Genomic DNA, 115,343 nt, shown 5'->3' on the forward strand with positions numbered 1-115,343 from the left:
TTAGTTTTACGAGCCGCTTTAGAAAAAGAAGAACTTGTTGTTGTAGCCATCAATGATATTGTTGAAGCCGATCTTTTAGCTTATCTTTTCAAATATGATTCAGTGCATGGCAGATTTAAAGGCGATGTGCATAGTGATAAGCAATCGATCCTAGTGGATGGAAAAAAAATTGACGTCTTCGCTGAAAAAGATCCCGAAAAACTGCCTTGGGCCTCTCTTAATATTGATTATGTTGTAGAGTCTACAGGCTTATTCCTTACTCCAGAATCCGCATCCAAGCATTTACTTGCGGGTGCGAAACGAGTTATTATTACGGCTCCGGCAAAAGGGGATATCCCTACTTTTGTTCTCGGGGTCAATCAAGATAAATACCAACCGGAGCAAGATCGCATTGTTTCTAATGCTTCTTGCACAACCAATTGTTTAGCACCTCTAACTAAAGTTCTCCTAGATAATTTTGGAATTGAAGAAGGGCTGATGACGACCATTCACGCCGTTACTGCAAGCCAGCCTACCGTTGATGGCCCTTCAAAAAAAGATTGGCGAGGAGGAAGAAGTGCAAGTCAAAATATTATTCCGGCATCAACCGGCGCTGCAAAGGCTGTAGCTCTTTGCCTTCCGGAAGTGAAAGGAAAATTGACAGGAATGGCTTTTCGAATTCCCGTGGCAGATGTTTCTGCTGTGGATTTAACTGTTCGTCTCGAAAGAGAAACAAATTATGAAGAGATCTGTAGGGCAATGAAAAAAGCCTCGGAGGGTTCTATGAAAGGAATTCTCGGTTATACAGATGAAGACGTCGTCTCCTCTGATTTCATAGGAGACACCCATTCCTCAATTTTCGACAGCAAAGCAGGCATCGCTTTGAATTCTAAATTTTTCAAATTGATTGCTTGGTACGACAACGAAATGGGCTATTCGTGTCGTGTTGTTGATCTAATGTGCTACATGGCTTCTAAAGAACCCTCTTTGGTCCATTAGAAGTTTCTAAATAAAGCGCTTTTATAGAGAAGCACTTATATTGTAGATATGATATAATTAGAGATCATTTTTGTAAAAAATGAAACTATTTAAAATTATTTTTAATAAGCCTAATTGAACTTTTTTCTGTTAACCATTTTTCGTTTACGAAGTTCTTTTAAGGTGGATTAAATTTAGAAAAGTTAAAAAGTCTTTTCTTATCGATTCGATAAGAAAATTACGATAAGAGAAGACAGCAAATTAAATACATTGAACCCTAAACAATGGATTAGCGACCTGTGGATTTTACACGCCAACCTATTATAGAAACTGTGATTACGGCCAAAGAAGGATTCAAACTTGTTGTGAGAAGCAGCAAAGGATCCGGCCAAGAAGAGTATTTTGTCGATGCTGTTGAGGTGGTTTCTTTCGGAAATTCTTTCTTTTTTCGTTCAACGGAAAAGCCAAAAGCCTTTTTAGTCCCGGCAACTGATTATGAAATACTAGAAGTCCGTGAAGCCAGAATGGTTTTGAAAAATGTCGGATTTGACAAAACGATTAAAATTGGCGGCGGAAAAGAAGGTTCTCTAAAGCTCCCCAAAGAGAGTGAGAAAGAGAAGCCTTACGAGCAAGCCCAAGAAGAAGGGGAAGAAGCCTCTCAAAATTCGAGATCTTCAGTTGAGAAGAAAAGAGATCGTCGTAAAAGTCTTAGAAGAAGAAGGGGCCGTGAAGAAACCGGAAATTCGAGTAAGGATGAAGAATCAAGCTCCCAAGAGACTCAAGAGACAATCGATTTGATCAGTTCTGAAATGGGCATACTGGAAGAGCCTAAAATTGAGCTCGGTGATAAAATTGAACTTCCTGAGCCTAAAAAAGTCGGTAAGAAAGGCCGTCAAGCGGCTATGGAAATTTCCGGGAACCTTTTAAAATCTCTTTTACCTCCTCCCCCTAACCTAATTTCTGACACTATCGATAAGTATCGGCAAAGCGAACTTTTTAAAGATGTGTTTTTCAAAGAAGAGAAGCAAGAAAAGGAAAAATCCTTTGACGAAGAGGAAAGGGGTGAAGAGCAAGGGAAAGGAGCTGTAGAAGATCTGACCGGAGAAGCCTCCTCTGAAGAAAATAAAGAGCCTCTTTTATCTCAGCCCGAGTACGGAAGTTTTGAGGTGAGTCAAGAAGAGGAAGAAAAAATTTATCAACAAAGAAAAAAGACTCATTTTACAAATGATTTCGAAGAGCCTTTTGAGATCTTTGGTGATAAACCTTACAATTCGGCTCTATTTGAGACGGAGCAAAGTTTTCTTGATTTTGACGTTTCAAAAGAGTGGCTTGAGGAATTACCTCAAAAAGTAAAAGAAGAGAGCCCTCAAGAAGAGAGCAATAAAGAATAAATTTTCAGGCTTTGAGCGAAAAGCAGTCGTTCAAAGCCTTTTTTTAGGCCCTGCTTGTCTCATCCAAATAAATCGTTTTCGTTTCCTCTTTATAAAAAAGCATCAAACCGACACTCATTCCCAAAAAAGCAAGTATAAAGGAAGAGGTAACGGGTTCATCTAAGAAAAGATACCCGAAGACTGCTGCAAAAAGAGGGTTGATTAAGCCTGCAAAAGCCATGAAAGTGACGCTAAATCGGCGAAGGGATCGAACATAGAGGGTGTAACAAATGATATTATGAATCAAAACTATATAGATTAGAGGAAAAATGAAACCTCTAAAAGAAAGCAGTTTCGAGAATTCTATGGTCTCAATTAAAAGGGAGACAGGAAGACTTATTAGCCCTCCTATAATAAAAGAAGAACCATTAATAAAGTTTGGGCTGAATTCTTTTGCATTCATCAATTTTCGGACGGAGTACCAGCCAATCACAGAAGTTAAAGCTGAAATAGCAAGAGCTGCTTCTGCCCATTTTTCCATTTCCGCTAATTGGAGCTTGGTCTCAAAAATCCAGGGTGACACCATTAGAGGGATAAAAGATAAGATTCCGACAGTAAGACCCTCCCATTTTTTTCGAGTCATCTTTTCAAGTGAAAATACATAGGCGATAAGAGCTGAAGCAAAAGGCGAAAGAGTGTAAATCAAACAGGTTTTGGAGGAGGACATATACTGCAGCCCCCAAAACTCAAAGGCATTCGTTATAAAAACATTAAAAAGAGAAATTTGAAAAATAAGAGGGATAAATTTAGTTGATTTGACAATTTGTTTTTTTAAATCAGATTTATTTTCAAAAAGAAAAAGGAGACATCCTGCGAGAAGCATTCGAACAGCTGTTAAAAAAAAAGGGGGGCAAGAGACTAAAGCCAGTTTCCCGATACTAAAAATACTCCCAAATAGGGCATACATTAAAAAAACTTGCCACATTTTATTAGGCCCACTAGTTGATTTCTAGTTTATATAAATTTATAAAATTTATAAAATAATAAATTAATTAATTAGAAAGATAATATGAATCTTCATTTTTCAAATTGCCGTCTAGTTATAATATTAGGGACGCATCCCAAATTTCCATTGCCTCTACTCGGCTGCGATCCAAAAAAAGATTTAATTCTTGCTGAAGATTCAGAAGAGCTCTCTAAAGAAGAAATTGTAACAGAGTTGAGTAAATTTAATCATAGAAAAGCTAAGTATCTCGAACGATTTGAAAATGTTGCTGGCTGGGATCATAAAAAAAGAAGACGCTGGCTTAACAAGTTTATTCAAAAATTCGGAAAGTTAGAAGATGCGCTTGAAGTCATAAAAAGCCCAACCTCTTTAGGGTGTGAGAAGTATAATGCTTTTTCTTATCTTGTAGGTTGCTATAACTCGGTAAAAAGACCAAAAGAAAAAATTAAAGCTGACCGATTTCAATCACTTATTATCAATAACCTGGCCACGGAAGAGTTAAAAGAATGTATCAAACTTGTGAAAACCCTTGGAAAGCAAGTTCTCATACAAGCTAGAAACGAATTTTTGAAAAAGACTTTTCCTAAAAGACAGTCCAATTTAATAAAAGTCCTCTCTCGTTCTTTAGCGACGCATTTGAAGGGAAGAGTCGTCGTTTTAGTTGGATGGTATCATGGGTCATCTAGCGGAAATCCCTTTATTAATGAAGCGCAAAAACTTCAGGATGCTTTAAAAGGGGTTTCTTTTGATTTAATCAGAGATAACCTTCTAGAAACTTTGGCGATAGGGAAATTAATAACAAAAGCTGCAGGTTCTGGGGTCAACTGAATTCATCTTCATCGATAGTCTCGAGATTCGAAGAAGAACCCGTATCTGTTGGTTCAGATAATGAAACCTGCTTTCTCTTCTCAAGGGTTGTAAGAACAAATTTTCTAAAATTTAAAATATCTTCGTAGCTTGGGCCTTCATTTGCGATTTCACCCATTCCCTTATTTTCAACTAAGCGATCATAATAAAATTTGCAAGAAAAGACGCCGCAATTATGGGCGTCTACCTGATGCTGAAAAGGTGATTGAAAAATCGAGCCGGTGCCATTAAGGAACTTAAGGTTGAGATAATCAAGGACATCTTGAAGAGTGTGAGATTGGTCAAGAAGAAGGTTTCGGTTAGCTACAACACCTTTCGGATCATAGTATTCTATGGAGCCATCTTTTATTAATATGGAAGCTATATGTTCTCTCTCAAGAATGCCATAGTGTTTAAAGACAATGGGGAATATGACAGGCTCCCCTTTATAATTTTTTGCGGCTTCATCAATGGCATTTTGAATTTGTTCCCAAGATGCAATATTAATGCCAGAGAAGTCATAGCGAAAAAAATCTTTAATTAAAATGTGAGGGGTGCCTGACATCTTTTCAAGTACGCTAAGAAAATAATCATTAATGTTGCCGGTGAACATAGTTCCTGGATCTGCTATGTTGGATAACATCCTGTCATAAACAAGATCTCCTGTCGGTGTAAAGGCAAATCGATTGCCGGTTATGCCTTTCGCCATATCATAGGCAGTATTCATTCCGCCCACTACTTTTCCAAGAAGAGAGGGGCCCTCGCCCGGAGTGAAGAAATAATTTCCTTTGCCATAGTTTTCATAGGCGGCTTCAGGCAAAAGAGAATCTTCATTTTCATCCAAGAAAACAAAATCCTTAAATTCGGCTTCAGCTTCACTTTGAAAGACATTTGAAGCTTCATGGGAAGCTTTTTGGGCAGATAATAAAACTTCTTTTCTTTTGGCTACTTCTTTTTCAAAGAAACTCACCAAATTTGAAAGCTCTGAAAGGCCTTCATGCTGGCTTGTCTGGTAACGCTTTTGATAAACCGTTTGCATATTCTTTAAGCCTTGGAGAATTTTATTCGCTTCCTGATACTTGCTTTGGAGGGTTTTCAAAGGCTTTGCTCTCTCTTCGAGAGGTTTATCAAATAGATTTTCGGTGGCTTGATCAAATTGTTTTATGAAGTATTCGCAGGTGGCTTCTATGACCTTTACAGTATCGGGAAGAGTGGTCCCTTGCGCATAGCCAAAAGCCCACGAAAGGCCCTTGTCAGTCCTTTGAAGTTCACCATATCTCGCCTTAAGCTGCGCTTTATCGTCATTTGGAAAGTCGGCGATTTTCGATAGGTTGCTTTGATAGTGAAGAGGCTCAAGAGAAGGCGAGCGTGAGGATGGATCCATTTGCATAACATTCTCCATTTTATTTATTATTATATATTTTTTTGTTAAGTAGTTAAATTGTTTTTGGGTTTGTAGTACTAATTTTATTAATTCTTTATTAAGATGTAATAAACCATTTTAGGGGTGTGGATTGAAGAAGGTGATTAAGTTTTTGAATTTAAATTGTTTTAAAAAAAATGATTTTGATTAATTGTTTTAGTTGTTATTTTCGTAGGCTTATTGAGATTTACGAATAGAAAACTTAACAATTGATGTCACACATGTCTCATTCATTCCTCTCTAATAAGACTTCCTTAGCCCTTCTCACTGATTTTTATCAGTTGACCATGTCTTATGGCTATTGGAAAGCCGGTTTTGATCGGAAAGAAGCTGTGTTTCATTTATTTTTTAGAACCCTTCCTTTTGATGGAGGATATGCTATTGCAGCAGGTCTTCAAAGTGTTATCGAGTATTTAGAGAACTTTCGTTTTGATGAAAGCGATCTCGCCTACTTGGCAAGCCTTAAATCCTATTCCGGAAAACAGCTTTTTTCAGACGAATTTTTCGACTACCTTGCAAAAATGAAATTTTCTTGCACGGTAGATGCCGTTTTAGAAGGCACTCCTGTGTTTCCCTATGAACCTCTTCTAAGAATCAGAGGGCCCCTTATTCAATGCCAGATTCTTGAAAGCCCTCTTCTTAACTTAATTAATTTTCCTTCATTAATTGCTACAAAAGCCTCAAGGATTTGTTTAGCTGCGAAAGGGGATCCTGTTCTCGAATTCGGTTTGAGACGTGCCCAGGGTATTGATGGCGCTTTGACAGCGAGCCGGGCAAGTTACATCGGAGGTTGTGATTCGACCTCTAATATTTTAGCGGGTAAACTTTATGGAATTCCTGTAAAAGGGACCCATTCGCATAGCTGGGTCATGGTTTTTGATGACGAATTGGAGGCTTTTAAAACGTTTGGTAAGTATTTACCTGAAAATACAGTTTTTTTAGTGGATACTTATAATACCCTAAATGGGGTTGAGAAGGCGATAGAGGCAGCTAAAGAATTAAGAAAACAAGGCTATCGCTTTCTTGGCATTCGTCTCGATTCAGGAGATTTAGCAGAACTTAGCATTAAATCACGAGCCCTTATGGATGAAGCAGGCTTTCAAGACGCTGCCATCGTAGCCTCAAATGAACTTGATGAAACCATCATAAGTGAGTTGAAAAGACAAGGGGCAAAAATAGCCGTCTGGGGTGTTGGAACAAACCTTGTGACAGCAAAAGATCAGCCTGCCTTTGACGGGGTCTATAAAATTTCAGCCGTACGCGATCCTAAAGGGCCTTGGAAATATAAGCTAAAACTTTCCGAACAAATGAAAAAAGTTTCTAACCCAGGCATTTTGCAAGTAAAACGATTCTCTGCAAATGGTATTTATGTCGGGGATGCTATTTATGATATCCAATCCAAAATGGATCAAGATGTTTCAATTGTTGATCCTTTTGATGCCACCCTTGAGCATCATTTCAGTAAAGAGCTTGAATCTGAAGACTTGCTTCAACCTATTTTTAAAAAAGGACAGCTTGTCTATCAATTGCCGTCTCTCTTAGAGATAAAAGAGCGAACCGCTTTTTTATTAAAGAAGCTTCCAAATGGTGTAAAACGTTTCTTAAACCCTCATAAATATGTGGTGGGCTTGGAAAAATCTCTCTACAATATAAAGATTAAGCTAATTAAAGATATTCGAGCTAATATGGCTCAAGATTACACAGTACCTGAAAATGAGACTTAAGATGTGAAAGCCTTATTGATTGTCGATATTCAAAACGATTTTCTGCCCGGCGGATCTCTTGGTGTTCAAGAAGGGGATCAAGTAATTCCTGTGATTAACCGGTTGATTAAACTTCCCTTTACCTTTATCGCTGCAAGTAAGGATTGGCATCCTAAAGATCATGGAAGTTTTGCTTCCAATCATAATAAAACACCGGGAGATAAAGTTATTTTAGAGGGTTTGTCTCAAATTCTTTGGCCTGATCATTGCATTCAAGAATCCCATGGCGCTGAATTTCCTTTAGAGCTTAATAAAAAACCCATTCAATGCATCATTTATAAAGGCACCGAAAAAAATCTAGATAGCTATAGCGCTTTTTTTGATAATGGTCACAAAAAGGCTACCAAACTTCATGAGGAGTTAAAGAAAAAAGGGATTGTAGAGCTTTTTATTGCAGGGCTTGCAACAGATTACTGTGTCAAGTATTCAGCTTTAGATGCCATCAATCTAGACTATAAAGTGTATATCATTAAAGAGGCTTGCCGAGCTGTAAACTTAAACCCCCAAGATGAGCTTATCGCTTTAAATGAAATCAAACAAAAAGGGGGAAAAGTTATCAATGAGGAAGAAGTTAATTATCTTTTAAGGAAAGACAACCCTTGAATGAATTTTTGAAAATTCCCTTTAAAGAGACAAATGAAGGCATTTTTTTATTTTTAAAAGTAATTGCCAAAGCAAAAAGCAAAAAAATAGAGATTGAAAATCATTATTTTAAGATTAAAGTTCGTGAGCCGAGAGAAAAAGGGAAGGCAAATGAGGCTCTAATCTCTTTTTTATCCGATTTTTTTGAGCATCCCAAGTCTTTCTTCCTTTTGCAGTCAGGTGAAAAGCAGCCCAAAAAAAGAATGCTAATAAAAGGCCTGTCAAAAGAAAAATTCCTAAAAATAATTAAAGAAAAACTTTTCTTGGGATAAGCTTTAGAAAACAGATTAAAGAGGAGCCTAAAGCAACCCCTGTGATCAAAGCCATCATTTTTCGCTTTTATCTTCTTTTACTTCCTTTTTCTCTTCTTGCTAAAACCCTAGAAGAAAACCCGGTTGTTTCAAAACACAGCATAACAATAAACAATACCCCGATTGAATATCAAACCGCAGCCGGCAGCTACATTACTCAAAGTAAAAGCGGCCATAAAGCCAAAGTTTATTTTGTTTCTTATTTTAAAACGGGGGAGGATGCTAAAGAAAGGCCCATAACTTTTTGTTTTAATGGAGGCCCGGGCGCTTCTTCGACGTTTCTTCAATTAGGGGGGATCGGGCCTAAGAAAGCGGCTCTCGACATAAATGACGCCTCAAAACGTTTTAAAATACAAGATAATGATTTATCCATATTGGATCTAACCGACCTTGTCTTTATCGATCCTGTTTCAACAGGCTATAGCCACGCCCTTGATAAAAAAAAGGAGAAGCTTTTTCACGGTGTTGAAAGAGATATCGATATTTTGAGTGAATTCATTCGGCTTTTTTTAATAAAAAATGATCGTTTTGCGTCGCCCAAATATTTACTTGGAGCAAGTTATGGAGCTTATAGGGTTATTGGACTTCTTTTGAATCTTGAAAAGCGGAAAATCTTATGTCAAGGAGTGATTTTAATTTCACCGGCCCTTGATTTAAATCTTATTAACTTAGGAGATGAGGAGGATTTAACTTATATTTTTAGCCTACCAACCTACGCCGCTATAGCTTCCTATCATGGAAAAATCCAAGAAAACGACTTATCACATCTTTTAGAAAAGGCGGAATATTTCTCTAAAACAACCTATCTTACCACTCTTTTTCAGGGAAATAACGTCCAAAAAAAAGATAAACTTGAAACTTTAAAAAAATTGAATGAATTCACTTCCCTAGACATAAGCCTTATTAAAAAGTCGAACCTCAGAATCGCGCCAAGTGTTTTTACAAAGCAGTTATTAGCTTCTCAAAATAAACTTGTAGGACGCTTCGATGGTCGAATTACAGGAAGCAGCTATTTAAATCTAAAGCCCTGGTCTGAATACGACCCAAGTTTTTCTTCAATCGTCACAACTTTAAACAGCGCCTATCATGTTTTTGCAAAAAACACCCTTCGTTTTGAAATCGAAGAAGAGTATCGAATATTGGCTAATGTTTTTCCCTGGAAGGGCTTTTCTCAAGGGGAAATCGCCCCTTCGTTTAGGGATGATATTGCGAGATTAATGAGTATTTATCCTTTCTTCAAAATGTTTGTTGCAAGCGGCATTTATGATTTAGCGACCCCTTACTTTGGGACAAGTTACTATCTCTCTCATTTAAATGTACCGCTAAGGCCTGTATACCCCATAGAGCATCACATCTATCCTGCAGGGCACATGCTTTATATGGATAAAGCGGTTTTGCCTGACCTAAAAAGAGATCTTACAAACTATTTTCAATTAGTTAGATAATAAATAATATACATGGATTTTATTAAACTTTTGATGTTATAAGTATACCTAATTAGAAAAAAATCGAAAAATTAGTATTAAGGAGAGTAATAAAAATGCATTTTGGGGAAATAATTGAAAGAGCTCTAACCGATAGTAATTGGGATTCCTCTCGATATGAAAACGATGAGAAAGAAAAGTGGCTCCAGCGATTGTCTATTGCAAAAATTGTCTCTGTGGTTAGCCTTATTTTTTTAACTGTTGCGACAGTTATGGCCTTTACTTCAGGAATTTTTCTTGGGACTCTTGCGTTACTTGCAACTGTTGCTGCAAGAGATATTTATATCATGATTGATAATTCTGAAAAAATAATTGAAAACCGAGTCAGAAACTTTTTACATTCGACCCTGCTAACAACCAAACAACAAGCATCTGCTATTACCGCTGATACTTGGATTATCAAGCCTATTTGCATGCTAGCAATCAGATAAGTTGCTTGAAAGGGCTTAAGGCAAACCACCTTAAGCTCTTAAGTCAATTTTTAGTTTCAAATCCTTCCTTTTTCAAGTAAATCACTAAGCTTTCTCTAAGGTCATCTATTTGCTTCAACACATTCTCTTGGGAATTTTGGGGGATCGAAATTTTGACTTCTTGATAAAATTTTTCAGCCTTTTCTTCTGTGTGGAAAGCTTTCGAGAGGTGGACTTCAATTCTTATGTTGCTCTTTTTGAAAGGGTAGGAGTAAGAACCTGAAAAGCAAGGGAATCCCTCTTTTTTGATCAGATCGACATGAGCTCCTAATCGGTTTAATAGCCTTCCTTCAATCATCTGTTTAGCCTCCAAACCGTTTTTTAAGAAATTTCTTAGATTTTATAATAAACTTTTTTTGAAATTTAATTGCAAAAATTGCAATTTTGGGCCTCTTTTTGGCTTAGCATAGACTTTTGTAGGCTTTAAAATTTATCAATAATTTTTCCAGTCAAAGCGACTTTTGAAAGGAGGTTAATGGTTTCTATGTCTTTTAAAATTTTTTCTTTTGATTTACGAGGAATGGAAATTGTGTTTTTTTGATAAAATTTTTCATGAGAAGCTTCTTTGATCCGATAAGTGTAGGAACGAGAAAGGTTTGGAAATCCCGCTTTAACTACCAAATCGGTCCGGGGAAAAAGCCTAGCCAATAAACGATCATCAACGTTATTTATTGCAAGTCCCTTTTCAAACATAAGCTTCGCACTCTTTTAGTTTATTGGCCTTTAAACAAGTCCTGGGCTTGTGACTAAAACTGTAATATCATCTTGGCTTTCAAGTTTTAGGGCACTATTTACCAGTGAATCGCTTAAGGTTTCAACTTCTTTTGTTTCAAGCTCTTTATAAACCTTTAAAACATCAGGTGTTGAAAGAACATCCCACACCCCGTCGCTTGCTATAATTAAAAAGATCTTTTTGCCGGCAGCATTATCTACTTTATATCGAGAAATAGTGGGCCTAGCTGTAAGACCTTTGATACCTAAATCTCCAAAACATCGAGCCATGCCGATGCTCCCCATGACTCGATTTTTCTTGATTACCCCGCCCCTTTTTGTGACAGATCGGGTAAACCTTGGATCCTCTAACTTAGCATCTTTTGAAAGCTGGATAATTTCATCATCAACAATCAGAACAGCTCTTGAGTCGCCTGCATTGGCTGTATAAAGAACATCTCTTTGCCAAAGAGTTACAGTTGCAGTTGACCCGCCATTTAAATACATATTCTCTTCAGCCGCTTCCTTCCAAGCTTGATTGGCTTTAATAAAAGCTTTTTTTAGAGCATTAGAGGTCGCTAAAGGATCGGATAGTGAAATGTTTTGTAATTCTTTTTCGACATAAGTGTGTAGATGTTCTTTTAATTTTTCTGAACAATCCGAGCCCCCATGGCCGTCGTAAACCGCAAAATAGTTTATAGGCCCGTCTTTATGATTTATTATAGTGGCTTGTGTTCGATCTTCATTATTTTTGTGATCAGTGCTTAAGGCGGTGACTCTTGAGACCCATTTATCATTTATAAGTTGAGGGTTTAATTGAGAAGTGTCTTTATTTCGATTCTTTGTAATTTTTTTTGATTTCCGAAGAGGTTTGAGTATAGAGCTTAGTTCAATGACATGAGAGACCTTTTTACACGTCTTCTCCCTATTAAATGAAACTCTAAAATCACGCCAGTTAGTGAGCGCTTGCTGATAGAGTTCATACAAGTCGAGACCTTCTTCTCCTACAACAAGTCGAGGGTAATCTTCATTTTCTAGATAGCTGTCAATAAATTGGGCTAATAAACCGTTAAATTCATCCGCGTTTTCCGGCTTAATTTCAAAATCTTTTATTTTTTTATGAAGTTCCTGTAATTCGTTTTCTTTTTTTTCCTCTTTGGAAAGAGTACTCTCGCCCTCTCCCGTCTTTTTTGGATTTTGATTTTGAATGACAAATACAGTCCTGGCTCTTAGTATCCATTTAACGACAAGCAAGAAGACAGTTAAGGGCAAAAGCATAGTTGCAATCAAGACTACTTTTGCGCAAGTTAGGATAAAGGGCGGTGGATTCAATTTATTTAAAGCCACTTCAATATGGCTATCATGGAGATGTACGATTTCTGCGATAATGCCGCCCAATTCAAAATAGACCTCAGAAAACTTTTCTACGGGACTTGCCAAGTCATGGTTTCCAAAGTGAAGAGGGGTCCAAAAAGGGAGGGTTGATACGGTATTTGACATATAGGTCTCCTTGAATATAGCTCCTTCTTAAAAAAAAACGTATATAAAGACAAGTTTGAAGATGGAATTGACAGCGTGTTAGCGAAAAAATTAAGTGCAGGCGATACTATCCGGATTATAGCTCCTTCTTTTTCCGGAAATCTTGTGTCAAAAAATAGCCTAAGGCTTGCCGAAAAAAGGCTTAATAGTTTGGGCTTAAAGGTAACTTTCGGTAAAAATGCCTTCGAAGAAGGCCCTTTTGGCTCAGCTCCTTTAAAGAATCGTCTCCATGATTTTCATGAGGCGTTTAGAGATCCTGAAATTAAAGCCATTTTATCTTTTTGCGGAGGTTATAGCGCAAATCAATTGATTCTTGGGATTGATTATAATTTAGTCATTAAATCCCCAAAAATTTTTTGCGGAGGCTCTGATAGCACAGTGCTTCAAAATGTCCTTTATAAAAAAACAGGGCTTATCACTTATTATGGGCCGGATTTTGAAGATTTTGGACTCGTCGATACAAATGATTCGTACCTTCTTAACTCATTTGAAGCTGCCCTTATGCAGGAGGGCGCTTATTCTTGTCTTCCCTCCAAACATCTAAAAGAAGAAGTTTGGCCGTTGCAGGAGGGAAGGGCTGAAGGGATTATTTTAGGCGGGAACTTATCAAGTCTCCTCGCTCTTGTAGGAACCCCTTTCATGCCAAGTTTTAGAAATGCCATCCTTTTTATCGATGAGAGAAAAGAAGTTTCCAAAGCTCTTTTTGAAAGGCATTTTGAAACGTTGACCCAGCAATTAGAATTTAAGTTTGTTGAAGCGATTCTTATAGGACGTTTTTCTAAAGAATCCGAAATAACCCATGATTTATTAAAAAATCTGATCGAATCAAAAAGCGAGCTTAAAAGCATTCCGGTTGCGGCTAATTTAGATTTTGGCGGATGCCTTCCTATTTTTACTTTTCCAATAGGGGGGGCTTGTCAAGTCGTCATTAACAAGACAAAAGCTCATATCAGCTTGTACCCGCATTAAGTTGCTCATATGCGGGTGACATTAAGAAGATAGGGGGCTCTTGCGACAATTGTTTCAGCAAGTTGATTAAAGCTATAGTGAGAAACCGTTTTTTTCTGCCCTCTTTCAGCTATTTCCAATCTTTTTTTCTCGTTGCCTAAAAGCTCTTTAACAGAGTCTCCAAGTTCATTCAGGTTTTGCCAAGTGTATAGAAGCAGTTCATCTTTATTAAAGGCATTGTCAAAAAATTGATTTTTTTCTGTGGCTGCAAGAGCTCCTTGAATCATAGCTGTCAAGGGCCTTTCATGAGACGCCTTTGGAAAAACGGGACAGGTGCCAAGAACTATTTGGCAATCAGATAAAGTTCCAACCATAGCCTCATAAGACAAGGCGTTATGCTTTATATGGAGGCTCGTTTCCAATTTTTCAAAGCCATCTCCAAAAAGATGGATGGAAAGATCCATCTTTTCAAAATGATTCAATAGTTTTTTTCGGAAGTAATTTCTAAAATAGCTTTCCAGTTCAACGTAGATTAGTTTTAGTTTAAGCAAGTGTTGGGAATCGAGATAAATTTGGTTGTCTTTAAAGGCCTCAACTAAAAGCTTAAAGGGGTCATAGACTTGGGTTTCCAACCCTTTTGCCACCTGCTCTTTTAATAATTGCCGATGGGAAGGCAAGTAACCTTTCCATTTTTCCTCAATCTCTTCAGGGGGCGTATAGGAGCCGAAAAGAACTAGGGGAAGGGATCTTTTTTTATGAACCCCTGGAATGCTATCTAAAGAGGAACCCGCATGAGGGATTTCTAGAGAGAGACGGTTTAAATAAAGGGCATTAAAAGCCTCGATGTGTTCTTTTCCTGTAAAAGAAGGGATAAGATAAGGGGATTGGATATTCAATCGATTGACATGATGAAACGGATGGTCGCAAAAAAATTGCCAAAAAGGGGTCATCAGCCTTGTAAAAAAGGAGTCTTTTTCAAGTTCACCTCCAATGCCGTTGAAAGAAAAAAATAAATCAGCCGGTTTGGAAAGAGCGATCGCCAAATCGGCTTGATAAGAGGATTGATCTATTAAATTCACTTTTACGACATCTACATTTAGCTTCTTAAAAGCTTTATATAGCTCATCTGTCCAAAAAGAAAGGAGGTTATACCTTGATTTCCCTTGAAAAAGTACAATACGCATATTCCATCAACCTATCAGACGAAAGGGGCCTGTTCAATTTAAATGTTATGATATTTTTTTAAATTTTCAACAGGTTTAATGGAAAATCCGCTATTAGACTTGATTCCATTCAAAGCAAGTTTCGAAAAAAGTCTATTCTTTCGATATTTTTGCCATTTTTGGTTGAACTGTTTTTAATAGATCTTTGGAATTCATGATAATGGATTCTGTTAGAAGACCGCAATTAAACGCAGCTTTCGAATTAGACTCTATGCTTTCATCATAAATCGTCTCTAAGTTAAGAAGCGTGCCGAAGGGGGGAATCCCTCCGATTTCTAAGCCAAAGCGCTCTTTAATTACTTCCGGTGACTCAAATTCACATTTTTCACCAAGTTCTACGCTCACAGCTTTCATATCTAATTTTAGATGGGAAGGCAGATTAACCTGATAATTTTTCTTAGTGCTTTTGCCTTTTAGAATAATGGATTTGATCCCTTCTTCAAGACGAGTGCCGCGAACTCTCGCTGAGTCTTCCGAGGTGGGTGTGCTCTCATGGGTCAAATGTTTAAATTCAATATCCCCGTTTCTTAAGAGACGGATAATTTCATTGCGTAAGGTTTCCTGGCCATAAAAGATCTTTGCTTTAAGGCGCTGACCTGCAATTCTTTTTGGATCCGAGGGAAAAAGCGAGGCTTCACGGATGTTATTTAAACGAAGCAAAGTCATGGTTAACCTTTCAAGCCCCATGCCAAATCCACCGTGAGGCGGCATTCCATATTTAAAAATACTTAAGTAATCTTCAAAATTGGATGGATCCATATTTTTAAGCTTGAGTCCTTCAAGCATGGATTCATAGGTGTTCCGTCTTTCGCCGCCCGAGGTAATTTCAGTTCCGGCGCAAAGTAAATCGAAGGTATTGGAAAGCTCAGGGTCTTCTTTGTTTGGGCTTGCGTAAAAAGGTCTTTTGGCAAGCTTCCAGTCAATTACAAAAATAAGATCAGTCCCAAAATTTTCCAGAGCATATTTACAAAGTTCTTTTTCAGCTGCCGGGCTTAAATCGGGCTCCTCCCTTTCATCGACCCCTGTTCTTTCAAAATAGATTTGCTGCGCTTCTTTAAACGTGATCCTTGGAAAAGGGATATTCATCGGGGCTTTTACAATATTTCCCCCGAGAAGCTCAATTTCAGTTTTACAAACCTTATGAAGATAGGCCACAATATACTTAATGCAAGCCTCTTGAATATCCAAAATATCGTGCCAGTGGTTAAAAAACCCCATTTCAAACTCGAACTGCTTTCCTTCAGCAAGATGACGGGATGTGTTAGAATTTTCGGCTCTAAAGAAAGGCATTATTGCAAACACCCGTTCATTGACACCAACCATTATCTGCTTATAAAGCTGGCTGCTTTGGGCTAAAGTGGCTGTATAGCCAAAATAATCCACATTAAAAAATTCTGCGCCGCCTTCTGATGAGGCTCCAATAATGTTCGGCGCAAAATACTCCGTTGCCATAACGGTATCATGCATAAAGATTCGGTAAGCGTGGGCAAGTTCTGCTTGTATCTTAAAAACAGCTTGGATTTTCCTGTTACGGAGCGAGATTGTGCGATTATCTAAAATAAAATCTAGGTCGGAGGGAATTTCAGGCTTGTAATATTCGATCGGGGGTATTTCCTTGATCGGGGTGAGGACCTCTATTCTAGGGTTGACTATTTCAACACCCAAATCTGCTTTTGGAGCGGCAATCACATCTCCTTCAACCTGAAGAATAGACCCCGGCTGAAGGCTTGAAATAAGTTCAAAAATCGATTTATCTTCAATGACAATTTGAGAAAGACCGCTTCTATCCCTTAAAATAAGAAAATTGATCTTTCCAAAAGGTCTTATAGTATGAAGCCAGCCTTTAAGTAGACAGCGTTTATTGGTATGTTCAAGTAAATCTTTGGCTAAAACACGCTCTTTCATGAAATTCTCGTTTTCTAAGAACTTAGTATTGTTACTTTGATATTGATTGTAAGAGTGATAAGTATGCCATTTCAAGGATATTATTTCCATAGAGCCCGTATCATTTTTAAGGTTAATGATCTTTGTTATTCCTTAAGACTCTTAAGGCTCAAGCTTTCCCTTTTTTTCTTAATTTGTTATGGATTGGAGTAATAACTTTTTAACATAAGGGCATAAGGGGTGTTATGAAACTGTCAATTATCTTATCAACTTACCTATCTTTGCTTGCTCTCCCTCTCGTATCTGTTCTCCCTCCTTTTTACCAGACAAGAGATGAAATCAGACAAATTTTATCCGATGATCGGTTAAGCGAGTCTATTCCTGATGGAGAACCGATTCTAAAAATTAAAAGAAACGATAAGGGATATAAAATCACAACGAACAAACACTCTTTGCAAGTCAACGTCAACTATAAACCTCTATCAAGGCCAGGACCTGCCCAGTTTGATTTTGAATTTGAACAAGTAAAATCCAAACCTTATAAGGATTAGAAAAGTCACCTTAGGAATCGCTTTTTGCAAAGATGTTAAAATTTTTAGTTTATTCTCTAATAATTCTCTCGCTTTTCAAACTTAAGGGAGAAGCTGCAGAGTACTGGCAAAGAGTCACAGCCCCATTTCTTAAGAAAGGGAATTGGACTTTTGACATTCAAGGGGAAATCCGCTTTAGAGACCTTATAGATAAAGGGTATCATTATCAAGTCAGGGAAAGAAATCAGTATAAGTTTTCCAAATGGCTAACTGCAGGTGTCAATGGGGTTTTTATTACTTCAAGAGGGATCGGTGAACCTAATTATCATGATGAGTATCGATTAGATTTGGATGTCATTCCCTTTATAGAAATTAATAAAAATGTATCGCTTCAGCTTCGCAATCGGTTAGAGATTAGAAAAAAAGAACATGTCTCGTACATTGAAGAGAGGTTTAGGGCAAGGCAAACCTTTATTTTTCCAATCAGCGAAAAAGGAATTTTGCAAGATTATAGGCCCTCAAATGAGGTCTTTTACGATTTTAGTGAAAAGCGCTTTAGTGAAAATAGATTTATCCCTTTGGAAGTTACTCTAAAGTTTTCAAAAACTTTCCTCGTAAGACCTTTTGTTATGGTTAAAACGAACTACAGGAATTTACACTACAAAAGCATACTTGTACTCGGCGGAGATATTGTCTTTTAAACCCAGCCTGTCTCCTAAATCCTAGCGCAAGTTGAATTAGACAATTGAGATGGCGCTAACCTAATGCCGAAGCCAAGCGTTCCTCCCTTGGCAAGGCGTTAGATGCGTCAGATCGGTTGTCTAATTCAGCTTGTGCTAGAGCTAAAACCCCTTTTTAATTGAAAATGAGATAATAAAAATCAATAGTTTCAATTAAGAAACCTTCTTTAGTAACTGCATGTATTTTTCTTGGAAACATGCTTACTATTTTGACTAAAAGTCTGGTTTCTATTCTTTTTCTTAAAACAGCTTGCAAATATCCAACACAACCAGGTGTTGTCTTGTTGCGTTTGTCTTTGGATCTGCAATTAATTTAATTTTTTCAAATTCTTGCAACGGACGCAGGCGTAATGATAAATACAATCTCATGTAGGCGTTCGGTTTTAACGAGTTTCACTTAACCTATTTGGAATAATTTCCATCGTGCTTTAAAATTAATCTTGTTCTAGCAAGATTTCCATTGAAAAATAGAGAGCAGAGACAATAGCCGCGGTTAATATTTCTCTCACGGGTCATGCGACATTGCTTATCATCTCTTAATCCAACAGCAGAAAGAAAATCGCCCCTAATCCGTTAGGCCAAGCGCACTAGAATTTCAAATAGCTGTTTTTGGCATCTGTTTTTTTTAAATTTTTCACACATAGGTTATCCTATGCTTTCAATTTATCAAAAAATTTGCACAAAACCAGCCCATTCTTCCAATCAAAGCGAGTTTCGAAAGAAGTCTAATGAAGCATCAAGCGAGATTATGGGGCATTCAGGGGTTTAACTGATTGATGCTTTTATGGATTTGATTTTAATTTTTTGAATTAATAGACTTAAAATCTGCTACAAGAGAACAACTATGACCCATACCCCAATAAAAACAGAATTAGCCCCTCAAGCTCTTGGCCCTTACTCGCAAGGGATAGAGGCTTTTAATGGCTCTAAGAAAATGGTTTTTGTTTCAGGGCAAATTCCAGTTGATCCGAAAACCGGTAAATTGGTTCAAGGAAATATCCAAGAGGCGACAAGAATGTGTCTAAAAAATATTCAAGCCATTCTTCATGAAGCGCATCTTGAACTTGGAGATGTGGTCCGAGTTGAAATTTTTATGACAGACCTTTCAAAGTTTCTCTTGTTAAATGAAGAATACCTTAATCATTTTAAAGGGCCGGTGTTCCCGGCAAGGCAAACCGTTGAAGTTGCAAAACTGCCAAAAGATGCTGAAATTGAGATTTCTTGTATTGCTATAGGTCCAAAAGATTTTTAATTTTGATTCCGGTGAACCTTGACTGATAAATTCAAAAAAATAACCCTTTTACAATTCATCTGGCAGCACATTAGAAAACAAGGCGCGTTGTTTGCTTTTATAGCCCTTGTTTCTCTCGGCTGGTCAATTGATCATGCTTTTTTTCCATACATTTTAGAGCAAGTCATTGATGTCCTGACAAGTTATGATGCCGATAGAACCTATGCTTGGCAGGCTTTGAAAACACCTGTATTAATGGGAGCGCTTCTATGGCTTATTGTTGAATTATCCTACCGGTGTCAGGGTTTTGCGTTAACAAAGGCGATTCCAAAATTTGAAGCTAGCGTTCGTATGGAGATGTTTGATCATATTCAAAGACATTCTCCAAAATACTTTTCCACTCATTTAGCCGGAAGCCTAGCTAATAAAATCACTGATATGGTGACAAACACCTCGGTTTTATTAACACAAATTTTTACTCTCTTTCTTCCTGTTTTTGCAGCCCTTATATTAGCTGCCCTTCTTCTTTTAAAAGTAAGTCCCTATTATTCCTTCATTCTTGTTTCATGGGTGTCCATCCATATGGGCACTTGCATTTTATTCTCCATGAGACTGACAGAGCTTGAAGATGCTCACGGCGAAGCAAGAAGCCACCTAATGGGACGAATCGTAGATAGTTTCACAAACAATGTATCGGTTAATTTGTTTTATCGATTCTCCGAAGAAAATAAAACCTTGTTAAAAGACCAGAAAATAGAGGAAGAAACCAATAAGAATGTAAAAAATCGAATAGAAACCATGCGTATTTTTCTTGGGATTTTTACTTTTTTAGGGGCAGGCGTCCTAATTAATTGGATGATGATAAAAGATTGGTTATATGGTCATTTAACTACAGGGGAAGTGGTTTTTATTTTTAATATCACTTGGAATATCATGCAGATGGCTTGGTATGCCGGCTTGACGATCCCCTCTTTTTTCCAATCAATTGGCATTGCGAACCAAGCTTTAAAAGTCATGAATGACCCTTCCGATTTAAATGAAAAAAAGGATGCGCCCGACATCAAAATAAGCGCCGGAGAGATCATTTTCGATAAGGTTTTTTTTCAGTATAACCAAAATTCCCTTTTTCAAAATAAGCAAGTTCATATTAAGAGTGGTGAAAAAGTGGGGCTTGTCGGCTATTCAGGAGCCGGGAAATCAACTTTTGTCAATTTGATCTTAAGGTTTTATCCTCTAAACTCAGGCCGGATTTTAATTGACGGTCAAGATATTGCCAAAACAAGCTTGAAATCATTAAGACAACAGATTGCATTGATTCCCCAAGATCCGGTTCTTTTCCATAGATCCATATATGAAAATATAGAGTATAGCAAAATAGGAGCTAAGGAAGAGGAGGTCTATAACGCAGCTGCATTAAGTTTTAGTAATGAATTTATTGAGGCTATGCCGCATGGCTATAATACCATTGTAGGCGAAAGGGGAACAAGATTATCAGGGGGTGAGCGTCAAAGAATCGCCATAGCAAGAGCCATTCTTGCCGATGCTCCTATTTTAATATTAGATGAAGCGACTTCAGCGTTAGATTCTGTGACTGAGTTATCCATTCAAAAAAGTTTAAGAAGTTTAATGAAAAATAGGACGACACTTGTCATTGCGCACAGGTTATCCACGCTTCTTCTTATGGATAGAATTTTGGTGTTTAATAAAGGAAAAATCGTTGAAGAAGGCTCTCATGATACTTTATTAAAAAAGAATGGACTTTACGCAAAGCTATGGAAAATGCAAGCCGGGGGATTTTTTCCCGATCATCCAAAATCTAGCCCCTTATCGTACTAGTTCTGATATTGGTAAGCTCCTTTAAGCTCATGGAATTTGTTTCTTAAAAATTTTAATATTTTCTCTCTCTCCTTTTCGTTTTGCTCGCCGCTTTGAAGAAATATAACCCATTTCCTTTCCATCTGAGATAGAATCTTTCCGGCTTTCATGTAACCAAAAGATCCAGAGCACCCGGCCCCTTTATGGAATTCACTCTGAAGTTCTTTAGCGACGGTTTGATCAAAATCATTTTCTAATTTTTTAAGGCCCTCTTCAATGATAAGTAATTTTTCCGGAATGCTTTTCTTATACCTTTCGAAAAGGTTCTCGGATATATGTGCTTGGTTGCTTAAAAGAGGGTCTTTTATTAAAGCTTCTAGGTACTTTTGAAGAACTTTGGGTTTTAGAGGCCTTTCAAACGAGACCGATCTTCTAAAATCTTCCTGGACTTGAAAAAGCTCTTTAACTGAAGTTTTTTCACTAAAAAGAACGATTAAAGGAAGGTCTATTTTTTTTAGAGCTTCTTCATAGTTTTTTATAAATAGAGGATCCGCTGCAAGCGCAATAAAGGAGGCCTTTTCTTTTTCAAGACTCTCAAGATCACTCGGTTTCTCAATTAAGAAGCCGGTAATTTCAAGGGGCGGCTCTTCTGAAAACCAAGCCACTTTCTTTTCATTTTTAAATGGAGGAATCATTAGTTTCTTTTAAAAAAACTTAAACTTTGGTTTGCTTTTTTTCACCATAACTTAAATCCCTTAAAAAGAAATTATTTTTGAGTCCCAAGGTAAGGACCTCGTATAACGAGGTCCTTAATATTTAAATACTTGATATAACTTGTGAGCGAGAATGGGAGAGCTTTGTAATCAAAAAGGAGGCTAAAACTAAAACAAGTCCCCAGATCAAACGAACGCCTAAAGCCATATCAAAAGCCTTTATCTCGGAAAAAACACTAAATACCAAGATGATAGAAAGAAGTATCGGGCTGCCGTAAAGCAGAATCCTCTTAAAGAAAGGCCCAAAGCAGGAATAGGAGTTAGACCAGATAATATCTTCTTTTAACTCCTTTGAAAGAGTGAAAAAAGTGATCACGAGCAAGAGCTCTGAAATCAGCATATTTGTGCCAAGTACCATAGGGGCTAGAGCGTCGATTAAGTGATTTGCATTTCCCATAGAAAAGAAAAGACTTAAAATTCCTGTAAGAATAAGGGTCACGAAAACCGCTCTTTTTCTTGTTACTTTAAACTCCACTTCAATATTTCCGGCGATGCTTTCAATGATGGAAAAAACACCTGTGATACCGGCAATGAATACAGAAGAAAAGAACAGGCTTCCAATAATAACTGATAAAGTAGATCCAAAGGTCTTCAAAATTTCAGGGAAAAGGATAAAACCGATTTCAAAAGTAGAATCGCTTCTTAAGATAGAATCGAAGCTCACGCCCTTTACCGTAGCGACATGGGAAAGGATCCCGAAAATGGCGCCTCCGGCTACAAAAGATACTAAAAAATCCCCTAAGGCAACATAAATCATGGATTTAATCAAATTGATTTTCTTTTTAGTATGTCTGGAGTAACCGACAATAATACCAAGACCTAAAGAAAGACTGAAAAAAAGCTGACCGAAAATATCTTTCCAGAGGCTAACGTCCTTTAATTTTTGGAAATCAGGGGTCAAATAAAAAAGCCACCCTTGCACCCCATTAGGAAGAAAAAAAGTCCAAACGGCAAAGAGAAACATAATAAGAGCGAGAGCCGGCATAAAGAAAGTCGAGATCCTCTCAACTCCTTGCTGTATATTTTTAATCATCACAAAAAAGGTCAGTGTCATGACAAAAAGAGCTGCAAAGAAAGCAAGATAAGAAAAGTCACCAAATTCGGCAAGGCTTGGGGATATCTTTAAAAAATTATGAAGGAAGAAGGATTTTGTATCTTCCGGGAAGGAATTGGATGCGGCAAAAAAAGTATAGGCTGCTGCATAACCGGTAAGAACAGTATAAAAGCCCCCTATAGTCAGGCAGGTAAAAATTGAAATCCATCCGAGGACTTTTCCCTTCTCGCCTAATAATTTACCGTAAGCCCCAACAAGTGTCGTCTTAAAGCGGCTGCCTACTAATCCTTCTAGTAATAAGAAGGGTATACCGATTAAAAGCAAGGCGAAGAAATAGGGAATTAAAAAAGCTCCCCCTCCATTTTTGTAAGCTTGGGCACTAAAACTTAAGATATTTGCAAATCCAACGGCCGAACCGATCAAGGAAAATATATAGCCTGTCTGGGATTTCCACCCCGATTCTTCTGTACTCATGAAATTTCCACAATGTAAAAAAATTTATCCAATAATAATATAGCATTACCCTTGAAAAGGGTATCAAAAAGAAAAAGATTGATTATTTTTTATATTATTAGCCCAGGAGGGCAAGGAGAAGAAGGAGGGGGCGGGCTTTGGAAAAGTTTTGCGTGGCTGTAGAATGAAATCGCGACACGTTATGCCTCCTTTAGTTGAGTTTTTACGATATCTTTAAATATTATATTCTTTTTAATGAATTATTTCAAAATTTAAATTAGATACACTATGTAATTTGATTTTGCATAAAAAAATTTTGCATAAAAACAGGGGCAAAAAAAATCCGGCAGTTGCCGGATGATAAACGTAAATTCAACTTCTATATCATTCAATATGAATAGTCGCCTTGGGGGTTCCGGAATCGTCGTCTTTTGAATCGATATCTTCGTTAAATCGAACTTCAGCTTTAGGCTTCTGTTTTTTTAAAGTTATTTCAGAAGAATCCTCATCGTCATGGGTAATCATTCCAGGAGAGGGAGTCTCATCTTCTTCAAAATGGACCTTTCCCTTTATAAAAGCTTCTTTATCCCCAAGCTCTTCGTCATGTGTGATAACGGCATCCGGATGGATCTCCTCATCGCGGTCGCTAACAGCTCCTTTAATTAAAGCATTTTCATCTTCAGGTTCATCCTCTCCAAATTTAGCTTTTGCATCAGGGGTTTCGGTTCCGGAAATAAGCCTTAATTTAACCATTTCCTTGTTTAGCCAATTGTAGAGTCCAACTCGATAGAGTTTGCTTTGTGTTTTTAATAAAGAGATATTGCCGCTTTCAGAAGCTTTAGTCAAGCGGTCCGCCATTAGGTTCTTTTCTTCTTTGGAAAGCTTGGTATTGCAAGCCAGTTTAATATAAGCTTCATACATATTATTAATTGCTTGAGCAACCGGCATGGTTTCACCGTCAACAGTTACAACTCTTCCTTGTAAATCACCGTTTAAAGCAGTTGCGTATTTATTGAATTCTTCTCTTTTGACAACAGAAATTTCATGCTTGGTATAAAGGGGGGACTTTTGGTCGGCTTCTGACCCTTTGAGCGGATTATCTGAAATGGACATTAAAGCCTCCGATTCTTCTTAAAAAAGTAGTGCTGTAGCTTAATTTTTATTATAACCCATTTCTGAAGTTATAATTTTTTGCTAACCAGCACTACTCCCTTAAGAAGAATCTTACTTGATTTGACTTCTTCAAATAAGATTATCTTGAAGGGTATGTAGCGCTTAAAGAGGTAATTTTAACCTACTTATAATCGGTAAGATTAAATTCTCTTGTAAACGCTACCTACCACCCAAGTTAATCTTAAGAAAGTAGTGCCGGATCAAAAGTATCAAGCTATTCCCATAAATAGGAAAAAACTATTATCTTAAGTTCCAGGCACTACTTCCTTAAGAATATCTTGAAGGGTATGTAGCGCTCAAAGAAGGATTTTAACCTACTTATACTTCGTAAGATTAAATTCTCTTGTAAACGCTACCTACCACCCAAGTTAATCTTAAGAAAGTAGTGCCGGATCAAAAGTATCAAGCTATTCCCATAAATAGGAAAAAACTATTATCTTAAGTTCCAGGCACTACTTCCTTAAGAATATCTTGAAGGGTATGTAGCGCTTAAAGAGGTAATTTTAACCTACTTATAATCGGTAAGATTAAATTCTCTTGTAAACGCTACCTACCACCCAAGTTAATCTTAAGAAAGTAGTGCCGGATCAAAAGTATCAAGCTATTCCCATAAATAGGAAAAAACTATTATCTTAAGTTCCAGGCACTACTTCCTTAAGAACAACCTGGATATCAAACCTTACATGTTTATTATAACATTATTTAATTAAATGGGAATACTAAAAGCCTAATTAAATAGATAATATTGTGTTAAGATACATTCCTAAGGGGATAAATGAATATACTGGAAATTAATATTTACTTTAATTAACTTAAAAAATATAATTTTATCAAGCCTTTAAAATTAGGTAACATACTAAGTCTAAATATTTTACTTTAAGGTTATTTTATGAAACATCAATCCATTCCACTTCTTGAGGACGTGCGGCTCTCATTGCCGGTTCCAGGAAAATTGTATTCCGATGAAATATCTCCCGCTTTCATGTTTTCCCTCCAAAGTTTCTTTTCCTATTGGCGCTTCCGCCGCTTTTATTAATCCATTTTTTACTTTTCAACCTATCTGAAAAGAATAGCAAGCTTGCGATTTCTTTGAATTTCTTCTCTCTAAAAGTTTTCTTTTGGAGTTTTAAAATATTGTGCTTTGCTTTTTGTCTTTAAAAGACAGCAAGGACTTATGAGTTAAAATTTTTAAATTAAGGTTTTTTAATCATGAAACATCTTCAAATTCCTTTAATTAAGGAAATGCAGTCTAACCTGCCCCCGTCCTCATTCAAAAATTTAAATCACCATTCCCATTTGCTCTCTTCTTTTCAAGGCTTCCTTTCTTATTGGCGCTTCCGCCGTTTTTATTAATCCCCGTTTATTTTTTTTAAAGTGCTTTAGGGAATAGCAAAGACTGCTTTTCTTCTAAATTAAACCATCTTCTAAAAGGTTTAGCTTTTGGGTTTTTTAAAGAATTTATTTGTCTTTATTAAATTCGTAAACCTTTGATATTTAGCTATTTATTAATATAATTATAGGTTTTATATGCAACAAACAATGACTTTAAGCGGCTCCTTAAGCCCGGGGCTGTTAACATCCCTTCTGGCCGAGGATACAAAAAATATTAAGGAACTTGAACATGCTGAAGCTATCATTCAGCATAGTTTAGAAGGTCTGAAAGCATTTAAGTCCGGAAATTTGAAATCACTTGACGCGGGTGTCGGTGATCAAGCCTGTCAAATTAGAGCTATCACTTTATCAAGCTTCTATAAGGATTTGCCTAAATCAAATCTATCAAATGCTCGAAAATCACTTAAGAAAAGCATTTCTTCTATCAGGCTAAAGAAAGAGAAAATTGAAAAGCTCAAAAAGAAAGCCAAGAAAGAAATGGATGGGGCCCAAGCAGGTTATCTAAAGGAGCTTGATGCTTTAAAAAGTGTTGGCAAAGAGAAACGAACTCAAATTACTTCACTTAGAAAAAAATATGAGGCAGATCTAAGGAAAATAAAAGATATTGAAAGTCAGCTCCAGGAGAAGGTTGCCGCAAAATGCAGCATCAGGAAAGTGGATGTGGTTCTAGACCGAAAAATAGCTTTTATCCTTCTTTGCTACCTTGTGGCAAGGATAAAAGTGACGACTTGCGATCAGTATAAAGTTGCGCATGATCGAGATAGCATGAAACTTTTTCAGATTACTCCTTTATCTTACATTGGCCCTCTTGTTGAAAAAATTATTGCCAAAGCAAGAGTTCTAATTTCCAAATATTCGGTTGAGGAGGTGAAAGAGATGGCAAAAAACCTTCATTCAAAATCCTCGCATCGGCTAGAGGAAATTGTTTCTGATCCTAAAGAAACAAAAAAGGGGCTATTGGAAGTGCCCTTCTATTATGGAACAAAAGTTCTATTCAAAAAGGCAAAGGAACTAACAATTCCCATCCTTTTAAAAATAAGGCAGAGAGAAGATGACCCTCTAAATCTGTTATCCTATAATGTAAAACTTGCTTTCAAACCGGATAACGAAGGACAATACGCCCCTGTTAAACTATCAGAAGTAGACGAGGGGCCGATTATAGTGATCGAATCTGCTTCTATTGAGAAGGATCAAAAGAAAGTGGAGGAGTACTTCTCAAGTTTTAAGTCGATCATTCATTTCATTGATTGTTCGACAGCACAACATGGACAATACACAGTAACCGGGATCGAACTCCCGTTGACCGAAAAGGAAATTGAAAAAATGGATCATTTGAAAAAAGAAGCCATAGAAACAGGAATGACTATGGAAGATGCGAGAATATGCGCGATTGAGCATATCTACGCTAACTTATTCTCAAACGAAATGGGAGATCTTTAATGGACGCCGGAATAAAATGGCATAAATTAGCTGCCATACAAGCAGGGGGGGCTATTTGCCTCCCCATTTTTATCATCGGGCATGCCCTTGTTGAAAAACAAGGCGAATATCCGGCTTACCTCAGCATATTAATTGGAAACTTATTCTTACTATTTCTAGGAATCCTTTCGGCCCTTAGAGCGGTCAATTTAAGAGCCTCATCGGCTGAGATGGCAGCTCTTGTTTTCGGAGATAAAGGAAAAATCATCTTTGGCTTAAGCATGATCGTGTCCATGATAGGATGGTTTGGGATCCAGCTAAATATGATGGGAGAAGCTTTTTCTTTTATCTTTCCCTTTGTCGATGCGAAACTTGCTTCTTTTATCTTCGGTATAGGAATCACCCTTCTTGGGGTTTTAGGGTTAAAAGGGCTTTCAAGCTTTGCTAATGCAAGCGTTCCTTTTCTTGCACTCACAATCTTGTTTGCCATCTTAAAGGCCTCTCCTACCACAAACAAAATTCAAGATTTGAATTTTTCTTACCTTGAAAATATTTCTCTTGTGATTGCGGCGTCTTTAGCGGCTGTTATCGACCTGCCCACTTTTTTCAAAGATGCCGCAAGTAAAAAAGACGCCCTTTTAGGAACGATCGCTTTATTCGGAATTTGTTTACCTTTGCTTGAGGTGGCAGGAGCTTACCTGTCAGCAAGAGGTCACGGGGATAATTTTTTGGAAACGCTTTTAGTGCATAGCGACTTATTGTCCTGGAAGATCTGGGTATCTTTTTTTGTCTTATTGGCCGGATGGACAACAAACAATATCAATCTCTATTCGGCATCTATTAGTTTGAAAAGCTTATTGCCTAAAGCATCCCCTCTTGTAGCTTTACTAGGACTTGGTTTTTGCGGGATTGCATTTTCCGTGGTCCCTTTTTTGACAGAAGTTGCGGTGCTACTTGAAATTATAGGGATGATTTTAGGCTCTCTTGGAGGGATTATTATAAGCTTTTTCCTTGGGATTTCTCCGGATTCCTCAGGACTTAGACTAAAGCTTGTTCCCTTAGCTTTAGGGATTGGGCTTTTGTCTTTTTACAAAGGACCTTTCCTGGCAAGCCCTTCTTTAGATGCGCTGCTGTTCGGGTTTATAAGTTCTAGTATCTTTTCCATTAAGAAGATTCAGCCCCATTTAAATTTTAGGAGACTTTATGAAAATCGATGAACAAACTTTAAAAGACTTAAGTGTTGGCGCAACAGTCCTCGGTTCCGGTGGAGGAGGCTATCCGGGGTATGATCTTTTAATGGCCAAAAAAGTCCTTGAAGATTACGGACCCCCTGAACTTGTGGCATTAGAGGACCTTAAAGAAGAGGCGATGGTTTTACCGATCGCTTTTGTCGGAGCTCCCTTAGTCAACTTGGAAATTTTGCCTTCAGGAAATGAACTTGATTGTCTTATCGATCAAGTGGAAAGAGTGACAGGAAAACGTGTCACTCATCTAATGGCCGCAGAAATTGGAGGGGCTAACGCGCTTGCACCCTTTCTCTACGCATCAAAAAGAAAGCTGCCTATAGTCGATGCCGATACGATCGGCAGAGCTTTTCCGGAGCTTCAAATGTCTGCTTGCAATGTGCGCGGTGTATCGGCGTCTCCCGCATTTTTAGTGGATATTTTAGGGAATACGGTTTGCGTTGAAGCAAAAGATGCAGATACCCTTGAAAGATTGGCGCGTAAGATCATTGTCGAGATGGGGTCAACGGCTCTTATGGGGATTTATTTAATGAGCGGTGTTCAAGCTAAAAAAACTTGCATTAAGAAAAGTGTTAGCTACGCATGCCAAATAGGAAAAAAGTTAAGGGAGGCTTATAAAGAAAAAAAGTCTCTTGGAGAGCTCTTACAAGAAATTGGGGGAAAAGTAATTGGCGAAGGCGTCATTGAGTCAATCAAACAATCTGTTCAAGACGGCTTTTTAAGAGGTACCGTTCATATTTCATCTCCTCACGAAATCTTAGTCTTAAATTATCAAAATGAGTTTCTGCAAGTTAGTAATTCCAAGGGAAAAGTGTTTACAACACCCGACATCATTACTTTATTTGAAAAAGACTCTCTTAAACCTATTACAAGTGAATGTCTTTTATATGGAGCAAGAGTTGAGATTGCGGTTTTGAATGGTCCGGATATCTGGAAGGAGGAAAAAGGGCTTGCCCTAGTCGGTCCTCGGGCTTTTGGTTTAACAATATAACTTATGTGAAGCGAATGAAATATACAATTGGAATAGATATCGGAGGCACCCATACAGACGGTGTGCTAGTGGATGAAAAAGGCGTCATTTGCAAAGCTTATAAGACGCTTACTAAAAGGCCTCTTGCAAAAGGCGTTTTCGAAGTCATTGTCAGATTACAGGAATTCAATGAATCAGCTCAAATAGAGGGTGTGTTCGTAGGTACGACTCACGCAACTAACGCTATCTTAGAAGCAAAAGGGCTGACGCCGATCGGGTTAATAAGAATAGGCTCTCATAGGCCTCACTTATTGCCCCCTTGCTACCTGTGGCCAAAACACCTTCATTCCAGTTTTTTTATTGGATTTGAAACCGTCTTAGGCGGCCATCATACGGACGGATCTAAGATAGGCAGCCTATCTAAAATGGAAGTTAAGGAGGCTTGTTTAAAGCTTAAAGAAAAAGGAGCTTTCGGGCTTGCCGTTGTAAGCCCCTTCTCGCCGCTTATAAAAGACCATGAATTGGAGTGCATGGATATCATTCAAGACACTTTAGGTCCAGACTTTCCGGTGACCCTTTCTTCTGAAATCGGAGGCATTGGTTTAATTGAAAGAGAAAACGGGGCCCTTTTAAACGCCGCTTTAAAAGAGACTATGAAAAAGGAGCTCATGCTTATAGAATCTCTTAAAGAAGAGCTTAAACTTAAAGCTCCACTTTATTTAACACAGAATAACGGCAGCTTAATTACTTTTTCTGAAGCTTCAGAAAAACCTATTTTAACCATATCCTCAGGCCCCACTAATTCATTTATTGGCGCAAGCCGTTTAGCGAATTTTCAAGAAGCTATCGTTCTAGACATAGGAGGAACTTCGACAGATATAGGCATTGTCACTAATGGATTTCCAACCAAATCCTTTGAGCTTGCCAACATCGGAGGAGTTCCTTTGAATTTTAGAATGCCGGATGTGGAAGCTTTGTCAATAGGAGGGGGAAGTTTAATCAGACAGGGGACGGAAGAGCCCCTGATTGGTCCGGATAGTGTCGGCAAAGAACTTTTCATGAAATCAAAAGCATTTGGAGGGGATGTTTTGACCTTGACGGATGTCTGTCTTAAGTTAAAGTTATTTGAAATGAAAGAGGCCTCTCTTCAAAAAATTCCTTTAACAGAGTCTATGGCTAAATCAATTTTAACCCATGTTCAAACCTCCATTCAGAAATCAATTGAAAAGATAAGGGGCTTAAAAACAGATTTTCCAATAGTTGCGGTCGGCGGCGGGGCTTATGCTTTTTCTAAAAGTGATTGTCTTATTCCAGAGAATCATTTTGTGGCTAACGCCTATGGCGCAAGCTTAGCTGAGATCTCCTATACACTTGACACGGTAAGGGAAAATATTTCAAAGACAAGCGTAATTGAAAATCTAAAAGAAGAAGTGCTACAGGGCGTCTTAAGTAAGGGTGCTGACCCAAAGGAGATTCGAATCATAGATTTAGTCGTCCTTCCCTATTCTTATCTTCCGAAAGATATGGGTCGAATAATCATAACCGCTGCCGGCAAGCGAATCTAATAAAAAACCTTACAAGATTTAATCTTGTAAGGTTTTTATCAAAAAAAATTACTCTGTAAATAAAAAAATTTATTAATTAATAATATCTTTACATCCGCTTAATTATAACGAAATACAAATGGGGTAAAATATATGTAATTATTTAATTTAAAAGGGTTAATATATGCAAAGTTCTACTGAAGTTCAAAACAGGTTTCCTGTTTCAACACCGGTTGCGCCGCAAAGTGTTCTTAAAGAAGGCACATCTTCTGATCTTGCCCGCGCTTTCTTAAGCAATGCAAGAGAAAGAGCAAAAGCGAAGCCCGCCGCTTCCCTTATCGCCAAAAAAGCTCCAAAACTCATGGCTTCTCAAGGGGATTCTGCCAAGCCTGCTGTTGATGCAAAGGTGCAACCTGGTAAGGTTAAGCCTAAGCCAAAACCAAGGGCTGCCTTAGACCAAAAGTTTAACAACGTCTCCGGCTATGTTTCCGCTTTATTGAAAAGAGATGAGACCTACTCAGGTAAGAAAAAAGATAAACGTTATGACGATTATGAAGGCCTAAAGTCTTACGAAAAAGCTCTTTTTCAAGGGGTGACTTTAGAAACTGCCGTACAGAATTATAACGCTGCGATTGTAGACTTACAGAAGTGCATAGAAGAACCTGACTTCAAAAATAGAGACCAAGTTTATGCTTATATCGAAAAATTTCAAGGCACAGTTAATAAAATTGTTGAAAGGATCGCGAAGAAAAATGGTGAAACTTCAAGCAGAGTCTCTCTTAGCGAATTAAAGAGCTTTAGTTTAAATGACCCTATTCCTTGCAATCATGAGAGAAAATTTATCTGCAAAGCCATGAGCAGGATGACGCCAAAACCTGTCAAAGAAGCAGGCGTTTTGTCCCAAAAATGGGCCTCAGAAGCAAAAAGGGATGAGGTTAAAGCTTTAAAGAAAGAGCTTAAAGAAAAATTATCTCGATCTATTCTTGATACGATAAACGGTCCTTTCGTTGAAAAAGCGAATTCAAAAGCCGGCATTTTAGAAACCATGAAAGCGCCCTTTGAGAAATTGCTTGCAAGTCTATCAATTAAAAGCGATCTCCATTTACATAAGAATATGGGTTCATTAAAAGAAGCCATTGAGTTAATGGATTCTCTTTATAAGTACGATGGCTATTTTTCAAAAGATGAAGAGTTTCAAAAACTCTATTTTGAGATAGCGAGAGCCGGAGGGCTTTATCACAAGAGTGAAGATGCTATAAGAAAAAGTCAAAAATTAGGCCCTTTTGAACCTGTTTCGATACCTCAAGATGATTTGGAAACTATTCCAAAATTGATTAAATTTTTGGAAAAAGTTTCCGCCTTTTTTGATCAGAAAATTGAAGAAGCCGAGAAAGAGACTGAGAGCTCTCCGACGGTTGTTATTCCTCAAGCTGAAGAAAGGGTAAAAGAGTACTTTCAAGAGCTTGTAAAGATGCATAAATCTCTTTCTTACAGCCGTTTTACCGGACTTTTTGATATTCATGAGAGATTTTTGAAGAGGATCAATTTTGGTGTAAGCTTGCTAGGCGATGAAAAAACTGAGGCCAGGGAGATGCTTTCAAGGTTTCTTTCGCCTGAAGTCACATTGCTTGAGACGACAAAACACCGCTACCATCAAGGCAGACACGATAGAGATAAAGAAAAGAGGGCGGTGTATAATCATAGGCACCTCCAAGACATTTCATCGATTGTTAAGATGGCGACTCTTGGAACTCATGACTTTAATAAATATGAATGCTCGCACGTGGTTCCTTTTCCCGGATTATTTACAAGACGTGATGATGTCATTTACGGGGATAAAAACTTGGCCACTCTTAGTCAGCTCACTCACCACCATGTAAGCCAAGCTCACATGGAAAAAGGAGCTGAAGAAAGAGAAGAAGAGATCAGAAAGGATATTGAGAAGATCTTTCAAATTCACGGAAAAAACCCGGAAAGTTATGTTTCCAATTTGATAGATCTACTTTTACGTTTAAGTCTTGAAGAGTCTTCATCGACGATTCACTTGCCTTCCGCTTTTAACCAGGAAGTGGATGGAGCTTCAGAAAAGTATGTGGCTTTCGGTGAGGGAGATGAAGAAGCTAAAGCTTATTATAAGTCTTTTAAAGCACAGGAAGAATCTGAAGGAAAAGAGAAAGAAGCTCCACCTTCATTAGGCGATTATACAGACAAAATCTACAAGTATATGTTGGCAACAGATATGTATAAGATGATCCGTCAGGATAAGACTGACTGGGCATTGAAAGACGTTGTAGAAGAAGAAAGAAACTACATTGAAGGGGTTAAAAATAGCTTAGCTGAGAAAGTGCTTGGGTTTTCCAAGCTTCCTTTGACAATCCCAAATGCGATGCTGGCCCTCTCGTTTATTAACGTCTTCTTCGGAGTAAAGAATGCGGAAGCAAAAGCCGGTCTTGACTTTCAGGAAAACGAAGATAAATTCTTTAAGGCCGTTGAGGCTCTAAAAGCAAATTGGGATTTATAATAAATCAAAAATTTGATTAATGTTCTAAGGTGTCTCTTTAAGAGACACCTTTTTTTTTGACCTTACTCTTTTAAATTGCTAAAAAAACTCGTCGCGACTTTTCAATAAACCTTGATTGGACAATAGATGAAGATTTAAATTTTGAAACGGCTTATTTCGTCTGCGGTTAACTCGTTTATATAGCTCCTAGCGATCGCTTTGATTTTTGCGATCTCGGTCGAATTTTTATTATTTTTGGATTGTACTTGTTCTAAGGATTTTAACAAGGCCATTTTTGCAAGCTCATTAAAGTTTTTTTCCTGGGCTATAACAAAAAGCGCCAATGAAGATTTGTAGGAACCATGATTGGAACCTCTTATAAGCCATTTTATCTTTTTATCTTCCTTGTTAAGAATCATGGCTCTATAAAAAGAGCTTTGTGCAATGACTTTTGGACGAACAGTGTGTGGGGCAGCTGCATAAATGAGTTTTAAGTTATGGTCGCAGTTATTGTTGAGCTCGCTAAACCTAGAAAAAAACTTTAAAGTGCCTGGATTTCCCTTTGTGACTCGGTAAATTCGAAAGTTATCGTTTGGATTAAAAGGGTAATTGGCAAAGTTTTGCATCCCATTAGGGTCACTATTTTGTCCCTCAATAGTAGCAATCAAGTTAAAAGCATCATAGGGCCTTAACTGATTGTTCCGACCTAGTGAAAAGGCAATGTAATAAGGTATCGCTTGATTAAAAGCTTGAATCATTAAATTTTTAAAGGTGCGATTTGTGAAAATGTCTACTTTTTCTAAAAGTTCAACTCTAAGAAAATCCGGACTGGGAGGTTGATCGAAAATCTGAGAGGATGGTATTTGAGAGGTGTTTGGTGAAATTGAAGGAGAAAAAATTTGAGCTGAAGAACAAGAGTTCAAGGGGGACTCCGTTATTTTTTAAATAATTACTACTACGTTAACATCTTTCACGAAGTTTATCATTTATAGGAATAATTTATCAATTTATTATTTTCAAAAAATTATCATTCTAGTTAATTAAATCGAAAAATAATAAATCTAAAGGGGGAAAATGCTTTATTTTGATACTATAAATAAAAGTTTTAAATTTTTTAAATGGGCTTCTCTTCTTTTAATTTTTTTGCCTTTCCTCTTAGCTTTTTTTTCAGAAAATAGAGATAATGCGTTGTCCCTTGTTCTTTTTTTTGAAATGCTGTTTATCCCCTTATTTTTTCTCTCGGTTACTCTTTCTGCGGGCGCTGTCTGGGTAGCGAGTATCTTTTTTAATTCTCTAGAAAAAGTAGACCTTGGACTGGCCCTTTCCCCTTTTTTCCCCGGAATATTATTAACAGCCCTCGTTTCAATAGTCGGGATGGTAGGGCTGCCGGAAACGTTCTCCTTATCTTTTTTCTTTAATCGGTTATGGCCCCATGTAATTTTAATTGGGGGCGCCGCTTGCTTACTAGGGGTTTGGGGTGGAGTGATGCTGATTCCAAAAGCTTTTTCCGAGTCAAGACAAGCCTCCATAGAAGAGGGAAGAGACCAAGACCTTTCCTTTCGCCTTTTAAAAATTAACATGAGTCTCCAGCTGCTTGCGGCCCTTACGGCTTTTATGCTTTTCTTTTTTCTCAAAGACACTTACGCATAAAAAAGGCCTCCTTAAGGAGGCCTTTTTATTATTTTGTGAAAATTTGCGTTAAAAAGAAGGTGCCGTCAGAGCTTTTTGCAACACCAATGGCAGTTTTCGTATAATCTCTAAGCATATTTTCTTTATGCCCCTCGCTTTCAATCCAACCGGCAAGAGATGCGGCCGCAGGGTCCTTGTAACCTTTAACTTTTGCTAAGTTTTCTCCGCCATTTTTAAACTGCAAAGTTTTAGAAATTTGTTTAAGTCTATCCATAAAGCCATCATGGCTAAAAGCGGCCTCACCTTTGGCCATTTGTTCGGCATGTTTTTTGGCTATCGGGAAAATCTCAGGAGAATAATCAAGGGGATTTAGTCCCTTTGAAGCTCTAAACTCATTTACTAAAATAGCCGCCCGAGAAGCCACTTCATGCAAGTTTGAGGCAGGGGGACCTTCTATACGATTACGAGTCGGGGTAATAATTGGAGCTTGCGGTGTAACGGGATTTTGGGGCCTCAATTTGATCGGAGTTACTTTTGGGGCCGGTTTTACAAGAGGGATTGGAACCTGGGCCGTTTGAATAGAAGGGGCTCTTTGGCAAATACCACCCTTAAAAGCCTTAGATTTTGATCTTTTGGGAACAACTATTACGTTTGATTGAGAAGGCCTAAGGGTTGCCGGCGGGGTTATATGGGTAATCGTGGAGGCTTTTAAATTCTTTCCAACCACAATTTTAACTACCGGCTGCTTCACGCCATGAATTTTTTTGTAAACCAATTGGCCCTGTCCGGCAATCGGAGAGCTTAAAGCATCCATAAAAAACCTATATTTAAATTAATGGGAATATTTATGTTAGTTTTTACCCATTAATATTATGTTAAGTGTTTAATTATGAATGATTAAGCCTTTACCTTGGCTTTTGGTGAGAAGGTGGCGGTTTTAGCTTCTTCAACTGCCTTGATAACTTCTAAAAAGGCCGCTAATTTCTCCAAGTAAGTTTTTGGGCCATTATGAATATCCTCTATTTGGAATTTAAATTCTTCAGCTTCGGCATCACTTAGCTCATAAAGTCCTGTATCTTCTGCAAACCTTTTGGCAACGTCTTCTGCATCTAATTTCTCATCAAGACCGAAAAGAAGCTGGGAGTAGACATAGTCCCTATCGAAACCTGAAGAAAATCTAGATAGAGGCTCTCCGCCTTTGATTTTAAAACCGGGCAAGCTTGTGTTTACTTGTGTGATAGCAAGTGATCCCGATAAAACACTAATACGCCTATTTATCGCTTCACGTTGTCTTTCCGCAAGCCGATCCCTGACCTCTTTTGGCAAGGCGGGCCTAAGGCCCGGGCTCACTTGTTTTCCATAAATAGTTTCACTTGTCACATCCGGGAACAAATGTGCATTTGTGTCCCTTAGAGGAACTGTCTCAGGGATGCCCATCGTATTTTGGCCAAAAACTCTTGCTGCTTGAGAGAACTTTCCTTTATCTTTTAGCAGAACCCCTTTTTCATCTTCTAGACCTAGAGCTTGTTTGGCGTCTTTTACTTTAAGTTCTAAAAGGTCTGCATACCTTGGACCTAATTCGTCCGGATCAGATTTAAAAATATGAAATAAATCCTCTAGCTCTTCTTTTGTGTGCATAGGGTTCGTTAAAAGAGTTTCAGCATTTTTCCATTTATTATTTCTCGCGGCTCGTATTGCGCCCCAATTACCTAAAAGCTGAGGAAAATCTTCCGGGGGCTCTTCTTTGTCAAGCTCCTCTGTATAAGCCCTATATTGCTTCTGCAATTCTAGTTTTCTGTCGTTCATGTTCATATGAGCTTCATCGAGATAATGTTTGGCCGCGCTTTCAACTTCACCCGTCCGATCCTTGCCGCTCATACAATCGGTGTAACAAATAGTGCCTGTCAAAGCATCCATAGCTTTCCAAAGAGCCGGCATTTTAAATTGATTGTGCCCCATTTTAGCATCGGCATAATCGTTCCTTGCCCAAATCGCTTCCATTTCTTGACCGACTTGAACAATAGCACCGAGGTTGCCTAAAAATTGTAAATCGGACTTATCAAAAGCAGTTTTTCCCTCAATCGGTTTCTCAATGCCAAGGGCATTAAACTTTTGTCTTAAATTGGCATTAAATTTTTGCGCTCCTTGGTTGGTATAAAGTCCGATAGAGGTGTGCCATCCAAGTCTCATTTTCCTCATTAGGACTTTAAGTTCTCCGACAGCCCCTTCGTTAACGCCAAAATTGGTAAAGACAAGTTGATCCCTGACTTTTTCAAGCCTTTCTTGACCGTCCTCATCTTCTCTTTCGTATGCTTCTTTGATCATCTCATTTAGCGCAGTTGTGATACTGGCTTTGTGCTCGGCAAGAAGACGTCTATCGGGTTTGCCTTTAACCGGTAAAGTGATCATTGGGGTTAGGAGGGCGTTAATGTGAATATTAGTTGCTTCAGGATTCTCTTTAAGCATTTCAGTTAGGGCTTCTTTAGCAGCTTTGGGGGTTGGAAATTGTCCGCCTCTAAAACTAACTGTTCTACCAATCTTAGAATCAGGGTCTTCATCAAATAGATAAGAAGTGGTTTTAAAAAGGTTGGCAGCTCTTTCCCGATAGCCTTTTTTATTTCTAACTCCTGCAGGGACCCCCCCCTGATAGCCTACATTTAAACTCTCATTGACAGTTGAACTTGTGTATAGCCTGCCAGATCTTGACAGCTTTGAGAAAGCGCTATAGATATTTGTCCAATTTGCAGGGGTTGAGAGCGCTACATTCAAATGGGATCGTCCAAACTCCAACTCTTTTGGGTATTGGTTTTCTTCTTTGGCTTTGCTAGCAGAATAAGGAGAGCTTAATTTATCTACGGTCATTTCTGAAAGGAGTCCTTGCTTAAAACTTTCTAAACTTTCATTTGAGGGAGCTTTTCCAAGCTCTTTATTGATTTTTGAAAGTTGAAACCTTTGCCAAGGACCGAGCGAGGGCTTTTCTTCCAGCTCATATTTTCTTTCCATGAGATCCATTTTTTTCTCAACGACAGCGATATAAGCCATAGCTTGACCTTTTACTTTTGCAAGCTGGCTTGTTGTTAAAGAGAGGTTTCCAGCCGCTTGGTTAAGACGATGGACCTCATTAAGATATTTATTTTCTTGGTCTTTCAACTCTTCGATTTCTTTTGGATCGCCCTTTGTGGCTTCAAGCTCTTTTCTTTGATCGACAACTTTATTGTATTGCCTATTTACATTAGCTAAAGCAGACTCAAGATTTTTAAAGACGGCTGCATTTTTTTGGTCCGTGTCACTTTTTAATAAAGCGGAATATTCATTCAATATAGAGCGGATTTCTTTTATGTCCCTCGAAGTTGTGGTTTTGTCTCTTGAAGCGCTATCTAATTTTTCTAAGGATTCTGAATAGTTTTTTAGAAGAGCCTCTAGGGCATCTAATTTATTTTGTTCCAACTCATGTTGAAGAGATAGAGCTTCTTTTGCAGACTCTTCAAAAGAAACATTTTTTTGTACCCTTTTAGTTTGGCTAGAACTATCAATTCCTCTCAATCCACTTGAAGAACTGATTTCCGAGGTTTTTTCAAAACCAAAATCTTCGTCTCTTCTAGTGTCCTTCTCTTTTCCCTTTACAGAGGGTGGACGATCGCCAATCTCAACTTCGCCATTTAAGGTGCGAGTTCTTTGTTCACTTCTTGAATCATAGTCATCTTGATAGTCATCCTCCTCATCCTGAGAATCCGAGAAAAACACAGGATCCCCTCTTTTGAATCCTTGCAAGATCTCCTCATCGTCTTCCTCATCTTCATTCCCGGCAGAAGAGGGGACTTGGGTTTTGGAGATTGGGGTTTCCGTATCGATAGGAGGGGTGGAGCCTGAAGGTGAAGGGCGTTCTGATGTCGCGGGAAGAGTTAAACTAAGTTGTCTTATGGTTTTCTTAATAGTGTGGATTTGATCTATAATTTTTTCTTTTTCCTTCGCTTCAATTCCGTTTTCATCTCTTTGGCTTCTTAAATGGTCTAAAACATTTTTCCTAACAGTGGTTTTGCCTTCTTGATATTCGCCGAAAACACGCTCCTTCCCTTCGGCTTTTTCAAAGGTAAGTTTTCTTAAGCCAGGTTCCTCTTTACTACCCATTCCGGCAGCTTTGGCCACTTCAAGCATTTTTGCGATTTGTACTTCCATGTGACCTTTAGCAAGCGACGGGTCGATCTTAGAAGTTTTAGGGTAAAAAAGAGTAACAGTAAGTTTTTTACCGTTTAACTCTACCTGCTGCTTAAAGGTTTTGAACTGGCTTTCTTCTGAGACTTCTTTAATTTCGGATAGAGGTCTATAACCAATAGGGGAAGGATCTTTTATTGACATAACCTTACCTGAATTAATAAGATTGTTTATCAATAATATTATAGCATGCGTTAAATTAATATTTTGTTTTTTAAATTTAAAGATTTTTTAAGTTAATTAATCATTTCTTAACAATTATTAGTAATAATTCTTCTCTTAAAAAAAGCTGCGTGGTTTTAACCTGCAATAAAAAATTATCATTAATAGGATTATCATGAATTTTTACAATTTGGCTCTTGGCATTGCCAATGGGAACAGAGAGACCTTAGAATATTGTTGTCGCATTGATTACATTTCCGGAATGCGAGTCTACCTTTCATCAACTGAGTTTAGATCTAGAACTAGCATGATGATTCCTGATGCCAAAAAAGGAAACTGGTTTAGCTTCACCTCCCCTTATTTAAAAAACGGTAAACAAATTCAAATAAATGATATCCACGCCACAGGAAAATTTTTTGAAGATCTAAGCAGGTGCCAAACAATTGCTGATTTAATTTTAGCCACGAGCGGCGAAATAAATAACGTAGAAACTTTTAAAATCAGCTTAGAAATCATTAGGCTAAGAGCTTCAACAATACCTTTCGAAAATCCATTTAAGCATAATTTAAACCAAGCAACGACAAGGGTGATAAATCTATGCAAGGAGTTTTTTACATTAAAAAATGGAGGGATTTCGTCAAGATCTCCTTTCTTTCCACTAGATGGGGATGGCATGGTAATGCCCTCAACCCCTTCCGCTCACTTTACCGATAAGGATCTCCTGGATTGGGCCTCAAGTCTATCTCCCGAACAAAAAGAAAAAGTGTTGTTTTTCGATTTTAATAACTACCCAATGCTCACAGAAGAGATTCCCCTTAAAATAAAGCTAATTTTCCCAAATCTTTCATTGGTTTGCTTTGGCGCTTTACCTGATTCGATGTGCGATGTGACTTTAATGGGAGATTTAAAATTAGAAGAAGTTGAAGGAGACTACATCGAAAAAGAGGGAAAAGGTAAGGAGAAAGAAGTTTGGAGCGAGGAAAAAGGGGAGTTTTATTTTCCTGACGTCCATAAAAGGAAGTCTTCTTATCTCTTAAAAAACCCATGCGTGAAAAAGCAAAAGCTTGATGACGGGGATTCAGAAAAAACTAAAAAAGAAGTTGATTCCGAAAAAAAACCGGACGTAAATCAACTCTCTAGACCGGCCGGAATAAAAGCTAATAGAAGAATCCTAGCTTCCTCCTCTGAATTTTTTAATCAACTATTTTATGGGGGTTTTAACGAAGAAAACCAAAAAGAGATTGTATTAAAAGATGTGGATCCTCGCATCTTAGAGCTTACTCTGGACGCGTTTTTTTTAAGGACAGACCTTGAAGGCAGAGAGCTTGAAACTCTCTTTGAAATCTACAAAACTGCCTTTTACCTCGGTTTACATTCTGCAAGAGCCCTAGCTGAAGCTCAAATCATAAGGCAGCTAGAAGATCCTTTAGATCGGGAATGTTTTGCTGAAAATGAAAGTGAAAAAGAGAAAGAAGCTGAAGGGAATTCGGGCGTTGAAAGAGCAACCGCTGTTGAAGAAATTATCCAGAAATTAGGTCAATATTATTTGGATTTGGGCAATGTCTTTTCGATGGAACCCAAAAACTTATTGAAAAGAGCCATCATAAAGTTTTTAAGAAATAATCTTTTTTTCATCCATTCGGCTTCCTACAAAGAATTATTTATAAGATTTCTTGAAGCCAATTTGCCTCTTGCTGAAATGGTAAAGAACCTAAGAGTATCTGTTTCCGATTGTGAGAATGATCTTGATATTCTTTATGACTCTTTATGGCAGGCTTCACTTGAACTTCAAGGACAATCATTTAAAAAAATCCTTTCCTTGTGCCGAAAACACTGGGAGAAAGGAGCTTTTGATAACTCATTAGAGCGGCATTTAAAATGTGTTGAAGTTTGCATTAATATGAATTCTCCAATACAGATTAAAAGGATACTTTTTGCAAGTTTGCTCAAAGCTGCGCAAGTAGGGGACGGTTTAAAAAATAGACCTAGACCCTTGATTGGTAGAAAAGGTAAAGGCGGAAAAGAAATAAGCGATAAATTTTTAGCGGCTGCTACCTGCTTGATGAAGTCCATAAAAGGTGATTTTGAGGATCCTAAGATAAATACCAATATAAAGAAACTCTTTAGCGATAGGCTCATGGTTTTATCTAATATGGCCGTTGACCCTGAAGAAATACAAATTCGAGCTCAGCTTGCCTTTATTGCCTCCAAGGTCAATCCAGAGAACAAACAGGCTCATTTTACGTATTTGTCCTTAAAAAATCCGAAGTGGGACATTGAAAAAGAGGTAGATTATGGGGAGTCAATGGTTCAGCCAGAGAATGCCCTCACCCTCTTAAGATTAGTAAGTCCGCCTGAAGTTTCTGAGATTGATACATTGGATAATTATGCGACTTGGGGAGCGAGTATCAAGGACCCCAATGTTCTTTTTTTATGTTCCGTTTTGCACTATTATGAAGAAGTTCAAAATTGGGATAAAATTTTTGAAACCTCTTATTTAGCTCTTAAATATAACCCGGAGTGTGAACTTGCCCTCTCTCTTTATGGAGCTTCTCTTATTCAGTACGCAAAAGTAAAGCCGGATCAAAAAGAAGACCTTTTGAGTCAAGCTAAACAAAATTTAGATCTATCTCTAATGCATAATCCGAAAAACACAATTGCTCTTACCTATCTTGCAAACTGGCACCTTGCCAAAGAGGAGTTCCAACAAGCGAAAGACATTTTTAAAACTATAAAGCATCAAACCTTAACGACGGATAACTTTGATCTAATAAAGCAGTTGCTTCTTGGAAATCATGAGGAAGCGGAGGCAGGTTTAAAAATATTGCGTCGAACCCTTAAGAACAAAAATAATCAAATTATGGACCATAATTGGTTTAATTTGATGGCAATTCTCGCCATTAAAATAAAAGATATAAACCTTTTGCTAAAGTTTAAAACTTTTTTTGAGGACTGTATCGACGCAAAAATCTACGTGCCGGCTACGCTTTTCCTATTAAATTGGATTTATGAACAGAAGTCTTTGATTGGGCCTGTTGAAGAGGAGAAGAAAAAGAAGCTCATTGAAGCCGGGAATAATGTAAAAGATCAGGCAAATATTTCAAAATTTTATCGGACCACACTTCTACCCACAAGGCACCCTGCTGATTGCTCTTTGGGAAATGAGGGGAGTATTTTGCAGATTTTAGAGCTTGATGAGCCGAGTCCTCTCCCGGATTTCGATTTAGAAGAATTCTTATTTTCCCTAGGACAATGAGATTATGACAATCTCTCCGGGATAAACATTCTAATATAAATAAACTAAATAAAGACTTGTTAAGTTGATTAACAGGTCTTTTTTTTTATTAACTAACAATTGTTATTTCAAATAAACTTTACAATTAATTTCTTATTGTTTACTATAACTAATTATTTTAATAAAAATAAAATTAGGAATGTTTTTATGACTTTCTTTACGCTGGCTCAAAGAATTTCCAATGGGGATACGGCTCCCTTAGAATCTTATCTTAAATCCGGCTATGATTCGGGCATTCGGGCCTACCTTCACACCACGCTTTCCAATCGCAATATTTCCATGGTTGTTCCCGATACTGCCCCTGGGAAAAAAGAATGGTTCCGTCTTGAGTATCCTGCCTTAATTCCGGGCACTAATCCCACAACCAATCTATTAAGCGCTTTTAAAATGCAACTACACGACAGAGCCTTTGTCGCAAAATTTATTGAAAATTTAAGTGAATGCCAAACCATAGCCGATTTGATTTTAGCAACGAATGGTGACCTAAAGAATGTCGCCATTTTTAAAGCAAGCCTTCAAATTATAAGCGATAGAATCTCAATACTGGATCTTGAAAACCAAAGTCCTGTCACTCACGAGAGCAAACTTGAGATAAAAAAAAGGACCAGCCACGTTATTCAAATCACAACGAAAGTGATTAATCTATGCAATGAGTTTTTTGCTTTAAAAAGGGGGGTTCCTTTATCAATAGCTCCCTTTTTGTCATTAGAAACAAGCGGCCTTGGAATGCCTGTGGCTCCTTGTTCTCATTTTACAGATGAAACTCTCCTGAATTGGGCGTTAAGTCTTTCTTCCGAGCAAAAAGAAAAAGTGGTGTTCTTCGATTTCAATCAGTACCCCGAGCTTACAGGTGAGATCCCTTTTAAACTAAAACAAATTTTTCCAAACCTTTCTTTCAGCTGTTTTGGAACCCTTCCGGATTCGATGTGTGATGTGACTCTATTTGGAGACTCAGCGCCGGAAAATTTAGAAGGAGAAGAGATTCAAAGATCTGAAGGAGAAGAGATCGAAAAAGAGGGCAAAGGTAAAGAAAAGGAAGTATGGGACGAAGAAACCGGAAAATATTATTTTCCAGGCGGAAACAAAAGAAAAGGCTCACCCGTTTTAAATCCGGGTAGCCCTAAAAGAGTAAAGCTTTCTCCAATAAATCAGGACTTAGAAATCGGTAAAGATAAAGAAAAAGTTGAATCCGAAGAGAGCTCCAAAGTAAATGACAAGGATAAGCCTGAAGGGATTAAAACCAATAAAAAAATCCTAGCTTCTTCTTCAGAATTTTTTAACCAGTTATTTTATGGCGGGTTTGATGAAGAAAATAAGCAAGAAATTCTGTTAAGGGAGGTAAAGCCGCACATCTTAAAGATGTGTATAGACGCTTTTTATTTACGGACAGACCTAAAAACTGCAAGTTTGGAAGATCTTTTTGAAGTCTATAAAACAGCTTTTTATCTTGGGCTAAAAACGCCTAAGGCTATAGCTGAAGCTCAAATTATTTCTCTTCTTGAAACTTCTTCAGAGCAGCTTTTCCTTGAAAAAGAAATCGGTAAAGAGAAAGAAACGGATGGGATTAGCGAAGAAAAAAGGGCAATGGCTGTAGAAACATCCTTCCAAAAAATGGGTCAATATTACGTAGATGTAAGCCATATTTTTTTGCTGGAACCAACGAGCTTATTAAAGAAAAGAATGGTTCGATTTTTACAAAAAGAGCTTTTATCCTTAAATCCCTCATCGTACAAAAATCTATTTGTGAGATTCCTTGAAGCCAATTTGCCTCTTGTTGAGGTGATAGAAGCGCTCCAGGAAAATGTAGAAGTTCTTAAAACTCAAAACGAGGAATCAAAAGATCTTGATAAGCTTTACGACTCATTATGGCAAGCTTCGCTTGAATGCCGAGGACAATCTTTTAAAGAAATTATTCACCTTTGCCGAAAATATTGGGAATTATCAAGCTCTCTTGATAAATCTTTAAAACAGCATATCAGATGCGCCAATGCCTGTTTAAAAATGAATAGTTCCATTGAAGTTAAAAAAGTTCTTTTGGCAAGTTTGCTTAAAGCGGCTCAAGTAGGCGATGATACATGCGAGCGGGCTCGTAGAGAACCATTAATGTGCAGAGGCACTAAAACTGCAAATGGCTTAAAAAATAAATTTTTTAATGCTTTCTCCAAGCTGATGAAATCGATTAAAGGGGATAGTTTTGAGATTTCCGAAGTAGATGCAAATGAACATGAACTCTTTAGCCTTGAGCTAATGAAATTATCGAGCATGGCAACAGATTCTGATGAATTGAAAATTCGATTTAGGTCAGCTTCTATTGCGGCTAAGGTTTCACTTAATAATCACAACGCTTATAAAGCTGCGCAGATATTTGCAAATCCAAGGTGGGAAAGAACCAAAAAAGACCATTATAATTATAGACCAATTGCCGAACCGATGAATGCCATCCGCCATTTAAAATTTCTTTGTCCTGAAGTGGCCAACTCAGATAACCTCGAAGATTTTCTAAGTTTGGGTTTGACAAGCAATAATCCTGTAGTTCTTTCCTTATGTTCAGTATTGCATTATTATGCCTATCATCAGGACTGGAATAGAATCTTTGAGACGGCAGGTTTAGCGATTCAATATGATCCAATGAATGAACTTGCTCTCTCGCTTTACGGGGCCTCTCTTATTCATTTAGCTAAGGTGAAACCGGAGGAAAGCGAAGCGCTTTTGAATTTAGCAAAGCAACATCTGGATAAATCTTTGACGATTAATCCAAAAAACACAATTGCTCTTACCTATCTTGCAAACTGGCATCTTGAGCGACAAGAAAAATCAGAAGCGATAGCTATTTTTAAAAAGATAAAAAATGCGGAGCATACAATTGATAACTTTCATTTGATCAAACACATGCTTCTTGGGTCGCCTGAAGAAAGGGAAGAGGGGGGTAAAATATTACTTCGCACATTGAAGAACCAAAGTCAAAAACTTATGGATATCAACTGGTTTCATTTGTTCGCCCTTTATGCCATTCAAAAGAATGACGCAAAACTATTGGATACAGTTAAAACTTTTTTTGAAGACTGTTTTTTGGAGGGTGCTTATAATAAAGAGACTCTCCACATGATAGCTAGGATTTGTAAAGTAGCCGGACCAATCGAAAAAGAGAAGAAAGAGAAGATCAAGGACAAAATTGGAAGCACTATATCTGCCTCAAAAGCATTAAAAGGTACTAAAAGGTTAATTCGTCCTTCAAAACACCTCTCTTATTACGTTAATAGCTCCCTATTTCCAATTTTAGATCTTAGCCATACAGGCCAAGGGCCTATGGATCTTTCTCAATTCGATCTTGAGGAATACTTAAAATCCATAGATGACGATGATAAGGTTGTTGATAGGGAAGACCAAGACTCAAAGGAATAAGTTATTTCCTGATTTGTTAACTTTAAAAAACTTGTTAATATTAATATTAACAAGTTTTTTATTGTTTAAATTAATTGGTTTTTTAAATGTTTTAGTGATTACTGATAATACAATAGAATATTAATTTTTTTTATATTATGATTTCTGTTATTTTTTTAATAATTTAATAGGAATCATACTATGAATTTTTATAGTTTAGCAGAGCGAATTGCCAATGGAGATGTAAGTCCGCTTGAATCTTATCTTAGACATGGATATGACCAAGGCACCCCTGTACAACTACTAACTCCTCAACCTTATAATTTATCCTATATTTATCCCAATTCAGAAGACAAAGAATGGTATCGACTAGCCTATTCTCGAATAGTGCCTTTTAATGTAAATCCCACAGCACAAATTTTATGTAAATTTAGATTGCAAATACAAGATAGCTCGATTGTAGCACAGTTTATTGAAAGCCTAGGTAAATGCCAAACACTTGCGGATTTGATCTTGGCAACCCAAGGCGAAGCAAGGAATGTCGCTGCTTTTAAGACAAGCCTTAATGTGATTAGAGATCGAATCTCAATCATGAACCTTGAAAAGCATGGTTCTATCAAACCGGAAAGTATCTTAGAGATTGAAAAAAGAACTAATAACCTTTTGGAAGTGACTTCTAAGGTAATTTGCCTATGCAAGGAATTTCGCGCCCTAAATAAAGCGGGAAGCTTATCAGCTCCTTTTACGATTTTCGAAAGGAAAGGAATTGCCTTGCCCTTCACACACTGCACCCAATTTACTGATGAAAATCTTATTGATTGGGCGTCAAATCTTTCTTCCAAACAAAAAGAAAAAGTAGTTTTCTTCGATTTCAATAACTACCCTGAGCTAACACCTGAAGTCCCTTTTAAATTAAAACAAATCTTTCCAAATCTTTCCTTTTTCTGTTTTGGATCTCTCCCTGACTCTATGTGCGATGTAACTCTAATTGGAGATACTGAATTAAACGAAAGTGCTGCTGAAGAGGAATTTGAAGTCAGGTCTCCCCCAAAAAAAATTCAAGAAAAAGGGAAAGAAAAGGAAGTTCGGGATGAGAAAACAGGGTGTTATTATTTTCCTTCCGGAAACAAAAGGAAGCCTTCCTATAGCCCTCAAAACTTAAGAAGCTTAAAAAAACAAAAGCTATCCTCTAATAAAGGAGCCTCGAAAGAAACCGAAGTTAAGGAAAAAGAAAAAGTTAATTCAGAAGGATCTTTGGAAGAAGCCGATAGGCCAACCGGAATTAAAGTTAATAAAAAAATCCTAGCTTCCTCTTCAGAATTTTTTAATCAATTATTTTATGGCGGGTTTAACGAAGAAAATAAAACAGAAATTTTATTAAGAGATGTAAGACCGGGCATTTTAAAAAAATGCTTAGATGCCTTTTTTTTAAGGACAGATCTTAAAAATGAAAGTTTAGAAACCCTTTTTGAAGTTTATAAAACGTCTTTTTATCTAGAATTAAAAGCTGTTAAAGCACTAGCTGAAGCTCAAATTATTAGGCTTCTTGAAGTTTCTTTAGAAGAGCTTTTTGTTGAAAGGGGAATTAATGGAGAGAAAGAGGCCGAAGAGGTTAATCCGGATGAGAAAAATGCGCGCGATGCAGAAAACACGATACAAACACTAGGACAGTGTTACTTAGATGTGAGCCATATTTTTCTGCAAGAGCCTAAAAACTTATTAAAGAAAAATATCATTCAGTTTTTACAAAAGAAGTTTTTATCCATTGACGTCGCATCTTATAAGAATCTATTCAGGGTCTTTCTTGAGGCAGGTTTGCCTCTTGTCGAGGTTATTGAAGAGTTGCAGGCGAAAGTCTCAATTCAGAATGACCGTAAAGAGGAAATAAAAGATCTTGATAAACTCTATATGGCTTTATGGCAGTCTTCTTTAGAGCTTAATGGTCAATCTTTTAAAGAGGTCTTAACCTTGTGCCGGAAATACTGGGAAGGCCGTCCGAACCTCGAAGTCTCATTAAGACAGCATATCAGATGTGCGGCATTTTGTTTAAAAAACAATAGTTCCTCGGAAGCTAAAAGGACTCTTTTAGCAAGTTTGCTTAAAGCTGCGCAAGTTGGAGATGATGTGGGTGACAGAGTTTTTAAAATAGCTTTAATGGCAAGAACCAATAAAGGAGCCATAAAATTAAGGGAAAAATTTTTAAACACTCTATATCTCTTGATGAAATCTATAAAAGGTGATTTTGAGATTCCTGAGATTGATACCTTAAATGAAATTATCGTGAGCCATAGGCTTATGGAATTATCCAATATGGTTTTGGATTTTGACGAATTAAAAATTCGCTCAAGGTTGGCAGCTGTTGCAGGGAAAGTTTATCCGGATCATATGTTGGCTGTTCATACTTCTCTATTATATAAAAATATGAAATGGGGGATTGAAAAAAGTAAGCGATTTAATGACCCTAATAGGATTATACAACCAAAAAGTGCCTTCAGCCTTATAAGAACTCTAAGTCCTCGTGAAATACGTAAAAAGGATACATTAAATGATTATTCGGACTGGGCTTTAACCACTCAAAATCCTTTGGCTCTCTCATTATGTTCGGTTTTACTCTACCATGCGAATCATCAAAATTGGGATAAAATCTTTGCTACGTCTTATTTAGCGTTGCAATATGATTTTAGCAACGAGCTTGCCCATTCTCTTCATGGTGCCTCCCTTATTCAGTTAGCTAAAGTTAAGCCGGAGGAAAGAGAAGGGCTATTGACTCAAGCCAAGCAAAACTTAGACAATTCTTTGAAACGAAATCCAAAAAATACTATTGCCCTTACCTACCTTGCAAATTGGCATTTAGCTAAAGAGGAGGTCTCGCAGGCGAAGACAATTTTTAAAACTATAAAAAATGTGATGCTTACGCAAGACAACTTTGATTTAATTAACCATCTGCTTCAGGGATCCAATGAAGAAATGGAGGAAGGGATTAAAATATTAGAGCGCACATTAAGGTGCAGCCATGATAAAATTATGGACCTTAACTGGTTTCATTTGATGGCCTATCCCTCTCTTGCTAAGCAAGATGTTAAATCCTTAAAAAAACTTAAAACTTTTTTTGAGGCGTGCTTGGATTCAGGGATCTATTCACTTGAGACTCTCTCTATTTTAAATAAGATTTATCAAGAAGAAGGCTTGATTGGACCTGTTGACGAGGAGAAAAAAAGCAAGCTTGCCGAGGCAACGCATGATGGGAGCGAGAAATCAAACGCCTTAAAATATCATAGAACGTCAAGCCCTCCAACTATGCACCCGGCGAATTATTTTATCCCTATTAATAATTTTACCCTTCCGGTCTTGGTCCCTTCTCATTCTGATCAGGCGGATTTAGGTCTTCCTCCCTCAGATTTTAATGTAGATGATTTTTTCTTTTTTGGAGAAGACGATGAGATGGTAGGCGGTACGGACCCGCACTACATCGGGTAAACGATTTCTGAGTCACCTATCACAAAGACTTGTTAATTTTAGTTAACAAGTCTTATTTTTAACAATAATAGTTTGATTAAAGTATCAATTTATTTCCATAATGATTTAACAAAAATACAATAGGTATTAATTATTTTTTCATGTATATTAGTTTCTCTTAATAAAAAAATTAATAGTTAATAGGAATCTTTATATGAATTTTTATAGATTGGCAGAGAGAGTCGCAAATGCGGACGCTAGACCCTTAGAATCTTATCTCAAGAACGATTGTTCCGGACGCATTGTAACGCTTCACACCGCAAGAGGAAATCCAAAGTTGTCCATAAGATTGCCCCAAAGTGATTCTGCTAAAGATTGGTTTCGCCTGGAATATTCTTCTAAAGAAGAATCTTCCAATAACTCTTTTATGATTTCTAACCCCTACTCAAAAAGATTGAAAAAAAGCGATGGCTTATTTGTCGCCCAATTTATGGAAGCGTTAAGCAAATGTCAAACTATAGCGGATTTAATTTTAGCGACAGAAGGTGAGCCGGAAAATGTTGCCGCTTTTAAAACAAGCCTTGAAATTATACGACTCCGCTTTTCCCTATTAAATCTTGAGAATTTACATTCTTTTGAAGCAAAAACAAGAAAAAATAAGACTCTTGCGGTAACAAGCCGCATTATTAATCTTTGCGAGGAATTTTTAAAGATAAAAGAAAGACAGTCCTTATCCGGAACACCTTTCTTAGCTTATGAAGCTAATGGATCAGCGCTTCCTGTTAACATTCAAATTTCTTTAACCGATGAAGATCTTCTTAATTGGGCTTCCAATCTTTCTCAAGAACAACGCGAAAAAATTGTATTTTTCGATTTCACAAGGTACCCGGAATTAACGGCAGAGGTCCCTTTTAAATTAAAAGAAGTTTTTCCAAATCTTTCTTTCACATGTTTTGGAATGCTTCCTGAGTCAATGTGCGATGTGATTTTATTTGGTAATTCCGATTTGGAAGCTGAAGAAAAATCAAGAGAAAATGAATTTTCAGAAGAGACTGAGCATTCCTTCAGAGAAAAAGAATGTAAGGGTAAGGAAAAAGAAGTTTTTAACGAAGAAACGGGAACTTATTTTTTTCCAAATACAAATAAAAGAAAGGCTTCTTGCCAAACTCAAAAACCATCAAGTCCTAAAAAGGTAAAAATTTCGATTCAGAATGAAGTTTTGGAGTCTTCTGAAAAAGAGAAAGAAAAAGAGAAGGTCGATTCTGAAGAAAAAGTTGAAGAAGTTGTAAAACCTATTGGAATAAAAGCAAATAAAAAAATCTTAGCTTCTTCTTCAGAATTTTTTAATCAATTATTTTATGGCGGATTTAAAGAGGCAGGGCAGAAAGAAATTGAATTAAGAGAGGTGAGTTCTTTTACCTTAAGTCTTTGTTTAGATGCACTTTTTTTAAGATCGGATCTTAAAAATGCCAGCTTAAACTCTCTTTTTGATGTTTATAAAGCGGCCTTTTATCTTGATTTACCGGCCGTTAAAAAAATTGCAGAAGCTCAGATTGTACGGATTCTTGAGACCGAATCTTCAATAAGTGATCTGCTTCTTGAGGAGACAAATGAAAATAGTGAAAATGAGCGAGATCAAGATCTTAGAAAATCCAGGGAAGCTGAGAGGGCGATTCAAGAAATTGGTCAACATTACTTGAATTTAAGCCATATTTTCTTGAAAGAGGAAAGTTGTTTAAAAGAAGCAATTCCTCGATTTATCGCTAATGAATTATTAGCTGTAAATGCCGCTTTTTATAAAGATATGTTCATTATCCTTTTAGATTCTAAATTGCCCCTTATAGAAATAATGCAATCATTACAGGAAAATGGCCCTATACCTCAAGATCAAAAAGAGGAGTTAAAGCTAGGTAAACTTTATACCGCTTTATGGAAAGCTTCTTTTGATCGAGGAGGCGCATCCTTTAAAGAGATTCTTTCTCTTTGCCGAAAATATTGGAATAGCTCAACAAGTGTTGAAAAATCCCTAAGGCAGCATATTTCAATCGTTGAAGCCTGTCTTAAACTTGACAAAATGGCAGCCAAGGATAGCCTCAAAAAAAGTTTACCTCTTGAGGTTAAGAGCTATCTTCTTGCAAGTTTGCTTAAATCAGCACAAGCTGGGGATAACGAGTACAAAAAAGATGGTTTATCCAAACAAATAATTGGCAGAACGAACAAAAGAGGGAAGGAATTAAGCGATGCATTTCTTAATTTAGTCTACCTTATGTTGAAATCTATTAAAGGGGATTTTGAAACCTCTCAAATCGATACCAATAAAAAAGAGTTGATCAGTCAGCGGCTAATGGAGTTTTCAGATAAGGTGCTTCTTCCTACTGAATGGAAAATTCGATCTAGATTAGCCTCTATTGCAAGTGTTGTGGACTCCGATAATCAAGGAGCTTTTGAGACGTCTCTATTATTAAGTAACCCAAGCTGGGGTGAAGGAGCTTCTCCTCAATCTTCTGAGGAAATAAGGCTTAATTTAAGCAAGCCTTTGGAGGCCGTTCGTCTTTTAAAACTGCTTTGCCCTGAAATTAAGCATAGCAACCTGATTTCAGATATTTTAAAGTTTGCTTCAAAAAGTAAAGATGCTCTTGTACTCTCTTTATGCTCCGTTATTCAATATTATCAGCCCGTTCAGAATTGGAATGATATCATTGAAACGTCCTTTTCCTCTCTCAAAAGCGATCCTGCAAATGAGCTTGGCCTCTCTCTTTACGGCGCCTCTCTTGTAGAACTTGCCAAAGTAAAACCTGAGGAAAGCGCGGAGTTATTAAAGAGAGCAAAAGAAATTTTAAAAGAGTCTCTCAAGCATAATCCAAAAAACTCTATTGCCCTTACCTACCTTGCAAAAACGCATCTTGCTCAAAATGATAAAGAAGAAGCGCTAGCTGTTTTTAAAACTATTAAGAGGGCGACGAGTACTCCAAATAACTTTGATTTAATCTTACAAATGATTCTCTCATCAGAAGAAAATAGGGAAGAAGCCTTAAAAATATTGATTAGGTCCCTCGATAAAGATGGCTCTCAACAAAGCATGGACATAGGATGGTTTCATTTGATGGCAGCTTATGCTGTTCAAAATACTGATATTGATCTCATGAGAATTCTTAAAAACTTTTTTGAAAATTGCCTTCAAGAAAATTTTTACCATAAAGATACCCTTAACTTGTTAGGGTTTATATATGCCAAAGAATCCTTGATAGGCCCTGTAGAAGAAGAAAAAAAAGAAATCCTTAAGCGTGCGATGGAGAGCCAACAGAATGGCACAAGACTGAAGACTCAAAAATCCATGATTCCTCCTAAAGAGGACCCTTTCCGATATGTTCCGGAGCATCGTTTTCAACAAAACCAAGCGACTGCTCAGACTATAGGCATAATGTCATGGAACCAATTGACGGCAGATCTAAGCCAGCCATTCGGCTATCCGACGATTGCGGCGCATCCAAGCCAGCAAATCATGTATCCGACGATGGCGTCGCATCCAAGCCCATTCATCTATCCTGCTCAATCCTATCTGAATCCTTCTCCCTCAATGCTTGATCCAACGTTATGGGGTGGCGAGGAGTTAGATTTTGATATTTCTCAATTTTTATTGGATGAAGATGTGGATATGACAGGTGTCTCAGGTCAAAGTCCGGACCAAGGCAACTAAATTTGTTAAGAAAAGCTGAATCGAACGCTAAGACTTGTTAATTTTAATTTAACAAGTCTTTTTTTATGTAATGTCAGTGTAATGATAATATGTTGTTTTTATTTATAATAATAAATTAAATTAAATGAATTGTATGAAATAAAGGTTTTTAAATGACATTTAATATAACTAAAGCAGCTCATGAATTAGCCGAAGCTAAGACTTCTCATCTTGAAAGATTTTTTGCGAGCCCTCGTAGTATTAGGCCAGTTCAATCCTCTTCCAGTAAAAGAAAATTTCAAGAAATCGAGATTGATTGGTTCCGATTGCCTCTAAATTCAATCCAAACAGAGAGCGCAAAATGGCAGGCTACAGACGCAATAAATGAATTTTTTTTAAGCCTTGCAAAATGTCAAACGCTAGCCGACCTATCCTTAGCGACAAGCGGGGATGAAACCGAACTTGCCAGTTTTCGATCTGCTTTAAGAGTCATTAATTATAAAATCTTGCGTTGCAAATCGGATAACCCCTCTCTTTTTGGAGGTCAGCCTTGTGATGAGAGCTTAATTGCAAAAGGTCTAAAAATACGAAATGATGAGGTTTTGAACACGGTTAAACGAATTCTCTCTTTGTGTAAAAAACATTTTAAAGAGAAAAAGAATCAAGCTGTGATTTTAAAGGATTTGCCAAAAGCCTTATTTGAACAAAAAGGGGTAATAGCGCCGGCTCATATTGAGACCGCAATAACTGATGATGAGCTTATTCTTTGGGCATCGTCTTTACCTTCCTCTTTAAGAGAAAGCGTGACTTTTTTTAATTTTTCCAGGTATCCGAATTTGTCTCCCGAGGCTCCGGCTTTATTAAAAGAAGTTTTTCCTAATATTTCTTTTGCTTGCTTCGGAAACTTACCCGAAAGTTTATGTGATGTTACCCTCGTTCCAACCAGAGAAATAAGTGAAGCTTTTAATCCTGAAATTTCAAGTCAGGGAAGCTTTCCAATTCCGGTAGAAGAAGAGGATGAGGGGGAACTTGTTATCTATGATCCGGAAGATGAGCAAGACCTTCCCCTTCCAGGATCAAAAGGAAAAGAAAAAGTTGTTGAAGAGGCAGGACAAGAGGAAAAAATTTCTTGCATCCCGGGAAAAGTTTTAAAATCTGAAACTTATGAAAAATCAATTATCGAAGATTCATCTGAAGAACAAATAGAGATAAGAACCAATAGAAAAATTTTAGCGTCCTGCTCTCCATTTTTTAAACAGTTATTTTTTGGCGGTATGAAGGAAGCCGCTCTTAATCGAGTTTATATACGTGAGGTTAGACCTCATGTTTTTGAAGCCTGCATGAAGGTCCTTTTCTCAAAAACTGATCTGAAAGAGGTCAGCCTTCCTGTTCTTATTGAAGTCTTAAAAACCGCTCATTTACTTGAGCTTCCGAGTGTCATAGAAAAGGTTAAATGCCAAATTATTCTTCAGCTTGAAAATTTGGAAGTGACAGAAGAAAACGTTCAAGCAGTATGCCAAGGCTATTTCGATTTAGAAAATATTTTGAAGATCGATCAAGAGAGCCTAATTGAAAATGCGATTATTTTATTTCTTAAGAAGAGTCTTTTAGAAGTAGACGCCTCTTCTGTTAAAGGACTTTTAGTTACATTCATTAATAACGATCTGCCGATTATTAAGATCTTTAAATTTCTAAAGCAAGAAGGCAATCATCAAGTCAAGAAGGCAAAAACTACACAACCGACTTCCCTTAAAATTCTTTTTAGGACTCTTATAGAGGCTTCTTTGGAGTGCCAGGGTAAGTTTTTGGAGGAAGTAGTTCAGGTGACAAGCTCATACTGGAAAAGTTCCTTGACACCCGGCGATCGATTGGATGCTTACTTTCGACTTCTTAGGGCTTGCACCCCTTCGAGATCGATTCCAATATCTCTTAAAAGGAAGTTATTCTACAAAATGCTTAAAGAAGCTGAAAGCTTTGAACATGACGGCATGATTTTAAATCGAAGGAACTCGAAAATCGGGAACTCAAGAAAAAAAGCCTTCTTGGAAGTGACAAATGACATTTTAGAGAGTTTTGGGGTCAATGTTTCTTCTGAAACCAATAATTTTAGCGACCCATCCCGGCTCTCAGAGCATCTTGGAAACTTAGCGGAAGCTTGTCAAACTTTGCCTCATCCCGGAAAAAAGATAGCCCATAAGCTAGCCTCCATGGCGGTCAAGGTGGATGATAAGAATGAAAAAGCAAAAATTTTAGCTTTACTTTACAAAAGTTTAGCTTGGGGAACCTCGAGAAGATGTTTTGAGGGGTTGGATGTTCGTCCTTACTACGCTAAAGACCTTTTAACACTCATGACACCCTCTTTAAAAGAATCAGCAAATATTAATGATTTTTTTAATGTTAGCAGTACAAATCCGGCAGCCCTTTCTTTATCAGCGCTTATTCGATTTTATCACCCTATGGAAAGGGATTGGCCGATGATTTTTTTACAAACAGAGGAGGCTCTTAAAACAAGACCTTTTGATGATCTGGCCTTAGCTCTTCAAGGAGCCTGCTATTTTCACTTTGCTTTAAAGGATCCATCAAAAAAAGATGAGTTTTATAAAGCGTCTATCAAAAATTTAAAAAATGCCCTTTCTTATAATTCTAAAAACACAATTGCGCTTCTATACCTTGCTAATTGCTACTTTAAACTTGGCAAAATTTCAAAAGCTACAGCCCTCTTCAAAACGATTAAATGCAATACGGTTATCCGAGATAATGAGGATATGATTCGTTTTAGCCTTGAAAGATCAGGGGAAGATTTTGAGGAGGCCAATAGAATTATCATGGAAGATTTTAATCTTCCTGATTATGGTCTTGCAATCCCTGAAATGGCGTTTCAAGATAAGAGTTTGCTCTCCTATAACTTATTTGCAAAGCTTGCTCTCAAAAAAATGAATGAAACGCTTTTGAAAAAAGCTCAATTCTTTTTGGAGAATTTCTGTCTTGCAAAAGAAAGCTACAACGAGGAAACGTTAACCCTTTTAGAAGAGATTTACACTCTAAAAGAAAAAGCGGGGGGAGTAGACGCCAATAAAAAACAAGCCTTAAAAACAGCTTATAAAAATCTTGAGGCGAGATCAGTTGAAGAACTTATTTCCAATCTTTTGGATTCGGATTCCTCTAGTTCTTTCGGTTCAACTGAAATTATTACAGCAAATGACTCTATTGGGACTTCAGGATCTAATAATTTTGTAGAAGCCTCAAATGTATCCACGTCAGGCTCAGAATCGGCAGACGACGGCCGCGATTCAGAAGGTTTCGAGATATATGACAATCTAGACGTCGACTCCTTTTTTGCCGATATGCCTTTTGAGCCTACTGAAGAGCCTTCTAAAGATTCATAACCCCTTGTAAAAAAGCTCGTGAACTTTGTTTCACGAGCCTTCTCTTTTGCTACTTTTTTCAATTAAGGCTCATTAAACGCTATTGATTTTATCTGGTTACAAAACGACTCATAAGGATGGCGAGGAGTAAATCTTGGCATCTCAATATTTATGTTGAAAACAGGGTCGGAAGTCGAGATTCAGCAAGGTGAACTAATTCTCTTCTGAAGAGATTTTAGGGGCTATTAATTTTTAATTAACAAGAGGTTTAGGTGATGTCAGTAAAATAATAAAACCTTGATTTTATTTACAATGATGCAATAAATTGATTGCGTTATAAAAAATAAAGGTTTTTTTTAATGACATTTAATATAATTAAGGCAGCCCATGAATTAGCGGAAGCTAAAGCTTCCCGTTTTGATAGTTTTTTTGGTAACCATCGTGATGATCGTGTAGTTCAATCTTCTTCAAGTAAAAGAAAATTTCAAGAAATCGAGAATGATTGGTTTCGCTTTCCTTTAAATTCAATCGAAACGGAATGCTCAAGATGGCGTGGCACAAAACCAATAAATGAATTTTTTTTAAGCCTTGCAAAATGTCAAACGTTAACCGACCTAACCTTAGCGGCAAGCGGGGATGAAACGGAAATTGCGGGTTTTCAGGCTGCTTTGAAATTTATTAATTTTAAAATCCTGCGTTGCAAATCTAATCACCCCTCTCTTTTTGGAGGTCAGCAGTCTGATGAGAGCTCAATTGTAAAAGGTCTAAAAATACAAAACGATCAGATCTTGGGCACGGTTAAACGAGTTCTTTCTTTATGTAAAAAATATTTTAGAGAAAAAAAGAGTCAGGATTTGATTTTAAATGATTTGCCAAAAGACCTATTTGTAAAAAAAGGGATTATGGCGCCGGCTCTTGCAGAGATAAATGCAACAGATGATGAGCTTATTCTTTGGGCATCGTCTTTACCCGACTCACTTAAAGAAAGCATGACTTTTTTTAATTTCGCGCGGTACCCGAATTTGTCGCCGGAGGCTCCCGCTTTATTAAAAAAAGTATTTCCTAATATCTCTTTTGCTTGCTTTGGAAACTTGCCCGAAAGTTTATGCGACGTTACTCTTGTTCCAACAAGTGAAAAAGGCGGGGCTTTTAATCATGAGCCTGAAATTTCAAGTCAGGGAAGCTTTCCAATCCCGACAGAAGAAGAGGATAGTGAAGGAGAACTTGTTATCTTTGAGGATGAGGAAGAGATTCCGGGATCAAAGGGAAAAGAAAAAGTTGTTGAAGAGGCAGGACAAGAGGAAAAAATTTCTTGCATCCCGGGAAAAGTTTTAGAGTCTGAAACTTATGAAAAATCTATTTCCGAAGATTCGTGTGAAGATTTAATAGAGATAAGAACCAATAGAAAAATTTTAGCATCCTGCTCTTCTTTTTTTAAACACCTCTTTTTTGGTCAAATGAGAGAGGCCTCACTTAACCGAGTTTATATACGTGATGTTAGACCTTCTGTTTTTGAAGCTTGCATGAATGTTCTTTTCTCAAAAGCTGATCTAAAAGGACTAAGCCTTCCTGTCCTTATTGAAGTGTTAAAAACGGCTCATTTACTTGAGCTTCCGATTGTCATAGAGAAAGTTAAAATTCAAATTATCATCCAAATCGAGAATCTGAAAGTGACGGAGGAAAACGTTCAAACCGTTTGCCAGACCTATTTCGATTTAGAAAATATTTTGAAGATTGATCAAGATAGCGAAATTGAAAATGCGGTTCTTTTATTTCTTAAAAGAAGCCTTTTAGAGGTAGACCCCTCTTCCCTTAAAGATATTTTAGTTACATTGATCAATAATGATTTACCAATTATTAAAATCATTAAATTTCTAAAACAAGAAAGCGACCGTCAAGTTAAAAAAGCTAAAGTGAAAAATACTGCTTTCGTTTCCCTTTTTGAGACTTTCATTGAGGCTTCTTTAGAGTGTCAGGGTAAGTTTTTAGAAGAGCTGCTACACGCAACAAGCTCTTTATGGAAAACTTTTATGACACCTAAGGCTAGACTAGAGACTTATTTCAGGCTCCTGAGAAATTGCATGGCCTTCGGAAATGTTCCAATCCCAATTCAAAGAAAGTTATTCTACAGAATGCTTAAAGAAGCTGCGAGCAAGGAACAGGAAGACATGATTTTGAATCCGAGGAACACTAAGGCCGCGAATGCAAGAAAAAAAGCATTTTTGGAAGTCACAGAGGATATTCTAGGGTGTTTTGGGATCAAGGTTTCTTCTAAAGATAAAGATTTTAGCGACCGTTCCATTTTCTCAGCGCATCTTTTTACTTTAGCTTATGCTTGTCAAGCTTTGCCTCACCCCGGAAAAAAAATAGCGCAGAAGTTGGCTTCCCTGGCAGCTACTGCCGATGATAAGAATAGGGACGCCAAATTTTTATCAGAGCTATACAAAAATTTACATTGGCGGGATACCGGAAAATCTTGTCGTTGGTTGGCGGTTCAACCGGCATACGCCCAAAAACTTCTAACGCTTTTGAACCCCTCATTAAATGCATCTACTCATATAAATGATTTTTTAAATCTTGACTCTTTAAACCCAGTTGCTTTGACTTTATCAGCGCTGATTGGTTTTTATCACCCTCTTGAAAGGAATTGGTCGAGGATTTATTTACAATCAAAAAAAATGCTTATAATCCCGGGGGGGCCTTTAAATGATTTGGCTTTAGCCCTTTTCGGAGCTTGCACTTTTCACTTTGCTCTTCAAGACCCCTCAAAAAAAGAGGCGTATTTTAAGGCTTCTATAGCGGCTTTCAAAAAGGCTCTTTTCTTCAATTCAAAAAACTCGATTGCCCTTCTTTATCTTGCTAATTGCTACCTTAAACTCGGAAAAAATTCTAAAGCCATAGAGCTCTTCAAAACTGCTGGATGCCATTCCGTTACAAGAGATAATGAAGAAATAATCCGTTTCTGCCTTGAAAGTTCAGGGGAGGCATTTGATTTAGCGGAAGAAATTATCATGAATGAATTTAATAGTTCTGGGTTTGGTTCAATAGTTCTTCCTGAAGAGGCTTTTGAGAGTAAGGATTTGTTTTTCTTTAACTTATTTGCAAGGTTTGCGCTCAAAAAAATGAACGGGAAGCTTTTGAAAAAAGCGCAATCATTTTTGGAGAATTTTTGCCTTGCCAAAGATTACTTCAATGAAGAAACTTTAACTCTTTTAAAAGAGATCTATTCTCTTGAGAGATTAGTCGGAGCTATAAGCGACAATAAAAAACAAACCTTAGGAAAAGCTCTTGAAATTTTCAAGGAAAGATCAAATTTACAATTGGGTATCGAGGCTCTTGAATTTGTTTCCTTCCTTCCAAACCCGGATTCCTCTATTTCTTCGGGTTCAGCTGAGACTCGTGCTGCAAATGACTCTCTTGGAACATCAGGCTCAAATAATCATGGAGAGACTTCTCTTTCGTCAACTTCAGGTTCTAGTGTAGAAGTCTCAACAGCCTCGACGTCAGGTTCAGAATTAACAGACGACGGATTAAGTCCTAGCGATTCAGAATTCTATGACAATTTAGACGTAGATGCCTTTCTCTCTGATATGCCTTTAGATCAATCGGAAGAACCCTAGAGATTCATAATCATCTTTAAAAAGCTCGTGAACTTTGTTTCACGAGCTTTCCTTTTGCTTTCATTTTTTTATCGATGCACAAGGAAACTCATTTAATATAAAATTTTTATACCAACTTAGGAAAGTTTATGTCTTTTGGTTTAATCAAAGCGGGCGTCAAGATTGCTGAAGCCTATGATTACAATTTTAGATCTTATTTTGATACTAGATCTTACGTATCTCATTCAGAACAGGGATCTCTTCAATATTCTTTAAGCGAAAAAAAACGAAAAAGAGAAAATGGAAATTGCGGAGATGGAAAAGAAAAAAGAATAAGATGCCTTGCTAAGGTATTACGTGGAGAGGAATTAACTTTAGGGGAGTTTTTCTCAACCCTTCGAAAAATAAAAAAGATAGAAGATCTCTACGGAAAAATTTCTGAAGAAGAAAAAGATTTAAAACTCTTCCAAGCTGCTTTAAAAGTTATTCAAAAGAAAATAACCCTCCTAAAAATTCAAGATGAGCTTTCTTTTGATCTTGAAATTTCTGATTTCGAAACAACTCAAGGAGTTAAGGGAAGTGAGATTCTCCTCATCCACAATAAAAAGAAAATAAAAAGGAACTGTAAAACCCTTGAGGCTGTTAAAAGAGTCGGGCACTTTTGTAAAACCCTTCTAGCCGTAAAAAAAGGGGGATTCTCATTTATTCATCAGCAATATTTAGGAAGTGATGTAAGAATTTATCAATCGCTTAATGATAGCACGCTTACCGAAAATGAGCTTCTTTTGCTTCTCGACAGCCTTTCAAAAGAAAATAAGGACAAGTTTAATTTCTTCGATTTCTCGAAATATCCAAATTTAACTTTAAATGCCCCTTCTCTTGTAAAGATGAAGCTTGCAAATCTTTCAAATTCCTGTTTTGGAAATTTGCCGGATTCGCTTTGTGATGTAGTTTTAGTCCCGGTTCAAGAAGCCGATTTAAGCCTTTCGATTGATGATGATTCTTCAGAAGAACTAGTTATAGAAGAAAAATCAGTAGAGGTTAGCGGCCCTGAGATTTTAAAAGGCAAGGAAAAAGTTCTCACGGAAGATTCCCCCATCTGTCAAGAAGATGAAGCGCCTGATGAAAGCCATTTAGAAAAAAATCCTGTTGAAGGGGGGGCTTACAACTTAAAAACTAATAAAGAGTTCCTAGCAACAGAATCCGGGTATTTTAAACAACTTTTCTTTAGCGGCATGAAAGAAACCCATGAAAAGTGCATCCTTTTAAGAGGAATCGATCCTCTTGTTTTTAAAACTTGCTTCGATATCTTTTTTCTTAGAGCGAACTTGGAAAATGCTTCCTTAACCCACCTTGTAGAAGTTGCCAAATTAGCTCATTTTTTTGATCTCGCCTCTGTGATTACTTTCATCCATAGCCAAATTGCCATCCGTCTAAATGATTATCCGGTAACTAATGATACAGTGGGTCTTGTTTGTAGAACTTATGTGGAAATGGAATCCACTTTTTTAAGGGAAGAGGAAAACCAGTCACGCGAAGCGATGATACGATTTTTCAAAAAAGTTATCGTGGAATCGGATGAACGCTCCCTAAGAGATATTTTCGTTTCGTTTATAGCAAATGATATGCCGATTCTTGAACTTCTTAAAATTTTAAAAGAAGAATTCTTTTCACAAGGCAAGGGTAAAAAAGAAAAAAAAGCTTTTATAAATATCTATAATTCGCTTTTAGAGGCTTCTTTTATTTCTAAAGGTAAATTTTTGAAAGAAATTGTCGATCACTTCTCGGATGGATGTGCTTTCTTTTTAACTCCAAGTGAATCCTTAGGTAAATATATTCAAATTCTTAAAAAGAGCTTTTCAAGAAAAGTTTCTTTAGAAGTAAGAACTTCTATATTTATGAAACTGCTCTCTTTAGCCGGAAAAGCAGAAAAGAATGCCAATATTCTTTCAGGGAAATGGACGGGTTTAAAGAAAAAAGGAATCGATCGAACCAAAAGTTTTTTAAAGATTTTAGAGGGAATGCTTAAGGATTATGGCGCAGAAGGTATTCCGGATAGCGATACTTATTTTGAAGATAAGCCTTTTCAGTTTTTGTCTTTTGCACATCTCATCATGCAATATGCCAATCTCGCAGAAACTTTAAATTGGCCGGGAAAAAAGATCGCCTATCAATTATCCTGCATTGCGAATTGCATTTATAAGGACCAAACATCGGTAGAAGAAAATCCTATCGTATACGCTTCATATATTAAGAAGAAGCTATATCAAAATTTAAGTTGGGGCAAAACTTGCAGTTGGCCTCTTTACTTGAAAGATGAGACTGAAATTCCAGGAATGGGGGGCGTTCCCTCTTATGTTGTTTTTCTTCTTGAAGAACTAAATCCTCTTTTAAGTGATTCATCTAACATTTTTGATTTCCTACATACGGAAAGCCAAGACCCCTTAGTTCAAAGCCTTTCGGCGCTTGTCCATTATCACGGATTTCAAGATACTTTTTCATGGGATGCGATATTTAGTAAATCAAGCTACGTTCTAAGTATTAATCCTAAAGATGACCTCGCCCTTTCTCTTTATGGAGCAAGTCTTTATCAAATTTCGCTAGCACCTTCTTTAGAATCCTCTGAGAAACTTAAAGAAGATGCCAAAAAAGTATTGAACGAAGCTCTTCTTTTAAATCAGAAAAACTCGATTGCCCTTCTCTATTTAGCAAGATTAAGTTTGGGGAGGGACAATAGAGCTGCAATCGATTACTTTAAAAAAATCGAATTTTTAGAGATTTCCGAAAGGACTGCCCCTCTAATTAAGCTTCTAATAGAAGAGGGGAGTGAAGAGGAAGTCAATGAACTTTATGAAAAAATTGGTAAAAGAAAACGAACCTTAGAGAAGGGATTGTCGATTGACCCGAATATCGAGCTAATGTGGCTTGGATTTTTTGGGGCGCTATCTTTAAGAAAACAAGACCCTTTACTATTGCTCCATGCAAGAAATTTGATAGAAGAATCCTTTTCAAAAGACAAGTATAACTTTGAAATTCTAACGCTGCTTAAAAATATCTATTCGCTGGATGTGACAGGTCCTGTTTCGTTAGAGAAAAAAGTAAATTTAAGAGAAACGATGGCGCTTTTAGTGGAAAAAGAAGCCGCCAAAAAGACTGAAAAACCGGCTCAACGAATTGAATCTTCTGAAGTCGATTCAAATCAGGTAATTGAACTCCCTCAAGTGGTTGCAAGCCATGTTTCTGAAGCCGATTCAACTCAACAAGTTGGCACCTCAGGAAGTGAAACAAGCAATACCTCTTCTAGCTCCTCTTCTACATTTGAGCTTGAAGGATTTCAAGATGTAAATGAATTTTTCGAACTATCACAAGAAGAGCTTTTAATGGAAGAGTTCTTAAACATATAAATCACGAAAATTATAAATTTTAATTTAATAAAAAACCTTTTTCGATATATTTATAAATAATTTTTTTATTTAAATTAATGACTTTACCTCTATTGTTTGATTTTGTTAAAAAGATTGCTAAAAACCTATGGGTTTAGCATAAGTTAATCAGAGCCAAACAATGGAGGTTTGCTATGTTTAGTAGTAGTTCAGATGTCAGATTGACAGGTACTCTTTTAACTCCCGTAGGTGATCCTTATGAGAGAAGAAAATTTCAAATTTACAAAGATAATGTACGTGTGGCTCATGGTAAAACGAGCCTAGATGGGAGGTTTTGTGTTTCTCTTGAATCTAGCCTCCTTATAGAAAAAACCACCCTTGCTTTTCGCATCTGCAAAGAGAAAAAGATAGCTGATGATTATATCCGTAGTCAAGATACTCGGGCCAATTTAAAATTTTTAAGAGAAAGAACCGAAGTTGGTGAAACTTTTGTTGAAGTTGACTATCAGGAGGAAAAAGAGAAAGAGGCTACGGTTTCTGTTGGGGACATTCAATTTGAAAAAGAATTTGAAAAAGAGCAAGTGCCCTTAAGTTATTATTGGCATATTGCAAAAGCTGCTGTCCCGCCCGTCTTGCAGAGTTTACTTTCTTATACTTTAAACAGCCTAGATATTTTGGATACGCGCGGCATCGAGCAAATCCTGGAAGAATTTGGTGTGGATGACTCAAAAAGAGTAGAATTGACTCCTGAAAATACCTGGAAGCTTCTTACGAATGGCATTTGTCCGATTTACTTTAAAAAAGCAGGTGATGAATTCATCGCCGAGATAAAATGGAGCAAATACCCTCTTGATAAGCTTAAAAGCTTGCCTGATGTCACCCTATTTTTTAAGAAGTCCGAAAAGCCGGACGAAGACCCCAAAATGACCCGTCTTGAGATTTCCTTTAGGGAACAATTAGAGCCGGTTGAAGAAGGAGATACTAATAGAACCCTTGAAGTTTACACGGAAGAAAATCTAATACATGGCCTTCATAAGGCAAACTCAGCCATTTTTCTTTTTGGCGAAACCATTTTTCATTTGGCTTGGGGACATATCTATGATGCCGGGATTGCAGAAGCCGTTCACGATTATCTTCATGGGACTGTAATCGGAGAGCTTTTGCAGCCTCACTGCGAGTATACAAGAAAGATTACCAATGAATTTGGCGGTCCTAATATTTTCAAAAAAACGGGAGCGCTTAATAACTCAGGACAAAGTGTGGAAGGGATTGCCGAAATGATGGGTGATTATGGAGGGGCCATAGATCCTTTCACCTTTTGGCCACGAAAAAAAATTAACAATAATCATGTGTTTGCTATAGCTCAAAGATTGCATTTTAAACTGATTTTGGCAGGAGTAACTCAGTTTTTTGAAGACAATTGGCAGCAAATCAGTTCAAGTAAAGAATGGGGCCCGCTACATCTTTTCTTTAAAAGGGTTCATAAAAACTCTCCCGTCTATAGGCCTTGGGAGGGTATAGACCCGGCTAGAGGCTCTTTTGTGGATGCCAATGAAATTGAGGGAAGACCTAATCCTGACGCTCCTCCAAGAACTAAATATAAAGAAAGCGATAGGGATGTAAAGGCTATTAGAAGAATTGCCTTAGACCCCGAAAAGCCGCTCGGGAAAGACAAGGAGCTTGCTATCCGATTCTTCACACACTTTATTCACATGGACACTTTTTGGCATTCCTGGATTCATATGAGCCAATATAAAGGGTTTATTTCGGATAATGCTCCAGCTCCTCATTTATTGGATGTTAAAGCGACTCCCATATCTCTTGAAGACTATGGCGATGGTGATTTTGGGAATATAACAAAAGAGGATGCGATCGCACAGCTTAAACTTCTTCAAACTTTTATCCAATTTAATACTGAAATGTATTCCATCCTCGATAAAAAAGTGCATCCCTGCATCAGAAAAAGAGTGAAAGCTGCAACAGAACAGTACTTAGCTCTTGGCATAGATCCTAAAAAAGATATTCAACGAAGCGTTGTGATCTAAAAAATAACAAAATAAGCCAGTTTCATTTATTGAAATTGGCTTACTTTTTTGAGTTAATTCATAAACTTTATTTTTTATTATACTAAAATGCATTTGTTTCGTTAATGTTTACGCTGAACAAATCATATTGGATAAATAAAAAATGAAACTCTTCTATCTAGCCTCTCCTTTTTCTTCTAACGAAAAACAAGTGGAAGCGTACCGCTTTAAAGCTGTGAGCTATATCCTTTTTAAACTTCATCAAGAAAAAAAGTTTGTCTATTCGCCCATTACCCATAACTATCCTTTGATTGAAAAGGGGCTAATGAAAGCTCACGAGGAATGGATGCAATTTGACCTTGCAATGTTATCCAAATGCGATGGGCTATTGGTTCTTAAGCTAGAAGGATGGGAAAATTCTAGAGGCGTAACACAGGAAATTGCTTATGCAGAAAAGCAGGGAATATCTATCGAATGGATCGAGACACCCACTAAAGATGAAGTCGATAATTTTTCTGAGAAAACGCTTAAAGACCTTCTCTATCGATTAAAGGAAATGTTTAGGGTGAGAGAGTGGAAAAAATTTCATTCTCCAAAAAATATAGCTATGAATCTTGGAGTTGAAGTCGGCGAATTAATGGAGCCTTTTCGTTGGCTTACAACCGAACAAAGCTATTTTTTAGATGAAGAGACCAAAAAAGAAGTAGAAGGGGAGATTGCCGACTGTTTTAACATGCTTCTCTATCTCTCTGATTTGCTAGGGATTGATCCTGTAAAATCATCTTTTAAAAAAATTAATATTATAGAACAGCGCTATCCTGTTGAAGAATGCCGTGGAAAATGCGATAAGTACACAAAATACCAAGTACTATCAAAATGATGGTGTGATGAGAGTTTCAAAACGAGTATTTTATTTTCTTATAGCAAACTGCCTACTCTCTTGCGGAGTTCCGAGGCATTTTCGCCCTGAGACACCGCCTCCCCCTTTACCTGAGTTCGAGGTTCCGGAAAGAATAAGAGTCGCCCTTGTGCTAGGCAGCGGCGGGGTTAGGGGCATGGCGCATGTCGGGGTGATTGAGGAGCTTGAAAAAGCAGGCATTCCTATTGATCTGATAGTTGGCTGCAGCGCAGGCAGTATTGTCGGCGCCCTCTATGCAGATAATCCCCACATTGAAGAAATTAAAACTGCCGTCTGGAAAGTCAAAACCAATTCCCTTCTAGATATCGAACTATTAAATTGCAGATACGGTTTATCCCAAGGCAATACGATGAACCGAATCCTCAATTATCACTTGGAAGCTGAGACTTTCGAACAATTAAAAATCCCGCTTGTCATCGTCGCTTGCGATCTTTATTCAGGAGAGCTTGTTCCAATAGGTTCCGGAGACGTTGTAAAAGCGGTCCAAGCTTCGTGTTCCATCCCTTTTGTCTTTGTTCCCTGCAAGCACATGGGACGGATTTTAATAGATGGCGGGGTTATCAACCCGGTTCCTGTTAAAGTGGCAAGAGATCTAGGGGCAGATGTCATCATAGCGGTGGACCTTTGCGAGCTTTTGCCAAAAACGGTTCCTACCAATTTATTTCAAATAGCGTATCGAAGCTCGGAAATTGCCTTTATGTGGCAGAATGAAGTCTGCACAAGAAACGCTGACATTGTGATTCGCCCGAAAACTTGCGGTATCGGGACTTTTAATGAAAAAAAGAAAAAGTCACTTTATGAAGCCGGTAAAATGGCGGCAAAATCTGAAATTCCAAGAATTAAGAACTTACTTGCCAACCATTTCGAAGGTCGCGAGGATTCGTTAGGTAAAAGAGTGGTTCATTTGCTTCCCTATAAAGCTGAAATTTATCAGGATAAATAACTTGGATTTAAGTCCGCTTAACCTGTGATTAACGCCCTAATCCGTGGCCAAGCGCTTTAGATGGATGGCAAATTTTTTAGCTTTCGGTGAAGGGAATGTTTTCTACATTCCCGAGACGAAAGATGAAAAATGACATTCAGCTATCAGATGATTGGTCGCGAGCGATATCTTCCTTTTTTACAAAAGGAAAAATATCATGAATGAGCAAGGTATAGCAATTTTCTTTCATCTAGCGATGAAATCGTAAAAATCATTCGGTTCCAAGACGGAAAAGCAACTTAACCTAGCAGCAACTTACTAAGTTTAGATTTTATCTTAAGGAACAGGAAGAAAACAGCATTGAAACTGTTTTTAGCAGATTGTAAGCAGAATGCCTAGATATATTCGTGCTAGAACAGAGAAAGGGTTTTACCTTAAGATCTCATTCTTCATTAGCAATCATTTATTTAGCATTTTACTCGTAAGTTAGTCGCATTTAGGCTGATTCTAACAACGCATCTAGCTAATTTCCTTCGCCTCGCTAAGATGAAAAAGCTTGGCTTCGGCTAAGGAAATACGCATCTGCATCGTTAGAATCAGCCTATAAGCGAGATTAGAACGCAATCGCGGGTTTAAATTAAAATCACTCTTCCGGAAAAAATTAAAAGAAGATAAATGATTAAGAGCAAGCTTATAACAACAGTGGGCTTATAACCCCAAGTTAGACTGTAATTCCAAACAGGAAAAGCTGCCGTGAGCAAGAGAATTAAGATTAATAGAAGAATTAAGCTCACTTAAATGAATCCAAAGATCTTGAGAAGAATAATAATTGTAATAGGCACTCCAACAAGCCATAAAATAATTGGTTTTCCCATATCCACCCCTGATGTTAGGTTTAATATTCCTATTAATTTATTAATAAGACTTTTTACTCCTTTTGTAAATGTTTTTTCTTAGGGTTTTACGATTCTTCCCCCAAAAATATTATATCCTTAATTATAAATAATTTAACTTATTTTTTCTTATTTTTTCAAAAAAAGATTGATAAATTTCGAGTCTAAAGGAAATATGAAGTTACAACCAAATACGATGAAATTTTTTCAGTTTGACGCTAGAAAATAACGACCGTTAGCTAAAACTTTTTAATTCAATCGCTATCTAATATATCCGCTTAGAAACTTCAACGCATCTTATGACCTTGGCGCTTCGCATCGACAAATTTTGTGACAAAAATTTAAAGCTTTAAATTTTTTTAAACTTCACAAATAGAAGTATTTATAAATTAACCAACCCAAAAAATTAAAGGAGAAGGTTATGAATAAAGATGTATTTCAAGGCCAATGGAATATCCTAAAAGGAAAAGTTAAAGAACAATGGGGCAAATTAACTGACGATGATCTAAAAGAAATCAACGGAAAAAGAGAACAACTCCTTGGAAAAATCCAAAAGCGTTATGGCTATGCTAAAGACAGAGCCGAAAAAGAAATTAAGACCTTTGAAGAAGAATTTGCCACAACAGGCGCATCTTCCCACCATGCTCATGAAAGCGGCGCTCAATCAAGAGGTTCAAATTTAAGAGGAGACGTCTCTTCTCATTATGGAGAAAGAGATACTCATTCTTCAACACATAAAGAAACTTCAAGATCTGATGTAAGCAATCCATCAAAAACACAAGGCCAAACTTCAAAAAATCCTGGCCAAACTTCTAAAACACAAGGCTATAACGCACCTGGACAAGGGTCTAAAAATCCGAATTCTCCTGGTTCGCAAAATCAAAATTTCAACAAAAACAAGAATGACCGTCATTAAAAGCAATCACCAGGTTTAATTCAACGAATGTAGAGAAAAAATAATTTTTTTTGCGAATTTTAGGAGAAACAATGAAACAATTAATTCTATTTATTGCTGTGGGTTCAGTCTCTTTTCTCACAGCAGACCAGTACCCTGGTCAAAGCGGCGGCCATTATGATCAGACCGGCAGATATCACTGCGCCGGCTGCACCGGAAGCGATGCTTTCTATCAGGATCTTTCAGGACATCCTGGAACTTACCAAGATGGAAACCAAAATAATTACAGTCAGCAAAATTTAAGTGGAGCTAATTTGGGAAATCCAAATCAGCCTTATTATCAAGGGTCTAACCCGAATTTGCAAAATAGCTATGGGCCAAACACCCCAAGCTATGTCCAGCAAAATAGAAACATGCCAAGCAATCCAAATAGAAGCTATTCTAACGATGCTTATGGCAGACCTATTCAAAATCCGGGCTATTTTCAAAATCAAGGGTCAAGCTATGACCAGTCTTTTGAAACAGCAAGATCCACACAACCAACGGATCGTGAAATCGAACAGGAAATCCGTGATGATTTAAGCCCAGGCTGGTTTTCAAAAGGGTTTGAAAGCGTAACTTTCCAAGTCCTCAATGGAAATGTTACTTTAAGAGGAACTGTTGAAACCAATGAGGATAAAGATGATATTGAAGACAGCGTAAAAGACATCGATGGCGTTAAAAACGTCAATAACCAAATCATCGTAACAGGCAAAAAATCATCTAGATTGAACACCAGGGGAAATCCTTACGCTGCCAATGAAGCCCTATCGAGCAAAACAACTTTAACAGATAGAAGCAAATACGCTCAAGATTTTGCGGCGACCGATGCTGATAGGATTTTAAATGCCAAAATCCGCGACCGTTTAAAAAACGGATGGTTCACAAAAGGTTATGAAGCTTTAATCATTAAAACTTCAAATGGCGTGGTGACTATCATTGGCGCTGTTGACAATGATAAAGATATTCCAAAAGTAACAGATGAAATCAAGAAAGTTGAAGGCGTTAAGAAAGTAAACGCTCAATTATCTGTTAAAAACCGCTAATTCCATAAACCCGCTTTCTATTCATGAAAGCGGGTTTTTCTTTATTTTTCTTGACAGAAGAGAATTCAATTCTTAAAACATCAGCTTTGATGTCATTTAAGATGAGGGTTTTTCTTGAAAGCAAATAAAACAACATTTCTTGTATTTATATTCCTTATATTAAGTTTCCAGAATATTTTAAGAGGGGAGGCGGATCCGTTGCCTTCTTGGAATCAAGGGCTAATTAAAGATTCTATTATTCAGTTTGTCAAAGAAACAACAGACCCGAAAAATGAAAATTTCATACCCGTGGCTGAAAGAATTGCTGTATTTGATCAGGATGGAACCCTCTGGGTTGAGCAACCCATCTACACGCAAGTTTTTTTTGCTTTAGACGCCATTAAAGCCATGGCGTTAGGTCACCCCGAATGGAAACATGAAGAACCCTTTAAATCCATCCTCGAAAATAATCTCGAAGTGTTAAAAAATTTCAAAGAGCAGGAAGTTTCAAAATTAATTGCAGCTACACACTCAGGATTGAGTGTAAATCGATTTAAAAAGAAAGTACGCCATTGGTTGAATGAAGCGATACACCCTCACTTTAAAAAGCCCTTTACTGAGCTTGTCTATCAACCGATGCTTGAAGTGATTCAATATTTAAAAGACGCTAATTTTAAAGTTTATATAGTTTCAGGGGGCGGTCAAGAATTCATGAGGGCTTATGCTGAGAAAGTCTATGGCATCCCTCCGGAACAAATCATTGGGACAGCCGGTAAAGTCAAATATGAATACGAAAATGGAGAACCTATCTTAAAAAAATTACCGGAGGTTTTATTTGTTGATGATAAAACCGGAAAACCAGAAGCCATTAATTTGATGATAGGGCGTAAACCCTATGCCGCTTTTGGCAATTCTATAGGCGATAAAGAGATGCTGGAGTGGACAAATAGCGGTCCCAATAAACGTTTAATGCTTTTAGTTCATCATGATGACCCTATTCGGGAATATGCTTATGGCCCGAACTCTAAAATCGGCACTTTTCCTGAACCTCTAATGGAAGAGGCTAATCAGAAAAAATGGCATGTGGTCAGTATGAGAAAGGATTGGAAAATTATTTTTCCTTTTGAGAAAAATCCTTAAACGAGAGAGTAAAGTTCGCTTATGAAATCAGCATTAATGGAGAAAATTAGCCACGAAATTTTACATTTTTTGCTGCCTCATCATCGTACAAAAAATATCGGAAAGTTATTTCCAAAAGATTTTCCGATTCAATTAAATCAAATAGAAGCTTTCCTAAAAAAAGATCTTCCGATTAGTTTTATTTTACCAGGTTTTCCTTGCAAATCACCAAATCCTGATAAGGTTCTTGGGATCCTTCCTGATATGGGAGAGTGTCTTTCTCTTTGCTTCCTTAATAGCCTACTTAAAAAAATTGAAAAATTATATCCACCTGGGGCTCATTTGACTTTATGCTCAGATGGTCACATTTTCGGTGATTTGATCCGTGTTCCGGATGAAGATATTGACGCTTATGCTGATGAGTTAAAAAATATTATTGAGCGTTTTGAGTTAAGAAATATTGCGCTTTTTGACCTTAGAGACATTCTTGGAGATATATCTCATGAATCAAAACGCAATTTTGTTAAAGAAAAACATGCTCCATCGCTTGACAGTCTTCGTAAAGAAATTCTCTCTGATGAGCACGCTTTATTCTTATACCGAGGAATAACTCGCTTTCTTTTTGAAGATGGCAGTAGTTATAAGCTTTCGAAATCTGCCCTTCAACGATCTTGTCGAGAGCGAGCTTACGAAGTCATCCAAAGAAGCCGTGCATTCGGGGATTTGATTGAAAGACTTTTCCCGGCATCCTTAAGGCTTTCCATACATCCTCAACCTTCTAATTCTTTTAAATTTGGTATTCGACTTCTTGAAGCTTCAGATATTTGGATAACGCCTTGGCATGGAGCCGCTTACCTTCGAGTTGAGGGCAATTGGACTCTTTTGCCAAGAGCCGCGGCTGCAAAACATGGAAAGTTAATCTATCAAGAAGGACGGGCTAGTCACTTTGAAGAAGTGCTTAGCCATTGATGATTTCACCGCCATTAGGATGTAAGAATTGCCCGGTCATATAAGAAGAGTCGCTTGAGGCTAAAAAGACGTAGGAAGGGGCAATTTCTTCGGGCTGACCCGGTCTTCCAAGAGGGGTTGTAGATCCGAATTTTTTAACTTTTTTTGCTTTAAAAGTAGCCGGGATTAGGGGTGTCCAAATAGGGCCTGGAGCTACGCCATTGACTCGTATTTGTTTTTTTGCAAGAAGCTGCGATAAAGATCTCGTAAAAGAAACAATGGCTCCTTTAGTTGAAGAATAGTCAAGAAGATGCTCACTGCCTCTATAGGCTGTGACAGATGAGGTATTGATAATAACGCTACCTTTTTTCATGTGTTTTAACGCGGCTTTCGACATGTAGAAAAAGGAAAAAATATTTACTTCAAATGTTTTTAAAAGTTGTTTTTTTGAAATCAAACTCAATTTTTCTTTAGGCTCTTGCCTTGCGGCATTATTGACAAGGATATCAATTTTTCCGAATTTTTTCTTGGTTTGAGAAACTATTTTTTCGCAAAATTTCTCGTTTGAAATATCACCTGCCATTAAAAGACATTCCTGACCCTCATTTTGAACTAATTCAGCGGTTTCTTTGGCATCTTTATGTTCATTTAAATAAGCGATAACAATTTTTGCGCCTTCCCTTGCAAAAAGCACAGCAACACTTCTCCCAATGCCGCTATCTCCGCCTGTAATGATAGCCACTTTGCCCTTTAGTTTTCCGCTGCCCACATAATCCAATTTTAGACTTTTGGGCTTGGGTTTCATTCTTGATTCAAGGCCGGGCTGTTTTTTTTGGCTTTGAGCCGGCAAGGTTTGCTTTTCCTTTTTTGGCTTCATTAATCCCCCTAGATTAGACTTCTTTCGAAATTCCATTCGACTGTTTCATTTTTCCAAACAAAAGCGAATCTCGAAAGAAGTCTATTATTGTATTTCTTCAAGATTTTTTACTGCCGGTCCATTGATAACCTCGCCAAGGCAAGTATATCTCGATCCATGACAGGGACAATCCCATGTCTTTTCATTATCGTTCCAACTGATTAAGCACCCTAAATGAGTGCACCTGGCAGGAAATTTGTGAATGTTCCCTTTTTGATCCTTATAGTAAGCATATTTTTTTAAACCATCTTGAAAAATAGTACCGCACTCATTTGGGAGTATCTTTAGTTTCTCGCTCGTAGCGGCCTTTGCCGGAAATATAGATTTAATATAGTGAAAAACTACTTTTAAATTGTCTTTAAGATACTGCTTTAAATTGGAATAAGGTTTTCTTCTTGGGGAATAAATTTCCTCAAGAAGGCTTTTATTTTTAATAATCAATTCACTAATTACCATCCCAGAAATAGTTCCATAGGTCGTCCCATTGCCGGATTCGCTTGTAGCAATATAAACGTTCGGGCTATCGAGAGGATTTTTTCCGATAAACGCAATCGAGTCGATAGGTTCTATTACTTGGCCCGACCAATAATAGGAAACTTTTTCAAGGAGAGGGAATTTCTCTTGTGCCCAGACTTCAAGCTTACCGAAAGGATCAATTTTTGGATTTTCTCCTGTTTTATGATCTTCTCCTCCAATGATAAGCAAATCTTCAAGCTGATTGAATGGGTCCCGATAAGTTCTAATGTAGTAATAAGGGTCTCCTGTGTCCCAATATAAAGCTTCCGGAACAGCTCCTCTTGGAACCCATCCCGCTATTACATAGCTTCTATAAGCCGCTTGTTTTGTGTGCATCACAACAAGGTCATCTATCGGCGTGTGAGTTGCTACAACAAGATAGTCGGATTCAATAAGCCTGCCTTCATCTGTTATGACCCTGATTGGCATGCCGCTTGTTTGAAAGGTTTTAGCTTTAGAATCGACGAAGATCCTTCCCCCTTTTTTTATAATCGCTTTAGAAAGACCTGCAAGATATTTTAGAGGATGCATTTCTGCTTGACCCGGAAATCGGATGCAAGGCCCAAGCGATGGAATCGGCCCTTCTTCTAAAAATTCGATATTTTTAAGACCGATTCGTCTTAAGGCTGAAAATTCTTTTCTTAATAGATCTGGATGATCTTGATCGCTAAGAAACAGGTAGCCATCGACTCTTTTGAAATCGCAATCAATTTTTTCCCTTTTGACAATTTTTTCAATTTCATCGATCGCTTTAATATGGCTTTCAACAATTTTTTTAACATCATTTGGAAACTGAGATTCAAGCTCGTAATATCTTTCATCAAGGACATAAGTTAAATGCGCTGTTGTTTTGGAGGTATCGCCGCTTGCAACTTTTCCTTTATCTATAACAATCACGGACTTGCCTTTGCTTGCAAGAAGATAAGCGGTTGTGAGTCCGGCAATACCAGCGCCAACAACGCAAATAGAGGCTGAAACATCTTTTTGAAGCGAGGGAAAATGAGGAAGTTTTATTGAACTACTCCAGTAGGAAAGATGCTCCGCTTTTTCGTCCATAAAAAACCTTTTTAAATGAAAATGCTTGCGAGGTTTTTAACCTCGCAAGCTTTCTTATTGTTTAATGTCTTTTAGAGCGTGCTGCTGCAGTTTTTCTATGACCGACAGTTGTGGCTGCTACATGCTTACGGTGCGAGTTGCGATGATGGTTAGAAGAGGCTGCATGAGAATGATTGTTGTTTAATATCCTCATTTTTTTAAGCGCCTTGCCATTCTTTTTAAAGGTTAATAAAAGCCCCATAGCTGCCCCTAAAAGGCTGAAAGCGCCATAAATAAATTGCTTTTCGCTTACAGGATTTGTGTCGCCGATATGTTTTGCTGCATGGACGACTTGGTTTGCCAAGTTTTTAGCTTTGGCGGCATAAGTATCTTTTAATAAAAGCCTTTTCTTTTGGTTTTCATAAGCATAATGGCTCATGGCGCCTACTAAAGCGCCTAATAAAAATCCTTTATTATCCATAATTTTTATCTCCCCTTTGTAAGGGTATTCCAAAGACGGAAACCGATGTTTGCCATATTGATGGCATTTTCAAGAGTTTCAGATAAAGCAGCTTCATTTTTGGCATGGCGCTTGCCTTTATGAACACCGCTTGATACCTGGCCTGCCATGTGTTTTGCTTTTTCAACAAGATCTGAGGCTTGGTCGCTAAAGTTATGAATGAAATCGGTTCCTTGTTCAGTTATATTGCTTGCCAAATCGCTTGTTTTTTCCTGGAAGTTTTCGACGATATCGGTAATGTCTTCTCTAAGTTCCTTACCTGATTTTGGCGCGAATAAAAGTCCTGCGCCAACCCCTAGCAAAGTGCATGCGCTAGCAAGTAAAGCGGCATTTCCTTTATGTGAAACTTCTTCTGAATAATCATAGGAATGATGATTTTTTTCAGCTAGTTGGCGAGCCGCAAGCAACCCAAGCGTTCCGCCGAGAATGGCTCCTGTTATCAAGGTATTATGATTATTTTTTTCCATAGGATCCTCCCTTTAATTTCCTATAAAGATTAATAGCACTATAAATGATTTCACCAAGTTCAAGGCTTTTTGATTCAGGCTCTTCTTCCTGAAAATCAGTCTCAAACTCCGGATGATGATATTGACAATTCGGACATTCGCAATGCTTTTCAGTTTTCCGAGCGTTGAGAGCAAGATTTGCTTTCGATGAAAGACCCCCTATCAATGAAAATAGAGGATCGACCATCACAAGCTTTCTATTCAGCTCTTTTGAAATGTCCTGATTATTTTTTAAAAAAAGTGTTCCCTCATCTAGCAGAGGAATAGCTTTCTCATGAATTTCTGCAACTTCTTTGTGTAATACTCGAATAAGACTATTTACGTACCGTAGCGTAATGATGAGGTAGATGGTTAAAGCTATTACCGCCGCAGCAATGAGAGCCAAACTGACTTCCCATACCATACGACTCTCCAAACCTTATAACTTTAACATACTCCAACAAGAAGAAATGTAAAATATTTATTTTCATTTTTAAGGGTCTTAATTCATAAGTATTTTGATGTTAGTTTAAAGTGATTTTATTGTATTAAAGTTTGTAAATTAGTTAATTAAATAACAATTTATATTTATTGGCAGAAAAGAGCCGTATTGTAAACTTTGAAATTATAGGGAAGCCAAATTCGATATACCATAAGAGCAAACCTCTTATTTTTAGAATCTTTTAAAAAAAATTATTAAAATTTTTATTTTTAAAAAGACGAATAAAAGAATCTTCTTCCAACAATTTTCCATGTTTTTTACATTTTGGATGAAGTTTTGTGAACCCATTTTCTTACGAAAAGCAAGGTATTCTTAAAGCTCGGAGTAAGAGCGCAAGATAAAAAAGGTCTGATTCAACATAGCAGCAGCCTACGTCTTCTTTAAAATTTTGAGATAATCATATTTAAGTCCTGAGTGATCCAAAATAATTATAGTTAACGTTTTATGGCTTTTCCGACGTAGCCTGTCCAAGTATTTTTTACAAATACAAAGTTGAAGTTTTGAGCCACTTTTCCTGTAATTGCAATTTTCCAAAAAGCTTTGGAATTAAGGTTTGGAACAAGCCCTTCCAAGCTTATTACGTCAAGAGAAGAGCTTAAGCACATAGCCTTAAGCTCTTTAGGTTTAATAAATAAGGGATAGACGTGCATGTTTTTCGGGGTGTTTTTGACAAACCACTCTACGGCTTTTATAATTAACAAATAACTTAAAGGATTCCGGTTGAAAGTATGAAAAAGAAAAAGACCGCCAGGTTTTAGAATTCGAGAAGCCTCCCTAATGAGTGTTTCCGGCTCTTCCACATGTTCTAAAATATCCATGGCGGAGACTACATCAAAGCTCTCACTTTCAAAAGGGAGCTCATAAGCTGAGGCTTCAACATACTCCACTCGTTTTGATTGATCATATTTTTTCGCGACTTCAAGGGATTTTTTTGATAAATCAATGCCTGTCACTTTGTAACCTTTCTCTGAGACAGCATTTGTTAAAAAGCCGCCGCCGCATCCGACATCTAAAAAATTAAGGTCTTTTTTAGGGTATTCCTCTAATTGTTTAAGAACCCATTTATTTCGTGCTTTATTTTCCGCTCGCAAAAGTGCGATGGGGTGGTCATCCGAGCCATACCACATCTCACCTAAATTATCGTAAAAGGCGTTATTTATGCCTGAGGCTGCTTTGGTTTCCATATAAAATTCCAGAAAACAACTTGGTAAATGAAAAATGTTAATATTGAGAAAAAATAGCCGTATAAGCTGAATTGCAAAGCCGCTTTATCATTCAAAAAAGCGATCATGGGTTTAGGCAGGATGGCTGGATCATGAATGCTTAGAAAAATAATTCCGGCGGTAATGAGCGCAATCGGGTGAAGCACAAATAAAACAGCATGAAGCCAATTTTCTTCCCAAGGAGCCTCTTCTTTATGAATGAATTCATCTTTTGTTACAAGAATGCAGGAAAAAATGGCCGCCCCTCCATAAAGTTTCAAAGTCCAATCCCCATAGGGGAAGAATAAAAGAAGGCTAAGGGTTAGAAGTTGACTAAGAGTGTCTATAGGATGGCCGATTCTTTCCCACTTAGGCAAACCCCGTCTGACATGAAAATAAAATTCATCAAATAGAATAGCAAGTCCTTGAAAAAGAAAGGGGAGTAAGCTTAAGGTCCACATAAAATTATCTCGTTTTTGATTCTTTTTTTTGAAGAACAAGTCCGGCCATAGTAAGCCCGGGTCCAAAGCCTAGGCTTATGATAATCGAATCATTTGGAATTTTTTCATCATGAAGCTGGACATTCCAGATATGAGGAAGAGTGGCTGAGGACATGTTTCCGTATTGCTCCAACACCTTAAAGCTCGAATCAATGTGCTCTTTTTTAATATCAAGAAGCTTCATGCAATGCTCCAAAATTTTTGGGCCCCCGGGATGAATCGCATAGTAAAGGGGGCTTGCGTCTTCTGAAATGCAAATTTTTTCTTTTAACCTTGATACAAATCCCTTTAAATTCTTTGCGATTAACAAGGGAATTTCTTTAGCTAAAATAAAGCGGAAGCCGTTTTCATTTAAAAGCCATTCCATAGCTTCTTCCGAATCGGGAATTTGTTCTTCATGATACCCTAAAAGAAGAAAATGACTTAAATTTTCTTGCAAGGCGTATGCTTGATCGATTAGAGAATATTTAATGAACCCGTCGGCAAAAAGGGATTGGGCCACTAAATCTTCATCTGAATGTCTTTCAGGATGATAATGAAGCGTGCAAAGCTCTGTGTGAACGATATCGACTTGATTTGATTTTTGATGAACAAAAGAGCTTCCGACGCGAATGGCCGGAATGGAAGCGTAACAGCCCATGTGATAAAGGTGAGTGACTTTGGTCTCCCTCATCCAGTTTTTCTTATTAACAATTTTTTGGGCTGCTGAAGGAGAGGCATACCCGGTGCAACTAACATGGATAAGGTCTTCCGGTATATGGATTTCATTTTCATAAAAATCTATAAATATCTTGTCTACATGGTGGCGATGAAATTTTTGCTTTTCTCCAAGTAAAACTTGAGAAGAAGAATCTTTTAGCCGATAAATCTGCATGTTGTCCCAATCATTATGCAAGAAGTCGGAGACAACATGGCCTCTTTGATGAATATTGGCCGGCTTGCAAGCAACTTTTGCAATTCTTTCTTGAAGCTTTTCTTTGAAGTCCAAAGTTTCATTTTCGCCTAAAGCATATTGATTCCCGTACGCCCTTAGATGAGAAGCAGAGATCCAGTTAAGGGTACTTTGCTGGGAGGATTCAAAAGGCGGCCTTTTAAAATTGAAGCGAGCAAGAGCAGTTGAGCTTTTAAGCATCCAAAAACCTTTGAATAAGATGTCTTGACCTATTTACCTATACGAGATAATTCTTAGCAAATCCTAATTCAAAAATAGCAGAATAAAAGTGTAGAATAGAGCCCCTAGCACAAAGGCTCTAATATCATTATCTTTATTTTCTGGTAGTTCATGACGGATGACATTCATAATGACACCGCCTCCAATAAAGGCACTGATAAGAGCGATAGCTGTTTCTGAAAGGTCAAAGTAATAGCCTGCAAGCCAACCTAAAAAAATGGAAGCGATAAGAAGCCATTTTTCTTTATGATTATATAGTTTTCCATGCTTTTCGTTTAGCGAGTAATCTGTTGTAAAATAATGAAGCGCCATAGCAAAGGTAAATAAAATAAGCGGTTGAACTTCAGGGTCATTTTCATCCACTACCGCATACCCGACAAAAAAATTAAACAAAGAATAGGAAAGAGTGGAAAGCCAAAAGGAAAAGGAAGAATGTTTTACTTGGCTGCTTTTATCTACTAGATAAAAAAGTAAAAAGCCAAGAAGAGCCATAATAAAAACGTGTCTTTCCAAAAAGGGTAGGCTGCCTCTAAGAGCTTTTTCAACCGCTTCATCGCTTTCTCCAAGTTTCGGCAAAAGATCTATAAAAATAAAAGAAATGGCTACGCCCCCCCCGAAAGAGAGAAGTGTTCCCTGAAGCTTATTTTTTCTAATTCGTGAAGCAAATAAATGAACAAGAGCAAATAGGCTTACAGATAAAAAGGCATAGAAGGGATAAATATTCATTTAATAATCAGCATCTTAATATTTTAAGTAAAATAAAAATTCTTAATAAGGCAACGACCATTTTAAATAAACCAATAAATAATTATGTTGGAGAATAAAAAGAACCTTAGAAAGAATGGGAAAGTATAGCTTTAAAGAAATTCTGATTTTAATCCTGGCGGTAGCTTTTGGATTATTCTTTACAGGCCTTCTTTTTACTCAAACACGTCAAAAAGTATATTATTCCGGAAAGGAAGAATTTGCAAGGCAAGTTGAGAAAATAAAAAGAGGCATTCATGAACGTTTTGAAAAATATGAAGGAGTTCTAGAAGGCGCGCGAGCTTTTCTTTATAGTTCAGAAAAAGTCACACCTAGCGAATGGGATCAATATGTCAGTAGCATCAACTTAAAAGACCGCTATCCCGGTTTTTTGGGTTTGGGTTTTGCCCTGCATGTCCCTCTTGATGAAAAAAATCAATTTTTAAAATGGGCGGAAGATCATATCGATAAGGAATATCAAATATGGCCTGAAAGTTCAAAAAACTCTTATCTTCCTGTAGTCATGCGGTCCCCTCTCACCAAGAATAAAGTGATCGGTTTTGATCTTTTCAGCGATAAAAAACGCTATAATGCTGCTCAAAGGGCGATTACAACAAATAGCCCCACCTTAACCAGAAGCATAAAGCTTGTGCAGTTTGATCAAACAGGGCCCGCTTTTTATTTCATGATTCCCGTTTATAGGAAAAAGGCTTTAAACGGCTTTCAAATAGATCAAGAGGATGTTTTAGGCATCGTTTACGCTCCCTTAAAAATGAGAGAGCTTGTAGAAGGTTTAGTTGGAGAGGAAGCATCCACCATTGATCTTGAGATATACGATGGGCCAAAAATGAACCCTAAAAATCTCCTGTTTCGAAGCGAACATAAATTTTCTCACGATAAAAGACTAAAAGCCTCTTATGAAGAATCCGGGGTGATTCAAGTCCCGGGTAGAGAATGGACTCTTCACATAAGATCATTGCCTAATTATGATAAATTTATCGAATGGCGTTTTCCTTGGGTGATTTTTAGCATAGGCACTCTTGCCACTCTTTTTTTTGTGGCTTGGGTAAAGTCGCTATTATCAACTCGAAAGAAATCTAGGGAAATAGTCACTAAAAAAACTGAAGAACTTGAAAAATCTTTAGCTCATAGACAAGCGATCTTAGATAGCTCTAGCTGCGGGATTATCTTTATTGATTCTGAAGGAAAAATACAGAATTTAAATAAAGCTTCGGAAAAGATGCTCAATTTAGCAGAGTATAAAGCTTGTGGAAAGCCTATCCATCGCTTTATTTCAGAAGCAGAACTTCTTTTAAGAGCTAAAAGCTTATCTAAACAGGTGAATCGCGAAGTTCAAGCTAATTTTGATACGCTTTCAATCCTTGCTAAGAAAGGCATTACTGATGAAAAGGAGTGGACTTTAGTTAGAGAGGACAAAACAAGCTTGCCGGTTCAACTATCACTAACTTCTATCCAAGATTCTTTTGGAAATGTGTTAGGTTACGTGGGAGTCGCTTTTGATATTACGGAAAGAAAAAAAATTGAACGGCTTAAAAATGAATTTATTTCAACTGTTAGTCATGAATTAAGAACCCCTTTAACTTCTATAAAAGGTTCTTTAAGCCTAATTTCAAGTGGAAAAGTTGCTGTTTTGCCTGACAAAGTCCAAAAGCTGATTGAAATAGCGGAAGCTAACTGTGATAGGCTTGTAAAGCTTGTTTGCGATATCTTAGATATTGAAAAAATGGAATCGGGCCATTTGGCCTTTAATTTTAAAAATATAGATTTGCTTTCAGTGATAGATAGTTCTATTGAAGCCAATAGAAGTTTTGCCGCTAAATATCATGTTACGCTTTCAGTTGATGCCCCGAAAAAAGTCGAGTTTATCGTTAAAGGGGATGAAGATAGCCTGATTCGTGTCATGAATAATCTTATCACTAACGCGGTCAAATATTCTCCAGTCAATGGCCAAGTAAAGTTATCTGTTTTTGCAGAAGAAGATAAAGTCTTGGTTCATATTCAGGATAACGGCCCGGGCATTCCTTCTGAATTCCACGGAAGGATATTTCAAAAATTTTCCCAAGCGGATTCCACAAACGCAAGAAAAAAAGAAGGGTCAGGGCTTGGACTTAATATTTCAAAAAAAATAATAGAAAGCCATTCAGGATCGATCTCGTTTAAGACAGGTTCTAAAGGCACTACCTTTATTATCGAATTGCCCTTGGAGGCAAAAATTGATTTATGAGGAAAAATGAATAAAAAACTAAAGAGAGTCTTATCAGTTGATGATGACGAAGATATCCGAACGATCATTTCCATGGCTTTAGAAATCGGCGGGTATGAAGTTCGTACTTGTTCGTCAGGTGAACAAGCCGTTGATTCTTCAATAGCCTTTAAACCCGATTTAATTTTGCTTGACGTTATGATGCCGGGCCTTGATGGTCCGGAAACACTAAAAAAATTGCTTTCAACTCCTGAAACTTCTAAAATCCCGATTGTTTTCATGACGGCTAAATCTCAATCTTTTGAAATCGTAGAGCTCAAACAAATGGGAGCTTTTGATGCGATTACAAAGCCGTTTGACCCGATGACCTTGCCTAAATTAATCAATGATATTTGGGAAAGGTATACTAAAACCTAAAGAATTTGGATAAAAATGAGTAGCGAAAGCCAATTGAAGGGGTTCGAAAGACAAAAGAGAAATAAACAAACGGCGAATTATTGGTCTTGGGTCGCAAAACGAAAAGAACTTGGATACTGGGATATCCCCGGTTGGAAGAAGCATCAAAATTTACTCGCTTCAAGAAATCCTGATCAAGACTGGCTAGACGTTTGCTTTAGCAAAATTTCAAAATCCCCCCCAAAAACTGCCCTATCTTTAGGCTCAGGCAGCGGTTCTTTAGAGAGAATTCTCCTGGAAAGAGGGTATGTTCAAGAAGTTTACGGCTGTGATATTAGCCCTGATTTGGTGCAAATTTCCCAAGACGAAGCAAAAAAATTGAATTTAAAGGCCCAATATTTTGTCGCCGATTTAAATGATCCTGTCTTTAATTGTCCAAAAGTTGATCTTGTGATAGCTGCCGGCATTCTACATCATGTTGAAGAATTGGAACGTCTTTTTCTTGAGATTAAAAAAATATTAAAGGAGGGAGGACATTTTATAGTTTATGATTATGTGGGCCCTTCACGGTTTCAGTGGAGAGAGAATCAGATAAAGCGATGCAATGAATGGATAGAAAAGCTTCCTAAGAATTATTTAAAGAAGAAAGGGTATCCGTGGTATTACACCGTATCGAAAATAATTTTTAATTCCATCCCCTTTTCCCATTCCGAAAAGCTTCCCCCCTTTCTTTCAAAATGGTTTGGAGAAAGGGTCGGGGCGCAAGTCAAAAGACTTCAACAAGCAAGCCTTACTTTAAATAAAGTCGTTCCTCCTCCGGTAGAGCAGTTTTTAGTGACAGATCCCTCAGAAGCGATCCGATCTGAAGATATTTTAAAGTTGGCGTCGCAGGTTTTTAAAATAGAGGAGCTTATTCCACAAGGGGGGACATTGGCGCAGCCTTTATTTGGCAGAATTGTGGCCAATTTTTTAAAGGGGGAGGAAGGAAAGGTTTGGGCTTCGAAAATCCTAGATGACGAGCGTTTAGAAATAGAGAAGGGGAATCTGGAAAGTGATTTAGTTGCTTTTATAGCAAAAATTGATTAAAATAATTAATAAACTCTTTCACAAGATTCCTCTCTTTATGTTTATCAAACCGGTTCTTTATAGTATTACAGCCTGCTTGTTTTGGGGCTTGATTTTTATCGTTCCTTTGCCGCTTTCAAATTTTTCTCCCTTTGATATTGTCCTTGGAAGGTATTTTTGTTTTGGCGTTCTCTCAGTTTGTTTTTTTTGCGCGCATTTTCTCCAAAACAAGAAAAAAAATCATTTCCGATACTGGAAGGAAGCCATCCTTTCAGCTTTGGTCATGAATATTTTCTATTTTACATTTTTAAACTTGGGACTTCGTTATTCCTCACCCTCTTTTATCGCCCTTCTTGTCGGTTCAGCGCCCATTGTGATTTCATTTTTAATGTATTTAAAGAACAAAGAAGGGAAAAGCGAAACGCTTCTCTTAACAGCAGGAGCTGTTTTTTTAGGACTAATTATTGTAAATGCGGAAGGGTTCTATAACGAGTGGGAGAACCTTTCTCTTTTTGACTTTTCACTCGGCATTCTTTTTGGAACGCTAGCCTTGGGCACATGGTCTTGGTATGTTATTTTTAACACAGAATTTCTAAAGAAAAACCAAGATATCACGGCTAGCGAGTGGACCCATAATATTGGAATAATGACCTTCCTGATCACCCTCGTGATAGGCTCTTTCAGGATGTTCTTTCTTAGCGAGGAAGATAAGATTTTATTTTCAAATGAGGGGATTTCATTTTTCATAGGAGTTTTTACATTAGGTTTTTTTTGCTCGACAGTCGCTTTTACTTTATGGAATGTAGCAAGCAAAAAGCTTTCGGCTTCTTTATCCGGCCAAATTGCCATATTAGAAACCGTTTTTGGACTATTATTTATCTACATTTACTATAATAAGTTACCAACGGTTTTCGAGGTGATAGGAATTCTTCTCATCATAGGAGCAGTTTATAAGGCTCTTCAAACAGGTGAAGGCAAGAAAGAACCGGTTCTTTAACCGGTTCTTTTTTTGTCTTAACCTATCTTTATGGCCTCTTTTTTTAGAGAACTTAGATATTCTCCGATTAAGAACCCGATGGAGGAAGAAAAAAGACAGGCAATCTCTTTAGGCAGAAATGGGATGGCAATTATTTTACAAAAAACAAAGGCTAACGCGCCAAAAAGTATTGCAAGAGCGGCTGACAACTTATTACCTCTCGGCTTAAATAAAGCCATAAGAATTGGGATAAACAAGCAATACACAGATAATTCATAGCTTTGGATTAAAAGATCTACAATATTATCAAAGTAAAATGAAATGAAAAGCCCAAGGCTTGCAAGCAAAGCGGTCGTTATTTTTGAAAACTTTAGGTTTTCAAATTTTTTCGCAAAAATTTCAAAGTCTTGAGAGAGATTTGATGTGATGGCATTTATTAGGGAATCGGCGGTTGAAATAATAGCTGCCAGGATAGCAGCCCCTGCTAGGGCTGTAATCCAAGGGTTTGTTGTAAGCTGAATCATTTCTACAAGAATACTGCCATTCTCTTTTGGAGCGACCCCAATTTCCCTTGCTAAAGTTCCAAAGTAAATCGGAATCAAGCTAATCAAAAAGGTTGAAAGAGCTGCAAATAAACTTGCTTTACGAATTACTTTTGGCGAAGCAGCCGCAAAACATCTTTGCGCCATATCTTGTTCAATCAGCATGAAAAGAAGCGGCATAAAAATCCATCCGAGAAGCTTTGAGGCCCCGGTGAGATTAGCTTCCGGAAGCAGGCCTTCATTTAAAAGGGGGGCGGCTTTTCCGAAAAAAGAGGCGAGAAACGCTATAATAAAGATCACAATAAAAAAAGACGCTTGCACCATATCGGTTGCAACAACTGCTTTAAAACCCCCCATGGCTGTGTAAGAGATTACAATTGCCCAAAAGAGAATAAAAAGAAGATTGCTCTCGACACCAAGCATCACCATTAATTTTTTTGAAGCGATAAGTTGAGCTACAAAAATCATGAAAAGAGATAGAACGGAAAGAAAAGAGGCAATTTCTTTTAATCGCTTTGATCCATAGGCCGTTTCAAAAATTTGAGCGACCGTTGTGACAGGAAAGGAGGCTAATCGCATACCAATAGATGAGCCCAAAAGAAAAAGTCCGAGACTTGCCCCCAAGGGATACAATAGAACAGTCCATCCAAACTGATAGGCTTCCTCTGAGGCGCCTAATACAAGACCGCCGCCGACTTGGGTGGCAATGAAGGTCATGGCTAGCGGAAAAAAACGTAAGGCCCTCCCTGCTAAAAAATAGTCTTCTTTAGTTGCAAGGGCTTCAAAAGATTTTCGACTCACCCAAAAGCAAACAAATTGAAGCAAAAAAATACAAAATATAAAAATTGAGATATTCATAAATGAACTCATAAAAAAAGGATCAATAAAAAATTAAAATTTAAGTCGTTAGACTTTCACGCTAAATCAAAAAATATAAAAAAGAAGAAATGCTAAGGGATTAGCAAGAATGGGAATGATGGATAGGATGATGAAAAGAAATAGAAATTAATAAAGAGGACGAGTCTAGTTTACAAAGATTCGGACTTTTTCCGTTTATTGGATTCATATAATTCCTTAATTTCTAAAGATAATTAGAGTAGTGATAACAATAACAAAAAAGAATAATAGTTTCAATAAATAATTACAAAGAGGCGGCGTTAAAATTTGTTAGAAACCAAAATTACTTGATACCCGCTATGGAGAACGATCCAGCCTTTTTTCGTTAAAAACTCGATGGCCAGTTTTCCTTTGCCTCCATGGGGCAGATCGCAGTCATCGATCATAATAACTGTTTTATCATGGAGCTTAGAATAAGCTGCAATCAATTCTTTTAAGTGATGGTTTTGTGAAGGGAAGGGGTTATCAAGCTCAAAATCGAAACTATCTAAATATAAAAAATCAATCGGTTTATTAAAGTTTTTTAGAAAAGTTATGGAATCTCCGACTGTAAATTGGATGTTGTCTTTATAGGGAGCGGAAGCTGCCTTTGCATATTGAATGGCAAGAGGGCTAATGTCTACAGAATGTAATAAAGCATTATTTTTAGAGGCCCAGTCTGCAAAAATAATCGTCGACCCACCATCTCCCCAAAAGTTTTGGTCCCCATTTCTTGCAGTGCCAGTTTCTACAAGAGTTTTCGCCTTCAATTCTTTTAAAAGCTGTAAGGCTAATAGAAAAGTGGGGTAGCGCTTATCTTGTTTTTTAAGCCGGCCTACTAAAAAGCTTTCTTCTTCTGAGAAAGAATTCTCAGTGCCTCTTAAAGGAGCCGCTTGATTAATTAAGATTAGACTCAAAAAATAGAAGATAAAAGTTTTTTTCATAAGATACCAAATGTGTCAAAAAAAAATTAAATATATGGTTTGGAGTTTCTCGTCAAACCTTAAAGAAAAATTTTTCTTGAATATAAAACAAGACTTAAGTTACACTGTTTCATATGGATACAAATAAATTTATAAAAACCTTCTTCTCGATATCTTCACAAGACTCTTTGTCTTCTGAAAGCGTTATCCTATCCGCACTTTTTATTCTTGCGCAGTAAGCGCAAAAAAAACCAACCCCAATAAATTACATACATTTTTTATTTTTTTAAGTCAGAGAAGTTAAGACTAAAGTTATCTCTTTTTCATTTGTAAAAGGATTTTAGTTTACCCTCCTCCATTCTTAAAAAAATTATTTTCAGGCCATTTTGGCCAAATTAACCACACACATCATCAAACAAGGAGAAAATGATGTCTTCAGAAAATAATAATGGCTTTTTTAGCCAAGCTTTTACAGGAATTGCCTCATCCCTACCGGCAGTTTATGCAATTATGCCCATGATTACTTTGAAAAATAAAGCGATTGAGCATGTGACCTCAGGTCGCAAAGCTCGGGGCGAGCCTTTCGTTTATGACAGAAATATCCTCTCTTGGTATAGGGGCGTGACGGGCTTTTCAGCAAGCTTTGTACCAACAACGCTTATCCAAATGGTAGCAACAGGCGCATTTTCCGAGTTTTTTAGCCCGGGCGCAGCAGCAGTCTCAGGGGGCATGGCTTCAGCTATTGCCGTAGGCCCTGCAGAATTCGTTTTAATTCAGCAAGGAAAAAGAAAATCCGGGTTTGTTAAAACTGTACAGTACATGGTTCAAAATCATGGCATCCCAGTTTTTTATAAAGGATTTACGCTGACCGCCGGAAGAGAAGGGGTGTTTACTTATTCTTATATGGAATTGGCTCCTAGAATAAAAGCATGGATGAGAGAAAAAGGCGCAACTGAAACACAAAGCAATTTCATCGGCGGTCCAGCAGCCGGAGTTTTTGCGGCAATTGTTAGCCAGCCTCTTGATGTTTTAAAAACAAGAATGCAGCAAGAAATCTGCAGCATGAAAGATGCTAAAGCCAGCTTTAAAACAGTTGAATTATTCACAGGGGTTGGTTGGCGGATGTTGATGGTAAGCACTGCCATAGGCATCATGTCCTATGTTCAAGGCGAAATCAAGAAATTCCAGTAAGGCCTATAAGCCCATACAATTGTATGGGCTTATTATTATAAACTTCTTAAGGTATCGCAAAACTCATCTATCTCATCGACCGTATTATAGTAATGAACCGAAGCTCGAACAAGCGACTTAATATGTCTTGGATCAAAATCAAGCCTTGCATATTCGGCAAAGGAAACGGACACGTTGATTTTTTTATCTCTAAGCCTTTGCTTAATTTCTTCAGGACTTTTGAAATCTGTTGTAAAAGTGACTATGCCGCATTTGACATCTCCAAGATCCCTTACTTCTACCCCTTTTACGCTGTCTAACTTAGCTCTAAATAGCTCTCCAAGGTAGCGCACTCGATGCCAGGTCACGTTAGGATCTAAAGCCATCGCATACTCAATGGCCGCTTTGAGCCCAAGCATATTCCCGCAATTTCTTTCCCAAGTTTCAAAACGTTTAGCATCAGGTTTAAGAGAAAAACTGTCTACGCTTGTCCAGGTGGCTGCTTGCAGGTCTAAGGAAGGGGGGTCAAGTGTTTCTAGAACAGATTCTTTCACGTATAAAAAACCGGTTCCTCTTGGTCCTCTTAGATACTTTCTTCCTGTGGCGCAAAGCGCATCGCAACCGATTTTTTTGACATCAATTGGCATTTGTCCAATCGATTGAGTGGTATCAAGAAGGTATAAGACATTATGTTTTTTAGCGATTTTTCCAATCTCAATTGCCGGATTGACAAGACCGCCTTGCGTCGGGACATGCGTAATGGCAATTAATTTCACTTTCGAGTCGATTTTTTTTTCAAGCTCATCTAAAGAAACTTGACCGACATCGTCATTGCCGATCACTTCAATAATTACCCCCGTTTTTTTAGAGACTTGCAAGAATGCTATAAAGTTACTTGCATATTCTGCTTGAGAGGTGATAATTTTGTCGCCTGCTTTAAAATTTAAGCTGTAGAAGAACATTTCCCAAGCCCTTGTCGCACTTTCAATATAAGCGATTTCATTCTCGCTCGCATTGATAAGCTTGCTTGCAGCCTTGTAGAAACTCTCTATTTTATCGTTTTCTTTTTCGGCAGCGGGGTATCCCCCTATAGCTACTTCTAAAGCAAAATAATTATTCACAGCTTCAATCACAGTTCTTGGCATGAGAGCTGCCCCGGCATTATCAAAATGAAGGACATTTTTGCAACCCGGTGTCTCATCTCGAACATAATCGATATCAAAATACATAGAACGCTTCTTTATAATCGTTTAAATAGTTAAGTATATAAAAACAAATGGCCTTTATGAAAACACTTTCTTCTATTCATATCTATCCCGTCAAATCTTGCAAAGGGATAAAATTAGAATCCGAGGGGATTGATAAAAAAAAAGCCTCTTTTGATCGATGATGGGTAAGATAGGAATTTAACCCCTGATTTTTCGCCATGCGGATTAGGCGCAAATCAGGAGTTTTAAGGTTTGCCTCTCAAAGTTGACGCCTAAAATAAGTCTTAATTTTCATCACATTAATAACTCTTTTGATTTCTCATTATTTAGACTTTATAGCAAATGGCCTGTACAAAGAAAGCCGAGCTTCCATAGTAAAGGTAAGAATAGCTGAATCTCAATAGCTTCTTCTCTTTCTTTCTCCTTTCATAACTTATTTAAAATATTGACTAAGTATGCTATCAAAAAATGAAAGGGTTCAGAATGCTTCGATAATTTATTCAAGGAAAGTAGTTCTCATGTCAAAAGATAAGATCGTCATCGTCGGTTTTGGTTTTTCAGGTTTAACTATTCTCGCAAATTTTATCGAAAAAGCAAAGCATCCTTTAGAAATTACAATTTTTGATAAACAAAGTATTAACGGGTGCGGGATAGCTTATGGGGGTGATTCTAAAGTCCATCCTCTGAATGTGCAAGCAGACAATATGGGAATCTTTGAATCGGCCCCTCAAGATTTTTATGATTGGATTCATGATAATAAGGCTCTTTGGGAGTCGCTTTACCCTGATCTTAAAATTTCAAAAGAGAATTATCTGCCGAGAAAACTTTATGGACTCTATTTAAAAAATAAACTCAACACACTTCTTAAAAAGGCAAAAGAAAAAAAACATCACATTCAATTTATTTTAGAAGAAGTAATCGAAGTCACTCATGAAGGCAACACTTTATTTGTTAAAAGTAAAGAAGGAAAAAAAAGCGAAGCGGACTTTTTAATCATCGCGACAAGCACACCTCCAACAAAAAACTTTTCCTTTGAAACAAAAGAGTTATTAGAGTCCAAAAACTACATTCGTAATATATGGAATCCCTCCCTTGAAAGCCAAGTTGAGGAGGGTAAACCTAATCACCACACTATTATATACGGATCCGGTTTAACCGCTGTCGATGCCTTACTTTCCCTTAAAGAAGCGAACTACAAGGGGAAAATATCGGTTGTTTCACTAACAGGGCTCTTTCCGGAAGTGCATTCAAAAATAAATCTTTCGCCTATCGAAATTGCACCTTTCAATCCTTCTAAAGACTTACTATTCCTTTTAAAAGAGTATAAAACAAAATGGAACTTTTTAAAAACCAAGAGAGCCGATTGGAGACAACTTATCGATTCTTTAAGGCCTTACACAAGTTATCTTTGGCATGGCTTAAACTATGACTCCAAAATACAATTTTTAAAAAGATTGCTTCCATTATGGAATAGACATAGGCATCGCATGTCTTATTCAAGCTTTGAAGTTATCAGTAAGCTAAAGCCCCAAATTAAAAAAGGACGGGTATCCAATGTTATTAAATTGTCCGATCAAAAGTTCGAAGTGGTTATTGAAAGCCCTGAAAAAAGAGAGGCCTTTTTAGCAGACGTTGTTATCAATTGCTCTGGTCCTGAATATCGGTTAAATGAAAGGAGAGATTCTTTATTATCGTCTCTATTTGAACAAAAAATGATTACCCCTGATTCATTAAATATGGGAATTAAAATTGAGAATTTAGAGACTTTAAACTCTGATAAGAGCGGGAAAATATTTGCTTTAGGATCCCTTCTTTTTGGAGAAAAATTTGAAACGACTTCTGTTCCTGAAATAAGATCGCAGGCGGCTACTATCGTTAAGACAATTCTCAATGATTTTCAATAGATTCTTTCGAAAAAAGGTTAGGATCTAATTCTATTATCGTGTTTTAAATTAGTAATTGTTTGAGATTGCGTTTTTATTAAATCTTCAATATATTTCCCTTCAATTATTAAATTATTAGAATTATGAGCAATACAGTCAGTATTTATCGAAACAGCTTAATCTGGAACTCTGAAATAAGTGAAAATGATTATGATTATTTAATGAAAATCTTAAGCAATAGCAGCGAAGGAATTGATTTTTTTAAGGCAGCTATAATACCTGTTAGAACCTGTAATTTCCCTTCCTTTCTTAAGGATTTTATTTCGCCAACTCTCATTAATAGGGCTTTCATAATTAAAGCGATTGCCCTTAGGTGGCTTGCTGTTATCGGATCTTTCTTTTACGACCTTCTGACTTTACCGATAAGACTAATCACTTGCGTTCCAAGAGTAATTACGAATCTTTTAAAACCCGATCATCCTTTAAAAGACTATTTAATTAAAAAAAAGGTCCATCCTGATTTGATAAAACAGGAATACGTAAACGTTGAGCTGTATAAAATGACAACTGAGGAACTTATTTCTTCGGAGTCGAGCACACTTGTAGAGCAAAAAGATACAAAAACCAATGCTACCGTTAATTTAATAGAAATGCCCTATTTTGAGGGTGCTATAAAAGCAATTCCTAGAAATGTCGTAAAAGAAGTTGAAACTATTTTAAAGGTTAATAATAAATGAATTTTTCGGTTTGTATTAGAATACCGCATGGCCAAAGATGGCTCTTACCTCAAGCTTCCAAAAAAATCAAGGGTATCGAGGATGCGATTTCCGAAACCTGTGAGTCGGTTAATTTTCTGTCCTCAGCTTTAATTCCAACAAGAACTAAGGGATTAAATTATTTTATAAAGGATTTTTTTTTCCCCACTTTAATTAATCGAGTCTTATCTCTTAAAATTAACTCATTTGCTATAAGATTTTTGACTTGCTTATCAGCTTTTTTGTTTGACTGCTTAACGTTTCCTGCCCGGCTTTTTACAAGTCTTCCAAAAGCCCTTAAAGACTCCAAAAAAGAAGATCATCCCTTGAAAAAATACCTTCTCCAAGAAAAAGCACCTTCCAATTTACTGAAAAGCGGCGTCCTGCAAGTTAAAATAACGTTGATAGAGGATCGAAAAGTTATTGAAACGAGTGCAAGAAACAATATCACGGGCGTCAATGAGACGATTTTCGAATTTGTTCAGAAAAAATCCTCCTTAAGGAAAGAAATTTTTCTGATGGAGATGCCGTTTGAGAGAGCTGAAGATGTTTCAAAGGAAATAAAAATTCCATCGTTTTAAGCTCTTTTACTAGAGCCATCGTAATTTGTCTTAAATGAGCCGAATTTCAAAGGATGGCTATAATAAAAAAATAGCTATAAACTCCGGTTCTCGTTTGAGACGAATGGCTCAACAACTTGCATGTTATGATTCTTCAGATGAGCTCACTAAGTCATTTAAAGACTCGATAAGTTTTTCAAGACGCTCACGATTTTTTTTCTCTTTAAACTGATCATTTTTTACTTCCTGAACCCTTTTGCTAAAGTGTTCTAAAATCGTGAAAGTAGTTTCAAAATCGGTTATAAATTGAAATTCTGAGCCATCCACACGCTTAAGCCTATGAACCAAATAATCCGTGTCTTTAAATTTATAGTTTTCTGAAATCATAAAGAAAAGGTGTTCCCCTTTTTCTTCAAAATCTTTTGAAACGCGAACGGGGATGCAAAATTCCTCAAGAAGAGTTCTAAGCAGTCCGCTTCTTCTTTTGTTGTGAGGGTCTTCCTTGAAATTTCCTGTAAGAAGGGCTTCTAGGGCTTCTTTTATATTGACTTCCTCTTTAATTTCTCTTGAAACCGCATTTAAAACCTGTTTATAGGTTAATCGTGAAATGGGGAGAGCGAAAATTTTTTTTAAGGTTATTCTTAAACTTACCAATTCTTCATCATAAGACATATTTATTTACCTTATTTTAGATTTCAAAAAAGTGGCGAAAAGTTCCCCATGGCTTTCTTAATAGAAAATACAGAAGGGAAACCCTTTCACCGTAAAGAATCGCATTCCCGGTAAGCCCAAGCTTTATTTTTTCAGGAGAAGTGACCCATTCAGCTTCTGCTAAAAAACTCGGGATTTTTTTATCGCTTAAAGAAACTTCGTTGGCGATGTAATTCAATTTAGCTTCATAGCTTTTAATAGGGTCGACACTTAAAAAAATGGTGACATTAGAGTTTAGATTTAAAGGGATATTATCATTTTCAGGGATCCAGATTTTTATTTTTGTTTTACTCGGATCGCTTACAATGAGAACTTTTTCACCGATTTTTACTGGTCTTCCTCGCCATTCATCGGGGTTGTCTAATATGATAATGCCGCCGATCGGAGACTTGAAATCAAGAAGGCTTGCTTGATATTTAGCGTAATTTAATTGAACTTTTTCTTTTTCAAGTTTTTCGTTTAAGACAGCAAGTTCAGCAAATGATTTCCTATCTCCGCCATATCCAAGCCCTTCAGTACGATCAATCTCAGCTTGCGCTATGGAAACTTGTTTTTCCGCAATCTCAAGCTCTTTTAAAGGCACTCTTTTGTCATAGGAGAAAAGGATTTCTCCGGGTTTAACATTTTTACCCGGTTTTACAAGAATTTGCTCAATGATGCCTTCTAAAGGCGAAGTAATGACATAAGGGTCGGCCGGAACAATTTCACAAGGAGCAACTATTCGTAATGGCACACGAATTAGAAGCAAAAGCATTAATAGTAAAGGAATCAGATAGAGCAAGTTTTTAAAACTTAAAAGACGCTTAAACCAACGTGTGACATTAAATTTTTCAAGCGCTTGACCATAGCCCGGAATGACGAAAGTACCGCATAAGTCCATGACATCATTTGCCGGAATGTCTTCAGGTTTAATATCCCATTTTTCAAGCAAAAGAGCGAAAGATGTTTTTTTATTAGCCTCGATTGGAAACCAAATTCCTATAGAGTTAGTCGAGGGGAAAATCGCTTCCCATTCCACTCCGTTTGGAAAGCTTTCCTTTGAAAGCCTCTGAGCTCTTGATTTATCCTGGATATTTTCCACAAGATTAGTCATGTGCTGACTTAGCTCAGAGTTTAAATTGACATCGGTTTGACCGGATATACCGAGTAATTGAGGGGTTTTCTTTTCTAGCGACCATAAAGATGCCCTATCATAGCGAATCAAATGGATCGTGTCGTTTAAGATAATAAATTGGAGCTCTTGCAGGGTCTCTGCCCCATAAGCTTTAAGTAAAAGCTGATTGATAATTGATAACTGCTGGATTAAAAAGCGTGATCTGTCGACTTTATCAGTTGCCAAGGCGATTCTCCTTCTTCTTTGAAAACTGATTAATGTCTAAAGTGACCCGGCCTGTCATACCGCCCTTTAGATCTCCTTTCCAGTTATCCACCTCAGCTTCCACTTGAAGCGTAGCTGAAGAAGGGTCAATGACAGCGCCAATACGTCTAATTTTACCTTCTACCGTTTCATTCGTCTCATTAACTTTTATTGTGACCGGCATCCCGATGCTGATTTGATTGATTAATTTTGAGGGAATTAAGAACCTGGCTTTTAGAACATCATCATTTACAACTTCAATTATCTCTTTCCCGGCCTGAGTTAGTTCCTCTTCTTCAATATATAGCGCCACAACTTGTCCTGGGAAAGGGACGCTAAGCTTGGTAGCTTCCAGGATTTTTATAGCAGAAGTTAATTCAGCTTTAGCTTTTGCAACTTCAGCTTCAGCCGCTATTAGCTCAAGGTAAGACGCAATATTTTCACGATAAAGATTTTTCTTAGTTTCAAGCAAAGCTTCCGATCTTTCAAGTTCGGCTTTGGCTTTTTCAAAACTTGCTCTATAGAAAACATCATCTAATTGAATTAGAACCTGATCCTTATCAAAATGCTCACCCATCCTAAAGTAAATTCGCTTGGCCGGCACATTTATTTGAGCGGAAAGCTTGGCTCGATAAAGCGGTTCAAAGGTGATTCGAAATGAAGGGTTTGGAGGAAGGGAAGGTTTTTTTTCGGGTTCTAAAGAAGGAAGTTTTGTCTCGATCTCCTGAAAAGAAGGGTTATTTTCCTCTTCGGCACTAAAAGAAACCAAACTCAAGATAAAATATAAAGCCATGATTTTTTTAAATGTCATCGCACTCATCATCTTCATCATCATCGAAAACAATTTGAATCCTTCCCTCTTCATCATGTTGTATGAACCTTGGAATACCGATAGCATTGTTTAATTCTTCTAATTTTATTTGCAGGTCGCTATAGGCTTTCCATGCATTTAATTTTGCAATTAGAGCTTCATATTCAATAAAAAGCCTATCGGCTTCATTGATTTCGCCATACTCAAAACGTTTAGCTGTGGCAGCTGAAAGTCTTGTTTTTACATCTGTGATGTTATTTAACAATAGAAATTGATCTAAAGTGTCTTGAACAAGCAATTTTGATAGATGGACTTGAACCATAACCCCAAGAGTTAAAGCTAACCTTTTTTGGCGTGTGACCCGCTGCTGGATTCTTGCCATTTGGGCCCCTTGATAGTAGTAGGGTATTGAAAAAATATTCCAAATAGCTCGAGTGCCGGCAAGCAGCCAATTATTATAAATCAAAAAACGGTTTCCATCAAAATTTGGCTCGCCAAATAAGATGGGCTGAGGAAACATCTGAAAAAACCAGGCCCTTGCTTCATCTATGTAGACATGTTCTTCAACATCAAGACCTGAAAGCTCAGGTCTATTCAAAAGAGCCAATTCCTCTAAAGCGCAGCATTCTGAAATTTCCAAGTGATCGGGTAATTTATCAGGGGTATCAATTTCAAAATTTACCCAAGGAGAAAATCCCATTTGCAGGGCAAGCTGCGAGATAGAGGCGTGGTAGTCTTTTTGATATTCTTTAAAGGCTACTTCCATATTTATTAATTGAAAACGGCTCTGTAAGGCTATTATTTCAGAAATATCCCTATTGGCAGCTCCTCTTTTAAACTTTTCTCCAAGTATTCTTATGGCTTCAATTAGCTTTTGGCCTTCTTCCATGCCTTTTTTAGCTTGTACTGCCTTCCAATACTGCTGAGTAACTGCTAAAATTAGATTTTGTTTAACCCGTGTGTACTCAATTTGCTTCATCAAAGTTTTATTTGTTTCTTCTCTTGCTCTAAAAAAAGAAACGGCATAGTCAATCAAATTCCATGTAAAGGTGATGCGATAGCGGTGGACATTTTGTTCAGAAGAAATGCTAGGGGGGGCAGGAGGAATGTTTGGAACCAATGATTCAGAAGCAGACCCTGTATTTCTGTTGCGCCAACTCACTTCAGAATCCCAGTCAGCTCTTGGCATTAGCTTGAATTGAGCTTGAATGGAAGTCTCATTTTGCAGAGCATATTCGAACTCTTTCACATACATATCAAGATTTCTTTCGATAGCAATCGCTATCATGTCATCTAAAGTCAAAGGACGGCAGGGGAGATCTACTTCAGAAACTAGCCAATCAAATTCATTTTGCGCATTCATAAAGCGAATTCTATCAGGATGTCTCACGGTTCTGACACATCCTGCAAATAGAAATAGAAGAAGCAGCTTTGTAGTAAGACTTAAAAAAGTCATACGCATAATTGTGTAATTTTTCTTTTAAATGAGTTAAATTTCTATTCATACAGCAATCCCTATTTTTTTACAGGAATCTTGTGCAAGAAAAAAAAGCAGAAGTTAAAGATAAGCTGCCGATCTTTAGAAAAGATCTTAAACTTTTTAAAGGCCCCAATGACGTTGACGGCTCCCCAACTTACAATTTATATGACCCTGTCCGTGTCCAGTTTTTTAAAGTAACTTGGCCTGAGTCTTTTATCTTTAGGTACTTGAAACCTGGGATGACGCCGAATGAGCTTATTCGCAAAATTGAGGAAACATCAACGCTTCGATTGACTAACACCGAAGTGATGCAATTTTTTGAAATAGCCAATCGAAATAATCTTTTAGCTCTTCCAAAAACTTCAAAAGCATTGCTCGAAGAGGCTAAGAAAAAAGAAACTAGCTGGTTTAAATGGCTTATATTTAACTATCTTTATATAAGAGTCCCTCTTTTTCATCCGGATAAGTTTCTTAAAAGCACTTTAAAATATGTTCAATTTTTAGCAAGCAAATGGGCCTTTTTTATTTACGCGATTCTAACCTTAATTGGAGTGTATAAACTGATAGGAAGATTGGATGAATACACCCATACCTTTACTTATTTTTTTAATGCGCAAGGAATCGCTTTTTATGCCGGCATCATCATCTTTGTGAAAATTATTCATGAGCTATCCCATGCTTATACCGCAAAATATTTTGGCATTAGAGTGCCCACCATGGGCGTTGTCTTTATTGTCCTATGGCCGGCCCTTTATACGGATGTGACAGATAGCTGGAAGTTAAAGGATCGAAAAGAAAGATTTAAGATATCACTTGCCGGCGTTATGGCAGAACTTGTGATTGCAGGGATCTGCACTTTTGCCTGGAGCTTATCAAAGCCCGGGCTTTTACAAAGCACCTTTTTTGTCTTATCTTCCGTCAGTATTTTTAGCTCCCTTTTAATCAATATCAACCCGGCGCTACGTTTTGATGGGTATTATCTTCTTTCAGATCTTTGGGGTATTGAGAATTTGCAAATGAGGGCATTTAGCGTTGCAAGGTGGAAGCTTAGAGAATGGTTTTTAGGTTTGGATGTACCGGCGCCTGAAGAAAATCTCACAAAAAAACGAATCTTTGGGATGATAACTTACAGCATCTTTACCTGGATTTATAGAATTTTTCTCTATACGGCAATCGCTTTATTTGTTTATCACAAGTTTGCTAAAACAATCGGTATTTTTCTATTTTTAATAGAGATAGGTATTTTCCTTCTATGGCCGATTTTTTGGGAGTTTTCACAGTGGAGACTTATGAAATCTTATTTTAAATTAAATTGGAGACTGGCTTTAACGGCCAGTGCTCTTAGCTTTACTTATTTTGCTTTGCCTCTTACTCATTATAAAAGAGTGAGTGCCGTGATAATTCCGAATCAAAATCAGCTTATTTATTCCCCCTATGAAAGCCAGATTAAAAAGATTAATATCTCACGGGGAAAAGAAGTTAAAAAGGGGGATGTCTTAATTGAGCTCTTTTCACCCGGGCTTGATTTTGCTTTAAATACCGAAAAAGCCCAAATGAAAATTATAGAAAAGCAAGTTTCCATACTAGAAACTACAAATGAAGAAAGAGCGTATCTCGGAGAAAAAAATAGAGAACTTGCTTTGTCTTCTGAAAAAATTAAAAGGCTTAGTGAAAATAAGAATGAAATGACTTTAAAAGCTGAGTTTGACGGGATTATTTATGAGTTTGATCCCGACTTAAAAATAGGACAAGCGATTAGACAAGGGGAAGTTCTTGGAAAAGCCGGAAATTTTAATCGATTTAAAGCGTTGCTTTTTGTTCCGGAGGCCATGATGAATCAAATCGATCTTCGTGAAAAAGTGACTTTTATTTCAAAAAATTTTGAAAAGATAAGCGGTGAAATTACAAGGATCAGCCCTGTCAGAAGCCGGGAATTAATTTACCCTGCCCTAGCTTCGATTTATACCGGCGCTTTACCTGTCCAGCAGGATTTGCAAAACGCTTTAATTTTACAAGATAGTTATTATCAAGTAGAAGCCACCTTGGATAAGACAGATTTACCTTTAAAAGTCGGGGAAGCAGGCGATGTTGAAATCACTTTAGAAAGACACTCCTATCTCATGGATTGGGTTCGCTATTTTGTAAATCTTTTCTGGAAAGAAGGCGGATTTTAAAGAAAACAAAAAAAACCTCCTTCTCATAAGGAAGGAGGTTTTTTCAAATGCTAGACGATTTTTAAAAGTAACCAGTCTGCATCAATTCTTGGGATAGCAAAGGTGCCTGAAGAGCCCATATCGCTAACCCCGACGGTTAACGCATCTAGGCCGATATAGTTTGTTCGGCTTCGATAGGTTAACCTTTCTAACGCAGCATTAACATCGGCAAGGGTGCCTGTGAAATCAAGAGAGCCTAAACCATCTCCCGGATTTCTTTTGAAGATAATGCTGGTTAAATCATTGAGATCATCTGTAAAGTCTAGATAACCGACTAGAACTTTTAAGACGACTCTAACACGATCGCCTGCAGAAGCATCCACATCTGAGATTTGGATGCCGCTAAGAGCTCCGATATTGGTAATAGAGCCTCTATTTACAGTCAAGGTGTTATCTGCAATCGAGATGTCAGGAGCATCGTTTACGCTAAATACACGAACGATTTTGTATTGAGCTTCACTTATCCCCGAATCACCATCAGATAGTTGATAGCGAATGGATCTATCAGCTGTCGATGGGTTTTCAGAACTGTTTTTATAAGCAATTCTTTCCGCAACTTCACTGACAACGTTGGCTGTAGCATTGGCATTAAAAGTGATTTCCAAAGATGCTAAGCCGGAACCCCCGGTATAATGACCAACTAGCAAACCATTGTAGTAGATGTCTTGGTTAGCATTGGTTTTAACCTTGGTTGAGTTGTCTATCGATAAAATGTCCGAACTTTGGCCATTTTGATCGATTTGAACCGTTAATTTACCACCATCGAAATTAGAAGAGTCGCTGTCTGTTATCTTAACATTATTTGATAAAATGACAGGCCCACTATTTTCAATGTAGTTTTTATTGATATTGCCTTTTAGCTCCAATATTGGATTGGCGCTAGCAGCTTGTGCAACTGTTATAGTAACGGTGGCAATAGTTGAAGTTCCACCGAGGCTGTCTGTTACACGATAAGTAAATGTGTCAGATCCAACGAACCCATTGGCCGGTTGATAGCTAAAAGTTCCATCTGCATTTAAAATGAAACTTGTCGCATGGGCAGGGCCGTTGACAAGCTGAGCCGAAAGAGGAATATTATTTTCGTTCGGCGCACCGCCTTGATTGTCACTATCATTAGTCAGGACATTGCCTGAATAAGGAAGATTCCCAGGAATATTAAAGGAATCATTTTGAACAATCGGCGCATCGTTAACAGAATTAATTGTAATCGCAACAGTTGCAATGTTAGAAGTGGCTCCTAAGCTATCGACGATGACATAAGTAAAACTGTCAGCGCCGTTATAGTTAGCTGCAGGAATATATGAAAAGGTTCCATCTGCATTTAGAGTAAAGGATCCGGCATGAGCTGGCCCTGTTACTAGTTGTGCAGAAAGAGGACCGTTATTTTCACTCGGCGCTCCGTTTTGAGAATCACTATCATTTAAGGCAACGTTTCCATTCAAACCGTTGTCCTCATTGACTTGATAGCTATCATTTTGGGCAATCGGAGCGTCATTGACTGAATTAATGGTGATCGAGACAGTCGCTAGATTGGATATTCCACCTAAACTATCTAGTGTGACATAAGTAAAGCTGTCTGAGCCATTATAATCAGCACTAGGTATGTAGGTAAAGGTTCCATCTGCATTTAAAGTAAAGGATCCCGCATGAGCCGGACCTGTTACTAGTTGTGCAGAAAGCGGACTGTTATTTTCATTAGGCGCTCCATTTTGATTGTCGCTATCATTTAATAGGACACTGCCATTAATGCTTCCATCCTCATTTCCTTGGAATGCATCGTTTTGGGCAATCGGAGCGTCGTTGACTGAATCGATTGTGATCGAAACAGTCGCTGTATTAGAAATAGCCCCCAAGCTGTCGACAATGGCATAAGTAAAGCTGTCAGTGCCGTTAAAATCAGCTTGCGGATTATAGCTAAAAGAACCATCCGCATTTAATGTAAAGGCGCTCGCATGAGCCGGGCCGCCTATAAGTTGTGCGGTTAATGGTGTGTTACTTTCATTAGGCGCACCATTTTGAGAATCGCTACCAACACCTAGGATGCCAGTTAATGGGGTATCCTCGTTAGTATTGTAGGAAACATCTTGAGCGACAGGTGCATCATTTATCGAAGCTACAGCAATCGATACGGTTGCCAAGTTGGAAATTGCTCCTAAAGAATCCACTGTGACATACGTAAAGCTGTCAGAGCCATTGTAGTCAGCAGTTGGTATATAAGAGAATGTTCCATCGGCATTTAAAGTAAAGCTTCCTGCATGGGCAGGTCCGGCTACGAGTTGTGCGCTAAAAGGTCTATTATTCTCAATATCTGTATCGTTATTGAGAACATTAGCGGCTAACGAACCATCTTCATTGACATTATAGTTGTCATTTATAGCGACAGGGTTATCATTGACAGGGAGGACTGCAATGTTAACCGTAGCTGTATTTGAAAAGGTTATACCGGCTCCGCTGACAGTTTTAATCACGTACGAGAATGTGTCTACTCCAACGAGGTTTGCTAAAGGAGTGTAGGAAAAAGATCCATCAGAGTTCAGCGCAAAGTTGGCTGCAACAAGCGGTCCTGATACGAGTTGGATGGTTTGATTGGCTCCAAGGTTAAAAGTATCATTATCGGTGACGTTACCATTCAAGGTTGTGTCCTCGTTAATGATATAGTTGTCACTTACAGCAGGAGGTGCGTTAGAGATAACACTAAGCGCGACATTTGCTTCACTCACACCACCAAGACTATCAGTGATTGAATAAGTAAAGCTGTCAGCGCCTGAATAGCTACCGATTGAAGTATAGCTAAAAGTACCGTCTGCGTTGAGCGTGAAGCTCGCTGCGTGAGCCGGTCCCGATACCAGCTGGACGGTAAGCGGTGTATTATTTTCACTTGGCGCACCGTTTTGAAAGTCGCTGTCATTTAAAGCAACATTGCCTGTTAACTCATTGCCTTGGCCGATTGAAAAGGAATCGTTTTGGGCAATCGGGGCGTCATTGACAGAAACAACCCTTAAATATAAGGGTAGATTGATGGCAAATACCGAGTTGGGGTCGTCAGGATTTGTATCCACAATACGAATGGTTGCCGAGTCAAAGGAGACTCCATCGTTTATAGTTCCCCCTAAAGTAAAACCGGGATTATTGTAATCGGCATTTGGCGTATAGGTTACATTACCATCCTCTGTGACAGTCGTATTGCCGTTGATGGAGTTTGTTAAAAGGGTGAAGGAGAAGTCGGGGTTTGCGAAAACAGTGCCCGAACTTGCATAACTAAAACTTAAGGAGGTATCTTCAAGGGTTTCTCTTGGTTGTAAAAGGGCACCTATAAGAGCCGCTATTAAACCATATTCAATGGCAGTTGCCATATTATGATTCCAGTTATTAATAGAATCATTAAAATATATAGATTTTGCATCTATATTACCGACTTCAAGCAACCAGTCGCCTCCGGCTGCATTACCTGTAAGATCGGTAGAGGCTGCCACCGTTGCAAAAAAACCATCTTGGGGCCTATCGATTAATTGATCTATTTGGGCTACAAGAGATTGTCCGCCACTATCGCCTGCAACATCGCAAGCTAAGAGATCAATTCGGCCGCCATTATTTAAAAGTCCTCCTATGGTTTTCCAAAAACCGCTTATGTCATGATTTTGGATATTGGATTGGATATTATCCGAAACCATAATATCAGTGTTTAACATAAGAACATTGTCATTGCCTTCTGCTGCGAAAGCAATCGAATCGGCCTTTTGTCCATTAAGGGCATTGGCTATTTTTTGCGAAAGTTCCGTCAAAGAGGTGGAATTGGCATCATAAAATACCGTTTTCACGCCGTCTTTAGCGGCATTTTGCAAACTTTGCGGATCTTGAACAGCGGATGATATCACAAGGACATTTACGCCCGATTCCTGGGCGGGTCCACTTTCTTGGGAACTATCGGTCGCTTGCGACGAGTCATGAGTGGCTGCGTCGCCTGAATCTGTAGCTGTGGGTGGCGCTGCAATTACAACTGCTGCTGCTGCGTCAAGAACAATTCGTTCTTCAAGCGGCAAAATATTCAGTTTCATGCATTAACCTCGTTTTACATGTTTTAAAAACCTATAAAACCTCCTTTTTGAATATAATTAATTATCTTAGTATAAAAATTTGAATATAGTTCATTGTCTTATTATAAAAAGAACAAATATATTTGTATATATGTTGTTAAAAATATTATTTAAAAATTAAGTTAATTTTCAGTAAAGATTTATAATGTATTAAGGAAGCGTTAATTTTCGCGGGTTGTAATAAAAACCTGGCCCTCATCATCCACAAGAACTGAATTTTCAGCTTGAGCTACAAGCCCTTTACTTTTTTCAACAAGAGGCGGATAATCGGCGATTATTCCTAAAGAGAGTAAATTCTTCAGGCTTTTTTCTATTTGGGGCAAGTTAGAGGGATCATTCATTAAATCTCTAATTGAAAAAGGGAGGCCGTTATAGGTTTCTATCATTTTTAAAATAGGCCTATCAGCTTCATTTTGGAGAGATTTTCTTGAAATTTGTGAAAAAATAGAGGCTTTTCCGGTTTCATAAATAAAACCTAGGCCTGTTGTGCCAAAAGGTTCAATCGCAAAAGTCATTCCGGGTCTTATGAGGACTTTTGATTGGTCGTCATAATTCGGGATGGAAGGGGAGGTGTGTATTTTATAAACGCCGAGTCCATGCCCGCATAAATTTTTTACAGGATTAAAACCTTGTTTAGAAAGGGTTTCTTGAATGGCTCTTCCTATTTCAAACACAGGAAGGCCCACTTTAATTTTTTTTTCTGCGGCAAGAAGAGCTTCTTCTGTGGCTTTTACTAAGTCTTGATTTTTTCCGGATAAGTCAATTGTGACTGCGCAGTCTCCGATAGCTCCTTTATAGCAAACCCCAATATCTAATTTAATGACTTCATCTTTAAAAAAAAGGTCCTCAAGGGGGGCCGGTAAAAAATGGGCGGCGACTTCATTTAGTGCTATTTGCGGAGGGAATGCCGGAATGGCTCCAAGCTCTTTGATTTTTAGATTAATCTTTCCAATCACATCGTTGTAAGAAGCCCCCTCTTTAATGAGGGTTTTTCCAAAGCGTCGTACTTCGCAAGCAAGTGATCCGGCCTTAAGAAAGTTCTGTTTATAAGTCTTATTCATTTTATGGCTCTTTTATTAAACACTTCCAAAAGATTTGCATTTCAGGTGAAAAAAAGGGAAGTAATTTTTCATAAGGGATCGGCTTTCTGTCATATTCTTCTGTATCTACAAAAGCGATTTTCCCATCGGTGCAAAAAGGGTTGTTATCAATATAAACAGAGTCATAAAGCCCGCTCTCCTTTAGTAGGGTATAGAAGGCTTTTAAAAGCTCCTTATCGAATTTTTGCCGATAACAGGCTTCATTTTCAGGGTCGCTTAGAACTCCCATATCTTTTTCGATAAAGATAGAATGTTTTGGGTAAGGGCCCGAAGCTTTTGGATATTTCGGAAGCTCGTAAATCCATCCTTTTGAGACCTTGAAATGTCTTTCGAAGCAATATTCATCAATGATCTTTTGGACCCGGATAGCTCCATTAATCCGTAGCAGCCAAAGGTAATTCTCCGAGATAAAATTCTCTTTTAGTTTTAGTTTTTTAAACCGGGGTTCATTGTCGTGGGAGTCTAGGTAGAATTTGAAAACGTAGCCCGGCAGTTCGGGATGCTTAGCGACATTAAGTTCGCTATTTGTTTTCAAAATTTCAAAGCCTGCTGTTTCCATAGCTTTAAAGCTTTCCAAAAGCCTTTCTTTTGAAAAAAGCTGATCCAACTTTTCTTTGATCGGGTGATCTTGGTTAAGCAAGTAGGGGGTTATCGCAACGCTTAAATGTTGAGGGATAAGGGAAGGCTCAAAAGAGCCTTGCCTTATCCCATAGACGATGCTTAGGGCAATTAAAAGAGTTATTAAAGTTAACTTAAATAGAATACGCATTCTTTTCCTAAATAAGGCAAAGTTTAGCTGCAAGAGTCGCTGTAAAAGGCCAATGATTCGTCTTATAACCATAAAATTTATTAAAAATATTGACTAGGGTCAAGACGATTAAAGCAGGATAAGTCACTTCAAGGATCGGGCCTATGAATTTTGCAATTCCTGAAAATTCAAGGTTCGAGACTAAAAAACTTATAAGAAGCGTTATCGCTAAACTTAGAGGGGCGTTTAATTTTCCTTTTGCGACTTCAACTCTTAAAAAATCGCTGAAAAGAGAAGCTAGGACAATAGCTGTTGTCAAGCAAGCGAAGATAACCGCGAGGCAAACCAAAGGGGCTGCATAGGGGCCTAAAGATTGTAGGGCTATAGCTCCAAGCATTTCTTGTGGAAGCTTATCAGCTAAGAGGCTTGAATAGTTCCAACCCATAGCGACAAGCGCGACGTAAACAGAAGAGAGGATTGCACCCCCTATAAAAGAAGCTTTAAAAAAAACTTTTAGAGTCGTTTTTTCACATTCAAGGTTTTTCGAGTGGTCAAAAAGGTGTTTAATAACAAAGGTTGAGAAAAAGAAAGCCGCTAAAAGATCCATGGTTTGGTACCCTTGGAAAAAACCATTTTTAAAAGCTTCTATGGAGTTCATATTGCCTTCAATAGAAGATCCGTCTTTTAGACTATAAAAAGCGATGATGCCAATAAAAAGAAGCAAAAGCGGGGTTAAAAAAGTACCTAATAAATCTACAATTTTATTCTTATTGATCGTTAAAAGAAAAACTAGACAACAGAGAATACCGCTTGAAACGGCAAGAGGCGTTCCCGGCATAATTAACTCTAGTGCGCCATGAGCTACTGTTAGACATCTGGCTAAGACGCCAAAAGGACCCATTAAGGCAAGAGAGAGAAAGGTGAAAAGAAATAATCCTTTTTTTCCAAAGCAGCTAAAAAAACTTGGGAGATCTCCTTTGTAGAGCAAAATGCCTAAGACCCCAAGGAATGGAACTAGAACTCCTGTTAATAAAATACCCATGGAAGCAAATAAAATTGAGCCGCCGCAATCTTGCCCGACAGCTATAGGAAATACAAGATTTCCGGATCCAAAAAACATGGAAAAAAGGGCAAAGCCCGTACTTAAAACTAGTCCCTTGGTCTTCATACCAAAAATTCCTTTCACGTTACAAATTCATAAAAAAAAACCGCACTTTAAAGGTGCGGTTTTTTTTCGAGGCGAAAAAAAAAGCCGCAACTTAAGCGGCTTTAAGATCAACCGATAAAGAAAATCGATCACATCCGTCCCGCTTGGCTCTTGCGAGTCATAATAATTCGGATACGAATGTCATTTCGATTTAATTTATTCATAATTATAAAAAATATTTAATAATTTTATTTATTGTATACCGATAAGATCTTTTATTTCTAGCCTAAAAATGCTAAGCCCCTGTTCTTAAGAGAAAAATAAAACTTCTAATTTTAACATCATCAAGATTTTTTAAATCAAAACAGAGCCTTGTGAAGGCATTTGATTGTATTTCTAAAGCATTCTTCGGGTTTAAGACTGAGTAAAGCGAGCAAAAGCTAGCGGTTAAGTTATAGAGGGCTTTTCCAAAAGAGTGGCTAGTTTCATCTGATAAAAATTTAATTTGACAAACTGTTAAAAGAGTGGCCAGTCCGAATAATATGGACCTTGCTAATGAACCAATGGTGTTAAGGATGTTTTGGGGAAAAGAAACAAGAGATAGGGTCGCCGTTTCAAATGTCCCGTAAAAAACGGGTGGGTAAGATGAATCTATAGGAAACATAGTACTCTCCTTGTTTGAAGGTTAAATAAGGCACTTTAAAATCTTTAGAGGTTAGTTTTTTTACAGGCTTCTCATTCTCCGTAAGGACTGAACTTTTACGTTCATAAATCGGCATAATTGAGGGGAGGGCAGCCAGTTAAAAGTGTCTTTAGGCTTCTCTTTTTGAATGAGGATGTCAAGGGAGCCGTCTTCATTAAATTTTAGGTCCTCACTATCCGAAAATGGCCTATCGACTATAGGAATTTTCAGAACTTTCAAAACGAGAGGTTCTTTCGAAAGGTCTTTGAGGGGGGCTTTTCGAGAAGTTGGATGATTCGTTTTCGTCCTCACCTCATTTGTCGCATCCTTAAGGGCAAGAGGATAGCCATAAATGGTGGTTTCCTCGATCAAATCTTCTTTATTCTGGTTTAAGTTAGCAAATAAAAGCCCGCTTCCAAAGATAGCCATAAAAATAACAAAAACCCAAAGACTTTTCATAGACATAGGGTACCCTATGTATTTGAAATGTATAAAAAAATTTGCACAAGATCAGCCCATTTTTCCAATCAAAAGCGAGTTTCGAAAGAAGTCTATTCAATTTAGCTCGGATTCCAGATTAAGAGGAATGAGAGTCATTTTACCTATGAAATGTGTAATAGATTATTTTATAAATTCTTGCAACTAAGATAAAAATTGAAGGAGTTTTGTTAGTTCGTAAAAATTAATTTCCAAACTTTAAATAAGGCTTTCAAGCGTTTTTCAATAGTTATTTCAGGGTTTCGATAAAGGGCAAGAATTCGATATTTTGATGCCTTAGGCTGGTCTGAAACGGGGAATAAATTAGATCTTAGGGTTAAGAAACAGGGGAGAAAACCGATTTCTTTTGAGTCTTTACAAATATCATAGATTAAAGACCAGCTAGGAAGCCTTGACTTTATGGGTAAGGGGGCATTATGGAACTCTTGCCATTTTTGTTGAAAACTTAAAACTTCCATTTGATCTTCAGGGATAAGGACGGGGTCATGTTTTGCATTTTTATTTGCTGAATAGAGTTGAAAGGAAGTGATGCCAAGCTCCTCTGCCGTAACACCTTCCCAGAGGGCATTATCTAAGCAAATCGCAACATCTGACTCACCCTGAAGAAGAGATCTATAGGCATGGTCCGGGCGCATTAATTTTAGTTCGATCTTATCTAAAACAATTGCTGAAGGGATTAAAACTCTTGCAAGTGCTTGTGTGGTTGCTACTCGTATAGGGGCTTTTTCTTTTTTTGCCACTATTTCCTTAAGATTTTTTAGCCAGGATTCAGCTTTCGGAAGAAGAAGCTCACCTTCTTTTGTAAGCTTGAATTGTCTTTTTTCATGCTTGCAAAGAAGCCTTCCGAAGGCAAATTCAACCCTTTGAATCACAGCGCTTGCAGCACTTTGGCTTAAGTAATGGAGTTTCGCAGCTTTCCCTAAACTCTTTAAACGAGCCGCCGTGATAAAAAGCTCTAGATCTGCGATTCTTAAGTTTTTAAGAGAGTTGGTTTCTTGATCTAACTTTTTCATATATCATTTTTATCGATATTAAAATTCAATTATATCGACAATACAAATAAAAACAAAGGAAATATAATCAGCGGTCAACCTATATAGGAGATCCTTTTTTATGAATTCCTTCGTATCGATTCTTCAATGGCTTTGCCGTTTTAATTTCGGAAATTTTGAAAAAGAAGAATTTAAAAAATTTCTAAGGCTGGGGCTGATTTTTGGTCTTATTATAGGAGTCTATTGGACTTTAAGACCTTTAAAAGACGCTATCTTTATTCAGTTGGTAGATAAGATGCAACTGCCCTTCGCAAAAACTTTTTCAGTTCTCGCATTAATACCGCTTGTTATGGTTTACACAAGGTTAATCGATAAGTTTTCAAAAGAAAGAATGCTGATCCTTTTGCCTTCATTTTATGGAGTGATGATCTTTGGATTCAGCCTCCTTATGTTATGGCTTCAAATGCCTAAAGAACAATTCTTAAGCCTGTCTTTAACTTTTAAAGTTTTTGCGAGAATAACAGGCTATTTCTGGTATTTATTTGTTGAAAGTTTCGGATCCCTCGTCGTGGCTTTATTTTGGGCCTTTTCAACCAACATCACAAACCCTAATGCAGCTAAGAAGGGATTTCCCTTAATTGTAGCTTTAGGTCAGTTGGGAGGGGTAATTTTGCCATATAATATAGGTGGGCTCCCTCATCGATTGCAGCTATCGACAGATGCTTTATCTCTATTTATTCTATCCCTTCTTGTTTTCGCTTTGATTCCGCTTGTTCGTCATTTTTTCAAAGCCACTCCAAAAGAACTCTTTGATTCCTTCGGCTTGGAAAAAAAAGAAAATGACCAAAAAGAAAAGTCTGAACCCGGGTTTTTAGAAGGGCTTAAATTGGTTGCCAAGCATCGTTACCTGCTAGGGTTATTTTTTGTAAATTTTATCTATGAATTTATTGTGACCTTATTTGACTTTAACTTCAAAATTGCCGCTGCAAGCACGTTTACGGGGGTGGCCCTTAGCAATTACTTAAGCCTCTACGGATCGTCTGTGAACTTGATATCTTTATTATGTTTACTTTTTGGCATTAGCAATATCACAAGATTTTTAGGCGTTGGAGCAGCGCTTTGCTTGATGCCGATGATTGTAGGATTTGCATTGTTCGGTTTTTTGACAATTGACAGCTTGAATTTTCTTTTCATGCTCATGGTTGGTTCCAAAGCTATCAATTACGCCTTAAATGGCCCGGCTTTGAAACAATTATATATTCCAACCACCTCTCAAGTCCGTTTCCAAGCGGGGGCTTGGATTGAGACTTTTGGTTCCAGGGCTTCTAAGGAAGCAGGCTCTTTATTCAATATTCTTTTGACCCCCCTTCAGGCCAATTTTGGACAAGTTCTTGGCAAATCGTATTATTTAATGCTCTCAGGGTATCTTGGATTTCCTCTTTTATTGCTCTGGGCTTTTTTAGCTTTATTTTTGGGCCGTTCTTTTAAAAATGCGGTTCAAAGCAAGCAAATCATTTGCTAAATTAGAACCTCGAGCGGTTGGAATGCCCCTCGGGGTTCTTAGAATTTTTCTTTACAGCAAAGATTGAAATTGATAACTTCAATAGCACTTTATATTTAAAAACGTCCGTTCAATTTTTTTCTTTACCTTCATAAGGTCCTTTTATGGCCTTATATTTCGATTTTTACCAGATTTTAGAGTTTTTATGAGCATCATTTCGGTTAAAGACCTTTATAAGGAATTTCATGTCCCCGTTAGAAAAAAAGGATTTTTAGGGTCTTTACGCTCTCTTTTTTCTCGTCAATCTCTAACTCGTGTAGCTATCAACCACGTTTCATTTGATGTCCATGAAGGGGAGCTTTTAGGGTATATTGGGCCGAATGGAGCGGGAAAAAGCACAACTGTTAAGCTGCTTTCAGGAATTTTACTTCCAACTTCCGGCGAGGTAAAAATTCTTGGAAAAACCCCATGGGTGAATAGAGTTGAAACAGCCAGGCAAATTGGCGTTGTATTTGGTCAAAGAACGCAGCTTTGGTGGGATTTACCTGTCATTGAATCCTTTGACCTTTTAAGAGATATCTATCGGGTTTCAGATCAAAATTACAAAAAAATTCTAGATACTTTAACTTCAACGCTTGAGCTTTCGAAAATTTTAAACGTACCGGTTCGCCAGCTAAGTTTAGGTCAGAGAATGCGCTGCGACCTTGCAGCATCTCTTCTTCATTCTCCAAAGATTCTTTTCCTGGATGAGCCTACAATAGGTCTTGATGCGGTAAGTAAGCTTGCCGTTCGAGATTTCATAAAACATCTTAATAAAGAGCATAAAGTTACTGTTCTTTTGACAACGCATGACATGGATGACATAGAGTCTTTATGCAAGCGTGTCTTGATTTTAAATGAAGGCCAAATTTTTCTTGATGGCCCTCTTTCGACCTTAAGAAAAAAAATGCTTCCCGAGCGCCATTTAATTGTAGATATGGATAAGGAAATCGAGGGGATTGAAATTGAGGGCGCAGAAGTATTTAAAAGGGAAGGGCATAGACTCTACATCCGGTTTAATCCGGATGTTATTTCAACCCCTAAGCTCATTTCTGAAATTACTGGAAAGCATGCTATCCATGACCTTTATGTTGAAAACCCGCCAATTGAGGAGATCATAGCAAAATTTTACCGGGATGCTAATCTATGAGTCCCTATATTGCCCTCTTTAATGCCAGGCTCTTAACTTTAATTCAGTATAGAGTAGCCGCCTTTGCAGGTTTTCTAACCCAAATTTTTTGGGGTTTAATCAAGACAATGATTCTGACTGCTTTTTTTTTGGAAGCCAAAGGCCCTGAACCGATTACGCTAATGCAAGGGATTACATTCATTTGGCTTGGCCAGGGTTTTTTGCAATTACTTCCCTGGAATATAGATAAGGAAATAGAATCGGATATTCGAAGCGGCAATGTGGCTTATGAGCTTGTAAGACCTTTGGATTTATACAGCCTATGGTTTGCAAGAGCTTTAGCTATGAGAGTTGTTCTAACTTTAATGAGAAGCCCTTTTCTTTTATTGATAGCTTTTCTATTCTTTGGTTTGCCGCTGCCAGATTCTTTCTTGTCAGGTCTTGCATTTCTTGGATCGCTTTGCCTTGCAGCGCTTCTCTCTTCAGCGATTACAACGCTTGTTCATATCACTTTATTTTGGACCCTTTCCGGAGAGGGTATTTTAAGGCTTCTGCCTCACTTTACCATTGTTTTAAGCGGGCTTGTCGTTCCATTGCCTTTATTTCCTGAGTGGATGAAACCGGTTATCAATAGTCAGCCCTTTAGAGGCATTATTGATATTCCCTCGCGTATCTATACCGGAGTCATTCCTGCAAGTGAAGTGCTTTTTTATTACGCTTTCCAAGCCTTTTGGATTCTATCTCTTGTTCTTCTTGGAAAGTTTTTAATCGGACGCGCTTTAAAGAAAGTCGTCATACAAGGCGGTTGAACAGTGTTTTTAGAAAAGACCCGATTATATTTCAAGCTTGTTTCAATTTCATTTAGGTCTCAAATGCAGCATAAAGCTTCTTTTTTTATGCTAGCCATAGCCCATTTTCTTTCCACGTTCGTTGAAATATTCGGCATATGGGTTCTCTTTGATAGGTTTAAGAGTCTGGGAGGCTGGACTTTGGCTGAAATGTCTCTAATATATGGGGTCATGCATATGGGTTTTGCAACGGCTGAAGCTTTTGCAAGAGGTTTTGACACTTTCAGCACTCTTGTAAAAAAAGGGGATTTTGATCGAATTTTACTAAGACCTCTTGGAACCCTCTTTCAGATAGCTACAAGGGATGTCCAAATGATGCGGATCGGAAGGTTTTTACAAGGGTTGGCTGTTCTTTCGTGGGGATTTTGGCAGCTAGATCTGTCTTTCTTTTCGTCTGCTTCACTTGTTGTTTTATTTGCCACAATTGGAACGACAGCTCTTTTCTACGGGCTATTTGTCATTCAAGCGACTTTGTCATTTTGGACAACTGAAACTCTTGAACTCATGAATATCACGACCTATGGCGGCATGGAAACCGGGCAATATCCGATAAATATTTACAACACCCCGTTCCGCCTTTTTTTTACTTTTATTATACCTTTGGCGGCCGTCGGCTATTACCCCATCTTGGCGGCTCTTAGACTAGAGGGGATTTACTTTTGGTTTGGCGCTATGGCTCCAATTGCCGGTATCGCATTCCTTTTATTTGCCATAAAACTTTGGGATTTTGGTGTAACACGCTATCGATCGACAGGAAACTAGAACCTTACAATTTGCTTGAAATCCTAATCTATGCTATGAAAAATTTTTTATAAAAAATGATTCATCCCCAAGATTAATAATGAGCGACAAAAATCAAAAAACAAGAATTTGCATAGCTGGCGCCGATCATGACAGAGAAGTTCCGGAAATCGACCTTTTAAGCCCCTTAAAGATACGAGGAGTGACTTTTAGAAATCGCATCGGGATGTCCCCTATGTGTCAATATAGCGCAAAAGATGGCTATGCAAGTGATTGGCATCTTGTAAATGTGGGCTCAAGGGCTGTTGGCGGGGACGCTCTTTCTATGGTTGAAGCGACTGCCGTCACAAAAATAGGGCGTATTTCTCCCGGGGATCTTGGGATTTGGGAAGACGGCCACATTGAGATGCTCTCCCGAATTGCTGCATTCATAGAAAGTCAGGGGGCGGTTCCAGGCATTCAGCTTGCCCACGCGGGGCGAAAAGCGAGTGTCGAAGTTCCATGGAAAGGCGGTCAAAGATTAGGCCTGAAAGAAGGCGGTTGGGATACTATTGCCCCAAGTGCCATACCTTTTAATGAAGGGGATCCACTCCCTAAGGCGCTTGATGAAAAAGAAATCTTAGGACTCATACATGATTTTAAGGAAGGCTGTAAAAGAGCTTTAAAAGCAGGTTTTAAAGTGATTGAAATTCACGCCGCCCATGGGTATTTGCTTCATGAGTTTCTCTCGCCTTTAAGCAATAAAAGAGCCGATGCTTATGGCGGAAGTTTAGAAAACAGGATGCGGCTTCTTTTACAGATAGCACAAGAGTTTAGGCGTCTAATTGGAGATGAGCTCTGTCTTTTTGTGCGTATTTCTGCGACTGACTGGGTTGAAAAAGGATGGGACGTTGAAGAGGCCATTATTTTAGCTAAACATTTAAAGGCAATAGGGGTGGACCTTATAGATGTCTCCACAGGCGGCATGGTTCCAAAAGCGTCAATTCCAGTCGCAAAAGGCTACCAAGTTCCTTTTGCCAAGCAAATTCGAGAAAATGCCGGAATTAAAACGGCGGCCGTCGGCCTTATTACAGACCCTTTGCAGGCCAATGAAATTATAACGGGGGGGGATGCCGACTTTGTGTTTTTAGGCCGTGAGTTTTTAAGAGAGCCCTATTGGGCCTTAAAAGCAGAACTAGAGTTAGGGGCGCAATCTAATTGGCCCCTTCAATATGGCTATGCGGTCAAGAGACGTTAAGGCTGCACCAATTTTCTAGCAGACCAATTGTCCTTTTCATCAAGTTGAAAATGTACCGGTACACAGTTATCAATTTTCCAGTCATGTTTGACTTTCATAAGGGAGCAAATGGCAAAGTGAATCCCGCCATGAGCTACAATGAGGACAGGACCTTCCTCCGAAAGAGCTAGATTTACAGCATGTCTTGCTCTTTCGACAAACTGCATCACGGCAGTTGAAAAATTAAGATTGGCCATTGTTTTCCAAACTTCGGGATGGCACTCTGCCAAGCCTTCTATTTCTACTTGAGGAGAAGCTAAGTTGACACTGATAAGGTCCTTAGTTTCCCGAGCCCTAGTTAGAGGACTAAAGCAAATTGTTTTTATTGGAAGCTTTCTAACTATTGGCTCTATGGCAAGAGCTTGGCTTTTTCCCGTTTCATTCAAGCAAATTTCAGAAGAATCAGAATAGACCCCTTTTAAGTTGTAATCGGTTTGTCCATGTCTTACGAAATAAAATTCTTTTTTTGTGATCATTTTTGTAATTCCTTATAAAACTCTATTGCTTCAATGGCGCCGAGCATTAGAGGAAGCGTTGAGATTTCTTCCAACGACAGCCATCGATAAGCTTGGTGTTCTTTTGAGAGATGAATTTCAGGCAATTCTGCAAGAGTTACCTCGAAGAGGTGATAAATGTAATCGCACTTAGGTTTTCTCATAAATAAAAGATCTAAAGATCTTATAGAGTCTTTTGAATCGATTCGAATGCCGGTTTCTTCAAAGAGTTCCCGTTCCATCCCATCTTCCGGCAATTCACCGTTTTCAAGTTTACCGGCGGGGACGCCATAGTGAAAAGCTTCCTCTTTTTCTTGGGAAAGCTGTAAAATTAAAATTTTATCTTCGTGTTTTACGTAAGCTGCTGTCACATAAACATGAGTTTTAAAGTCAGAAGGCTTTTTTCTAAAAACTTGAATCATAAGGAACTAAAGTTAATTTTTTTAAAAATTTTATATTAAATCATTCCTTTAATTCAACAACTTTAATCGATGATAGCGGTCATCTCTTTTGTTTTTCAGAGGGCAATTATTTTTGATCCGTGTAATGTTTTCCGATTTCCGGGGAATTAAGTAGAAAAAATGGCATTCGTCATTGATAAGTTACCAAAAGCGTTACTTTCTTTTATAAGCAATTGCTATTTTATGTTTGCCTAGAGGAAATTAGTTATCATTCTTTTATAAATCCCTTTAAAAGCATAAGCTCCGCATTTAAAATGGCAGAGCCGGCAGCTCCCCTAATAGTGTTGTGTGAAAGCAATACAAATTTCCAATCTAATAGAGGGCATTTCTGCAAGCGTCCAAGGGAGACCGTCATCCCATTATTTAGGTGCCTATGAAGTTTAGGTTGGGGATGCGCCCTATCCTCAAGGTAAATTAAGGTTTCTTTAGGCAGAGAAGGGAGGGAGAGGTTATTTTGAAATGAAACCCCAAAGCGTTTCCAGGCATCGATGATGT

The 115,343-nt window shown here is 37.7% G+C and carries 87 protein-coding genes and 1 pseudogene (2 of these 88 only partly in view); 48 read left to right on the plus strand and 40 right to left on the minus strand.

The annotated features are described in order from the left end of the window. Together gap and CSEC_RS01200 are read left to right on the plus strand one after the other, a co-directional pair. On the plus strand, window positions 1-978 hold the 3' portion of the coding sequence (gene gap / locus CSEC_RS01195) for a type I glyceraldehyde-3-phosphate dehydrogenase (RefSeq protein ID WP_041016571.1). Its footprint begins 45 nt before the window's first position; 978 of the gene's 1,023 nt are visible here — the last part of the coding sequence; the start codon falls outside the window, past its left edge; it ends in the stop codon at window positions 976-978. A gap of 278 nt (window positions 979-1,256) precedes the next feature. Beyond that, window positions 1,257-2,348, plus strand: a complete 1,092-nt coding sequence (locus tag CSEC_RS01200) for a hypothetical protein (protein WP_053331667.1) — start codon at window positions 1,257-1,259, stop codon at window positions 2,346-2,348. Window positions 2,349-2,391: 43 nt separating this feature from the next. On the opposite strand, the gene CSEC_RS01205 is transcribed toward CSEC_RS01200, so the two are convergent. Then, a complete protein-coding gene (locus CSEC_RS01205; RefSeq protein WP_041016572.1) occupies window positions 2,392-3,312 on the minus strand; it encodes a DMT family transporter in 921 nt (306 codons plus the stop codon). A gap of 84 nt (window positions 3,313-3,396) precedes the next feature. On the opposite strand from CSEC_RS01205, the gene CSEC_RS01210 reads away from it, so the two are divergent. After that, window positions 3,397-4,161, plus strand: coding sequence for a hypothetical protein (locus CSEC_RS01210; protein ID WP_041016573.1), 765 nt, complete (start codon window positions 3,397-3,399; stop codon window positions 4,159-4,161). On the opposite strand, the gene CSEC_RS01215 is transcribed toward CSEC_RS01210, so the two are convergent. After that, a complete protein-coding gene (locus tag CSEC_RS01215) occupies window positions 4,154-5,569 on the minus strand; it encodes a hypothetical protein (RefSeq protein WP_041016574.1) in 1,416 nt (471 codons plus the stop codon). The two genes, CSEC_RS01210 and CSEC_RS01215, sit on opposite strands and share 8 nt — an antisense overlap. Window positions 5,570-5,823: 254 nt before the next feature. Here CSEC_RS01215 and CSEC_RS01220 point away from each other — a divergent pair, with 254 nt between their 5' ends. From CSEC_RS01220 to CSEC_RS01240, 5 genes are all read left to right on the plus strand, one after another. Next, window positions 5,824-7,326, plus strand: coding sequence for a nicotinate phosphoribosyltransferase (locus CSEC_RS01220; protein ID WP_041016575.1), 1,503 nt, complete (start codon window positions 5,824-5,826; stop codon window positions 7,324-7,326). A gap of 3 nt (window positions 7,327-7,329) precedes the next feature. Continuing rightward, window positions 7,330-7,968, plus strand: a complete 639-nt coding sequence (gene pncA, locus CSEC_RS01225; protein WP_041016576.1) for a bifunctional nicotinamidase/pyrazinamidase — start codon at window positions 7,330-7,332, stop codon at window positions 7,966-7,968. Beyond that, window positions 7,965-8,279 carry a DUF167 domain-containing protein gene (locus tag CSEC_RS01230; RefSeq protein ID WP_053331668.1) on the plus strand — a complete coding sequence of 105 codons (315 nt, stop codon included), beginning with the start codon at window positions 7,965-7,967 and terminating at the stop codon, window positions 8,277-8,279. The genes pncA and CSEC_RS01230 overlap by 4 nt, the downstream gene beginning before the upstream one ends. Window positions 8,280-8,320: 41 nt before the next feature. Continuing rightward, window positions 8,321-9,763 (plus strand): S10 family peptidase, encoded by a 1,443-nt coding sequence (locus CSEC_RS01235; protein WP_041016577.1) that lies wholly within the window; start codon window positions 8,321-8,323, stop codon window positions 9,761-9,763. A 95-nt stretch (window positions 9,764-9,858) separates the two neighbouring features. After that, window positions 9,859-10,233 (plus strand): hypothetical protein, encoded by a 375-nt coding sequence (locus tag CSEC_RS01240; protein WP_041016578.1) that lies wholly within the window; start codon window positions 9,859-9,861, stop codon window positions 10,231-10,233. A gap of 43 nt (window positions 10,234-10,276) precedes the next feature. On the opposite strand, the gene CSEC_RS01245 is transcribed toward CSEC_RS01240, so the two are convergent. From CSEC_RS01245 to CSEC_RS01255, 3 genes are all read right to left on the minus strand, one after another. Next, window positions 10,277-10,570, minus strand: coding sequence for a hypothetical protein (locus CSEC_RS01245; RefSeq protein ID WP_041016579.1), 294 nt, complete (start codon window positions 10,568-10,570; stop codon window positions 10,277-10,279). Window positions 10,571-10,695: 125 nt separating this feature from the next. Next, complete coding sequence (locus CSEC_RS01250) at window positions 10,696-10,965, minus strand: hypothetical protein (protein ID WP_041016580.1); 270 nt, start codon at window positions 10,963-10,965, stop codon at window positions 10,696-10,698. 30 nt (window positions 10,966-10,995) lie between these two features. Then, window positions 10,996-12,483, minus strand: a complete 1,488-nt coding sequence (locus CSEC_RS01255; RefSeq protein WP_041016581.1) for a PP2C family serine/threonine-protein phosphatase — start codon at window positions 12,481-12,483, stop codon at window positions 10,996-10,998. A 75-nt stretch (window positions 12,484-12,558) separates the two neighbouring features. On the opposite strand from CSEC_RS01255, the gene CSEC_RS01260 reads away from it, so the two are divergent. Continuing rightward, window positions 12,559-13,491 carry a S66 family peptidase gene (locus CSEC_RS01260; RefSeq protein WP_041016582.1) on the plus strand — a complete coding sequence of 311 codons (933 nt, stop codon included), beginning with the start codon at window positions 12,559-12,561 and terminating at the stop codon, window positions 13,489-13,491. Window positions 13,492-13,496: 5 nt separating this feature from the next. Here the strand turns inward: CSEC_RS01260 and CSEC_RS01265 are convergent, their stop codons facing one another. Both CSEC_RS01265 and aspS read right to left on the minus strand, forming a co-directional pair. Beyond that, on the minus strand, window positions 13,497-14,654 hold the full coding sequence (locus CSEC_RS01265) for a glycosyltransferase family protein (RefSeq protein WP_041016583.1): 1,158 nt from the start codon (window positions 14,652-14,654) through the stop codon (window positions 13,497-13,499). A 132-nt stretch (window positions 14,655-14,786) separates the two neighbouring features. Beyond that, complete coding sequence (gene aspS, locus CSEC_RS01270; protein WP_041016584.1) at window positions 14,787-16,598, minus strand: aspartate--tRNA(Asn) ligase; 1,812 nt, start codon at window positions 16,596-16,598, stop codon at window positions 14,787-14,789. 224 nt (window positions 16,599-16,822) lie between these two features. Here aspS and CSEC_RS01275 point away from each other — a divergent pair, with 224 nt between their 5' ends. From CSEC_RS01275 to CSEC_RS01290, 4 genes are all read left to right on the plus strand, one after another. Then, complete coding sequence (locus CSEC_RS01275) at window positions 16,823-17,128, plus strand: hypothetical protein (protein ID WP_041016585.1); 306 nt, start codon at window positions 16,823-16,825, stop codon at window positions 17,126-17,128. Window positions 17,129-17,160: 32 nt separating this feature from the next. Then, on the plus strand, window positions 17,161-17,808 hold the full coding sequence (locus CSEC_RS01280) for a DUF2490 domain-containing protein (protein ID WP_041016586.1): 648 nt from the start codon (window positions 17,161-17,163) through the stop codon (window positions 17,806-17,808). A gap of 883 nt (window positions 17,809-18,691) precedes the next feature. Further along, window positions 18,692-19,099 carry a Rid family detoxifying hydrolase gene (locus tag CSEC_RS01285; protein ID WP_041016587.1) on the plus strand — a complete coding sequence of 136 codons (408 nt, stop codon included), beginning with the start codon at window positions 18,692-18,694 and terminating at the stop codon, window positions 19,097-19,099. A gap of 18 nt (window positions 19,100-19,117) precedes the next feature. Further along, a complete protein-coding gene (locus tag CSEC_RS01290; protein WP_041016588.1) occupies window positions 19,118-20,914 on the plus strand; it encodes an ABC transporter ATP-binding protein in 1,797 nt (598 codons plus the stop codon). On the opposite strand, the gene CSEC_RS01295 is transcribed toward CSEC_RS01290, so the two are convergent. From CSEC_RS01295 to CSEC_RS01305, 3 genes are all read right to left on the minus strand, one after another. Further along, window positions 20,911-21,588: an Hpt domain-containing protein gene (locus tag CSEC_RS01295; RefSeq protein ID WP_041016589.1), complete on the minus strand. Its 678-nt coding sequence runs from the start codon at window positions 21,586-21,588 to the stop codon at window positions 20,911-20,913. The two genes, CSEC_RS01290 and CSEC_RS01295, sit on opposite strands and share 4 nt — an antisense overlap. A 121-nt stretch (window positions 21,589-21,709) precedes the next feature. Continuing rightward, window positions 21,710-23,194: a sodium-dependent transporter gene (locus CSEC_RS01300; protein WP_053331669.1), complete on the minus strand. Its 1,485-nt coding sequence runs from the start codon at window positions 23,192-23,194 to the stop codon at window positions 21,710-21,712. A 363-nt stretch (window positions 23,195-23,557) separates the two neighbouring features. Then, on the minus strand, window positions 23,558-24,286 hold the full coding sequence (locus CSEC_RS01305) for a hypothetical protein (RefSeq protein ID WP_041016590.1): 729 nt from the start codon (window positions 24,284-24,286) through the stop codon (window positions 23,558-23,560). A gap of 1,587 nt (window positions 24,287-25,873) precedes the next feature. Between CSEC_RS01305 and CSEC_RS01310 the strand changes: the two genes are divergently transcribed. The 5 genes from CSEC_RS01310 to CSEC_RS01330 all read left to right on the plus strand — a co-directional run bounded on the left by CSEC_RS01310 (window position 25,874) and on the right by CSEC_RS01330 (window position 33,436). Next, window positions 25,874-27,178: a hypothetical protein gene (locus CSEC_RS01310; RefSeq protein ID WP_041016591.1), complete on the plus strand. Its 1,305-nt coding sequence runs from the start codon at window positions 25,874-25,876 to the stop codon at window positions 27,176-27,178. Then, window positions 27,178-28,374 carry a purine-cytosine permease family protein gene (locus CSEC_RS01315; RefSeq protein WP_041016592.1) on the plus strand — a complete coding sequence of 399 codons (1,197 nt, stop codon included), beginning with the start codon at window positions 27,178-27,180 and terminating at the stop codon, window positions 28,372-28,374. The genes CSEC_RS01310 and CSEC_RS01315 overlap by 1 nt, the downstream gene beginning before the upstream one ends. After that, window positions 28,361-29,392, plus strand: a complete 1,032-nt coding sequence (locus CSEC_RS01320) for a DUF917 domain-containing protein (RefSeq protein ID WP_041016593.1) — start codon at window positions 28,361-28,363, stop codon at window positions 29,390-29,392. The genes CSEC_RS01315 and CSEC_RS01320 overlap by 14 nt, the downstream gene beginning before the upstream one ends. Before the next feature lie 14 nt (window positions 29,393-29,406). Next, on the plus strand, window positions 29,407-30,936 hold the full coding sequence (locus tag CSEC_RS01325) for a hydantoinase/oxoprolinase family protein (RefSeq protein ID WP_041016594.1): 1,530 nt from the start codon (window positions 29,407-29,409) through the stop codon (window positions 30,934-30,936). A 163-nt stretch (window positions 30,937-31,099) separates the two neighbouring features. Further along, on the plus strand, window positions 31,100-33,436 hold the full coding sequence (locus tag CSEC_RS01330; protein WP_041016595.1) for a hypothetical protein: 2,337 nt from the start codon (window positions 31,100-31,102) through the stop codon (window positions 33,434-33,436). 134 nt (window positions 33,437-33,570) lie between these two features. Here the strand turns inward: CSEC_RS01330 and CSEC_RS01335 are convergent, their stop codons facing one another. Further along, entirely contained in the window at window positions 33,571-34,338 is a 768-nt protein-coding gene (locus CSEC_RS01335) for a hypothetical protein (RefSeq protein ID WP_041016596.1), read from the minus strand. A gap of 151 nt (window positions 34,339-34,489) precedes the next feature. On the opposite strand from CSEC_RS01335, the gene CSEC_RS01340 reads away from it, so the two are divergent. After that, window positions 34,490-35,065, plus strand: a complete 576-nt coding sequence (locus CSEC_RS01340; protein WP_041016597.1) for a hypothetical protein — start codon at window positions 34,490-34,492, stop codon at window positions 35,063-35,065. A gap of 28 nt (window positions 35,066-35,093) precedes the next feature. Here the strand turns inward: CSEC_RS01340 and CSEC_RS12490 are convergent, their stop codons facing one another. Continuing rightward, a complete protein-coding gene (locus CSEC_RS12490; protein WP_053331670.1) occupies window positions 35,094-35,858 on the minus strand; it encodes a CAP domain-containing protein in 765 nt (254 codons plus the stop codon). Between the two features lie 83 nt (window positions 35,859-35,941). Further along, a complete protein-coding gene (locus CSEC_RS01350) occupies window positions 35,942-39,400 on the minus strand; it encodes a hypothetical protein (RefSeq protein WP_041016598.1) in 3,459 nt (1,152 codons plus the stop codon). A gap of 193 nt (window positions 39,401-39,593) precedes the next feature. Here CSEC_RS01350 and CSEC_RS01355 point away from each other — a divergent pair, with 193 nt between their 5' ends. The 10 genes from CSEC_RS01355 to CSEC_RS01400 all read left to right on the plus strand — a co-directional run bounded on the left by CSEC_RS01355 (window position 39,594) and on the right by CSEC_RS01400 (window position 67,459). After that, the gene (locus tag CSEC_RS01355) at window positions 39,594-42,674 is read left to right on the plus strand and encodes a BTB/POZ domain-containing protein (protein WP_041016599.1); all 3,081 of its coding nucleotides are present in this window, start codon (window positions 39,594-39,596) and stop codon (window positions 42,672-42,674) included. A gap of 186 nt (window positions 42,675-42,860) precedes the next feature. After that, window positions 42,861-46,115: a BTB/POZ domain-containing protein gene (locus tag CSEC_RS01360; RefSeq protein WP_041016600.1), complete on the plus strand. Its 3,255-nt coding sequence runs from the start codon at window positions 42,861-42,863 to the stop codon at window positions 46,113-46,115. Between the two features lie 180 nt (window positions 46,116-46,295). After that, window positions 46,296-49,571 carry a BTB/POZ domain-containing protein gene (locus CSEC_RS01365; protein ID WP_041016601.1) on the plus strand — a complete coding sequence of 1,092 codons (3,276 nt, stop codon included), beginning with the start codon at window positions 46,296-46,298 and terminating at the stop codon, window positions 49,569-49,571. A 193-nt stretch (window positions 49,572-49,764) separates the two neighbouring features. After that, complete coding sequence (locus tag CSEC_RS01370; RefSeq protein ID WP_041016602.1) at window positions 49,765-53,247, plus strand: BTB/POZ domain-containing protein; 3,483 nt, start codon at window positions 49,765-49,767, stop codon at window positions 53,245-53,247. 152 nt (window positions 53,248-53,399) lie between these two features. Continuing rightward, on the plus strand, window positions 53,400-56,612 hold the full coding sequence (locus CSEC_RS01375) for a BTB/POZ domain-containing protein (protein ID WP_041016603.1): 3,213 nt from the start codon (window positions 53,400-53,402) through the stop codon (window positions 56,610-56,612). Between the two features lie 338 nt (window positions 56,613-56,950). Further along, window positions 56,951-60,211: a BTB/POZ domain-containing protein gene (locus CSEC_RS01380; protein WP_041016604.1), complete on the plus strand. Its 3,261-nt coding sequence runs from the start codon at window positions 56,951-56,953 to the stop codon at window positions 60,209-60,211. Between the two features lie 128 nt (window positions 60,212-60,339). Next, the gene (locus tag CSEC_RS01385) at window positions 60,340-63,594 is read left to right on the plus strand and encodes a BTB/POZ domain-containing protein (protein ID WP_041016605.1); all 3,255 of its coding nucleotides are present in this window, start codon (window positions 60,340-60,342) and stop codon (window positions 63,592-63,594) included. 173 nt (window positions 63,595-63,767) lie between these two features. Beyond that, window positions 63,768-65,618 carry a hypothetical protein gene (locus tag CSEC_RS01390; RefSeq protein WP_041016606.1) on the plus strand — a complete coding sequence of 617 codons (1,851 nt, stop codon included), beginning with the start codon at window positions 63,768-63,770 and terminating at the stop codon, window positions 65,616-65,618. Window positions 65,619-65,760: 142 nt separating this feature from the next. Beyond that, on the plus strand, window positions 65,761-66,477 hold the full coding sequence (locus tag CSEC_RS12895; protein WP_079977924.1) for a DUF1937 family protein: 717 nt from the start codon (window positions 65,761-65,763) through the stop codon (window positions 66,475-66,477). Beyond that, complete coding sequence (locus CSEC_RS01400) at window positions 66,431-67,459, plus strand: patatin-like phospholipase family protein (protein WP_237559190.1); 1,029 nt, start codon at window positions 66,431-66,433, stop codon at window positions 67,457-67,459. Before CSEC_RS12895 ends, CSEC_RS01400 begins: the two co-directional genes overlap by 47 nt. A 611-nt stretch (window positions 67,460-68,070) precedes the next feature. Here CSEC_RS01400 and CSEC_RS13490 read toward each other — a convergent pair. Further along, the gene (locus tag CSEC_RS13490; protein WP_041016607.1) at window positions 68,071-68,232 is read right to left on the minus strand and encodes a DUF3309 family protein; all 162 of its coding nucleotides are present in this window, start codon (window positions 68,230-68,232) and stop codon (window positions 68,071-68,073) included. A 520-nt stretch (window positions 68,233-68,752) separates the two neighbouring features. Here CSEC_RS13490 and CSEC_RS13395 point away from each other — a divergent pair. The 4 genes and pseudogenes from CSEC_RS13395 to CSEC_RS01425 form a co-directional block, all read left to right on the plus strand. Beyond that, window positions 68,753-68,941: pseudogene (locus CSEC_RS13395) on the plus strand (CsbD family protein); the annotation flags it as partial. Window positions 68,942-69,318: 377 nt separating this feature from the next. Continuing rightward, entirely contained in the window at window positions 69,319-70,311 is a 993-nt protein-coding gene (locus tag CSEC_RS01415; protein WP_041016608.1) for a BON domain-containing protein, read from the plus strand. A gap of 114 nt (window positions 70,312-70,425) precedes the next feature. Continuing rightward, window positions 70,426-71,430 carry an HAD family hydrolase gene (locus CSEC_RS01420; protein ID WP_237559191.1) on the plus strand — a complete coding sequence of 335 codons (1,005 nt, stop codon included), beginning with the start codon at window positions 70,426-70,428 and terminating at the stop codon, window positions 71,428-71,430. Between the two features lie 21 nt (window positions 71,431-71,451). Continuing rightward, window positions 71,452-72,378, plus strand: coding sequence for an L-tyrosine/L-tryptophan isonitrile synthase family protein (locus CSEC_RS01425; RefSeq protein ID WP_041016609.1), 927 nt, complete (start codon window positions 71,452-71,454; stop codon window positions 72,376-72,378). Here the strand turns inward: CSEC_RS01425 and CSEC_RS01430 are convergent. From CSEC_RS01430 to CSEC_RS01470, 9 genes are all read right to left on the minus strand, one after another. Then, window positions 72,368-73,234 carry an SDR family oxidoreductase gene (locus CSEC_RS01430; protein ID WP_041016610.1) on the minus strand — a complete coding sequence of 289 codons (867 nt, stop codon included), beginning with the start codon at window positions 73,232-73,234 and terminating at the stop codon, window positions 72,368-72,370. The two genes, CSEC_RS01425 and CSEC_RS01430, sit on opposite strands and share 11 nt — an antisense overlap. Before the next feature lie 84 nt (window positions 73,235-73,318). After that, complete coding sequence (locus CSEC_RS01435; RefSeq protein ID WP_041016611.1) at window positions 73,319-74,845, minus strand: FAD-dependent oxidoreductase; 1,527 nt, start codon at window positions 74,843-74,845, stop codon at window positions 73,319-73,321. 61 nt (window positions 74,846-74,906) lie between these two features. Continuing rightward, window positions 74,907-75,305 carry a hypothetical protein gene (locus CSEC_RS01440; protein WP_041016612.1) on the minus strand — a complete coding sequence of 133 codons (399 nt, stop codon included), beginning with the start codon at window positions 75,303-75,305 and terminating at the stop codon, window positions 74,907-74,909. A gap of 5 nt (window positions 75,306-75,310) precedes the next feature. Further along, window positions 75,311-75,811, minus strand: a complete 501-nt coding sequence (locus CSEC_RS01445; RefSeq protein ID WP_041016613.1) for a YtxH domain-containing protein — start codon at window positions 75,809-75,811, stop codon at window positions 75,311-75,313. After that, the gene (locus CSEC_RS01450; RefSeq protein ID WP_041016614.1) at window positions 75,798-76,253 is read right to left on the minus strand and encodes a DUF948 domain-containing protein; all 456 of its coding nucleotides are present in this window, start codon (window positions 76,251-76,253) and stop codon (window positions 75,798-75,800) included. The genes CSEC_RS01445 and CSEC_RS01450 overlap by 14 nt, the downstream gene beginning before the upstream one ends. A gap of 512 nt (window positions 76,254-76,765) precedes the next feature. Continuing rightward, window positions 76,766-77,515 (minus strand): bifunctional 2-polyprenyl-6-hydroxyphenol methylase/3-demethylubiquinol 3-O-methyltransferase UbiG, encoded by a 750-nt coding sequence (gene ubiG, locus CSEC_RS01455; RefSeq protein WP_041016615.1) that lies wholly within the window; start codon window positions 77,513-77,515, stop codon window positions 76,766-76,768. Next, on the minus strand, window positions 77,488-77,994 hold the full coding sequence (locus CSEC_RS12495) for a hypothetical protein (RefSeq protein ID WP_053331671.1): 507 nt from the start codon (window positions 77,992-77,994) through the stop codon (window positions 77,488-77,490). The genes ubiG and CSEC_RS12495 overlap by 28 nt, the downstream gene beginning before the upstream one ends. 4 nt (window positions 77,995-77,998) lie before the next feature. Then, window positions 77,999-79,165: a 3-oxoacyl-[acyl-carrier-protein] synthase III C-terminal domain-containing protein gene (locus tag CSEC_RS01465; RefSeq protein WP_053331672.1), complete on the minus strand. Its 1,167-nt coding sequence runs from the start codon at window positions 79,163-79,165 to the stop codon at window positions 77,999-78,001. 63 nt (window positions 79,166-79,228) lie between these two features. Then, window positions 79,229-79,930, minus strand: coding sequence for a ZIP family metal transporter (locus CSEC_RS01470; RefSeq protein WP_041016616.1), 702 nt, complete (start codon window positions 79,928-79,930; stop codon window positions 79,229-79,231). Between the two features lie 115 nt (window positions 79,931-80,045). Between CSEC_RS01470 and CSEC_RS01475 the strand changes: the two genes are divergently transcribed. From CSEC_RS01475 to CSEC_RS01490, 4 genes are read left to right on the plus strand one after another with little or no spacing between them, the layout of a single operon-like run. Next, window positions 80,046-82,193, plus strand: coding sequence for a CHASE domain-containing protein (locus CSEC_RS01475; RefSeq protein ID WP_041016617.1), 2,148 nt, complete (start codon window positions 80,046-80,048; stop codon window positions 82,191-82,193). Window positions 82,194-82,199: 6 nt separating this feature from the next. Next, entirely contained in the window at window positions 82,200-82,589 is a 390-nt protein-coding gene (locus CSEC_RS01480) for a response regulator (protein WP_041016618.1), read from the plus strand. Window positions 82,590-82,604: 15 nt separating this feature from the next. Further along, complete coding sequence (locus tag CSEC_RS01485) at window positions 82,605-83,654, plus strand: class I SAM-dependent methyltransferase (protein ID WP_041016619.1); 1,050 nt, start codon at window positions 82,605-82,607, stop codon at window positions 83,652-83,654. 37 nt (window positions 83,655-83,691) lie between these two features. Next, window positions 83,692-84,630 carry a DMT family transporter gene (locus CSEC_RS01490; RefSeq protein WP_041016620.1) on the plus strand — a complete coding sequence of 313 codons (939 nt, stop codon included), beginning with the start codon at window positions 83,692-83,694 and terminating at the stop codon, window positions 84,628-84,630. 17 nt (window positions 84,631-84,647) lie between these two features. On the opposite strand, the gene CSEC_RS01495 is transcribed toward CSEC_RS01490, so the two are convergent. Together CSEC_RS01495 and CSEC_RS01500 are read right to left on the minus strand one after the other, a co-directional pair. Next, window positions 84,648-86,009, minus strand: a complete 1,362-nt coding sequence (locus CSEC_RS01495) for a sodium:solute symporter family protein (RefSeq protein ID WP_041016621.1) — start codon at window positions 86,007-86,009, stop codon at window positions 84,648-84,650. A gap of 299 nt (window positions 86,010-86,308) precedes the next feature. Beyond that, on the minus strand, window positions 86,309-86,971 hold the full coding sequence (locus tag CSEC_RS01500; protein ID WP_041016622.1) for a class I SAM-dependent methyltransferase: 663 nt from the start codon (window positions 86,969-86,971) through the stop codon (window positions 86,309-86,311). A gap of 408 nt (window positions 86,972-87,379) precedes the next feature. Between CSEC_RS01500 and CSEC_RS01505 the strand changes: the two genes are divergently transcribed. After that, window positions 87,380-88,141, plus strand: a complete 762-nt coding sequence (locus tag CSEC_RS01505) for an MC/SLC25 family protein (protein WP_041016623.1) — start codon at window positions 87,380-87,382, stop codon at window positions 88,139-88,141. Window positions 88,142-88,176: 35 nt separating this feature from the next. On the opposite strand, the gene CSEC_RS01510 is transcribed toward CSEC_RS01505, so the two are convergent. Next, on the minus strand, window positions 88,177-89,349 hold the full coding sequence (locus CSEC_RS01510; protein WP_041016624.1) for an aminotransferase class V-fold PLP-dependent enzyme: 1,173 nt from the start codon (window positions 89,347-89,349) through the stop codon (window positions 88,177-88,179). A 56-nt stretch (window positions 89,350-89,405) separates the two neighbouring features. Between CSEC_RS01510 and CSEC_RS13495 the strand changes: the two genes are divergently transcribed. From CSEC_RS13495 to CSEC_RS01525, 4 genes are all read left to right on the plus strand, one after another. Next, the gene (locus CSEC_RS13495; RefSeq protein WP_161780940.1) at window positions 89,406-89,510 is read left to right on the plus strand and encodes an MOSC N-terminal beta barrel domain-containing protein; all 105 of its coding nucleotides are present in this window, start codon (window positions 89,406-89,408) and stop codon (window positions 89,508-89,510) included. Between the two features lie 336 nt (window positions 89,511-89,846). Beyond that, a complete protein-coding gene (locus CSEC_RS01515) occupies window positions 89,847-91,232 on the plus strand; it encodes an FAD/NAD(P)-binding protein (protein WP_041016625.1) in 1,386 nt (461 codons plus the stop codon). Window positions 91,233-91,354: 122 nt separating this feature from the next. Further along, window positions 91,355-91,948, plus strand: coding sequence for a hypothetical protein (locus CSEC_RS01520; RefSeq protein ID WP_154017595.1), 594 nt, complete (start codon window positions 91,355-91,357; stop codon window positions 91,946-91,948). Further along, entirely contained in the window at window positions 91,945-92,547 is a 603-nt protein-coding gene (locus CSEC_RS01525) for a hypothetical protein (protein ID WP_041016627.1), read from the plus strand. Before CSEC_RS01520 ends, CSEC_RS01525 begins: the two co-directional genes overlap by 4 nt. 123 nt (window positions 92,548-92,670) lie before the next feature. Here the strand turns inward: CSEC_RS01525 and CSEC_RS01530 are convergent, their stop codons facing one another. From CSEC_RS01530 to CSEC_RS01545, 4 genes are read right to left on the minus strand one after another with little or no spacing between them, the layout of a single operon-like run. Further along, a complete protein-coding gene (locus CSEC_RS01530) occupies window positions 92,671-93,198 on the minus strand; it encodes a CT584 family type III secretion system tip protein (RefSeq protein ID WP_041016628.1) in 528 nt (175 codons plus the stop codon). A gap of 16 nt (window positions 93,199-93,214) precedes the next feature. After that, window positions 93,215-94,576, minus strand: coding sequence for an efflux RND transporter periplasmic adaptor subunit (locus tag CSEC_RS01535; protein WP_041016629.1), 1,362 nt, complete (start codon window positions 94,574-94,576; stop codon window positions 93,215-93,217). Next, a complete protein-coding gene (locus tag CSEC_RS01540; protein ID WP_041016630.1) occupies window positions 94,566-95,405 on the minus strand; it encodes an efflux RND transporter periplasmic adaptor subunit in 840 nt (279 codons plus the stop codon). The genes CSEC_RS01535 and CSEC_RS01540 overlap by 11 nt, the downstream gene beginning before the upstream one ends. Beyond that, window positions 95,395-96,867: a TolC family protein gene (locus CSEC_RS01545; protein ID WP_079977931.1), complete on the minus strand. Its 1,473-nt coding sequence runs from the start codon at window positions 96,865-96,867 to the stop codon at window positions 95,395-95,397. Before CSEC_RS01545 ends, CSEC_RS01540 begins: the two co-directional genes overlap by 11 nt. Window positions 96,868-96,941: 74 nt before the next feature. Here CSEC_RS01545 and CSEC_RS01550 point away from each other — a divergent pair, with 74 nt between their 5' ends. After that, window positions 96,942-99,059 (plus strand): site-2 protease family protein, encoded by a 2,118-nt coding sequence (locus CSEC_RS01550; protein WP_041016632.1) that lies wholly within the window; start codon window positions 96,942-96,944, stop codon window positions 99,057-99,059. Between the two features lie 50 nt (window positions 99,060-99,109). Here the strand turns inward: CSEC_RS01550 and CSEC_RS01555 are convergent, their stop codons facing one another. The 7 genes from CSEC_RS01555 to CSEC_RS01585 all read right to left on the minus strand — a co-directional run bounded on the left by CSEC_RS01555 (window position 99,110) and on the right by CSEC_RS01585 (window position 108,380). Further along, window positions 99,110-103,153 carry an Ig-like domain-containing protein gene (locus CSEC_RS01555; RefSeq protein ID WP_041016633.1) on the minus strand — a complete coding sequence of 1,348 codons (4,044 nt, stop codon included), beginning with the start codon at window positions 103,151-103,153 and terminating at the stop codon, window positions 99,110-99,112. A 200-nt stretch (window positions 103,154-103,353) separates the two neighbouring features. Next, on the minus strand, window positions 103,354-104,253 hold the full coding sequence (map, locus tag CSEC_RS01560) for a type II methionyl aminopeptidase (RefSeq protein WP_041016634.1): 900 nt from the start codon (window positions 104,251-104,253) through the stop codon (window positions 103,354-103,356). Between the two features lies 1 nt (window position 104,254). Next, a complete protein-coding gene (locus CSEC_RS01565) occupies window positions 104,255-105,061 on the minus strand; it encodes a hypothetical protein (protein ID WP_041016635.1) in 807 nt (268 codons plus the stop codon). Between the two features lie 7 nt (window positions 105,062-105,068). Further along, window positions 105,069-106,208 carry a branched-chain amino acid transport system II carrier protein gene (locus CSEC_RS01570; protein WP_041016636.1) on the minus strand — a complete coding sequence of 380 codons (1,140 nt, stop codon included), beginning with the start codon at window positions 106,206-106,208 and terminating at the stop codon, window positions 105,069-105,071. Between the two features lie 274 nt (window positions 106,209-106,482). Continuing rightward, window positions 106,483-106,851, minus strand: a complete 369-nt coding sequence (locus tag CSEC_RS01575) for a hypothetical protein (protein ID WP_041016637.1) — start codon at window positions 106,849-106,851, stop codon at window positions 106,483-106,485. 60 nt (window positions 106,852-106,911) lie between these two features. Further along, the gene (locus CSEC_RS01580; RefSeq protein ID WP_041016638.1) at window positions 106,912-107,334 is read right to left on the minus strand and encodes a DUF1214 domain-containing protein; all 423 of its coding nucleotides are present in this window, start codon (window positions 107,332-107,334) and stop codon (window positions 106,912-106,914) included. A gap of 203 nt (window positions 107,335-107,537) precedes the next feature. Beyond that, window positions 107,538-108,380 (minus strand): LysR family transcriptional regulator, encoded by an 843-nt coding sequence (locus CSEC_RS01585; RefSeq protein WP_041016639.1) that lies wholly within the window; start codon window positions 108,378-108,380, stop codon window positions 107,538-107,540. A 100-nt stretch (window positions 108,381-108,480) separates the two neighbouring features. Here CSEC_RS01585 and CSEC_RS01590 point away from each other — a divergent pair, with 100 nt between their 5' ends. The 5 genes from CSEC_RS01590 (at window position 108,481) to CSEC_RS01610 (ending at window position 113,854) form a co-directional block, all read left to right on the plus strand. Then, on the plus strand, window positions 108,481-109,881 hold the full coding sequence (locus tag CSEC_RS01590; protein WP_041016640.1) for an NTP/NDP exchange transporter: 1,401 nt from the start codon (window positions 108,481-108,483) through the stop codon (window positions 109,879-109,881). A gap of 184 nt (window positions 109,882-110,065) precedes the next feature. Beyond that, window positions 110,066-111,049 carry an ABC transporter ATP-binding protein gene (locus tag CSEC_RS01595; RefSeq protein WP_041016641.1) on the plus strand — a complete coding sequence of 328 codons (984 nt, stop codon included), beginning with the start codon at window positions 110,066-110,068 and terminating at the stop codon, window positions 111,047-111,049. Then, window positions 111,046-111,837, plus strand: coding sequence for an ABC transporter permease (locus tag CSEC_RS01600; RefSeq protein WP_041016642.1), 792 nt, complete (start codon window positions 111,046-111,048; stop codon window positions 111,835-111,837). Before CSEC_RS01595 ends, CSEC_RS01600 begins: the two co-directional genes overlap by 4 nt. Window positions 111,838-111,900: 63 nt before the next feature. Further along, window positions 111,901-112,638: an ABC transporter permease gene (locus CSEC_RS01605; protein ID WP_053331687.1), complete on the plus strand. Its 738-nt coding sequence runs from the start codon at window positions 111,901-111,903 to the stop codon at window positions 112,636-112,638. Window positions 112,639-112,717: 79 nt separating this feature from the next. Beyond that, window positions 112,718-113,854 carry an NADH:flavin oxidoreductase/NADH oxidase gene (locus CSEC_RS01610; RefSeq protein WP_041016644.1) on the plus strand — a complete coding sequence of 379 codons (1,137 nt, stop codon included), beginning with the start codon at window positions 112,718-112,720 and terminating at the stop codon, window positions 113,852-113,854. Here CSEC_RS01610 and CSEC_RS01615 read toward each other — a convergent pair. From CSEC_RS01615 to asd, 3 genes are all read right to left on the minus strand, one after another. Continuing rightward, complete coding sequence (locus tag CSEC_RS01615) at window positions 113,851-114,369, minus strand: histidine phosphatase family protein (RefSeq protein WP_041016645.1); 519 nt, start codon at window positions 114,367-114,369, stop codon at window positions 113,851-113,853. The genes CSEC_RS01610 and CSEC_RS01615 overlap by 4 nt on opposite strands. Beyond that, entirely contained in the window at window positions 114,366-114,809 is a 444-nt protein-coding gene (locus CSEC_RS01620; protein ID WP_041016646.1) for an NUDIX hydrolase, read from the minus strand. The genes CSEC_RS01615 and CSEC_RS01620 overlap by 4 nt, the downstream gene beginning before the upstream one ends. A 247-nt stretch (window positions 114,810-115,056) precedes the next feature. Further along, a protein-coding gene (gene asd / locus CSEC_RS01625; RefSeq protein WP_041016647.1) for an aspartate-semialdehyde dehydrogenase crosses the window boundary here: on the minus strand, window positions 115,057-115,343 show its 3' end. The gene runs 772 nt beyond the window's last position; 287 of the gene's 1,059 nt are visible here — the last part of the coding sequence; its start codon lies beyond the right edge, outside the window; the stop codon is at window positions 115,057-115,059.

The sequence above is a fragment of the Criblamydia sequanensis CRIB-18 genome (assembly GCF_000750955.1).
GTDB classification, from domain to species: Bacteria; Chlamydiota; Chlamydiia; order Chlamydiales; family Criblamydiaceae; genus Criblamydia; species Criblamydia sequanensis.

Bases quoted from the DNA above. Each gene is read 5' to 3' on its own strand.
- CSEC_RS01380 (WP_041016604.1), top strand. From the start codon at position 56,951: ATGACATTTAATATAATTAAGGCAGCCCATGAATTAGCGGAAGCTAAA.
- CSEC_RS01360 (WP_041016600.1), top strand. From the start codon at position 42,861: ATGACTTTCTTTACGCTGGCTCAAAGAATTTCCAATGGGGATACGGCT.
- CSEC_RS01325 (WP_041016594.1), top strand. From the start codon at position 29,407: ATGAAATATACAATTGGAATAGATATCGGAGGCACCCATACAGACGGT.
- CSEC_RS01220 (WP_041016575.1), top strand. From the start codon at position 5,824: ATGTCTCATTCATTCCTCTCTAATAAGACTTCCTTAGCCCTTCTCACT.
- CSEC_RS01435 (WP_041016611.1), bottom strand. From the start codon at position 74,845: ATGGACGAAAAAGCGGAGCATCTTTCCTACTGGAGTAGTTCAATAAAA.
- CSEC_RS01510 (WP_041016624.1), bottom strand. From the start codon at position 89,349: ATGTATTTTGATATCGATTATGTTCGAGATGAGACACCGGGTTGCAAA.
- CSEC_RS01540 (WP_041016630.1), bottom strand. From the start codon at position 95,405: ATGACATTTAAAAAAATCATGGCTTTATATTTTATCTTGAGTTTGGTT.
- CSEC_RS01275 (WP_041016585.1), top strand. From the start codon at position 16,823: ATGAAACTGTCAATTATCTTATCAACTTACCTATCTTTGCTTGCTCTC.
- CSEC_RS01210 (WP_041016573.1), top strand. From the start codon at position 3,397: ATGAATCTTCATTTTTCAAATTGCCGTCTAGTTATAATATTAGGGACG.
- CSEC_RS01575 (WP_041016637.1), bottom strand. From the start codon at position 106,851: ATGTTTCCTATAGATTCATCTTACCCACCCGTTTTTTACGGGACATTT.
- CSEC_RS01465 (WP_053331672.1), bottom strand. From the start codon at position 79,165: ATGCTTAAAAGCTCAACTGCTCTTGCTCGCTTCAATTTTAAAAGGCCG.
- CSEC_RS01620 (WP_041016646.1), bottom strand. From the start codon at position 114,809: ATGATTCAAGTTTTTAGAAAAAAGCCTTCTGACTTTAAAACTCATGTT.
- ubiG (WP_041016615.1), bottom strand. From the start codon at position 77,515: ATGGAAACCAAAGCAGCCTCAGGCATAAATAACGCCTTTTACGATAAT.
- CSEC_RS12895 (WP_079977924.1), top strand. From the start codon at position 65,761: ATGAAACTCTTCTATCTAGCCTCTCCTTTTTCTTCTAACGAAAAACAA.
- CSEC_RS01520 (WP_154017595.1), top strand. From the start codon at position 91,355: ATGAGCAATACAGTCAGTATTTATCGAAACAGCTTAATCTGGAACTCT.
- CSEC_RS01515 (WP_041016625.1), top strand. From the start codon at position 89,847: ATGTCAAAAGATAAGATCGTCATCGTCGGTTTTGGTTTTTCAGGTTTA.
- CSEC_RS01605 (WP_053331687.1), top strand. From the start codon at position 111,901: ATGCAGCATAAAGCTTCTTTTTTTATGCTAGCCATAGCCCATTTTCTT.
- CSEC_RS01250 (WP_041016580.1), bottom strand. From the start codon at position 10,965: ATGTTTGAAAAGGGACTTGCAATAAATAACGTTGATGATCGTTTATTG.
- CSEC_RS01585 (WP_041016639.1), bottom strand. From the start codon at position 108,380: ATGAAAAAGTTAGATCAAGAAACCAACTCTCTTAAAAACTTAAGAATC.
- CSEC_RS01330 (WP_041016595.1), top strand. From the start codon at position 31,100: ATGCAAAGTTCTACTGAAGTTCAAAACAGGTTTCCTGTTTCAACACCG.
- CSEC_RS01385 (WP_041016605.1), top strand. From the start codon at position 60,340: ATGTCTTTTGGTTTAATCAAAGCGGGCGTCAAGATTGCTGAAGCCTAT.
- CSEC_RS12495 (WP_053331671.1), bottom strand. From the start codon at position 77,994: ATGTGGACCTTAAGCTTACTCCCCTTTCTTTTTCAAGGACTTGCTATT.
- CSEC_RS01525 (WP_041016627.1), top strand. From the start codon at position 91,945: ATGAATTTTTCGGTTTGTATTAGAATACCGCATGGCCAAAGATGGCTC.
- CSEC_RS01570 (WP_041016636.1), bottom strand. From the start codon at position 106,208: ATGAAGACCAAGGGACTAGTTTTAAGTACGGGCTTTGCCCTTTTTTCC.
- CSEC_RS01590 (WP_041016640.1), top strand. From the start codon at position 108,481: ATGAATTCCTTCGTATCGATTCTTCAATGGCTTTGCCGTTTTAATTTC.
- CSEC_RS01595 (WP_041016641.1), top strand. From the start codon at position 110,066: ATGAGCATCATTTCGGTTAAAGACCTTTATAAGGAATTTCATGTCCCC.
- CSEC_RS01390 (WP_041016606.1), top strand. From the start codon at position 63,768: ATGTTTAGTAGTAGTTCAGATGTCAGATTGACAGGTACTCTTTTAACT.
- CSEC_RS01415 (WP_041016608.1), top strand. From the start codon at position 69,319: ATGAAACAATTAATTCTATTTATTGCTGTGGGTTCAGTCTCTTTTCTC.
- CSEC_RS01425 (WP_041016609.1), top strand. From the start codon at position 71,452: ATGAAATCAGCATTAATGGAGAAAATTAGCCACGAAATTTTACATTTT.
- CSEC_RS12490 (WP_053331670.1), bottom strand. From the start codon at position 35,858: ATGGATGCTTTAAGCTCTCCGATTGCCGGACAGGGCCAATTGGTTTAC.
- CSEC_RS01315 (WP_041016592.1), top strand. From the start codon at position 27,178: ATGGACGCCGGAATAAAATGGCATAAATTAGCTGCCATACAAGCAGGG.
- CSEC_RS01350 (WP_041016598.1), bottom strand. From the start codon at position 39,400: ATGTCAATAAAAGATCCTTCCCCTATTGGTTATAGACCTCTATCCGAA.
- CSEC_RS01240 (WP_041016578.1), top strand. From the start codon at position 9,859: ATGCATTTTGGGGAAATAATTGAAAGAGCTCTAACCGATAGTAATTGG.
- CSEC_RS01470 (WP_041016616.1), bottom strand. From the start codon at position 79,930: ATGAATATTTATCCCTTCTATGCCTTTTTATCTGTAAGCCTATTTGCT.
- CSEC_RS01365 (WP_041016601.1), top strand. From the start codon at position 46,296: ATGAATTTTTATAGTTTAGCAGAGCGAATTGCCAATGGAGATGTAAGT.
- CSEC_RS01530 (WP_041016628.1), bottom strand. From the start codon at position 93,198: ATGTCTTATGATGAAGAATTGGTAAGTTTAAGAATAACCTTAAAAAAA.
- CSEC_RS01295 (WP_041016589.1), bottom strand. From the start codon at position 21,588: ATGATTCCTCCATTTAAAAATGAAAAGAAAGTGGCTTGGTTTTCAGAA.
- map (WP_041016634.1), bottom strand. From the start codon at position 104,253: ATGAATAAGACTTATAAACAGAACTTTCTTAAGGCCGGATCACTTGCT.
- CSEC_RS01495 (WP_041016621.1), bottom strand. From the start codon at position 86,009: ATGAATATCTCAATTTTTATATTTTGTATTTTTTTGCTTCAATTTGTT.
- CSEC_RS01305 (WP_041016590.1), bottom strand. From the start codon at position 24,286: ATGTCCATTTCAGATAATCCGCTCAAAGGGTCAGAAGCCGACCAAAAG.
- CSEC_RS01310 (WP_041016591.1), top strand. From the start codon at position 25,874: ATGCAACAAACAATGACTTTAAGCGGCTCCTTAAGCCCGGGGCTGTTA.
- CSEC_RS01500 (WP_041016622.1), bottom strand. From the start codon at position 86,971: ATGAAAAAAACTTTTATCTTCTATTTTTTGAGTCTAATCTTAATTAAT.
- CSEC_RS01490 (WP_041016620.1), top strand. From the start codon at position 83,692: ATGTTTATCAAACCGGTTCTTTATAGTATTACAGCCTGCTTGTTTTGG.
- CSEC_RS01555 (WP_041016633.1), bottom strand. From the start codon at position 103,153: ATGAAACTGAATATTTTGCCGCTTGAAGAACGAATTGTTCTTGACGCA.
- CSEC_RS01245 (WP_041016579.1), bottom strand. From the start codon at position 10,570: ATGATTGAAGGAAGGCTATTAAACCGATTAGGAGCTCATGTCGATCTG.
- CSEC_RS01580 (WP_041016638.1), bottom strand. From the start codon at position 107,334: ATGTCTATGAAAAGTCTTTGGGTTTTTGTTATTTTTATGGCTATCTTT.
- CSEC_RS01615 (WP_041016645.1), bottom strand. From the start codon at position 114,369: ATGATCACAAAAAAAGAATTTTATTTCGTAAGACATGGACAAACCGAT.
- CSEC_RS01610 (WP_041016644.1), top strand. From the start codon at position 112,718: ATGAGCGACAAAAATCAAAAAACAAGAATTTGCATAGCTGGCGCCGAT.
- CSEC_RS01215 (WP_041016574.1), bottom strand. From the start codon at position 5,569: ATGCAAATGGATCCATCCTCACGCTCGCCTTCTCTTGAGCCTCTTCAC.
- CSEC_RS01485 (WP_041016619.1), top strand. From the start codon at position 82,605: ATGAGTAGCGAAAGCCAATTGAAGGGGTTCGAAAGACAAAAGAGAAAT.
- CSEC_RS01545 (WP_079977931.1), bottom strand. From the start codon at position 96,867: ATGCGTATGACTTTTTTAAGTCTTACTACAAAGCTGCTTCTTCTATTT.
- CSEC_RS01285 (WP_041016587.1), top strand. From the start codon at position 18,692: ATGACCCATACCCCAATAAAAACAGAATTAGCCCCTCAAGCTCTTGGC.
- CSEC_RS01480 (WP_041016618.1), top strand. From the start codon at position 82,200: ATGAATAAAAAACTAAAGAGAGTCTTATCAGTTGATGATGACGAAGAT.
- CSEC_RS01320 (WP_041016593.1), top strand. From the start codon at position 28,361: ATGAAAATCGATGAACAAACTTTAAAAGACTTAAGTGTTGGCGCAACA.
- CSEC_RS01475 (WP_041016617.1), top strand. From the start codon at position 80,046: ATGGGAAAGTATAGCTTTAAAGAAATTCTGATTTTAATCCTGGCGGTA.
- CSEC_RS01255 (WP_041016581.1), bottom strand. From the start codon at position 12,483: ATGTCAAATACCGTATCAACCCTCCCTTTTTGGACCCCTCTTCACTTT.
- CSEC_RS01355 (WP_041016599.1), top strand. From the start codon at position 39,594: ATGAATTTTTACAATTTGGCTCTTGGCATTGCCAATGGGAACAGAGAG.
- CSEC_RS01340 (WP_041016597.1), top strand. From the start codon at position 34,490: ATGCTTTATTTTGATACTATAAATAAAAGTTTTAAATTTTTTAAATGG.
- CSEC_RS01430 (WP_041016610.1), bottom strand. From the start codon at position 73,234: ATGAAGCCAAAAAAGGAAAAGCAAACCTTGCCGGCTCAAAGCCAAAAA.
- CSEC_RS01280 (WP_041016586.1), top strand. From the start codon at position 17,161: ATGTTAAAATTTTTAGTTTATTCTCTAATAATTCTCTCGCTTTTCAAA.
- CSEC_RS01600 (WP_041016642.1), top strand. From the start codon at position 111,046: ATGAGTCCCTATATTGCCCTCTTTAATGCCAGGCTCTTAACTTTAATT.
- CSEC_RS01565 (WP_041016635.1), bottom strand. From the start codon at position 105,061: ATGCGTATTCTATTTAAGTTAACTTTAATAACTCTTTTAATTGCCCTA.
- CSEC_RS01265 (WP_041016583.1), bottom strand. From the start codon at position 14,654: ATGCGTATTGTACTTTTTCAAGGGAAATCAAGGTATAACCTCCTTTCT.
- CSEC_RS01300 (WP_053331669.1), bottom strand. From the start codon at position 23,194: ATGAGTACAGAAGAATCGGGGTGGAAATCCCAGACAGGCTATATATTT.
- CSEC_RS01205 (WP_041016572.1), bottom strand. From the start codon at position 3,312: ATGTGGCAAGTTTTTTTAATGTATGCCCTATTTGGGAGTATTTTTAGT.
- CSEC_RS01440 (WP_041016612.1), bottom strand. From the start codon at position 75,305: ATGGATAATAAAGGATTTTTATTAGGCGCTTTAGTAGGCGCCATGAGC.
- aspS (WP_041016584.1), bottom strand. From the start codon at position 16,598: ATGAAAGAGCGTGTTTTAGCCAAAGATTTACTTGAACATACCAATAAA.
- CSEC_RS01505 (WP_041016623.1), top strand. From the start codon at position 87,380: ATGTCTTCAGAAAATAATAATGGCTTTTTTAGCCAAGCTTTTACAGGA.
- CSEC_RS01375 (WP_041016603.1), top strand. From the start codon at position 53,400: ATGACATTTAATATAACTAAAGCAGCTCATGAATTAGCCGAAGCTAAG.
- CSEC_RS01445 (WP_041016613.1), bottom strand. From the start codon at position 75,811: ATGGAAAAAAATAATCATAATACCTTGATAACAGGAGCCATTCTCGGC.
- CSEC_RS13495 (WP_161780940.1), top strand. From the start codon at position 89,406: ATGAAAACACTTTCTTCTATTCATATCTATCCCGTCAAATCTTGCAAA.
- CSEC_RS01370 (WP_041016602.1), top strand. From the start codon at position 49,765: ATGAATTTTTATAGATTGGCAGAGAGAGTCGCAAATGCGGACGCTAGA.
- CSEC_RS01450 (WP_041016614.1), bottom strand. From the start codon at position 76,253: ATGGTATGGGAAGTCAGTTTGGCTCTCATTGCTGCGGCGGTAATAGCT.